Origin of the sequence: Methylobacterium tarhaniae, from assembly GCF_001043955.1 — a bacterium.
GTDB lineage: Bacteria > Pseudomonadota > Alphaproteobacteria > Rhizobiales > Beijerinckiaceae > Methylobacterium > Methylobacterium tarhaniae.
In genome coordinates, this window is record NZ_LABZ01000078.1 from 1 (window position 1) to 108,652 (window position 108,652).

At 71.3% G+C, this 108,652-nt stretch carries 100 protein-coding genes, 2 tRNA genes and 2 pseudogenes; 45 read left to right on the forward strand and 59 right to left on the reverse strand.

The features are described from left to right. The 3 genes from VQ03_RS31850 to VQ03_RS12005 all read left to right on the forward strand — a co-directional run. Positions 1-142: sigma factor-like helix-turn-helix DNA-binding protein (locus tag VQ03_RS31850; RefSeq protein ID WP_048451112.1), on the forward strand; the 142-nt coding region annotated here is incomplete at its 5' end. 178 nt (positions 143-320) lie between these two features. Further along, the gene (locus VQ03_RS12000) at positions 321-713 is read left to right on the forward strand and encodes a hypothetical protein (RefSeq protein WP_048451113.1); all 393 of its coding nucleotides are present in this window, start codon (positions 321-323) and stop codon (positions 711-713) included. 142 nt (positions 714-855) lie between these two features. Continuing rightward, positions 856-1,077 (forward strand): hypothetical protein, encoded by a 222-nt coding sequence (locus tag VQ03_RS12005; protein ID WP_048451114.1) that lies wholly within the window; start codon positions 856-858, stop codon positions 1,075-1,077. Between the two features lie 50 nt (positions 1,078-1,127). Here the strand turns inward: VQ03_RS12005 and VQ03_RS12010 are convergent, their stop codons facing one another. The 6 genes and pseudogenes from VQ03_RS12010 to VQ03_RS12030 form a co-directional block, all read right to left on the reverse strand. After that, on the reverse strand, positions 1,128-3,095 hold the full coding sequence (locus VQ03_RS12010) for a hybrid sensor histidine kinase/response regulator (RefSeq protein WP_280948487.1): 1,968 nt from the start codon (positions 3,093-3,095) through the stop codon (positions 1,128-1,130). Positions 3,096-3,152: 57 nt separating this feature from the next. Next, a pseudogene (locus tag VQ03_RS35165) lies at positions 3,153-3,758 on the reverse strand (PAS domain-containing protein); the annotation flags it as partial. Beyond that, complete coding sequence (locus tag VQ03_RS12015; RefSeq protein WP_048451116.1) at positions 3,719-4,519, reverse strand: IclR family transcriptional regulator; 801 nt, start codon at positions 4,517-4,519, stop codon at positions 3,719-3,721. The gene VQ03_RS12015 and the pseudogene VQ03_RS35165, both read right to left, overlap by 40 nt. A 33-nt stretch (positions 4,520-4,552) precedes the next feature. Continuing rightward, complete coding sequence (locus tag VQ03_RS12020; RefSeq protein ID WP_048451117.1) at positions 4,553-5,293, reverse strand: SDR family NAD(P)-dependent oxidoreductase; 741 nt, start codon at positions 5,291-5,293, stop codon at positions 4,553-4,555. Continuing rightward, positions 5,290-6,639, reverse strand: a complete 1,350-nt coding sequence (locus VQ03_RS12025) for an MFS transporter (RefSeq protein ID WP_048451118.1) — start codon at positions 6,637-6,639, stop codon at positions 5,290-5,292. Before VQ03_RS12025 ends, VQ03_RS12020 begins: the two co-directional genes overlap by 4 nt. Before the next feature lie 124 nt (positions 6,640-6,763). After that, entirely contained in the window at positions 6,764-7,321 is a 558-nt protein-coding gene (locus VQ03_RS12030; RefSeq protein WP_083467952.1) for a 2,4'-dihydroxyacetophenone dioxygenase family protein, read from the reverse strand. Between the two features lie 307 nt (positions 7,322-7,628). Here VQ03_RS12030 and sugE point away from each other — a divergent pair, with 307 nt between their 5' ends. Continuing rightward, positions 7,629-7,943, forward strand: a complete 315-nt coding sequence (gene sugE, locus VQ03_RS12035; protein WP_048451119.1) for a quaternary ammonium compound efflux SMR transporter SugE — start codon at positions 7,629-7,631, stop codon at positions 7,941-7,943. Between the two features lie 7 nt (positions 7,944-7,950). On the opposite strand, the gene VQ03_RS12040 is transcribed toward sugE, so the two are convergent. From VQ03_RS12040 to VQ03_RS12055, 4 genes are all read right to left on the reverse strand, one after another. After that, positions 7,951-8,739, reverse strand: coding sequence for a Crp/Fnr family transcriptional regulator (locus VQ03_RS12040; RefSeq protein ID WP_048451120.1), 789 nt, complete (start codon positions 8,737-8,739; stop codon positions 7,951-7,953). Positions 8,740-9,820: 1,081 nt separating this feature from the next. Then, entirely contained in the window at positions 9,821-10,585 is a 765-nt protein-coding gene (locus tag VQ03_RS12045; protein ID WP_048451121.1) for a NepR family anti-sigma factor, read from the reverse strand. Between the two features lie 138 nt (positions 10,586-10,723). After that, complete coding sequence (locus VQ03_RS12050) at positions 10,724-11,095, reverse strand: CsbD family protein (protein WP_048451194.1); 372 nt, start codon at positions 11,093-11,095, stop codon at positions 10,724-10,726. 164 nt (positions 11,096-11,259) lie between these two features. Next, a complete protein-coding gene (locus VQ03_RS12055) occupies positions 11,260-11,463 on the reverse strand; it encodes a CsbD family protein (protein WP_048451122.1) in 204 nt (67 codons plus the stop codon). A gap of 180 nt (positions 11,464-11,643) precedes the next feature. On the opposite strand from VQ03_RS12055, the gene VQ03_RS12060 reads away from it, so the two are divergent. Continuing rightward, the gene (locus VQ03_RS12060; RefSeq protein WP_048451123.1) at positions 11,644-12,891 is read left to right on the forward strand and encodes an Hsp70 family protein; all 1,248 of its coding nucleotides are present in this window, start codon (positions 11,644-11,646) and stop codon (positions 12,889-12,891) included. A gap of 130 nt (positions 12,892-13,021) precedes the next feature. Here VQ03_RS12060 and VQ03_RS12065 read toward each other — a convergent pair whose 3' ends face one another. The 3 genes from VQ03_RS12065 to VQ03_RS12075 are packed head-to-tail and all read right to left on the reverse strand — an operon-like array spanning position 13,022 to position 16,289. After that, positions 13,022-14,011 carry an ABC transporter substrate-binding protein gene (locus VQ03_RS12065; protein ID WP_048451124.1) on the reverse strand — a complete coding sequence of 330 codons (990 nt, stop codon included), beginning with the start codon at positions 14,009-14,011 and terminating at the stop codon, positions 13,022-13,024. 8 nt (positions 14,012-14,019) lie between these two features. Beyond that, positions 14,020-15,114: an LLM class flavin-dependent oxidoreductase gene (locus VQ03_RS12070; RefSeq protein WP_048451125.1), complete on the reverse strand. Its 1,095-nt coding sequence runs from the start codon at positions 15,112-15,114 to the stop codon at positions 14,020-14,022. A gap of 14 nt (positions 15,115-15,128) precedes the next feature. Continuing rightward, positions 15,129-16,289 (reverse strand): acyl-CoA dehydrogenase family protein, encoded by a 1,161-nt coding sequence (locus VQ03_RS12075; RefSeq protein ID WP_048451126.1) that lies wholly within the window; start codon positions 16,287-16,289, stop codon positions 15,129-15,131. Positions 16,290-16,866: 577 nt separating this feature from the next. Here VQ03_RS12075 and argC point away from each other — a divergent pair. After that, on the forward strand, positions 16,867-17,844 hold the full coding sequence (gene argC, locus VQ03_RS12080; RefSeq protein WP_048451127.1) for an N-acetyl-gamma-glutamyl-phosphate reductase: 978 nt from the start codon (positions 16,867-16,869) through the stop codon (positions 17,842-17,844). Positions 17,845-17,975: 131 nt separating this feature from the next. On the opposite strand, the gene VQ03_RS12085 is transcribed toward argC, so the two are convergent. The 7 genes from VQ03_RS12085 to VQ03_RS33000 form a co-directional block, all read right to left on the reverse strand. Further along, the gene (locus tag VQ03_RS12085) at positions 17,976-19,112 is read right to left on the reverse strand and encodes a VWA domain-containing protein (RefSeq protein WP_048451128.1); all 1,137 of its coding nucleotides are present in this window, start codon (positions 19,110-19,112) and stop codon (positions 17,976-17,978) included. After that, positions 19,109-21,415 (reverse strand): DUF5682 family protein, encoded by a 2,307-nt coding sequence (locus VQ03_RS12090; protein WP_048451129.1) that lies wholly within the window; start codon positions 21,413-21,415, stop codon positions 19,109-19,111. Before VQ03_RS12090 ends, VQ03_RS12085 begins: the two co-directional genes overlap by 4 nt. A gap of 8 nt (positions 21,416-21,423) precedes the next feature. Continuing rightward, positions 21,424-22,512 carry an ATP-binding protein gene (locus VQ03_RS12095; protein ID WP_048451130.1) on the reverse strand — a complete coding sequence of 363 codons (1,089 nt, stop codon included), beginning with the start codon at positions 22,510-22,512 and terminating at the stop codon, positions 21,424-21,426. Positions 22,513-22,658: 146 nt separating this feature from the next. Further along, a complete protein-coding gene (locus VQ03_RS12100; RefSeq protein ID WP_048451131.1) occupies positions 22,659-24,215 on the reverse strand; it encodes a DUF5691 domain-containing protein in 1,557 nt (518 codons plus the stop codon). A 16-nt stretch (positions 24,216-24,231) separates the two neighbouring features. After that, positions 24,232-25,605, reverse strand: a complete 1,374-nt coding sequence (locus VQ03_RS12105; protein WP_048451132.1) for an SWIM zinc finger family protein — start codon at positions 25,603-25,605, stop codon at positions 24,232-24,234. A gap of 426 nt (positions 25,606-26,031) precedes the next feature. Beyond that, on the reverse strand, positions 26,032-27,636 hold the full coding sequence (locus VQ03_RS12110; protein ID WP_083467953.1) for a TROVE domain-containing protein: 1,605 nt from the start codon (positions 27,634-27,636) through the stop codon (positions 26,032-26,034). A 536-nt stretch (positions 27,637-28,172) separates the two neighbouring features. Beyond that, positions 28,173-28,248: transfer RNA gene (locus VQ03_RS33000), tRNA-Cys, on the reverse strand. A gap of 544 nt (positions 28,249-28,792) precedes the next feature. Between VQ03_RS33000 and VQ03_RS12115 the strand changes: the two genes are divergently transcribed. Beyond that, a complete protein-coding gene (locus tag VQ03_RS12115; RefSeq protein ID WP_048451133.1) occupies positions 28,793-29,047 on the forward strand; it encodes a helix-turn-helix domain-containing protein in 255 nt (84 codons plus the stop codon). A 16-nt stretch (positions 29,048-29,063) separates the two neighbouring features. Here VQ03_RS12115 and VQ03_RS33005 read toward each other — a convergent pair whose 3' ends face one another. Next, a complete protein-coding gene (locus tag VQ03_RS33005; RefSeq protein WP_157064079.1) occupies positions 29,064-29,219 on the reverse strand; it encodes a hypothetical protein in 156 nt (51 codons plus the stop codon). 310 nt (positions 29,220-29,529) lie between these two features. On the opposite strand from VQ03_RS33005, the gene mtoX reads away from it, so the two are divergent. The 3 genes from mtoX to VQ03_RS12130 are packed head-to-tail and all read left to right on the forward strand — an operon-like array spanning position 29,530 to position 33,364. After that, positions 29,530-30,849, forward strand: coding sequence for a methanethiol oxidase (gene mtoX / locus VQ03_RS12120; RefSeq protein WP_048451134.1), 1,320 nt, complete (start codon positions 29,530-29,532; stop codon positions 30,847-30,849). Between the two features lie 5 nt (positions 30,850-30,854). Continuing rightward, the gene (locus tag VQ03_RS12125) at positions 30,855-31,586 is read left to right on the forward strand and encodes an SCO family protein (RefSeq protein ID WP_048451135.1); all 732 of its coding nucleotides are present in this window, start codon (positions 30,855-30,857) and stop codon (positions 31,584-31,586) included. 32 nt (positions 31,587-31,618) lie between these two features. Next, the gene (locus tag VQ03_RS12130; RefSeq protein WP_048451136.1) at positions 31,619-33,364 is read left to right on the forward strand and encodes a cache domain-containing protein; all 1,746 of its coding nucleotides are present in this window, start codon (positions 31,619-31,621) and stop codon (positions 33,362-33,364) included. Positions 33,365-33,370: 6 nt separating this feature from the next. Here VQ03_RS12130 and VQ03_RS12135 read toward each other — a convergent pair whose 3' ends face one another. Further along, positions 33,371-34,402, reverse strand: coding sequence for an ABC transporter substrate-binding protein (locus VQ03_RS12135; RefSeq protein WP_048451137.1), 1,032 nt, complete (start codon positions 34,400-34,402; stop codon positions 33,371-33,373). A gap of 582 nt (positions 34,403-34,984) precedes the next feature. Here VQ03_RS12135 and VQ03_RS31855 point away from each other — a divergent pair. Beyond that, positions 34,985-35,818 (forward strand): FkbM family methyltransferase, encoded by an 834-nt coding sequence (locus VQ03_RS31855; protein ID WP_083467954.1) that lies wholly within the window; start codon positions 34,985-34,987, stop codon positions 35,816-35,818. A 219-nt stretch (positions 35,819-36,037) separates the two neighbouring features. On the opposite strand, the gene VQ03_RS12140 is transcribed toward VQ03_RS31855, so the two are convergent. Next, positions 36,038-36,298, reverse strand: a complete 261-nt coding sequence (locus VQ03_RS12140; protein WP_048451138.1) for a hypothetical protein — start codon at positions 36,296-36,298, stop codon at positions 36,038-36,040. A gap of 244 nt (positions 36,299-36,542) precedes the next feature. Between VQ03_RS12140 and VQ03_RS33010 the strand changes: the two genes are divergently transcribed. The 5 genes from VQ03_RS33010 (at position 36,543) to VQ03_RS12165 (ending at position 39,770) form a co-directional block, all read left to right on the forward strand. After that, on the forward strand, positions 36,543-36,689 hold the full coding sequence (locus tag VQ03_RS33010; RefSeq protein ID WP_157064080.1) for a hypothetical protein: 147 nt from the start codon (positions 36,543-36,545) through the stop codon (positions 36,687-36,689). A 29-nt stretch (positions 36,690-36,718) separates the two neighbouring features. Next, on the forward strand, positions 36,719-36,928 hold the full coding sequence (locus VQ03_RS12150) for a ComEA family DNA-binding protein (RefSeq protein ID WP_048451197.1): 210 nt from the start codon (positions 36,719-36,721) through the stop codon (positions 36,926-36,928). Between the two features lie 248 nt (positions 36,929-37,176). Further along, on the forward strand, positions 37,177-38,019 hold the full coding sequence (locus VQ03_RS12155; RefSeq protein WP_048451139.1) for a universal stress protein: 843 nt from the start codon (positions 37,177-37,179) through the stop codon (positions 38,017-38,019). Between the two features lie 227 nt (positions 38,020-38,246). Further along, the gene (locus VQ03_RS12160; RefSeq protein ID WP_048451198.1) at positions 38,247-38,765 is read left to right on the forward strand and encodes a hypothetical protein; all 519 of its coding nucleotides are present in this window, start codon (positions 38,247-38,249) and stop codon (positions 38,763-38,765) included. A 189-nt stretch (positions 38,766-38,954) separates the two neighbouring features. Further along, positions 38,955-39,770: a universal stress protein gene (locus VQ03_RS12165; RefSeq protein ID WP_048451140.1), complete on the forward strand. Its 816-nt coding sequence runs from the start codon at positions 38,955-38,957 to the stop codon at positions 39,768-39,770. Between the two features lie 138 nt (positions 39,771-39,908). Here the strand turns inward: VQ03_RS12165 and VQ03_RS12170 are convergent, their stop codons facing one another. After that, the gene (locus VQ03_RS12170) at positions 39,909-40,634 is read right to left on the reverse strand and encodes a CBS domain-containing protein (RefSeq protein WP_048451141.1); all 726 of its coding nucleotides are present in this window, start codon (positions 40,632-40,634) and stop codon (positions 39,909-39,911) included. 167 nt (positions 40,635-40,801) lie between these two features. Between VQ03_RS12170 and VQ03_RS12175 the strand changes: the two genes are divergently transcribed. Next, positions 40,802-42,739: a heavy metal translocating P-type ATPase gene (locus VQ03_RS12175; protein ID WP_048451142.1), complete on the forward strand. Its 1,938-nt coding sequence runs from the start codon at positions 40,802-40,804 to the stop codon at positions 42,737-42,739. 141 nt (positions 42,740-42,880) lie between these two features. Here the strand turns inward: VQ03_RS12175 and VQ03_RS12180 are convergent, their stop codons facing one another. From VQ03_RS12180 to VQ03_RS33740, 3 genes are all read right to left on the reverse strand, one after another. After that, positions 42,881-43,090, reverse strand: a complete 210-nt coding sequence (locus VQ03_RS12180; protein ID WP_048451143.1) for a hypothetical protein — start codon at positions 43,088-43,090, stop codon at positions 42,881-42,883. Positions 43,091-43,105: 15 nt separating this feature from the next. Continuing rightward, positions 43,106-43,966: a universal stress protein gene (locus VQ03_RS12185; RefSeq protein WP_048451144.1), complete on the reverse strand. Its 861-nt coding sequence runs from the start codon at positions 43,964-43,966 to the stop codon at positions 43,106-43,108. 461 nt (positions 43,967-44,427) lie between these two features. Next, the gene (locus tag VQ03_RS33740; RefSeq protein WP_167376082.1) at positions 44,428-45,156 is read right to left on the reverse strand and encodes a TylF/MycF/NovP-related O-methyltransferase; all 729 of its coding nucleotides are present in this window, start codon (positions 45,154-45,156) and stop codon (positions 44,428-44,430) included. A 508-nt stretch (positions 45,157-45,664) separates the two neighbouring features. Between VQ03_RS33740 and VQ03_RS12190 the strand changes: the two genes are divergently transcribed. The 5 genes from VQ03_RS12190 (at position 45,665) to VQ03_RS12210 (ending at position 50,292) form a co-directional block, all read left to right on the forward strand. Further along, complete coding sequence (locus VQ03_RS12190; RefSeq protein ID WP_208605501.1) at positions 45,665-47,227, forward strand: PAS domain S-box protein; 1,563 nt, start codon at positions 45,665-45,667, stop codon at positions 47,225-47,227. Further along, a complete protein-coding gene (gene fixJ / locus VQ03_RS12195) occupies positions 47,217-47,825 on the forward strand; it encodes a response regulator FixJ (RefSeq protein WP_048451145.1) in 609 nt (202 codons plus the stop codon). The genes VQ03_RS12190 and fixJ overlap by 11 nt, the downstream gene beginning before the upstream one ends. 83 nt (positions 47,826-47,908) lie before the next feature. Continuing rightward, on the forward strand, positions 47,909-48,295 hold the full coding sequence (locus VQ03_RS12200) for a response regulator transcription factor (RefSeq protein WP_048451146.1): 387 nt from the start codon (positions 47,909-47,911) through the stop codon (positions 48,293-48,295). A gap of 221 nt (positions 48,296-48,516) precedes the next feature. Continuing rightward, positions 48,517-49,371 carry a Crp/Fnr family transcriptional regulator gene (locus VQ03_RS12205; RefSeq protein ID WP_157064081.1) on the forward strand — a complete coding sequence of 285 codons (855 nt, stop codon included), beginning with the start codon at positions 48,517-48,519 and terminating at the stop codon, positions 49,369-49,371. Between the two features lie 228 nt (positions 49,372-49,599). Continuing rightward, complete coding sequence (locus VQ03_RS12210; protein WP_083467956.1) at positions 49,600-50,292, forward strand: helix-turn-helix domain-containing protein; 693 nt, start codon at positions 49,600-49,602, stop codon at positions 50,290-50,292. A gap of 151 nt (positions 50,293-50,443) precedes the next feature. Here VQ03_RS12210 and VQ03_RS12215 read toward each other — a convergent pair. Next, positions 50,444-50,520: transfer RNA gene (locus VQ03_RS12215), tRNA-Arg, on the reverse strand. A gap of 974 nt (positions 50,521-51,494) precedes the next feature. On the opposite strand from VQ03_RS12215, the gene VQ03_RS33015 reads away from it, so the two are divergent. Together VQ03_RS33015 and VQ03_RS12225 are read left to right on the forward strand one after the other, a co-directional pair. Continuing rightward, a complete protein-coding gene (locus VQ03_RS33015) occupies positions 51,495-51,650 on the forward strand; it encodes a hypothetical protein (protein WP_245292058.1) in 156 nt (51 codons plus the stop codon). A gap of 168 nt (positions 51,651-51,818) precedes the next feature. Continuing rightward, a complete protein-coding gene (locus VQ03_RS12225) occupies positions 51,819-52,034 on the forward strand; it encodes a hypothetical protein (RefSeq protein WP_048451201.1) in 216 nt (71 codons plus the stop codon). Between the two features lie 586 nt (positions 52,035-52,620). Here the strand turns inward: VQ03_RS12225 and VQ03_RS12230 are convergent. The 5 genes from VQ03_RS12230 to VQ03_RS12250 all read right to left on the reverse strand — a co-directional run bounded on the left by VQ03_RS12230 (position 52,621) and on the right by VQ03_RS12250 (position 56,667). Next, positions 52,621-52,947, reverse strand: coding sequence for a c-type cytochrome (locus tag VQ03_RS12230; protein ID WP_048451149.1), 327 nt, complete (start codon positions 52,945-52,947; stop codon positions 52,621-52,623). After that, complete coding sequence (locus VQ03_RS12235) at positions 52,947-53,762, reverse strand: universal stress protein (RefSeq protein ID WP_048451150.1); 816 nt, start codon at positions 53,760-53,762, stop codon at positions 52,947-52,949. The genes VQ03_RS12230 and VQ03_RS12235 overlap by 1 nt, the downstream gene beginning before the upstream one ends. 431 nt (positions 53,763-54,193) lie before the next feature. Continuing rightward, positions 54,194-54,955 carry a 4-hydroxy-2-oxoheptanedioate aldolase gene (gene hpaI, locus VQ03_RS12240; RefSeq protein WP_048451151.1) on the reverse strand — a complete coding sequence of 254 codons (762 nt, stop codon included), beginning with the start codon at positions 54,953-54,955 and terminating at the stop codon, positions 54,194-54,196. A gap of 7 nt (positions 54,956-54,962) precedes the next feature. Further along, a complete protein-coding gene (gene hpaH, locus VQ03_RS12245) occupies positions 54,963-55,745 on the reverse strand; it encodes a 2-oxo-hept-4-ene-1,7-dioate hydratase (RefSeq protein WP_048451152.1) in 783 nt (260 codons plus the stop codon). 28 nt (positions 55,746-55,773) lie between these two features. Continuing rightward, on the reverse strand, positions 55,774-56,667 hold the full coding sequence (locus VQ03_RS12250; protein ID WP_048451153.1) for a dioxygenase family protein: 894 nt from the start codon (positions 56,665-56,667) through the stop codon (positions 55,774-55,776). 479 nt (positions 56,668-57,146) lie between these two features. Here VQ03_RS12250 and VQ03_RS12255 point away from each other — a divergent pair, with 479 nt between their 5' ends. Next, positions 57,147-57,839 (forward strand): GntR family transcriptional regulator, encoded by a 693-nt coding sequence (locus VQ03_RS12255; protein WP_048451154.1) that lies wholly within the window; start codon positions 57,147-57,149, stop codon positions 57,837-57,839. Positions 57,840-57,874: 35 nt separating this feature from the next. After that, a complete protein-coding gene (locus VQ03_RS12260; protein WP_048451155.1) occupies positions 57,875-58,684 on the forward strand; it encodes a sugar phosphate isomerase/epimerase family protein in 810 nt (269 codons plus the stop codon). A 68-nt stretch (positions 58,685-58,752) separates the two neighbouring features. Here the strand turns inward: VQ03_RS12260 and VQ03_RS12265 are convergent, their stop codons facing one another. Further along, positions 58,753-59,634 (reverse strand): LysR family transcriptional regulator, encoded by an 882-nt coding sequence (locus tag VQ03_RS12265; RefSeq protein ID WP_048451156.1) that lies wholly within the window; start codon positions 59,632-59,634, stop codon positions 58,753-58,755. 75 nt (positions 59,635-59,709) lie between these two features. Between VQ03_RS12265 and VQ03_RS12270 the strand changes: the two genes are divergently transcribed. The 3 genes from VQ03_RS12270 (at position 59,710) to VQ03_RS12280 (ending at position 61,744) form a co-directional block, all read left to right on the forward strand. Beyond that, positions 59,710-59,943: a hypothetical protein gene (locus VQ03_RS12270; RefSeq protein WP_157064082.1), complete on the forward strand. Its 234-nt coding sequence runs from the start codon at positions 59,710-59,712 to the stop codon at positions 59,941-59,943. A gap of 15 nt (positions 59,944-59,958) precedes the next feature. After that, positions 59,959-60,999 carry a 4-hydroxythreonine-4-phosphate dehydrogenase PdxA gene (pdxA, locus tag VQ03_RS12275; RefSeq protein ID WP_048451158.1) on the forward strand — a complete coding sequence of 347 codons (1,041 nt, stop codon included), beginning with the start codon at positions 59,959-59,961 and terminating at the stop codon, positions 60,997-60,999. Positions 61,000-61,069: 70 nt separating this feature from the next. Then, a complete protein-coding gene (locus VQ03_RS12280) occupies positions 61,070-61,744 on the forward strand; it encodes a beta/alpha barrel domain-containing protein (RefSeq protein WP_048451159.1) in 675 nt (224 codons plus the stop codon). Positions 61,745-61,947: 203 nt separating this feature from the next. Here the strand turns inward: VQ03_RS12280 and VQ03_RS12285 are convergent, their stop codons facing one another. Together VQ03_RS12285 and VQ03_RS12290 are read right to left on the reverse strand one after the other, a co-directional pair. Next, entirely contained in the window at positions 61,948-62,424 is a 477-nt protein-coding gene (locus tag VQ03_RS12285) for a hypothetical protein (RefSeq protein WP_048451160.1), read from the reverse strand. 111 nt (positions 62,425-62,535) lie between these two features. Next, the gene (locus tag VQ03_RS12290; protein ID WP_048451161.1) at positions 62,536-62,721 is read right to left on the reverse strand and encodes a hypothetical protein; all 186 of its coding nucleotides are present in this window, start codon (positions 62,719-62,721) and stop codon (positions 62,536-62,538) included. Between the two features lie 269 nt (positions 62,722-62,990). On the opposite strand from VQ03_RS12290, the gene VQ03_RS12295 reads away from it, so the two are divergent. Continuing rightward, complete coding sequence (locus tag VQ03_RS12295; RefSeq protein ID WP_048451162.1) at positions 62,991-63,947, forward strand: ketopantoate reductase family protein; 957 nt, start codon at positions 62,991-62,993, stop codon at positions 63,945-63,947. Positions 63,948-63,962: 15 nt separating this feature from the next. On the opposite strand, the gene VQ03_RS12300 is transcribed toward VQ03_RS12295, so the two are convergent. The 4 genes from VQ03_RS12300 to VQ03_RS12315 form a co-directional block, all read right to left on the reverse strand. Next, a complete protein-coding gene (locus tag VQ03_RS12300) occupies positions 63,963-64,847 on the reverse strand; it encodes a ribokinase (RefSeq protein WP_048451163.1) in 885 nt (294 codons plus the stop codon). Between the two features lie 81 nt (positions 64,848-64,928). Beyond that, the gene (locus VQ03_RS12305; protein ID WP_048451164.1) at positions 64,929-66,335 is read right to left on the reverse strand and encodes an FAD-binding oxidoreductase; all 1,407 of its coding nucleotides are present in this window, start codon (positions 66,333-66,335) and stop codon (positions 64,929-64,931) included. Positions 66,336-66,484: 149 nt separating this feature from the next. After that, a complete protein-coding gene (locus tag VQ03_RS12310) occupies positions 66,485-68,152 on the reverse strand; it encodes a Na/Pi cotransporter family protein (protein WP_048451165.1) in 1,668 nt (555 codons plus the stop codon). A gap of 126 nt (positions 68,153-68,278) precedes the next feature. Continuing rightward, positions 68,279-68,974 carry a hypothetical protein gene (locus VQ03_RS12315; RefSeq protein ID WP_157064083.1) on the reverse strand — a complete coding sequence of 232 codons (696 nt, stop codon included), beginning with the start codon at positions 68,972-68,974 and terminating at the stop codon, positions 68,279-68,281. Between the two features lie 231 nt (positions 68,975-69,205). Between VQ03_RS12315 and VQ03_RS12320 the strand changes: the two genes are divergently transcribed. From VQ03_RS12320 to VQ03_RS33745, 5 genes are all read left to right on the forward strand, one after another. Next, a complete protein-coding gene (locus tag VQ03_RS12320) occupies positions 69,206-69,757 on the forward strand; it encodes a DUF4337 domain-containing protein (protein ID WP_048451166.1) in 552 nt (183 codons plus the stop codon). Between the two features lie 319 nt (positions 69,758-70,076). Then, positions 70,077-70,742, forward strand: coding sequence for a TetR/AcrR family transcriptional regulator (locus VQ03_RS12325; RefSeq protein WP_245292059.1), 666 nt, complete (start codon positions 70,077-70,079; stop codon positions 70,740-70,742). Then, positions 70,739-72,013, forward strand: coding sequence for an efflux RND transporter periplasmic adaptor subunit (locus VQ03_RS12330; RefSeq protein WP_048451167.1), 1,275 nt, complete (start codon positions 70,739-70,741; stop codon positions 72,011-72,013). Before VQ03_RS12325 ends, VQ03_RS12330 begins: the two co-directional genes overlap by 4 nt. Positions 72,014-72,017: 4 nt before the next feature. After that, positions 72,018-75,158: an efflux RND transporter permease subunit gene (locus VQ03_RS12335; RefSeq protein ID WP_048451168.1), complete on the forward strand. Its 3,141-nt coding sequence runs from the start codon at positions 72,018-72,020 to the stop codon at positions 75,156-75,158. A gap of 313 nt (positions 75,159-75,471) precedes the next feature. Continuing rightward, entirely contained in the window at positions 75,472-75,642 is a 171-nt protein-coding gene (locus VQ03_RS33745; RefSeq protein WP_167376083.1) for a hypothetical protein, read from the forward strand. A gap of 111 nt (positions 75,643-75,753) precedes the next feature. Here the strand turns inward: VQ03_RS33745 and VQ03_RS12340 are convergent, their stop codons facing one another. Together VQ03_RS12340 and VQ03_RS12345 are read right to left on the reverse strand one after the other, a co-directional pair. Beyond that, a complete protein-coding gene (locus VQ03_RS12340; protein WP_048451169.1) occupies positions 75,754-77,589 on the reverse strand; it encodes an aminopeptidase P family protein in 1,836 nt (611 codons plus the stop codon). A gap of 49 nt (positions 77,590-77,638) precedes the next feature. After that, a complete protein-coding gene (locus tag VQ03_RS12345) occupies positions 77,639-78,781 on the reverse strand; it encodes a DUF2125 domain-containing protein (protein ID WP_048451170.1) in 1,143 nt (380 codons plus the stop codon). A 179-nt stretch (positions 78,782-78,960) separates the two neighbouring features. On the opposite strand from VQ03_RS12345, the gene VQ03_RS12350 reads away from it, so the two are divergent. The 8 genes from VQ03_RS12350 (at position 78,961) to VQ03_RS12385 (ending at position 85,611) form a co-directional block, all read left to right on the forward strand. Then, positions 78,961-79,503: a gamma-glutamylcyclotransferase gene (locus VQ03_RS12350; protein ID WP_048451204.1), complete on the forward strand. Its 543-nt coding sequence runs from the start codon at positions 78,961-78,963 to the stop codon at positions 79,501-79,503. Between the two features lie 159 nt (positions 79,504-79,662). After that, positions 79,663-80,991, forward strand: a complete 1,329-nt coding sequence (locus tag VQ03_RS12355; protein WP_167376084.1) for an MFS transporter — start codon at positions 79,663-79,665, stop codon at positions 80,989-80,991. A 105-nt stretch (positions 80,992-81,096) separates the two neighbouring features. Next, on the forward strand, positions 81,097-81,939 hold the full coding sequence (locus VQ03_RS12360) for a universal stress protein (RefSeq protein WP_048451171.1): 843 nt from the start codon (positions 81,097-81,099) through the stop codon (positions 81,937-81,939). Between the two features lie 8 nt (positions 81,940-81,947). Then, entirely contained in the window at positions 81,948-82,361 is a 414-nt protein-coding gene (locus tag VQ03_RS12365; protein WP_048451172.1) for an HIT domain-containing protein, read from the forward strand. Between the two features lie 112 nt (positions 82,362-82,473). Beyond that, positions 82,474-82,614 carry a hypothetical protein gene (locus tag VQ03_RS33020; RefSeq protein WP_157064084.1) on the forward strand — a complete coding sequence of 47 codons (141 nt, stop codon included), beginning with the start codon at positions 82,474-82,476 and terminating at the stop codon, positions 82,612-82,614. A 298-nt stretch (positions 82,615-82,912) separates the two neighbouring features. After that, on the forward strand, positions 82,913-83,827 hold the full coding sequence (gene nudC / locus VQ03_RS12375; RefSeq protein ID WP_083467958.1) for an NAD(+) diphosphatase: 915 nt from the start codon (positions 82,913-82,915) through the stop codon (positions 83,825-83,827). A 2-nt stretch (positions 83,828-83,829) separates the two neighbouring features. Further along, positions 83,830-84,753, forward strand: a complete 924-nt coding sequence (locus VQ03_RS12380; protein WP_048451174.1) for a dihydrodipicolinate synthase family protein — start codon at positions 83,830-83,832, stop codon at positions 84,751-84,753. 51 nt (positions 84,754-84,804) lie between these two features. Beyond that, the gene (locus VQ03_RS12385) at positions 84,805-85,611 is read left to right on the forward strand and encodes an inositol monophosphatase family protein (RefSeq protein WP_048451175.1); all 807 of its coding nucleotides are present in this window, start codon (positions 84,805-84,807) and stop codon (positions 85,609-85,611) included. A gap of 9 nt (positions 85,612-85,620) precedes the next feature. Here the strand turns inward: VQ03_RS12385 and VQ03_RS12390 are convergent, their stop codons facing one another. The 14 genes from VQ03_RS12390 to VQ03_RS12455 all read right to left on the reverse strand — a co-directional run bounded on the left by VQ03_RS12390 (position 85,621) and on the right by VQ03_RS12455 (position 103,785). Further along, positions 85,621-85,956 carry a DUF3325 domain-containing protein gene (locus VQ03_RS12390; protein WP_048451176.1) on the reverse strand — a complete coding sequence of 112 codons (336 nt, stop codon included), beginning with the start codon at positions 85,954-85,956 and terminating at the stop codon, positions 85,621-85,623. Next, entirely contained in the window at positions 85,953-87,512 is a 1,560-nt protein-coding gene (locus tag VQ03_RS12395) for a PepSY-associated TM helix domain-containing protein (protein WP_048451177.1), read from the reverse strand. Before VQ03_RS12395 ends, VQ03_RS12390 begins: the two co-directional genes overlap by 4 nt. Beyond that, positions 87,509-87,832 carry a hypothetical protein gene (locus VQ03_RS12400; RefSeq protein ID WP_048451178.1) on the reverse strand — a complete coding sequence of 108 codons (324 nt, stop codon included), beginning with the start codon at positions 87,830-87,832 and terminating at the stop codon, positions 87,509-87,511. Before VQ03_RS12400 ends, VQ03_RS12395 begins: the two co-directional genes overlap by 4 nt. A 9-nt stretch (positions 87,833-87,841) precedes the next feature. Then, positions 87,842-90,196: a TonB-dependent siderophore receptor gene (locus VQ03_RS12405; protein ID WP_048451179.1), complete on the reverse strand. Its 2,355-nt coding sequence runs from the start codon at positions 90,194-90,196 to the stop codon at positions 87,842-87,844. A 636-nt stretch (positions 90,197-90,832) separates the two neighbouring features. After that, on the reverse strand, positions 90,833-92,566 hold the full coding sequence (gene poxB, locus VQ03_RS12410; protein ID WP_048451180.1) for a ubiquinone-dependent pyruvate dehydrogenase: 1,734 nt from the start codon (positions 92,564-92,566) through the stop codon (positions 90,833-90,835). 613 nt (positions 92,567-93,179) lie between these two features. After that, entirely contained in the window at positions 93,180-93,455 is a 276-nt protein-coding gene (locus tag VQ03_RS12415) for a hypothetical protein (protein ID WP_048451181.1), read from the reverse strand. A gap of 15 nt (positions 93,456-93,470) precedes the next feature. Then, entirely contained in the window at positions 93,471-93,725 is a 255-nt protein-coding gene (locus VQ03_RS12420) for a hypothetical protein (RefSeq protein ID WP_048451182.1), read from the reverse strand. 255 nt (positions 93,726-93,980) lie between these two features. Next, a complete protein-coding gene (locus VQ03_RS12425; protein ID WP_048451183.1) occupies positions 93,981-95,021 on the reverse strand; it encodes a helix-turn-helix domain-containing protein in 1,041 nt (346 codons plus the stop codon). A gap of 125 nt (positions 95,022-95,146) precedes the next feature. Further along, complete coding sequence (locus VQ03_RS12430) at positions 95,147-98,413, reverse strand: ATP-binding protein (RefSeq protein ID WP_048451184.1); 3,267 nt, start codon at positions 98,411-98,413, stop codon at positions 95,147-95,149. Then, positions 98,410-99,069: a hypothetical protein gene (locus VQ03_RS12435; RefSeq protein WP_048451185.1), complete on the reverse strand. Its 660-nt coding sequence runs from the start codon at positions 99,067-99,069 to the stop codon at positions 98,410-98,412. The genes VQ03_RS12430 and VQ03_RS12435 overlap by 4 nt, the downstream gene beginning before the upstream one ends. Continuing rightward, positions 99,066-100,067 (reverse strand): endonuclease domain-containing protein, encoded by a 1,002-nt coding sequence (locus VQ03_RS12440; protein WP_048451186.1) that lies wholly within the window; start codon positions 100,065-100,067, stop codon positions 99,066-99,068. Before VQ03_RS12440 ends, VQ03_RS12435 begins: the two co-directional genes overlap by 4 nt. Positions 100,068-100,298: 231 nt before the next feature. Further along, positions 100,299-101,639 carry an LLM class flavin-dependent oxidoreductase gene (locus VQ03_RS12445; protein WP_048451187.1) on the reverse strand — a complete coding sequence of 447 codons (1,341 nt, stop codon included), beginning with the start codon at positions 101,637-101,639 and terminating at the stop codon, positions 100,299-100,301. A gap of 62 nt (positions 101,640-101,701) precedes the next feature. Further along, entirely contained in the window at positions 101,702-102,868 is a 1,167-nt protein-coding gene (gene metB, locus VQ03_RS12450; RefSeq protein WP_048451188.1) for a cystathionine gamma-synthase, read from the reverse strand. Between the two features lie 95 nt (positions 102,869-102,963). After that, positions 102,964-103,785, reverse strand: a complete 822-nt coding sequence (locus VQ03_RS12455; protein WP_048451189.1) for an NADPH-dependent oxidoreductase — start codon at positions 103,783-103,785, stop codon at positions 102,964-102,966. Between the two features lie 138 nt (positions 103,786-103,923). On the opposite strand from VQ03_RS12455, the gene VQ03_RS12460 reads away from it, so the two are divergent. Beyond that, a complete protein-coding gene (locus VQ03_RS12460; RefSeq protein ID WP_048451190.1) occupies positions 103,924-105,255 on the forward strand; it encodes an LLM class flavin-dependent oxidoreductase in 1,332 nt (443 codons plus the stop codon). A 66-nt stretch (positions 105,256-105,321) separates the two neighbouring features. Here the strand turns inward: VQ03_RS12460 and VQ03_RS12465 are convergent, their stop codons facing one another. The 3 genes from VQ03_RS12465 to VQ03_RS12475 are packed head-to-tail and all read right to left on the reverse strand — an operon-like array spanning position 105,322 to position 108,446. Further along, positions 105,322-106,284, reverse strand: coding sequence for a type II secretion system F family protein (locus VQ03_RS12465; protein ID WP_048451191.1), 963 nt, complete (start codon positions 106,282-106,284; stop codon positions 105,322-105,324). 13 nt (positions 106,285-106,297) lie between these two features. Then, positions 106,298-107,266, reverse strand: a complete 969-nt coding sequence (locus VQ03_RS12470; protein WP_048451192.1) for a type II secretion system F family protein — start codon at positions 107,264-107,266, stop codon at positions 106,298-106,300. A 34-nt stretch (positions 107,267-107,300) separates the two neighbouring features. Beyond that, positions 107,301-108,446 carry a TadA family conjugal transfer-associated ATPase gene (locus VQ03_RS12475; protein WP_245292060.1) on the reverse strand — a complete coding sequence of 382 codons (1,146 nt, stop codon included), beginning with the start codon at positions 108,444-108,446 and terminating at the stop codon, positions 107,301-107,303. On the opposite strand from VQ03_RS12475, the pseudogene VQ03_RS31870 reads away from it, so the two are divergent. Then, a pseudogene (locus VQ03_RS31870) lies at positions 108,406-108,652 on the forward strand (hypothetical protein); the annotation flags it as partial. The gene VQ03_RS12475 and the pseudogene VQ03_RS31870 overlap by 41 nt on opposite strands.

Here is a 108,652-nt window from a genome sequence, read left to right on the forward strand (position 1 = left end):
CCGGCTCGAGCCGGTCGAGGGCCTGTCCTACGAGGCCGCGGCCGAGGTCATCGGCTGCCCCCCAGGCACCGTGAAGAGCCGCGTCAGCCGGGCCCGCGATCGGCTGGTCCACGATCTCGACCGCCCGTTCGGCGGGGCCTGACACGGCGTCCGCCGTCCCGTTCGCCCTCCCGGGTGTCCCCCATCGTTCCGGCGCGATCCCCCGAGGCGTCCGGAACGGTCGCGGGCCGGGCACGATCCGGGTCCTCCGGCCGTGCCCGGTCCCGTCGTCGAGTCGCCATCCGCGCGGATGTCCGCCGCGCCCCCGACAAGAGGAGACCATGACGCCATCCCGCCGCCCGGTCCTCGCGCCGGCCCTGCTCCTCGCCCTCGCCGCGTCCGGCCTTGCCGAGACGGCCTGCGCGGCTCCCGCTTCGGCGAACCGCTTCGACGGCGCCTGGTCCGTCGTCGCCACCGCCGAGACCGGAAGCTGCACCGGCCCGTACCGCTACCCGATCGTCATCCGGAACGGCATCGTGGACGATGCCGGACGCCACGGCGTCGACGCCTCCGGACGGGCCACGACCGATGGCCGCATCACCGGCACGATCCGCAGCGGGCTCGCCAGCGTCTCGGTCGCCGGCCGCCTGCGCGGCGCCGCCGGCAGCGGGCGCTGGAGCCTCGCCGGGTTCAGCCCCTGCACGGGGCGCTGGACCGCCCGGCGCACCGGCTGAACGGCCGCCCTCGTCCGGGCAGCGCCGATGCGCCGCATCCGCCGCCATCCTTGATGCCGGCCGCCCGCGCCCGACAACGTCGGCAGCCCGCGCCTCGGCGGCGGGCGATCGACGACGACACGATCGAGGAGCGACGGGGCGGATGCCGGCATACCGACTGCGCGGGGCGGTCCGCGCCACGGATGGGACGATCGGTCCCCCGCTCATCGACGAGACCATCACGGCCGAGGGCCGGCAGGAGGCCGTGCGCCGCGCCAATGCCCGGGAGGCGACGCCCGCCGACGAGCAGGTCAACGCCCTGTGGCTGGTGGACGAGGGTGGGAACCTGGTCTGGTCGCTGCGCCTCGCCGACCGGGAGGGCTGACCCGGTGCCGGGAGCCGGTTCCGCTGTCCTGCGCCGCCCGGGCGGGCCCCTTACGGACGCCGTTCCCGCTCCCGCCCGGCCTCGATGATCGACCGGATCCGGGCCGCCATCGTCTCGATGGCGAAGGGCTTGGTCAGGACCGCCATGCCGGGGCCGAGCTTGTCGCCGCCGAGGATGGCGGTCTCGGCGTAGCCGGTGATCAGCAGCACCTTGAGGTCCGGCCGGGTCTCCCGCGCCGCCTCGGCCATCTGGCGGCCGTTCATGCCGCCGGGCAGGCCCACATCGGTGACCAGCAGGTCGATCCGCACGTCGGATTGCAGCACCCTGAGGCCTGCCGCGCTGTCGCCCGCCTCGATCGCGGTGTAGCCGAGGTCTTCCAGGATGTCCGTGACGAGCATGCGCACGGTCGGCTCGTCGTCGACCACCAGCACGGTCTCGCCTTGCGCCGAGCGCGGCAGCGGCGGCGCCGCCCCGGCATCGTCCTCGCCCGGCACTGCGCCGTCGTGGCGCGGCAGGTAGATGCTGACGGTCGTGCCCTCGCCGACCGCCGAGGCGATGCGCACCTGCCCGCCGGATTGCTGCGCGAAGCCGTAGATCATCGACAGGCCGAGGCCCGTACCCTCGCCGATCGGCTTCGTGGTGAAGAACGGCTCGAACACCCGGGCGATCACCTCCGGCGCCATGCCGGTCCCGGTATCGGTCACGCTCAGGCGTACGTATTCCCCCTCGGGCACGTCGTGCCGGCGGGCGGTCCGCGCGTCCATGGCCTCGTTCGCGGTCTCGACCGTGATGCACCCGCCGTCGGGCATCGCGTCGCGGGCGTTGATGCAGAGGTTGAGCAGTGCGTTCTCGAGCTGCGACGGGTCGACCAGGGCCGGCCAGGCGTCGTCCCCGCCGACCACCTCGAAGGTGATGCCCGGTCCCACCGTGCGCTGGATCATGTCCTGCATGTCCCGCACCAGCCGGGTGACGTCGGTGGGCCGGGGATCGAGCGTCTGGCGGCGCGAGAAGGCCAGCAGCCGGTGAGTGAGCGCCGCGGCGCGCTTGGCCGCGCCTTGCGCCGTCGCCATGTAGCGCTCCACGTCCTTGAAGCGGCCCTGGGCGAGGCGGGTCTGCATCAGCTCGAGCGAGCCCGAGATGCCGGCGAGCAGGTTGTTGAAGTCGTGGGCGAGGCCGCCGGTGAGCTGGCCCACCGCCTCCATCTTCTGCGCCTGGCGCAGGGCCTCCTGGGTCGAGGCCAGCTCGGTTTCGGCCCGCAGCCGGTCCGAGATGTCCTTGGCGAAGTGGAACGCGCCGATCACCCGCCCGTCCGCGTCGCGCAGCGGCGAGTAGGACACCTCCCAGGCGGGCTTGGCGAGGTCGGGATCGCCGAACTCCTCGGTCACCGTGTAGGTCTCGCCCGCCAGCGCCCGGGTCATGAAGCCGCGCATCACCGGGGCTTGGTCCGGCGGGAAGAGGTCGGGAAACACCTCGCCGATCTGCACCCGACGGCCGAAGATCCGGTAGAACTCGTCGCTATGCGCCTGGTTGAAGGCGATCAGCCGGTACTCGGTGTCGAAGGCGCAGATCGGGGCGGCGCTCGACTGGATGATGTCGCCGTAGAGGCGCAGCTCCGCCGTGCGGTCGGCGACCTGCCGGCCGAGGGAGACGGTCAGGTCGCGGGTGGCGGCTTCCGCCTGCTTGCGCTCCGTGATGTCCGTCGCGGCGCCGTACCACTCGGTGATCCGGCCGTGCTCGTCGAGCACCGGCACCGCCCGGGACGAGGCCCAGCCGACCGAGCCGTCGGCGAGATGGACCCGGTGCTCCAGGCTGTAGGTGGTCCGCGTGCGGATGGCGCGCTCGATCTCGGCCCGCAGGGCCGCCCGGTCCTCCCGCGGGATGTAGGTCTCGACCCAGTCGGAATCGGCCGAGGTCGTATCGGCCAGGAAGTCGCCGCCGGAGAGCTGGTACAGACGGCTCCAGTCGGCGCTGATCCGGTAGCGCACCTCGGACGAGGAGCGCACCAGGGCATCCAGCATCTGCTCGCGCCGGCGCAGGGCCTCGCCCAGGTTGCGCAGGTGCTCGCGCTCCAGGGTGACGTCGAATTGCGAGGCGAAGAAATAGGTCAGCTCGCCGTCCTGGCCGAAGACCGGCGAGATCAACAGCCGGTTCCAGAACGTCTCGCCGTTCTTCTTGTGGTTGAGAAGCTCGATCTCGATCGCGACCTGGCGCTCGACCGCGTCGCGGATCTTCGCCACGTCGGCCCGGTCGGTCTCGGGACCCTGGAGGAAGCGGCAATTCTGCCCGAGGATCTCGTCGCGGGAATAGCCGGTCAGCTTGCTGAAGGCGGCATTGGCGAAGATGATCGGGTTGTCCGGCCGGTGCGGGTCGGTGATCAGCATCGGCATCCGCGTGGCGCGCACGGCGGCGGCGAACGGATCGTGGCTCGGGGTGGAGCGGCCGATCTCGGCATCGATGCGGTCGGTCTCGCGGCGGTCGGTCTCGCGGCGGTCTGTTTCGCGGCGATCAGTCACTCGTTCGTCGCCCTCTTTCCGCGATCTCCGGCGGCGGCTGGCCACCCGGGCGGGGCTGTAGCACAGCGCGACAGGCTCGTGCACAAGCCTCTTCGCGCGGCGCGACCGCGCGCGGCCGTCGCGGGCGGTCAGCGCCCGCCTGCGACGCGCGCCACGCCCTCGGCGCACGCCTCCATCGCCCGCAGCACCGTCCCGGCCGGCAGCGTCTCGAAGCGGTAGCGCGGCAGGCTGACGCTGATGCAGCCCAGCACCCGGCCGCCCGCACCCTGCAACGCCCGCCCGTAGCAGCAGATGTCGAGCTCGTTCTCCTGCAGGTCGAGGGAATGGCCGCGCTCCCGCGTCGCGGCGATCTCGCGGCGCAAGGCGGCCGGGTCGGTGAGGCTGTGGGGGGTATGCGCCGGCAGCGCGAGCCGGTCGAGCAGGGGCGCCAGCTCGGGCTCGGGCAGGGTCGCGAGCCAGGCCTTGCCGACGGCGCTGGTATGGAGCGACACCCGCGTGCCGATGCGCGAGGCCATGCGCACGGTGCGGTGGCTCTCGAGCTTGTCGATATAGACCATCTCGCCGCGATCCGGCACGGCGAGGTGGACCGTCTCGTCGAGGTCGTCGCGCAGGCGCAGCAGCGGCTCCCGCGCCGCCTGGCGCAGGAGCGATCCGTCCCAGGAGCGGAAGGCCAGGCTGACGAGGCGCGGGCCGAGGCGCAGGGCGCCCTCCTCCTCGGCCAGGAGCCCTTCCGCCACCAGGGCGGAGGCGATGCGATGCACCGTCGGCCGTGGCAGCCCGGTGCCCTGCGCGAGCCGGGCGACCGTCACGGCCTCGGGGGCGTCCGCCACCGCCTGCAGCACCCGCATGAACTTGCCGAAGGCGGCAGTGCCCGGCACCCCGGGCCGAAGGTCCGGGCCGGAACTCCGGTCGGCGTCGTCTGAACCCATGCGGGCGTCACGTCCTTTCCGGTCGCGATGACCTCAGGTGACGAGGTAGCCGCCATCGACCGGCAGCACCACCCCGGTCATGAAGGCGGCGGCCGGGCTCACCAGGAAGGTCACCGCCGCCGCCACGTCCGCAGGGGTGCCCCAGCGGCCGAGCGGCGTGCGCGTCAGGATCGGCCCCGCCCGGGCCGGGTCGTCCTGCAGCGCCTGCGTCAGGGGCGTGGCGATCCAGCCCGGCGCCACCGCGTTCACCCGGATCCCGTCCGGCGCATAGGCGATGGCGAGTGACTTCGTCAGCTGCGCCACGCCGCCCTTGCTGGCGCTGTAGGCCGGCACCAGGCCGCCGCCGAAGAACGACAGCATCGAGGCGGTGTTGACGATCGTGCCGCCCGTCTCGGCCAGAAGCGGCCGCGCCGCGGTGCAGACCCGCATCGTGCCGGTGAGGTTGACCGCCAGCACCTGCTCGAACACCTCGGCGCGGTGCTCGTCGCCGCGCCGGATGATGCCCGCGCAATTGACCACGATGTCGAGCCGGCCGCAGGCGCCGACGAGGTCGGCCACCGCCTCGCCGTCGGTGACGTCGAGCTCGTGGGCGGTGAGCGCGAGGCCGTCCGGGATCGCGCAGGACGCGGCCCCGATCCCGGCCGCGTGCACCCGGGCGCCGAGGCGGGCCAGGGCCTCGGCGATCCCGGCACCGATGCCCGAGGTGGCGCCGGTGACGAGGGCGGTGCGGCCCTCGAGCAGGTCGGGAGCGAAGGTTCCTTGGACGAGGGTCATGCCGGGCGCTCCGTCAGGACCAGGGTGTCGCCGCCTTCGAGCGGCCTGCGCACCAGGACGATGTAGGCGAATGCGGCCAGCACCGCGACCGCGGCGGCGGCGAGCAGCGCGTTGACGTAGGAGCCGGTGCCCTGGACGATGTAGCCGGTGATGACCGGCGCGAACGACCCGGCGAAGTAGCCGCCGAAGTTCTGGATGCTGCCGAGCGACGCGACCTGGCGCTTGGGCACCGCGACGCTGACCATCATCCAGGCGGCACCGCTCGCCATGTTGATGAAGAACATCGCGACGCAGATATACACGACCGCGAGCGTCACGCTGGGCGTGTAGGCTGCCGGCACCGTGAAGAGGCCGCCGCCGAGAAGCCCGACGCAGACCGGCCACTTGCGGCTGGCGACGATTCCGGCGCCGCGGGCGAGCAGCCGGTCGGCGACCTGGCCGGCACAGAGCATGCCGAGGGTGCCGAAGATGTAGGGGATCGCCACCACCCACCCGGTGCGGGCGACGCTCAGGCCCCGCTCGTGCTCGAGATAGGACGGCAGCCAGGTCAGGTAGAGCCAGACCATGTAGATGACGCCCATGAAGCCGAGGATCATGCCCCAGGTGGTGGCGTGGGCGAACAGACCGCGCCACTCGGCGAAGGTCATGCGCCGTGCCGGCGGTTCGGGCGCCGCGCCCTCGTCCAGATGGGCGGTCTCCTCCCGCGTCAGCGCCACCTCGGCACGGTTGCGGTAGACGAGGTACCAGCCGACCGCCACCACGATGCCGATGAGCCCGGTGACGACGAACATCCAGCGCCAGCCGAGCAGCAGCATCATGGCGGTGAGAACCGGCGGCGCGATGCAGGGCCCGATGCAGGACGAGGCGACGAAGATGCCGGTCGGCGTGCCGCGTTCGCGCAGGGAGAACCACTCGCTCACCGTCTTGGCGCCGGCAGGGAATTGCGGTGCCTCGCCGAGGCCGAGCACCGCGCGGGCGAGCACGAATTGCTGGAAACTGGCGACGAAGCCGGAGACGAGCTGGGCCAGCGACCAGAAGAACATGCCGGCACCCAGCATCAGGCGCGAGCCGAACCGGTCGAGCAGCGCGCCGACCGGCAGTTGCGAGAACGCGTAGGCCAGCGAGAAGGCCGAGAGCAGCCAGCCCATCTCGGCGGGACTCAAGTGCATCTCGTCGCGGATCGCCGTGTTGGCGATCGAGAGGGCCGAACGGTCGACGTAGTTGATGATGCCTGCCGCGGTCAGGAAGGATACGGCGATCCACTGGATGCGGCGCAGGCGCGGTGACTTTGTGAGTGATGCAGTGCCGGACGACATCGCGTGCCGGTCCTCCTGATTGTTTGACATGTGATTGTTAGATCTTGACGACGAAGCCGGCACCCTCGTCGTTCCGGCGCCGCGCAGCCCGGAAGGACGGGTTCGATGTCGTTCTGGTCGATTCGGTCCTGATGCGGTCGGCGATCGAGACGCTTCAGCGGATGAACCGGTCCACGTAATCCGCACCCAGGCCCACCGCCTCGTAATGGATCCGGCACATGTCGATCTTGGTGAAGACGTCTTCGTAGCCGGTATGCCGGCCCCAGGGATCGACGTAGTACATGCAGCCATTGACCTGGAAGTAGGTGATCATCTCCTCCACGCCCTCGTCGACCACGAGGGTGTGGGTCTCGCCCGGAGGCTCGAAGGCGTAGGCGCCCTCGCTGGCGACCCAGTCGTGCTCGAGGTAGCGCCAGCTGCCCTTGAGCACGAAGGCATGGACCGGGCCGGGATGGCGGTGACGGCTGAGGATGCCGGCCTTGCGGACCTTCAGCAGGTTCATCCAGTAGCCCGCGGAGACGTTCAGACAGAGCGGCCGGAACCAGACGCTGTCGGCCTGCGGCACCCAGATCCGGTCGTCCTCCGGGATCGCCGGCGCCACCACGAGGTCGGGACGGATCTCCGCCGGCTGTGGATTCTGGTAGGGCATCCGCCGCAGGGTCGCGGCGTCGAGCCCGGCGGCGGGATCGCCGTCCGGCGTGGCTGTGCTCATGGTCTCCTCCCGATGTCCATATTATGGACGTCTTGTCCGTAATGTGGATATTCGGGGAGGCGCAACGGCGTGTCAAACCGCGGCGGTCACATGGCAGCGTTGCGGTCCGCTCGCGCGTCTTGGCCGTACGCGGGACTTGGCCGTACGCGGGACTTGGCCGTACGCGGGACTTGGCCGTACGCGGGACTTGGCCAGTTGCGGGGCAGCGGTCGTGCCCCATCTCACGCCCGTCGGGACGGCCCGGCCGCCCCCTCGCGGAGGGCGAGAACGCCTCGCAGGGACGGCCCTGCCCGCAAGGGGGCCCTTCTTGGCCTGGATTCTTCTCTTCGTCGCCGGCCTGCTCGAGACCGGCTGGGCCATCGGCCTGAAATACACCGACGGCTTCACCCGGCCGCTGCCGTCCCTCCTCACGGTGCTCAGCATGGTGGCGAGCCTCGGCCTGCTCGGCCTCGCCCTGCGCACGCTGCCCGTCGGCACCGCCTACGCGGTCTGGACCGGCATCGGCACCGTCGGCACGGCGCTCCTCGGCGTCGCGCTGTTCGGCGAGCCGGCCACCGCGGCGCGGCTCGCCTGCATCGGCCTCATCGTGATCGGGATCCTGGGGCTGAAGCTCGTGGCCTGAGCGATGGTCAGTCGTGCCGCTGGGCGGGATCGACCGCCACGATGGCGCCGTTCTCGGCGTAGACCGCCCCGAGCACGGAGCGGAAGTGATGCCGGACCTTGCCGTAGCACTCGCAGGCGGATTGCTCGGCCTTGGCCCGATCCAGGATCGTGATCTGGCCGCGGCGCACCGAGATCAGCCCGCGGCGCTGCAGCGCCCCGAGCACGCCGGTGAGGTAGGTGCGGCGCACGCCGAGCATCTCGGCCAGCATCTCCTGGGTCACCGGCAGGACCGGGGAGCCGAGCCGGTCCTGGAAGGTCAGGAGCCAGCGCAGGCAGCGCTCCTCGATCGGGTGGACGGCGTTGCAGGCCACCGATTGCAGCACCTGGGCGAGCAGGCAATCGGCGTAGCGCACGAACAGGTCGCGCAGGGTAGGGGAGGACGCCCGTGCCCGGGTCAGCCGCTCGGCATCGAGGCGCAGCACCTCACCGGAGACCTGCACCACCGCCTCGCTGAAGGCCGGCAGGTAGCCGTTGCTGACGACCCCGCCGACCGCGCCCTCGTGACCCACCGTCGCGGTCTCGACCATCCGCCCGTCGCGCATCCGCGACACCAGGGTCACGGTGGTCTGGTTCAGCGGGAAGGTGACGTGCGACACGTCTTCGCCGGCGCGAAACAGCACTGTGCCTCGGGCGCGCTGCCCGTGCTCGAGATACGGCGCCAGCAGGGCGCGGTCGTTCGTGTCGAGGGCCTCGAGCAGGAGATTGCCCTCGAAAAGGCCCGCCTCGGGGGACCGCGGCTCGTCCGGCGCATTCAACGTCGTCGTCTCCGGGAAATCAGGGGCTCGCCGTTCAGTCCGTGCGGAGGGAGGTGATGCCCTAAGGTGTCAAAAGCTACACAATGCCCACGCATCGTGCATCCTCACGACCAAGGCGTGCCCGGGCTTGGTCTAGCGACGCGAGGGTCTCGTGTCTGTCTTGTTTTTGACATTATGGGTATGATTTTCGGCCTATTCCAGTCGGCCGAATGCATGAGGTCACAATGTTTTACATACTGCCACATACTATGTGGGAGTCGCCCGGCAGACCACGTCGAGGACATCATGGGCCAAATTTTGGTGTGGCTGTCAAGTTATCATGACTATTTTGCCGATTAGAAAATTTTGCCTCGCTGACAATTTCAGGACAAATCCCGAGTTCATCAAAATAACCTCTAGTCGATTAAATCGCGTGTTTTTTGAAAAATTCATAAAATATCACAAATGTAAGTAAATTAATCATAATATAATTTATGCTGTTATTTAAGACCAATTTTATGAAAGACAATAAGCTTTCTATTTGATCCACATTGCGTGGAAAAAAACCATGTCTCTCAGTCAGGCATATTTACATGCCATTCTTACTCTAGGTCAGAATCCTTTCCATTGAGGGTCGCCATAGGGTCGATACGTGCCTCTACAGGCTCGGAAGCCGAAACAGACGCAGGGCCTCATTGTTCCGGCTGTATCGGACGAATGATGCGCTTTCCCTCGGACCACTTGCCGGACGCCACCAGGAATTTTCGATGTCCTGACATGTGTGCGCCGGATCGCCGAACGACGCGGACATCTGTACTTGCCGGGCTTCCTGCGGAAGGCGACGCCCGCATGGGCGAACCTGCGATGCGACCGCGATGGTCGATCCGGCCCTCTTCACGCCGAGGCCGTGTCGCACCAGCGCGCTGCATGCCGAAGGGGCCGAGAATCCCGAGCATCGTGCCGATCTCGGGCAAGCCCGAGATCGATATAGCCTTCGACCGATCGTCGCGAGGCCGGAGGTCCGGGATCGCGACCCCGTGCCGGATCTGCTCCGGCGACGAGCCGAGGGTGGGGTCGAAGGCCGGTTCGCTTGGTGGAGGTGTCAGCCGTCGAGCGCCACCGCTCCGGCATGTCCCATCACCGAGCGGGTCAGCCGGTCGGCTCCGAGCTCCCCGCCGGTATAGCCGAGGAGTTCCGCCAGCTTGTCGCGGGCGCGGCAGACCCGGCTCTTCACCGTGCCGACCTTGCACTGCATGAGAGCGGCGGCGTCCTCGTAGGACAGGTCGCCGACTGCGACCAGCATCAAGGCCTCGCGCTGCTCGGCCACCAGCTTGTTGAGCGCGGCCTGGAGATCCTGCACGTCGAGGCGGTCGCCCTGGTTCGGGGCGGAGGTCAGGCGCGCCGAGTACACGCCTTCGCAATCCTCCACCTCGCGGGCGCGCTTGCGGTGCTCCGAGTAGAAGGCGTTGCGCATGATCGTGAACAGCCAGGCGCTGAGATTGGTGCCCGACTCGAACCGGTCGCGGCTCTGCCAGGCCTTCAGCATCGTGTCCTGCACCAGGTCGTCGGCGCGGGCCGGGTTGGCGGTCAGGGTCAGGGCGAAGCGGCGCAAGGCCGGCGCCGCCGCGAGCAGGTCCTCCCGGAACCGGTCCTTCTTCGGCGCGCCGAGGGCGGCGAGGGCCAGGTCCAGGCGCGACAGCAGATCAGCGAAGGCGGCGGGTGCCGCCTCCTCCGCAACCGTCGCGTAATGGGCGCGCAGCCGCTCGCCGAGATGCTCCTGCACCGAGAGGGGCAGGGCGGGAACGGCCGGCTTGGAAGCCGTCTCGGCGGCGGTCTCGGGCGGACCGGGGGGCGTGCTCTGGGTCATGCGGTCGTTCGGCTGGCGCGAGGATTGCCGCCAAGCTAGACCATAAGCCACCCGGAGGCGAGACCGAAGCCGGTTCCCACTGGATGCGCCGCAGCGGGAAGGCCGCCGCATCGCGGCGGCGGCACGTCCGATCCTGCGTCAGCGGCGGCCCTTCAGCAGCCATCCGGCCGCGAAGGCGAGCCCGGCGACGGCGAGCAGCGTCTCGGTCGGGTGCGTCTCGGCCCGGCGCAGGGCGGCGCGGCCACGATGGCGCGCCTCGCCATAGACCTCGCGGCTCCGCGCGTAGGCGTGGCGGCCGCGCTTCTCGATCTCGCCGGCCAGGACCGCCCCGTCATGCGATAGCTCCTCGGCGGCGCGCCGGCCGCGTCCATAGGCATATTGGGCGCCGCCGACGACCTGATTCAAGGCGCCCTCCGCCTGGGGCCGGGCACGGCCGGCGATGGCGCCGAACGCGGTCTGGCCGCGGCCCTTCAGGTTGCGCAGTCCGCCCTCGATCTGGTCCCTGTTCATCGCGATCTCCATCGGTTCACGCGACGGCGCGCTCGCACGGCTCACGTTTCGTCGCGCGACGAACACTGTTCGCGTCAAGAAAAAGCCGGCCGCCCGCATGCGTGCGAGGGGCCGGCCCGATCACCGGTAAGGTCGGGCCGGCGCGATGCCGGCCCGCGCCGCGATCAGAGCTTGCTCTTCACCGTGTCCGCGGCATTCTTGATGCCGTCCTTGACGTCGCCGGTGGTCTTCTGGGCCTCGCCCTTCAGCTCCTGGGCCTTGCCCTCGGCCTGCAGCTTCTCGTTGCCGGTGGCGCTGCCGATGCCCTGCTTGATGTTGCCGACCGCCTCGTTGGCGAGGCCCTTGATCTTGTCGGTGGTGCTGCTCATGGGAAGCTCCTCGTCTCTTGCAGTTCAACGACTGCTCAGGCCAGACGAACCGCCGAGACGGCGCATTGTTCCGCTGCGACAGAGGCCGAATCCGTGTTCGGGCCGGGCCGTGCGGGCTGGACCGGGGCTGCGGAACCCGCTAGGTCGCGCGCCCCCCTTCAGCTCCGGCAGAGATTCGGCATGGCGGCCTGTGGCCTCGATTTCGGCACTTCGAACACCACCCTCGGCCTGATCGGGGCCGGCGGGCTCGCGCTGGCGCGGCTGGAGGGCGACGCGGTCACGATCCCGAGCGCGATCTTCTTCCCGCCGGTCGGCGACGAGGCGATCGGCCGGGCCGCCATGAATGCCTACGTGGAGGGCCAGCCCGGGCGGCTGATGCGCAGCCTGAAATCCGTGCTCGGCTCCTCGCTCCTCGACGAGACCACCCCGGTCGGGCGCCGGCGGCTGTCGTTCCGGGCGGTGATCGCCCGCTACCTCGCCGCCGTGAAGGCGCGGGCGGAGGACCAGGCCGGCGAGGCGCTGACCCGCGTGGTCCACGGCCGCCCGGTCCACTTCGTCGACGGCGATCCCGACGGCGACCGCCGGGCCGAGGACGCGCTCGCCGGCATCGCCCGGGAGGTCGGCTTCACCGAGGTGTCGTTCCAGTACGAGCCGATCGCCGCGGCGCTCGACTACGAGCGCGGGCTCGACCGCGAGGAGGTGGCGCTGATCGCCGATATCGGCGGCGGCACCTCGGACTTCTCCGTGGTGCGCCTGAGCCCGGAGCGGCACCGGGCGGTGGAGCGGGCCGGCGACATCCTGGCCAATGACGGCGTGCGGATCGGCGGCACCGATTTCGACCGCACGCTGAGCGTCGGCGAGGTGATGCCGCTCCTGGGGCTCGGCAGCCCGATGCGGCGGCCCGGCCTCGACGTGCCCTCGGCCTATTATCACGACCTCGCCACCTGGTCGCAGATCAACCGGCTCTACGACGGCAAGACCCTGCGCGAGCTGCGCGGCTTGCGCCGCGAGGTGGCCCGCCCCGAGCTGATCGACCGCCTCGCCGCGGTGATCGAGGCCGAGCGCGGGCATACGCTCGCGATGGAGGTCGAGGAGGCGAAGATCGCCCTGTCGGAGGTCGAGCGGGTCGGCCTGCCCCTCGGCTGGGTCGAGCCGGGCCTCGAGGCCGAGATCGACCGCCCCGACCTCGCCCGCCATTCCGCCGACCTCGCCCGGCGCATCGGCGCCTGCATCGCCCGTTGCCTGCGCGATGCCGCCGTGGCCCCGGGGGCGATCGACGCCCTGTTCCTCACCGGCGGCTCGACCCGCCTCGCCCCGGTCCGCGCCGCCATCCTGGCGGCCGCTCCCGAGGCCCGGGTGGTGGAAGGCGACACGTTCGGCTCGGTCGGCCTCGGGCTGACGGTCGAGGCGGCGCGGCGCTACGGCTGAGGCGCGATATCCCAGCGCCTTCGAACGGACCCGTTCGAAGGCGCTGGGCAAGCCCGAACGGGTCTGCGCCGCAGGCGCTGATGCGCCGAACGCCGATGCATCGACGTGTCGATGCATCGGCGCGCCGGTATTACTGCGTCGCCGCCGCGGCGCCGGCCCGTGCGGCGTCGTTGAACGAGGCGTCGAACACCCCCGGCGCCGCGAGCGGACGCGGGATCAGCCCGGCGCGGTGATAGAGGTCGGCGACGCGCTGCTCGTCGGCGATCACGCCCGCATCGATCGGCACCGGGCGGATGTCGGCCCGGCGAAACCAGGCGAGCGGCACCGCCTCCGGCAGGCCGATCAGGGAAGACCAGCGGCGGGCGAAGGCTTCTGGATTCGCCGTGCCCCAGACCCGGGCCTGGGCCAGCCGCCGCACGAAGTCCTCGAGCGCCGCGCGCTTCTCCGCGATGGCGTCGTCGCGGGCGACCTGGAAGGTCAGGCCCGGCGTGAGGCCGCGCCCGTCGGCGACGATGCGGGCCCGGCCCGAGGTCTCGAGCTGCGAGGTATAGGGCTCCCAGGTCGCCCAGGCCTCGACCGCGCCGGAGGTCAGCGCCATCTGGGCGTCGGCCGGCGGCAGGAACGACAGGGCGAGGTCGCCCTTGCTCCAGCCGGCGCGCTCTCCTTGTGCGAGCACGAGCTGATGGCCGATCGAGCCGCGCCCGGTGGCGATGCGCTTGCCCTTCAGGTCGGCGAAGCTTCGCACCTCCGAATCCGGCCGCACCAGCACGGCGAGGCCGGCCTGGCTCTGGCGGATGGCGAAGATCGCCTTGATCGGCGCTCCGGCGGCGGCCGCGAAGGTGAAGGGCGCGTCCCCGGCGATGCCGGTATCGATCGCCCCGGCATTGAGCGCCTCGAGGAGCGGCGCGGCGGCGGCGAATTCCCGCCAGTCGATCCGGTAGGGCAGGCCGTCGAGCACGCCGGCCGCCTCCATCAGGGCGCGCGAGCCGCCCTTCTGGTCGCCGACCCGCAGGACGGTCTCGGCCGAGGCGGGCAGAGTGACGGAAAAGCCGGCGAACAGCAGGGCGAGGAGGCCGAGGATCTTGCGAGCGAGGATCTTGCGGGCGAGGATCTTGCGCATGCCGGGCCTCACGCGGCAGCCGGGCGGCGGGTCGGCGCGCCGGCCAGATGCCGGAAGGCCGGGATCAGCTCGCGCCCGTACTGCACCGCATCTTCCAGCGGGTCGAAGCCGCGGATCAGGAAGGTCGTCACCCCTAAGCCATGGTAATCGTGCAGCGCCTCCGCCACTTGCTCCGGCGTGCCGACGAGGGCGGTGGAATTGCCCTGCGCCCCGGTCTCGGCGGCGATCGCCGTGTAGAGCCGCCGGTCGAGCCGGTCTCCTTGCGCCGCGGCCGCGAGCAGGCGGCGCGAGCCCTCGTTCTGCGGCACCCCCGCGGGGCCGAGGCCGCGGGCCGCGCGCAAGGCCCGGGTGCGCCGAAGGATCTCTTCCGCCCGGGCCCAGGCCGCCGCCTCGGTCGCCGCCAGGATCGGCCGGAACGACAGGCTGAAGCGGATGTGGTCCTCGCGCCCGTGGGCGCGGGCGGCGGCACGCACCCGGGCGATCGTCTCGCGCACCTGCGCCTGGGTCTCGCCCCAGAGCGCGTAGGTATCGGCGTGCTGGCCGGCAACCGCGATGGCCGCGTCCGAGGAGCCGCCGAAATAGATCGGCAGGTGCGGCTGCTGCACCGGCCTCACCGCCGAGAAGCCCTTGGCGACGCGGTAATATCGCCCGTCGTAGTCGAACGGCTCCGGGCTGGTCCAGGACGCCCTGACGATGTCGAGATATTCGCGGGTGCGGGCGTAGCGCTCGTCCTTGGTCAGCGAATCGCCGTCCTGCGCCAGTTCCGCATCGTTGCCGCCGGTGATGATGTGGACGGCGGCGCGCCCGTCGGTGAGCTGGTCGAGGGTGGCGAGCTGGCGCGCCGCCACGGTCGGCGCCTGGAAGCCCGGCCGGTGCGCGATCATCAGGCCGATCCGCTCGGTCACCGAGGCGACGTATTGGGCAAGCGCGAAGCTGTCGGGGGCCGTCGAGTGGAAGGCGATCAGCACCCGGTCGAAGCCGCCATGCTCGTGCGCCTGCGCCGCCGCCCGGAGATAGGCCCGGTCGACGACCGGCCCGGCGGGGGCATGGATCTCCGACCCGTACTGGGCACCGACGAAGCCGATGAAGTTCACGTCCGGCATGGACTCGCCTCCTCTCAACCCAGAGCCGCGCGCCCGGCCGCCAGCCGGACCGCGTCGCCCTGGGGGGTATGGATGCGCGCGCAGAGCACGTCGCGCAGGTGACGTTCGAGCGGGTTTTTTCGCGACAAACCGGGATTGCCGACGAGGGCGACCGCGCCCTGCACCACCGTGATCGCGTTCTCGGTGACGGTGAGCTTGATCAGCCCGCTCTCGGTGGCGGAGGGCGGCGACCCCGCATCGGTCTCGGCGGCGGCGCTGCGCAGGAGCCGCCGGTTGACGGACAACAGGCGCTCGTTCTCGCCGAAAGCCTCCTGGATCCTGGCCAAGCTCGCCAGCGGCGCGCCGAGATTGGCCGGCGCCCGCTCGGCGAGATGGGCGCGCAGCCACCCTTGCGCCGCCCGGGCGACGCCGTCGTAGAGGCTGGCGAGCAACGTGGTGTTCCAGGCGAGCGTCAGGGCGTCGGGTCCGGCGCCGGCGGCCGGCGGGCGCCAGTCGACGGCGTGGTCCTCCGGCACCAGCACGCGATCGAGCACGACATCGTGGCTGCCGCTCGCCCGCAGGCCGAGATGGTCCCAGGTCTCCTCGATCCCCACGCCCGGCGCCGCCATCGGCACCACCACGAACCCGACCCGCGGCTCCGTCTCGTCGGTGCGGGCCCAGACCAGCCCGAAGGCGAGCATCGGCGCTCCCGTCGAGTAGATCTTGCGTCCCGTGACCCGCCAGCCCTCCGGCACCCGCCGCGCCACCGTCTCCGGCAGGCCGCCGCGGGCCGGCGAGCCGAGGGCAGGCTCGACCCGCAGGGCGTTGACGAAGGCGCCCTCGCGCAGGGCCGCCTGCTGCAGCCGCACCACGACCGCCTCCGGCCAGCCCGACCGGGCGATGGTCGCGTGGTGGACGTATTGCATCGCCAGGATCAGGCTCGCCGCCGGGTCGGCCTCGGCGAGCGTCCCGATGACGGCACTGGCGGTCGCGAGCCCGGCGCCGCCCCCGCCCCGGTCCTCCGGCACCGTCAGGGCGGCGAGGCCCGCCTCCCGGATCGCCGCGAGGCTTTTCCCCGCGAACCGCCCGTCACGGTCGTCGGCGGCGGCGAGCGGCGCGAGGTCGGGGACGAGAGCCCGGGCGGTTGCGACGGGATCCCGATTCGCGGGCCTGAGCCGGTGCACCGGGGCCGTCATGCCTGGGGAGCGCCGGATCGGATCCGCCGGAGCGGGCGGTACGGGATCATGATCACAATCCTTCCTGCGTGGACCACGCACCCGGCCCCAAGTCTCGGCGCGACGATGCACAAATTCTGTCGTGACTCGAATTCTTATCTTGCCTGGATTGATCGTCAATCAGAATAATTTTCCGGATGTATAGGGAAAGTTGGGAGTATTTTTCTTGGCAGGGACAGAGAATATGATGCGGCTTCTGCGAGCCGCCCGAATACACCATCTCCGTTCCTGCCTGGCCGACGGCCGGGGCGCGAGCCTGGTCGGCGTGAGGGCGGGGCGGGCGGCAGACATTCCGCTTGACGGTGAAAGGGGCGAGCGACACTGTCACAGTCCATGAGCAGGAATCGGACACTTTGTGCTCGACGCCGACGCCGCTGCATCCGAGCGGCGGCTTCCTGGCTGCGCGCCGATCAGCGTCCTTCCGCGCGATGACTGCCTCACCGTAGTTCCATCCGCCGGAGCGGCCTCGGCCCGCCTTCCTGAAACCCCCGCAGCCCTCGGCTTCGGGGGTTTTCTTTGGCACGAGGACACCACCACGATGAGCATTCGCGTCGGCATTGTCGGCATCAGCGGTTTCGGCGGCGGCGAGGCGATGCGCCTGATCGCGAGCCACCCGTCGTTCGAGCTGGTCTACGCGGCAGGCGAGGGCAGCGCCGGCAGCCGCCTGGTGGACCGCTTCCCCGGCATTCCGGCCAAGCTGGCCGGTCTGGTGATCGAGAAGTGGGATCCTGCGACCCTGCCGAAGCTCGACCTGCTGTTCGCATCGCTGCCCACCGGCACCTCGGCCGAGGCGCTGGCGCGCGTGCCCGGACACGTGAAGATCGTCGATATCGGCGGCGATCACCGCTACGTCGAGGGTTGGGCATACGGCTTGGCCGATGTCTGGCCGTCCCAGATCGAGGGCCGGAGCCGGGTTGCCAATCCCGGCTGCTTTCCCGCGGCGACCCTGACTGCGCTGGCGCCGCTGCTGGCCGACAAGCTGATCGAGCCCGGCAACATCGTGATCGACGCCAAGACCGGCATCTCCGGTGCCGGCCGGGGCGGCGCCGACAGCCGGTTCGGCTACGCCGAGAGCAACGAGAATCTGGTGCCCTACGGCCTGCTGAAGCATGTTCACATGCCCGAGATGGCCGAGACGATCGAGCGGCTGAGCGGCGGCAGCGCGGCGGGGCTGGTGTTCACGCCGCATCTGGTGCCGATGACCCGCGGCCTGCTGGCCACCATCTACTGCCGCGGTCGCGCCACCACCGACCAGTGCCTGGACGCAGCCCGGCGCTTCTATGCCGGGCGAGCATTCGTTCGTGTGACCGACAGGCCGCCGCAGACCAAATGGGCCACCGGCTCGAACCTGGCCTTCGTCAGCTACGCGGCCGATCCGGAGCGCAACCTGGTGATCGCGATGGGCGTGGTCGACAATCTCGGCAAGGGCGCAGCCGGTCAGGCGGTGCAGAATGCGAACCTGATCTGCGGCCTGCCGGAAACCGCGGGGCTGGACGGCGTACCTGTCTGGCCATGAGGAAGATGGCCCCTCAAGGCGGCCCGGCGGTTCGCGTCGTCGGTCCGCCAGCGGCCCCCCGCGATCGCGAGCCGATCGGCATCCGCCCCCGGCTTGGCGCGCCGGGGTGCCGCGGTGAAAGGGGTGCCGTTCTATGCGGCCCCATTACCCCCCGCCGCCCAGGCCCCCAGATCCTGCTTGCGGATCGCCGCCGCCATCATGTCGGGGAAGAGGTCGGGGGTGCAGGCGAAGGCGGGGACGCCGAGGCCGGCGAGACGGGCGGCGAGCGCCCGGTCGTAGGAGGGCGCGCCCTCGTCGGAGAGGGCGAGCAGGGCCACCACCTGCACGCCGGCCCCGACGAGGCGTTGCGCCTGGGCGAGCAGCCCGGCCTCGACCCCGCCCTCGTAGAGGTCGGAGATCAGCACCAGCACCGTGTCCTCGGGCCGGGTGATCCGGGAGGCACAGTAGCCCACCGCCCGGTTGATGTCGGTGCCGCCGCCGAGCTGGACCGAGAACAGCACCTCGACCGGATCGTCCAGATCGTCGGTGAGATCCACCACCTGGGTGTCGAACACCACGAGCCGGGTCGAGACCGCGGGCAGGGAGGCCATCACCGCCCCGAAGATGCTGGAATAGACCACCGAATTCGCCATCGAGCCGGACTGGTCGATGCACAGGATGACGTCCTTGAGCGAGCCGCGGCTCTTGCGGCCGTGGCCCAGCCGCGTCTCCGGGATGATGGTGCGGTACTCGGCCTGGTAGTGACGCAGGTTCGCCCGGATGGTGCGGTGCCAGTCGATCTCGGCGTGGCGCGGCCGGCGGTTGATGCTGGCGCGGTCGATCGCCCCGTTGACCGCCTGGCGGACCGGCTCCTCCAGCCGCTTCATCAACTCGTCCACGACCTTGCGCACCACGAGGCGCGCCGTCTCCTTGGTGCGCCCGCCGAGGAGGCTGCGCATCGAGATCAGGGTCGAGACGAGGTTCACGTCGGGCTGGAGCGCCTCCAGCATCTCCGGCTCGGTCAGCATCCGCCTGAGGTCGAGCCGCTCGAAGGCGTCGCGCTGCATCACCTGCACGACCGAGGCCGGGAAGTAGTCGCGGATGTCGCCGAGCCAGCGCGGCACGGACGGGGCGGAAGCGCCTAAGCCCCCCTTGCGGTCGGAATCGTAGAGCGCGCCGAGCGCCCGGTCGAGGCGCTGGTCGCGCTCGCCAAGGGCGTAGCAGGTTCCGTCCGCGGCCCCGCCGCCGAGGACGAGGCGCCAGCGGCGCAGGCGTTCGGTCTCGCTCATGCTGCGTCTCCGGTCGTCGTGGCAGGCCCGAGCAGCAGGCGCAGGATCGGCAGCACGCTCGCGGCGCGGCCGGCATCGAAGCCTTCCGGCCCCTCGGCCCCGGGCGCCGGGCCGCCCGGGCGGGCCAGCGTCTCGCCGATCGCCCGGCGCTCGGCCGGGGCGAGGGTCGCGAAGGTGCGGCGCACCAGCGGCAGCAGCTCGGTGAACAGGTCTTCGTCGAGGCCGGCGAGCCACTCGTCGACGATGCCGAGCAGGCCCTGGCCGTGGATCAGGACGGGGCCGCTCTCCTCCAGGAAGCCCTCGATCCAGGCGGCGGCCGGACCCGCGCCGGCGGCCCGCGACAGGGCGAGGCGCAGGCGGGTGCCGGCCTCCTCCGCGTCGATGGCGCGGCCGTCGAACAGCAGCCGCACCGCCCGGCCGACGACCCGGCCATGGACGTGCTCCTGGTCGGCGAGCGCCCGCAAGGCGTCCTGCCACGTCGCCTTGAGGTCCGGATCCTCCAGGAGGGCGACCGCGCCCGAGACGGCGACGATGCGCTTCTTCGCTCCTTGCGCGGCATCGTCGTCGAGGCTCTGGCACGCCGCCACGAGCCCGGCGGCGGCCCGGGGCACCAGGCCCCGCACCAGGGCCAGGACCGGCTCGGTGTCGGAGGAGCGCACCGAGCCGTAGCGGGCGAGTTCGGCGAGGGCCGGCAGCGCATCCATCAGGTCGAACACGTCGGCCGAGACCGCGGCGCGGTCGTCGAGGGCCCGGACCACCTGCGCGGTCGCCTCGGGCAGGTCGGCATCCAGCAGCGTCCCGACCAGGCCCGACAGCTCGGCGACGCGCTGCGCCCCCCGTGCCCGGGCCTGGACCCGGGAGGCGGCGGCCTCCGCCACGGTGCCGCCCTCGGCCGAGGCCGCCACCAGCTCCACCACCCAATCCGGCTGCCAGGCGAGGAACCACGCTTCCTTGAAGGTGCCGCGCCCGCGCGCCTCGCGCCGCGTGCCCCAGGGCACGCCGACCAGCGCCAGCCGGTTGAGGAAGTGGCTGCGGGCGAGGTCGGTCTCCTTGCGCAGGTCGAGGACGAGGTCGCCCGCCGCCGCGCCGGGCTTGAGGCGCAGGCGCTTGCATTGCGCCTCGAAATCCGCCTCCACCGGCGTGCCGGGACTGTCGGGCGGCGTGGCGCCCAGCCGCTCGCCGATGACGAGCTTGCGCCGGATCAGCCCCATCGGCGCCGGATCGGCGAAGCAGAGGGTCGCCTGGGTCGCCTCGTCGAGGTCGTCGAGGGAGGGGCGGGAGCGGCCGCGGAAGGCCGCCAGCGCCTCGGCGAGCCGTGCCGCCTCGATCACCGAGGCCGGCGAGGCGTCGAGGTCCTCCTCGCGCAGCAAAGCGGCGGCGCGGGCGAGCCAGCGGGCGGCGACCCGGCCCTCGTGGTGCCACAGCGTGTCGTACCATTCGGGCGACAGCACCCCGGCGCGGTAGCCGGAGGCGGTGGCCAGCCGCTCGTAGGACCACGGCGCCCAGGCGGCGGCGACCTTGGTCTTGGGCAGCCCCTTGAGGACGGCATTGTCGGCCGAGGCCTGGCCCTTGGCGTCGTGGCGGGCCAGCGCCGGCACGTGCCAGGCGCCGCAGATCACGGCGATGCGCGAAAACTCCTCCTTGGCGGCCTTGCGGATCGCCGCCCGCATATGGGCCTCGCGGGCCTCCTCGCGGATTCCGTCCTCCGGGTCGGGATCGGCGCCCTCGCGCAGGGCGGCCATCGCCTCGGCGATCGCCGCGAACACGTCGCCGTCGGCGCCGGCCCGGCTCTCCACCAGGGCGTCCCACCAGCGCTCGCCGTCCGGATAGCCGGCGGCGGCGGCGAGTTCCCCGAGGGGATCGCGGCGGATCGCGGCCGGGGCCGGGAGGGGTGATGAATCCTTGCCCGGCTCCTCCGCCGCCTCGGCGACCGGCTCGGCCTCGATCGGCGCGGCTTCGCCCTCCGGGGCTGCGCCGAACCCATCGGCGAGCTGGATCGCGTGGGGCAGGTCGATGAAGCGGATCGTCGCTCCCGCCGCCAGGCCGTGGCGCATCGCCACCCATTCGGGCGAGAAGGCCGCGAAGGGGAAGAACGCGCAGTCGCGCGGCCGGTCGGGCCGGTAGACCAGAAGTGCCACCGGCGGCGCCATCCCCTCATGCGCGGCGAGGGGGATCAGCGCGTCGGCATCGGGCGGTCCCTCGATCAGCAGGCAATCGGGTGCGAAGTCGGTGAGCGCCGCCCGGAGCGAGCGGGCGGAGCCGGGACCGTGGTGACGGATGCCGAAGAGGCGGATGTCGGGCATCGCTCAGGTCACGCGCTCGCGCGGGCGGCCTTGTAGAAGTCCTTCCAGCCCTCGCGCTCCTTGACCACGGTCTCGAGATATTCGCGCCAGACGATCGCGTCCTGCACCGGGTCCTTCACCACCGCGCCCGAGATGCCCGAGACGAGGTCGTTCGCCGAGAGGCGGCCGTCGCCGAAATGGGCGGCGAGCGCCAGCCCGCTGCCGACGACGCTGATCGCTTCCGCGGTCGAGAGCGTGCCCGAGGGCTGCTTGACCTTGCTCTTGCCGTCCACCGTCACGCCCTCGCGCAACTCGCGGAAGATCGTGACGACGCGGCGGATCTGCTCGGCGCCGGGCGGCTCGGCCGGGATCTCGAAGGCCCGGCCGAGGGACGCCACCCGGGTCTCGACGATGGCGATCTCCGCCTCGATGGTCGCCGGCGGCGGCAGCACCACGGTGTTGAAGCGGCGCTTGAGCGCGCTCGACAATTCGTTGACGCCGCGGTCCCGGTTGTTCGCCGTGGCGATGAGGTTGAAGCCTTTCTGCGCTGGCACCTCCTCGTTCAATTCGGGGATCGGCAGGGTTTTTTCCGACAGGATGGTGATGAAGCTGTCCTGCGTCTCCGAGGGGATGCGGGTCAGCTCCTCGACCCGGGCGATGCGGCCCTCGTTCATGGCCCGCATCACCGGCGAGCCGACCACGGCCTCGCGGCTCGGCCCCTTGGCGAGGAGGAGGGCGTAGTTCCAGCCGTAGCGGATCGCCTCCTCGCTGGTGCCGGCGGTACCCTGGACGATCAGCCGCGAGGTGCCGCAGATCGCCGCCGCCAGATGCTCGCTGACCCAGCTCTTGGCGGTGCCGGGCACGCCCAGCAGCAACAGCGCCCGGTCGGTGGCGAGCGTCGCCACCGCGACCTCCATCAGGCGTCGGTCGCCGATATATTTCGGCGTGACCTCGAAGCCGGAGGCGAGCTTCCCGCCGAGCAGGTAGGTGACCACCGCCTGCGGCGACATCTGCCAGTTCGGCGGGCGCGGCCGGTCGTCGGCCTGCCGCAGGGCGGCGATCTCCTCGGCGAAGGCGTCCTCGGCGGCCTGGCGCAGCTGCGCAGCTTTGGTCGTCATCCTCGGGCTGTCTCCTAGATGCGTGTCAGAGCCTGTTTGAAGGGTCTCTACAAAGGTGACACCGTCCTGGTCATTCCGGGCTCCGCTGCGCGGCCCCGGAACGACGAGGAGAGGGTCAAGTCTGCAGGAACCCATCGAAAAGGGGCTCACTGTTCGAAGTCGCGCCGGATCGCGACCCGCAATTCCAGCGTCTCGGCCATGCTGGCGACCTGCTGGCGCAGGCGGTCGTGGCCCTCGTCCTCCGGCAGCCGGGCGACGAGCGCCGCCGCGGTCGCGGCGATGTCCTCGCCCGGCCACAGCCGCTCGCCGAGGCGGGCGATCACCCAGGGCTTGGCGAGGTCGCGCCGCAGGTTGTCGGAGCCACGGATGACGAAGGCGAGCCAGTCGATCAGGGCGGCGCTGAACCGCTCGGAGAAGGCGTCCGGGCCCTGTCCCAGCATCGCCAGCAACACCTCGACCTTGCGGGCGCGGATCAGCTCGGTCACCCGCGCCTCCCACTCCGCAGCGGGCAGCATGTCGACGGCCTCCACCCACCGGCCGAGGAGCTCGTTGGTGCGCCGGAGGCCGGACACCTTGCCCTCGCAGACCTCGGACAGGAGGTCGATGGCGGCCTGGATCCAGGCCGGGTCGCGCTCGCGCTCGATCGCCTGGAACAGACCCTTGACGATCGGCTCGGACCACTCGCCGCGCAGCGCGAGTTCGAGCCACAGCCGCGGCGGGTGGCCCGAGAAGGCGTGAAGCGGGGTGCGGGCCAGGATGTCCCGCAGGAGCCCCGCCCGGATGCCGCCGCCACGCTGCTCCCAAGGGTTGGGCGTCACGCCGTCGCGGGCGAGGGTGGAGGATTCCTCCGGCAGGGTCACGACCAGCTCGTGCGTCGCCCCCCGCAGCAGGCGCTCCTTGCGCTCGATGACGAGGGCGGCGGTCGCCCGCACCGCCATGCGCGAGGCGTAGAGCGAGCGGGGAAGGTGCGGCAGCAGGCGCTGGGCCGCCTCGCGCACGCCCCCGGCCCGGTCGTCGAGGCAGGATTCGAGGAATGGCTCGTCCGCCGGGGACAGCCCGGTCCACAGGGCGCCGACCAGGGCCTCGCGGGCATCGGCCTTCTCCTTGCGGAAGACTGCCTCCAGGGCCGTCCGCGCCCCGCCCGGGTCGCGGGCGCGGAACGCCGCGAAGGCGGCGCGGCGCTGGGCGACGCTGCCCTCGGTCCAGTCGGCGGGCGCCTCGGCCGGCGTGCCGCCCGGGTCCTCGCCGCAGGCGGCGGCGAGCCAGGCGAGTTCGGGGCCGACGACGGCGCCGGCCGTCTCCGGCAGGTTGCCCGCCTGGAGCATCAGGGCCTGGTGCAGCCAGGCGGGCGGGCGCATCTGCGCGGCGGCCGCGAGGTCGAACCACTCGCGCAGGCGCTCGCGGGCGGCGTGGCCGCCGCTGAGGAGGGCGTAGAGCCGGGCCGCGGCGGCCGGCGGGCATTCGGGCCCGGCGGGATCCCGGGCGGCCACCGGCTCCATCGCGTCGGGCGCGAGGTCGAGCCCGGCGAGGTGGTGGACACCATGCAGGGCCAGCCGCGCTAGAAGGGCGCTGCCGGGATCGGCCTCCGTCACCAGGTCCGCGAGGGGGCCGGGCGCGGCGGGTGGTGCACGTTCGGCGCCGAGGAGGGCGGCGGCGAGGATTGACTCCCAGCCGTCCGCGACGAGGTCGGTCGTGTCGGTCATGGTCGGGCCGCTCGTCTCACGCCACTTGCAGCAGCACGGCTTGCGACGCCTGCGCGGGCATCGCGTAGAGGCGGCCTCCGATCGCGAGGGCGAGCGGGAGGAGGCCGTGACCGTCATGCAGGCCGAACAGGTCGACCGGGCGCCCGCCCGCGACCGCGAGCAGGCTCGGCAGGCGCGGATCGGCCCGCAGGGGCAGGCAGCCGGTCGCGTCGCCGGCCGCGAAGGCGACTTGGCCCCCCGCCGCGGCGGGGAGCCGACCGAGCCGCACGTCGGCGAGCCGCACCGGCCAGCGCTCGGTCCAGGGCGCGCGCGCCAGGATCGCCGCGAAGGCCTCCCGCGCGGCCGCGACGCTGCCGCCGCCCGGCAGGCCGGCCGCCGCCGCCGGGCCGGCGCGGCCCTCGCGAAACACCGCCCGCAGCGGCGGGTCGCCGGGCTGGAAGGCGAGCGCCCCGCAAAAATCCTGGCCGGCGGCGGGGGCCGGCGGCAGCGGCGAGCCCGGGGTGCCGTAATCGAGCACCTGCGCCACGGCGCCGGTGCGGCGGCCGACGAGCCAGACCGAGCGGGCGGTCAGCTTGTCTTCCTCCTCGATCGCGTGGGCCAGCACCGCCCAGTCGTCGGTCTGGTCGGGCCGGGCCGCCATCTCCTCGGCGGTGACGGGGTAGCCGAGGGCCGCGCGCACGCCCGCCGCCTGCTCGGCCGAGAGTGCATCGAGTCGGCGCGCGGCGCGCACCAGCAGGGCGATGCGCCCGAGGGCGAGGCCCAACGCCGCCTCCGGCCGGGCGCTGCCGGCTTGCGGCGCCGTCGCGACCAGCCCCGGCAGGGCGCGGACCCGGCGGGCGAGGCCGGGCGCCTGGCCGTCGACGAGGCGCCCGGCCATGCGGTCCCAGAAGGCGTAGGGCTCGGCGCGGGCGGCGGCGAGGCCGCGGCGCATCAGGTCGCGCAGCCAGAGATCCAGCTCGTCGAGGGCGGTCGCGACCTTCTCCTCGCGGGCCTGCCGGCGCCTGGCTTGCGCCTTCTCGTCGACGGGTTTCGCCGGCTCGTTCGCGCGGGTCTCCGCCGCGGCGGCGCGGCTCTCGCGGCCCTTGGTCCAGGCCGCGACCCAGTCCGGCGGCTCCGCCTCCGCAAGGGCGGCGGCGGCATCGACCAGCATCAGGCCGAGGGCGTGCTTGCAGGGGAATTTCCGGCTCGGGCAGGTGCATTTGGAGACCGGCCCGGCGAGGTCCGCGACCGTGCGGTAGGGGCTGGCGCCGCTGCCCTTGATCTCGCCCCAGATCACCGATCCGGCCCGGCCGAGGCCGCCCCACTTCTGGGGCTTGGCCTGATCCTGCCCGGCCTTGCGGCTCGCGGCATCGGGGGCGAGGTCGAGGATCTGCGCAGTCGTCAGGCTCATTCGGCGGCCGGCTGTCTGTCCGTGCAACGTGTCTGGCGTGCGGTCCAATCTGCACAAAACGATGTCGCAGGCAAGCTTGGCGTTATGGACAAGATCAGAGATCGTTACACTTTGAATCAGTTCTAAGGATCGTCTCGAAGCTTGGACGCCGTGTCATTTGCCAGCTTGGTCAAGCGTTTTGAGGCCCACAACCATCTTGTGCACGTCTTGAAAGTCAGCTCCGGATGATCCTGTGGTCTTCTGGATCCCGTTGGGGATCCCGGGGGAGAGGGACATCGATGACATTTCCCGTTTCGGAAACGTCTTCGGATAGAATTTCGCACGTGCGGTCAGGAGCTTGCAAGTTCGCCTTCACGGTTCTGCCGGACCTGGAACGATCGCGTCTTCACGCGGAAGGGCGGCCCTCTCGGGCCGCCCCCTCTCTCGTCAAGTCCGGATGAAGTCCGCGATCACCGCCGGTGCCGCCGTGTCGAAGCCGACCACGTCGAGCATGCCGGGATCGCCGGGATCGGCGATGCTGAAGCCGTTGGAGACGAGCCCCACGACCACCAGCTTCGCCGGGATCCCGGTCCTCTCCCGGTATTCCCGCAGCGCCTGGACCGGGTGGACCGGGCCGGCCCAGGTCTCCGAATCCGTGTAGACCACGAACGCGTCGGCCTCGACGCCCCGCGCCAGGGCCCAGCGCATCGGCAGCGAGCAGTCGGTGGCGCCGAACGGCAGGTTCGCCGTCGCCTCCACCGCTTGGTCGAGCCGCATCGACGGGCCGATCGCCAGCGGCGTCAGCGCCGTCCCGCCGCTCCCGGACCGGCCATCCTCGGCGGTGAAGCCGAGGATCTGCCAGCGCTCCTCCGTCGCCGCGGTGACCAGCGCCATCGCGGCCGCCGCCTCGCGGGCGGTGAGCCACGACCCCGCCACATGGCTTCCGCCCATCGAGCCCGAGACGTCGAGGGCCAGAACCAGGCGCTTGCCCGTCGGTTCCACCGCCCGGAAGGCGGTGTAGAACGCGGCGTTCAGCGCCTCGACGATCGCCGCCACCGGCTCCCAGGCGAGCTGCCCGCGCTGGCCGTACCCGGAGGCGTAGGTCTTCAGCGCCAGCAGCAGCGCCATCGGATGCAGCCGCGCCTTCAGCAGGCGCTCCCGGTCCGACAGCACGGCGCGGACATGCTCGCTGCCCTCCGAGAAGGGAGCGAGCGTGCCGGCCGCGGTGAGCCGGCCGAGCTGGCGCACCAGGGCGCCGGCCGGCATCCGCTCGATCAGGGCCTCGTTCACCGCGCGGCTACGCATCAGCCCGGTCGGCAGCGCCTCCCAGGGCAGGCCGTGCGAGCGGATCAGGGCCGCCGCCACCGGCCCGTCGACGCCCTCCGCCTGCACCTTGGTGAAGGCGTGGACGATCCCGGGCAGCGCCTCGGCCACGCGGCCGCGGCAGATCCAGTCGAACAGCGCCCGGCGTGCCGGCTCCTCCGTCTCCGGATGGGCGAGGCGCAGGAGGTCGCGGTGGGTCCAGCCCTGGCGCGAACGATACTTCACCGCCTGGAAGGCCAGAGCCTCCACCGGCGTGGCGCAATACCAAGTGCCCACCGCCCGGCGCAGACCCCGGCCCCAGCCGCGCATCGCCTCGACGACGCCGGCGAACTGGAACAGGTGCGTGCCGGTGCGGCAGACCTGCGGCAGGGCCCGGAGTGCGGCGCGCCGCGTCGCCAGGTCCGGGGAGGCCGCCGCCAGCGCGAGCGCGAAGATCGCCGGGTCCTGCTTCGGCGCCCGGCCGCCCTCGCTGACGCCGACGATCGCCGCGACGGCCCGCTCGCCATCCGCGGCGAGGCAGCGCTGCACCGCGGCCGCGCTCTCGACGGTCAGCGCCCGCGGGCTCGCATAATACGAGCCGCCCTCGGAGCCGAGCACCAGGAAGCGATCGAGCCGGGTCCAGTCGCCGACCGCGACGGCGTGGCCGCCGGCGCTGTTGCGCACGGTGCCGGGGATCGGCTGGTTCTGCGGGGTGCGCCGGAGCGAGGCCAGCTTGGCGTAGGTCATCATGGCGGGGTCCTCCTCGTTCTCCTCTCTCCATCGCGGTCCTTCGCGGACCGGTGGCTCGTGACGGCGCGCGGCGGCGGGCGGGGGAGGGCCCGCGCGGCCCCGCCCCCGTGCCGATCGCGGCCGGGATGTCTTCGTCTCGTCACGGACGGGGCCGTGCGGGCATGTGTGTCGGGACCGGTCGTGCTCCCGGCTCACGCCGGAGAGGGCAGCTCGTTCGCCACCCGAGCGTCAGGCCTCGCGGCCTGCGGGATTCGAACCCGGACCTTTCGGTCGACCAGATAACCTGTCCCGTCCGGCCCGCACGGCCATGCTCGTCCTGCCGTCGCACGCGGGCGTGGCGCCGAAGGATCTTCTTCCGATGCTCTCGCCTTGAGCTACGGGTCTGGCGGGCGGGACTGGAAGCCTGGGAGCTTCGCACCCGCACCCTTCGGACCCCTCGACAACCTTCGCCTTTCGGCCCGCGGCGATGAGCCCGGGCCGCGCGGTCGTGGTGTGAGGAACGGCGTTAGGCGCTCTACCGACTGAGCTACGGGCCTCGCGGCCCGGCGGGATTCGAACCCGCGACCACCTCCGTTGCAGGGATAACCGTTCCTCTCCGGCCCGCGCGGCCGCGAGACTGTGCCCGCTCGCCAAGCGTCCGGCGTCCTGCGGTCGTGGTGCCGGGGACGGGTTGCTGAGCGACTGGGACCTCGCGGCCCCGGCGGAAGTCGAATCCGCGACCTCCACGGGTTCGCATCCGTGGCGCTCTACCCGGTAACCGTCCCCTGCCGGCCCGCAGGGCCGTCAGATCGCGTCGAGTTCTTCTGTGGGCGAGTTCTGTGGGCGAGTTCTGTGGGAATGTGCCGGCTTCGCGAGGCCGGCGGCTGCCGTCAGCCTCTGCGGCTGGCGCAGAGCCGTAGCGGCCGCAATGGCCGCATCGTCCCGGGACGGGCGAAGGCGGCGACGCGGAGACCGTCGTGCTGTTTCATGCCTGGCTCCGTCCGAACGGGGCTTCCGGGGTGGCGCGGGCGTGTCGTGCGAGGCTCGGGATGATCCAGGGAAGGGATAACCGAGCATCTCCGGCCCGCGCCGGCGATGGAGGGGTGGATACGGCCCCGTTGCCGGACCGTCAAGCCGAAACTTGAAAAATCTTTCAGCTTCGACCATCTCGAGGGCCATGATCGTCGCTGCACAGATCCGCGCCGGGCGCGGGCTTCTCAAATGGACCCAAGGGGTTCTGGCGAGCCGCGCCGCCGTCTCGGTGGTGACCCTCAACATGATCGAGAGCGAGCAGGTCCAACCTCGCAGCCGCACCCTGGAGGCGATCCGGCGGGTGCTGGAAGGGGAGGGGATCCGCTTCATCGGCGACGCCGAGGACGGCTACGGCGTCATCCTGAGGCCCGCCGGCGCCAAGCTCGGCGCCGGACCCTGACGGGGCCTTCCGGCCTTCAGCCCCGCGGCGGTGCGGTGGCGAAGAGCAGGTCGAGGCCTTCCGCCGGAATCGGAAGCGCCAGGATCGCGCCGCTGAGCGCCGTGGAGGGCAGTCCGCCCATCATCGCCATCTGCACCGCCGTCGTCACCTCCCCGGCCTGGGCGCCGAGCATGGCGGAGCCGAGGACATCGTCGTCCCTCGCCCACCAGCCCCTTCATGGAGCCTGTGCCCTCCGGCAGGACCGGGACGGATCCGATCGGGAGCGGGCGGGGGTGCGGAGCGCAGCAATGGCGGATCTTTCCGGATGTCGTCTTGCTGTCCTGACACAATCGATTGACAGCCGATCCGAACAGGCGAAGCATGACTGCGATCGGATCCAGGATCGGATCCGTCTCGCTCGCACCGCCGATTGGCTGTGAGCTTCATAGTCATGAACGGGCGAGCCGCGACGACGTCGACAACGCGGTTATCAGGAGGTGCCTATGCCGGGAGAGCGCACGATCCCCTGTCGTCGGTCGGCCCTCATGCTCTGTGCCGCCGCACCCTTGCTCGCCGCGCAGCCGGCCCGGTCCGACGAGACCTGCCAGTCGCCCTATATGGCAAAGATCACCGGCATCGAGGACTTCGTCTATGTCTGGACCCTCGGGGTCGAGGGGCTCGGCGACGGTTCGGACAAGCTCGTCACGGTGGATGCGCGCGAATCCTCGCCCACCTTCGGCAAGCCGATCCATGCCGCCCCGGTCGGGGGACGGCACGAGGCGCATCACGGCGGCTTCACCGACGACCGGCGCCAGTTCTGGGCCGCCGGCCTGTCGGACAGCAAGATCTTCATCTTCGACGTGGCGACCGAGCCGGCGAAGCCACGGCTCGTCAAGGTGATCGACGACTTCGTCGAGGCGAGCGGCGGCGCGGCCGGCCCGCACGGCGCCTACGCGCTGCCCGGCCGCATGCTGATCCCGAGCCTGTCGAACCGGCACGGCACCGGCCGGGCGGCGCTGGTCGAATACTCGAACGAGGGCGACTACGTCGCGACGCATTGGCTGCCCACCGATGCCGAGCCGAACGGCGCCCGGATCGAGGGCCGTGCCGACGGCTACGGCTACGACGCCCGCGTGCTGCCGCGCCGCAACGTGATGCTCACCTCGTCCTTCACCGGGCTCGAGAACTACATGCGCCCCCTCGGCGACCTGATGAAGGACGGCGAGGCGATGAAGCGGTTCGGGCAGACGATGGTGCTGTGGGATTTCCACGCCCGCCAGCCCCGCGCCGTGCTGAACGTGCCCGGCGTGCCGCTGGAGATCCGCTGGGCCTGGGGGCCTAAGAACACCTACGCCTTCACCTCGACCGCGCTCACGTCCAAGCTCTGGCTCGTGCGCGAGGACGCGCCCGGCGCCTGGAGCGCCAAGCCGGTGGCCGAGATCGGCGACCCGTCGACGCTGCCGGTCCCCGTCGACATCAGCCTCTCGGCCGATGACCGCACCCTGTTCGTCGACACCTTCATGGACGGGACCACCCGCGTCTTCGACGTCTCCGACCCGGAAAAGCCGCGGCAGATCTACGAGAAGAAGATCGGCGCGCAGCTCAACATGGTCTCGCAGAGCTGGGACGGCAAACGGATCTACTACACCAGCTCGCTCCTGGCGAACTGGGACAAGACCGGGACGGAGAACGAGCAGTTCCTGAAGGCCTATGCCTGGAACGGAAAGGAGCTGACGGCGCGCTTCGCGATCGACTTCACGGCCGAGCGGCTCGGGCGCCCGCACATGATGGCGTTCGGCGCCACCGCGCTCTACGCGAAGTGACGCCGATGCGGCCCGCCTCGCTCCTCGGCCTCGCGGCGCTCGCCGCCGCGGCCGCTCCCGCCGCCCGTCACGCCGTCGCCCATGAGGGCCACGCGCCGCGGCCCGTGGCCGCCGCAATCTTCCCCATCCCGGCGCCGGGCAGCTACCGCCTGCCTCCGATCAAGCGGGCGGCGGGCGGTACCGTCCTCGACGAGGCCGGCCGGCCCCGGGATCTCCTGGCACCGGACCTCCTGGCACCGGACCTCCCGGCACCGGACCTCCCGGAGGTTGCGCGCGGCATCACCGTGCTGGCGCTGATCTACACGCGCTGCGGCGACGTCTGCCCGCTCGCCAGCGCCGACATGGCCCGGCTGCAGGACCTCGCCGCGAAGGATCCGGCCGTGGCGCGCCGGACGCGCCTCGTCAGCCTGAGCTTCGACCCCGAGCACGACACGCCGGAGGTGATGCGCAGCTTCGCCGCCGCCTGGCGCTCCGCCGACCCGGCCGCGCCCGCCTGGGCCTTCCTCACGGCGCCCGGCCGCGCCGAACTCGCGCCGATCCTCGCGGCCTACGGGCAGCGCGTCGATGCCGGCCCGGACGGGTCGCTGACCCACGTCTTCCGCGCCTTCCTGATCGATTCCGAAGGCCGCGTGCGCAACATCTACAGCCTCGACTTCTTCGAGCCGGCCCTGGTCCTCGCCGACATCCGCACGCTGCTTCTCGAGGGTGCCGGCTCCGGGGGCAGGCAGGGCCGCTGAACGGGTCGTCCGGTGCGAGAGGCGCGCAGGTCATGGTCAAGCTCGCGGCCGATCCGCGCCGCTCGCTCTTCGCGAAATACTGCGTCGTCCTCTTCGCGGCGGTGGCGCTGCCCCTGTTCGCGAATGGCGGCCTGGAGGCGTGGTTCGGCTACCGCGACCGGCGCGACCAGCTGCACGCGCTGCTCGGGCTCGAGGCGCGCGACGCCGCCCTGCGCATCCAGGGCTTCATCGACACCATCCGCGAGCAGCTCGGCTGGATGGTGCAGCTGCCCTGGAACCCGGCCGCGGAGGAGCGCCAGCGGCTCGACGCCCTGCGCCTGCTGCGGCAGGTGCCGTCGATCGCGCAGATCACCCTCGTCGACGGGGAGGGCCGCGAGCGGCTGCAGGTCTCGCGGGTCAGCCTCAACCGCGCCGGCAGCGGTGCCGACCGCTCGGGCGATCCGGCGGTGGCGGGGGCCATGTCCGCCCGGACCACGCCCGCCCGGGCCTGGTACGGCCCGGTGACCTACCACCGCGGCTCGGAGCCGTTCATGACGCTGGCGGTGGCGGGCAACCGCCTCTCCGTCGGCGTGGCGGTGGCGGAGATCAACCTCAAGCTGATCCGGGACGTGGTCTCGGGCATCCGGATCGGCGAGACGGGACAGGCCTTCGTCCTCGACGGCCCGGGCCGGCTCATCGCCCATCCCGACATCAGCCTCGTCCTGCGCGGCGCCGATGACCCGGCGGCGCGCCCCCTCGCGACCCTGCGCCAGGTCGTGCACGTCGCCGGGGGCACCGCGACCGGGGTGGATGCGGGCGGGCGCCGCGTGATCGCCGCGACGGCCGCGATTCCCGGCGTCGACTGGACGGTGGTGGTGATGCAACCCGCCGCGGAGGCGTTCGGGCCGATCGTGCGGGCGCTCCTGCGCACCGGCGCGCTGATCCTCCTCGGCCTCCTGTTCGCCGCCGCCCTCGCCTACGGGCTGGCGCGCCACATGACCGGCCCGGTCCGCTTGCTCGAGGACGGCACGCAGCGGATCGGGGCGGGGGATTTCGGGCACCGCATCGCCATCTCCTCGGCGGACGAGCTCGGCCGGCTCGCGGCGCGGTTCAACGCGATGGCGGCCGAGCTCGCCCTGTCGCAGGAGCGGCAGGAGCGCATCGCGCGGCTGCGGCGCTTCCTCGCCCCGCAGGTCGCCGAGCTGGTCGAACGCTCGGGCGACGACGGCGTGCTCGACGGCCGGCGGGTCGAGGTCGCGGTGATCTTCGGCGACCTGCGCGGCTTCACCGCGTTCTCGGCCGGCTCGCCGCCCGAGGTGGTGATCGAGGTGCTCGGCGAGTATTTCGCGGCTTTGGGCACCGTGATCACGGCCCACGGCGCCACCCTGGTCACCTTCACGGGCGACGGCCTGATGGCCCTGGTGAACGCGCCCGTGCCGACACCGGATCCCGGCCCGACCGCGGTGCGGCTCGCCATCGCCATGCAGGAGGCGGTGCGGCCGCTCGCCCGGACCTGGGCCGCCCACGGCTACGGCATCGGGTTCGGCGTCGGTGCCGCGATGGGGCTCGCGACCGTCGGGCGGATCGGCTGCGAGGGCCGCTCGGACTATACGGCGATCGGGCCGGTGGTGAACCTCGCCGCGCGCCTCTGCGCCGTCGCGGCGGACGCGCAGGTCCTGATCGATGCGAGCCTGGCCGAGACCGTGCGCGGACGCTGCGCCGTCACGGCCCTCGGCGCGCTGCCGTTGAAGGGTCTCGTGCGGGAGGTGCCGGTCTTCGGGGTCGCGTGCGGGCCGTGAGCCCCTTCATTCGAGGACCGTGTCGGCGGCGCTGAGGAGCGCGGGCGGGACGGTCACGCCGAGGGCGGCGGCGGCCTTGAGGTTCACGAACAGCTCGACCTTCGTGACGAGCTGCACCGGCAGGTCGGAGGGCCGCTCGCCCTTGAGCAGCCGGCCGGCATAGAGGCCGGCCAGGCGGTGCGTCTGCGTGAAGTCGCCGCCATAGCTCATCAGGCCGCCCGCCAGGGGAAAATCCCGGGACTGCGTGACGGCCGGCAGGGCGTGGCGGGTCGCGAGGTCGGCGAGCAGCCGGCTGCGCAACGCGAAGTAGGGGTCGGAGGTGAAGACGAGGCCTGCGGGCGGCTGCGCGGCCGCGCCCGCGAAGATGGGCGCGAAATCCGCCTCGTCGGCGACCGGCGAGGGCCGCAGGCGCACGCCCAGGATCTCGGCGGCCTCGTGCAGGGATTGCAGCTGCGAGGGCGCGGTCGGGCTCGTCGGGTTGAACGCCACCGCGAAGGTCGTCGTGGCCGGCATGGCCTCGTGCAGGAATTCCAGCCGCTTGCGCGAGACCTCGACGCTCAGGCTGGACACGCCCGTGAGGTTGCCGCGCGGGCGGGCAAGGTCCTGCACGACCCCGAGGGCGACGGGGTCCCCGCCCATCTCGAAGACGATCGGGATCGTCGCGGTGGCCGCCTTCGCGGCGAGGGCGACGGGCGCGCCGCCGGGCGCGGCCAGAACCGCGACCCGGTGCTCGACCAGCTCCCGGGCGAGGTCGGGCAGCCGCTCGTAGCGCCCCTCGGCCCAGCGAAACGCGATCGCGACGTTGCGCCCCTCGACGAATCCCGCCTCGGCCAGGCCGTCGCGGAAGGCGGCGAGCCGGCTGGCATAGGGCTCGGGCGCTTCGAGGCCGAGATAGCCGATGACGGGCTGGGCCGGGCCCGGCTGCGCACGGGCCCCGCGGGTGCCGATCGCGGCGCCGCCGAGCCAGGCGAGGATCTGGCGCCGCTGGAGCCGCGAGGCAGAGCGTGGATCCCCGGCGCGCCGGCGCTGCGTCGTCATCCCAGGCCATCCGAGAGGCGTCGAAACATCGATCAGTCTAGAGCATCATCCGACCGCGCCGCAACGCAGTACACGGCCGCGGCATGCACCACGCAGCGATCGGATGATGCTCCAGGTTCTTGATTCGACCTCGAGTCCCTCCACGGACCGGCATCCACGTCGGCCGCAAGCTGGTCACCGACGACCGCGCCGTCCCGCTGCGCAGCCTGCGCGAGGGGCTGCGGGCAGCCTTGGGTCCGGACGGCGCGATTCAGACCTTCTTGCACCGCCATGTGCCCGGGGTGGTCATCGCCCGCGAGGAGGACAAGTGGCTGACGACGATCTGTTGGCGCGGTATCGCACCGCGGACATCTTCTTCGAGGAAGCAGACGAAGCCAAGCTGCGCAAGTTACACCTCAAGGATCTGCCCAGCGGTTGATGCCCTAACACAGCCGAGAGAGCGGATTATTGACTTGCATTAGGGCACATCTTTCGGAAGGCAAGCGACGTTCTCCAGGCAGAATCAATGGACTTTTGTAAAATTCTTGTTTAATGAACATTCCTGCTCAGCATCGCCCTGCTGCTTATTGAGGGAGAAAATACATGACCATTGTAAAAAAATTGGCCATGTCGGGAATTGCGAGCGTAGGCAGAAAATTATCTAAAAATAATACCATTCAAAAAATCCTATTTAATGCTATACGTCTTAATAGATCTGAAGTAAAAAACATTGTTTTGAATAACGATGTAAAATTTATCAGCTATTGCTTATCGCGAAGAGAGCGGTCTAGATCGCAAATTTTGCAAGATTTGTGGGTTTGTTTTGAACTTGGTGAGAAATCTGGAGGGTTTTTCGTAGAATTTGGAGCAACGAACGGTTTAAAAAATAGCAATACTTGGCTTCTTGAAAAAGAATTTGGGTGGAAGGGGATCTTGGCCGAGCCAAATCCTATCTGGCATCCTGAATTAATGATCAATAGAGACGTGCATATCGAGACAAAGTGTATTTCCTCTAAATCGGGAGATACGATTTCATTTATAGCAACGAATGATACCGATCCTGAATTGAGCGGGATTGCCAAGTTTTCTGCGGGCGATCATTTTTCCGAAAAGCGAAATCATGGTCAGCGGATCGAGTTGGAAACATTATCATTGGATGATTTGCTGAATAAGTATGACGCTCCTCCTGTAATCGATTATATGTCGATCGATACAGAAGGAAGTGAGCTGGACATACTTTTATCATACAGCTTTAGACATAAATTTATGGTCATATCGATCGAGAATAATCCCGACAATGAAGCAAAAATCGATGATATATTATCATCTAAAGGTTATGTAAGAGTTTTTAGGCAGTTCTCGCAATGGGATAGCTGGTATGTTGCTGCGGAGCTTAGAGATGGAAAGCAGGTGAATATCATATCTCCAGAGTCGTGACATATAATTCTATTTGAAAGCTGGTTATATCATTGGATGAATTCACATTCATTCCGGCCTCGTCGAGGCCGATCGGCGACAGGGCCTATCGGACGCGATACGCGAGAGCCGGTCGGACCTCATCGACAGGTTGACCGACCGGCGCTCGCCGAGCCCATGCGCGAGGCGCTGGCAGAGGAGAAACAAGACCTGCCGGAAACCCTGGTGCTGGAGCGGCGATCAGCCGGCGTCCGTGGGCGCCTTCCTGATGAAGGCCAGCATCTCGTTCAGGGGAAGCGAGCCAGGATAGTCCGGGAAGGCGAGGGCAACGGGTGCGCCGAGGGCTGCCATGATGGCCCGCAAGTCCTCGACCCATGCATCGGCTTCGGCTTGGGTCGCAAAGCCGGTGCGGACCATCGTCTTGTCTGGCTCGATGGTCACCGTAACGGAAAATCGCCCATCCGGCATGTCAAAGATTTGATATGTCACACGGCGGGCCATCTGGTCAACCTAGCGCGGAAATTCAGTTCTGGAAAGCCATGTGACGACAATTTACTTTGGGATAATCTGGCAAGGGGCGCCACCTGCTCTCGGCGCGATGCCACGGGCCAAGGTACGGAGAGGAAGCTCACGCCGGCCGCTCGGTTGCCGGTATCGTTGAGGAGGGATCCGGACCGTCGGCTCATGACGCTGGTCGGTCTGGAGGCGACCATCCGGGTCGGCATTCGCCAACGGGGCGACGGCCGTGACGATGACGCCATCGGGGCGGGCCCGTCCCGATCCCGGCGACCGGCCGGACGGTGCGGCGTTCATCGACAAGCCCTTCTCGGCCGAGATCGTGTACGCCCACCTCGAGGAAAGCCTGCCGGACGGGCCGAAGCGCGAACCGTGACGCAAGCGAAGTGAGACGGAGCAATGCCGGTGATCGACCTGAACGCCGCCACCGCCGAGGAGCTGGACACCGTGCCGGCGCTGAAAGGCCATGGGTTCGAGATCGTGCGCTATCGCGAGGAGCGCGGCCGCTTCACCAGCTTGCGGCAGCTCGACGAGGTGCCGGGTCTGAGCGGCAAGACCGAGGGTGTCGAGGACCACGTGACGGTGGCCGGCCGGAGCGATCCGCCGATGTCGTGACGGGCGGAGCGGGCGTCCGTGCCCGCCCGCTCCGGAAGCATCCGTCCTGGAGCCCTTGCGGCGGCGGGACTCAGCCCCGTGCCGCGCGTGAGGACGGGCCGCTGACGGCGTGCCGAGACCTCGCCGGCCCCGATTCCGGTCCTCCGCTCCGACCGCATGACCGGCCGGGCGAGGCGTCGTTGATCCAGCGCAACGTGCCCGCGGGCCGAGCTGCCAGAATCCGTGCATCGGACACCAGCGGGGCGGCCATGATCGAGGACCTCCGGACCATCCTGATCGCCCTGACCGAGCGTCTGGGCGACGAGACCGCGTCGAGCGCGCTCGCGTACGGCCTGTCCCTGGCAGCGCGCGCGCCGGCCCGGGTGACCGTCCAGGCGGTCTCGGTCCGGCTGGTCGTGCCGCATGCCTGGATCAGCCGCTTCGTCGGCATGGTCGTTGCCGCCGAGAACCGGCGGCTGCGGGACCTGGCTCAGGCCGTGGCCGAGCGGGCCCGGGGCGACGCGGCCGCCGCCGGAATCCTGTGCACGGCGCAGGCCGAGCACCTCTCCGACGACCGCCTGCGAGCAAGCTTCTCGGCCCAGGCGCGGCTGCACGACCTCGCGGTGATCGACGCCGAGCCGCGGATGCTGACGGGTGACCGCGGCCTGATCGAGACCCTGCTGTTCGAGAGTGGCCGGCCGCTCATCGTCGTCCCGCCGGGCTGCGAGACCTTCGCGGCCCGTCGCATCCTCGTCGCCTGGGACGGCAGCGCCCAGGCGGCGCGCGCCCTGCACGACGCCCTGCCGTTCCTCCGCCAGGCCGAGCGGGTGGAGGTCGTCGTGGTGACCGGCGAGAAGGACCTCACGCATGCGGTCCCGGGCGTCGAGGTGGCGCCGGGCCTCGCGCATCGCGGCGTCGCCGTGACCGTCACCGACCTGCCGGCCAGGGACGGGGACGTCGCCGGTGCCCTGCGCCGCCACGCGACGGAAGCGGGGGCCGACATGATCGTGATGGGCGCCTTCGTCCATTCGCTCCTGCGCGAGGCGGTGCTCGGCGGGGTGACGCAGGAGATGCTGCGCGCCTGCCCGGTCCCGCTCCTGATGGCGCATTGAGACGGGGCCGCCCGCGGGCTCCGCAATCCGACCCTGCGGCCTGCGGGGGCGCTGTCCCGCCCGATCAAGCGGTGGGGCGCGTCCCCTGTGAGACTGACGGAAGGCGGGAGGACGGGCGACGGGGGAGCGCAGCTGCGGCCCGTCGCGGATCCGGACGGCCGTGACCGGGATGCGCGAGGGGCTCGGCAATGCTCGCCGGACGGCGCTCCGCGCGTGAGGAGATCGCCATGGAGACGCTGACGACGAAACCCGCGCCGCAATCCGCGACGCCGCCCGCCGCGATCGGCAACGAGCCCTTCATGTCGGCGGACGACCTCGCCGCCTACTCGGCGCGCATGCGCGCTGCCCGGGCCCTGAAGGAGAACGAGGGGCTCGACCGGGCCGGCAAGGCGCGGGAGGAGCTGGTCAAGCAGCTCGCCGAGCCCATCGCGATCACGCCCGAAAAAGTGAACGAGATCACGCAGCGCCTGCTGCACAAGCTCCGCATCGCCGCCGAACAGGGCCAGAAGGAACTGCTGGTGATGCGCTTCCCGAACCTGATGTGCAGCGACAAGGGCCGGGCGATCAACAACGGGGAGGCGGGGTGGGCCGAGACCCTGACCGGCCGCCCGCGCCAGGCCTACGAGTTCTGGCGCGACCGCCTGCATCCCGCCGGCTACGGCCTCAAGGCGATGGTGGTCGACTGGCCGGACGGCATGCCGGGCGATATCGGCTTCTTCCTCACCTGGAAGGGCGCGCAGGCCTGAGCGCGACCGGCGCAGGGCATCGGCGACGTCTCGATCGGGCCATGCGGGGAGATCGGGGCGAGCGTCGGGCTGCGGTGGCGCCCCGGTCGGAATCGCCGGTCGCGCCGTGTGGCCGGCTTGCGCTGGATCAAGGTGCTGCCTCCCGGCCGGGCGGATCCTCGATCGGTCTCATTCAGCGGGAGAACGGCCGTGATCAAGGATCTGACGATCGTCGTCGACGGGGTGGGCCGGCGCGCCGCGCCCTACGGGGTCAGGCTCGCGGCGATGCTCGACGCGACCGTCTCCGCCGTGAGCGTCCTGCCGCTCGTGCCCTTCCAGACCTTTGCGCAGTCCGAGATCCGCTACGATCTGGTCGTGGCCGCCGAGCAGGATGCGCGCGCGCAGGCCGCCGCTGCGGTCGAGGCCGTGGCCAGCGCCGCCCGGGAGGCGGGCCTGTCCTGCGAGACGAGCGCGATCTGCACCTCGGCCCCGCACGCGCCGCAGCGCCTCGCCGGGCTCGTGCACCTGAGCGACCTCGCGGTGATCGAGCAGGCCGACGGAGCAGCGCCGAAGCCCACCGACGCCTATCTGGACACCCTGCTGTTCCAGGGCGCCCGCCCGGTGCTGATGGTGCCCTACATCCAGGAGGCGCCGCCCCGGCTCGCGGCGGCGGTGGTGGCCTGGGACGGCAGCGCGCCCGCGGCGCGAGCCCTGGGCGACGCGCTGCCGCTCCTGCGCCGCATGGCGCGCGTCGAACTCGTCAGCGTGACCGGCGAGCCGGTGCCCGAGGCGACGCGCTGGCGCGCGATCCGCCATCTCGCCCGGCACGGGATCGAGGCCGCGTTCCACATCGTTCCGGGCCGCGGGCCGGTGGGCGAGGCGCTTCTCTCGCACGTCGCCGACCGCGGCGCCGACCTCCTGGTGATGGGCGCCTTCGGCCATTCGCGCCTGCGCGAGGCGATCCTCGGCGGGACCAGCCGGACGATCCTCGCCTCGATGACGGTCCCGGTGCTGATGTCGCGCTGACGGGACACCGTCGATTCGCCTCAGCGCGGGAGCACGCGGCCTCCGTGCTCCCGTGCATCGGCCTCCGTGAGGCGGTCCGGATCGACGACGAGCCGGTACAGCCGGACTGCTCCGGCCGGGCTGCGGCCCGCCGGCGGCTCAGAGCATGACCGGGTCGGCGCCCCAGCAGGCGACGAAGGTGTGGTCGCGCACGGCGACGGCGCCCGGGATGCCCTCCGCCGCGGTCACCAACGCCCGGGCCTCGGCCTCGTTCGTCACCGGGCCCCAGAGATGCACGACGCCGTCGAGCACCGTGACGTTGCCCTCGGCCTTGTCGGTCCAGGGCTGGCGGGCGAGCTCGGCCAGCAGCATGTCGCGGATGCGCCGGTCGGTGAGGGCCCGGTCCGTGGTCGGGGCGGGGCAGGCCGGGACCAGGGTCGCCAGCGCCCGCACGAGGTCGCCGCGGGTCACGATCCCGACGAGTCGTTCGCTCCCGTCGGGCCTCGCCTCGACGATCGGCACACGGCGGATGTGCCGGCGCTCCATCAGCTCGACGATCTCGGGCAGGGGCACGTCCGGGCCGGCGGTGACGACGGAGCGCGCCATCACGTCCCGCGCCAGCTGGCCGTGGGCGGACCGGTAGGCGTTCGCCAGCGCCTCGATCGACGCGAAGGCGTCGAGCCAGCGGTTGCGCCGCCGCTCGGTGCCGAGCTCCTCGCGGTGGAGCAGGTCGGCCTCGCTCACGATCCCGACGAGGGCGCCGGTCCCGTCCGTGACCGGCACGGCGCCGAACCGCTTCTCGACCAGCAGCCGGGCGATCGCGCCCAGCGGTGTCTCGGGCGTCACCGTGACGACGTCGCGGTGCATGATGTCGCGTGCCAGCATGGCAGCCCTCCCTTCGGCCATGCGGGGATCCTGCGCCCGAAGGTGGGGCCCGACATTGATCCTGCTCAAGGACCGGCAGCCCTTGCCGCGCTTGATTCGGCGCAAGGGCCCGGCGGCCGTCTTCGGCGCGTGCCTGGAAAGACGGAGGGAGGGAGGCGCGGACGGCCATGGAGGGGGCACCTGCGGAGAGAGCGGCGGTCGGGACCGCCCCGGCCGGCCGGACGCCGGCCCTGCGCGGCGGGTTCGTGGTGCTGCCGCTCCTGGGGCTGGGCGCCGGTCTCGTGGCCCAGGCGCTCGGGCAGGTCGGCGTCGCGACCCTGGCCTGGAATCTCGCCACCCTGGCGGTCCTCGCCATCCTGCTGGTCCAGGTGGCGACGAGCCTGGCGCGGGGCGATGTCGGCCTCGATCTCGTCGCCCTGCTGTCGATGGGGGGGGCGCTCGCCCTGTCGCAGCCGCTGGCCGGCGCCGTCATCGCCCTCATGTATGCCGGCGGGCAGGCGCTGGAGGCCATTGCCGCCGGGCGGGCGAGCCGGGCGATGACCGCCCTGATCGCGCGCCAGCCGCGCACCGCCCTTCGCGAAGAGCAGACCGGCGACGACGCAACCGGCGCCGAGGGGCCTCGGGTGCGCGAGGTTCCCCTGGCGGATCTCGCCCCGGGCGACCGGATCCTGGTGCGCGCCGGCGACGTCCTGCCGGTCGACGGGCGCGTCGCAGCGGGCCGCGCCGTCCTCGACCTGTCGAGCCTCACCGGCGAGTCGCTGCCTGCCGCCTTCCCGGTGAACGCCGCCGTGCTCAGCGGCAGCCTCAATGTCGGCCAGGCCTTCACGCTCCTGGCCGACCGGCGGGCGGAGGAGAGCACCTATGCGGGCATCGTGCGCCTCGTCGCGGCGGCGCGGGCCGCCAAGGCGCCGATGGCGCGGCTCGCCGACCGCTACGGGCTCGTCTTCCTCCTCGTCACGCTTCTCCTCGCCGGCGGGGCCTGGGCGGCCACGGGCGATGCCCTGCGGGCGCTCGCCGTGCTGGTGGTGGCGACACCCTGCCCGCTGATCCTGGCGGTGCCGGTCGCCCTGGTCTCCGGCCTGTCGCGGGCGGCGCGGCGCGGCGTCCTGGTCAAGGGCGGGGGTGCCCTGGAGGCCCTGGCCGAGGCGGAGATCCTGGTGGTCGACAAGACCGGCACCCTGACCCAGGGCCGGGCGCGCCTGAGGGCGGTCGCGGCGCTGACGCCTTTCGGGGAGGCCGAGGCCCTGCGGCTGGCGGCCTCCCTCGATCAGGCCTCCGCCCACCCGATCGCCCGGGCCCTGGTCGAGGAGGCGAGGTCCCGGAGCTTGAGCCTCGCCTCGCCGTCCGAGGTGACCGAGGTGCCCGGCGACGGCGTGATCGGGCTGGTGGAGGGACGGCGCGTGAGCGCGGGCGGGCCGCGCCTGATGCGCGCGCAAGGGATCGCCTTTCCGTCCGCGGGCCCGGATGCCGACGGGGAGCTGGCGTCTGCCACGGTCCTGGTGGCGATCGACGGCCGGCCGGCGGCGATCCTGTCCTTCGCCGATCCGCTGCGCCGCGACGGCGCCGCCATCCTGGCCGCCTTGCGGGCGTGCGGCCTCGCGCGGATCGTGCTCGCGACGGGGGACCGGCGCAACGTCGCGGAGGCGCTCGCCGGGGGGCTCCCCATCGACGCGATCGCGGCCGACCTCGACCCGGCGGACAAGACGAAGGTCGTCGTGGCGGAGCGGCTGCGCGGGCCGGTGATGATGGTCGGCGACGGGATCAACGACGCGCCGGCGCTCGCGGCGGCGGATCTCGGCGTCGCCCTCGGCGCCCGGGGCGCCGCCGCGGCGGCGGAAGCGGCCGACGTGGTCCTGCTCGTCGACAGCCTGGCGCCGTTGCCGGAGGCCATCCGCATCGCCAGGACCGCCCGTGCCATCGCGCTCCAGAGCGTGTTCGTCGGCCTCGGGCTCTCGCTCGCCGGGATGGTTGCGGCGGCTCTCGGAGCGCTCACGCCGGTGCAGGGCGCGCTGCTGCAGGAAGCCATCGACGTCGCGGTCATCCTCAACGCGATGCGGGCCCTCCGGGGGCCGCGCACCGATCGCGAATCGGGCGCGCGAGCATGAACGGCTTGCCCCTGCCATGTCTCGGAGCCTGTTCGACGGGCATCCACGGAATCGATACTCTCGATGGCATTCCGAGGCCGTAAAGCGCAGCCCTGAGCAGCGAGGAGGATGTCGAGACCGTCTCGCAAGCCGAGCCGGCTCTCATTCGACGAAGGTCCAGCCGGATTTCAGGGCGCGCAGATCATCGACGTCGAACGGCTCGAGGTCGTCCGCCGTGACCGGTGGGATCGGGATCTCGTCCTCGGGATGCGACCGCTTCGGTGCGACGGCGGGCCTGAGCGTCGTCCGGATGGCCTTTCGCCTGCGCGCCGTCCGGACCGAGGCCGTGCGGGTCGGTTGCTTCCGGATCATGATGGGCCTCCCTGCTCAATGCGCGAGGAACAGCGGGACCGGCGCGTCCATCAGGAGCGAGCGGGTCACCCCGCCGAAGACGAGCTCCCGGGTGCGCGAATGCCGATAGGCCCCCATCGCGATCAGGTCGGCCCGCACCCGGACGGCGTGCTTCCGCAACGTGTCGGCGATGCTGCCGGCCTGCGGCAGGTCGCTGACCGTGACGGCGACGCCGTGCCGCGCGAGATGGCGGGCGAATTCGGCCCCCGGCACCGTCGTGAGCAGGTCGTCCGCGTCACCGACCGAGACGATCTCGACCGTCTCTGCGGCGCGCAGGAGCGGCATGGCCTCGTTGGCGGCGCGAACCGCCTGGAGGCCGCCGTCCCAGGCCACGAGGATCCGCCGTCCGGCGAAGGCCGGGTGCGTGCGCGGCACGGCGAGGACCGGCCGGCCGCTCGCCATCAGCGCCGCTTCGACCGTCTCGCGCGACAGGACCTCGCTGCGGGGATCGAGGTCGAGGACCGTCAGGTCGTGCAGGCGCGCCTCGGCCGCCAGCCGGTGGACCACCTCGGGATAGGGCAGGCACGGCGTCTCCCAGGTGCAGACGAGGCCGGCCTGCGCCGCCGCGCCGGCCGCATTCTCGGCGAAGGCGCGGGCCAGGGCGTCGAGGCGGCGATCGACGATCCCGATGCCCGGATCGCCGGTGCCCTGGAGCCAGGCATCGGTTCCGACGAGGCACCACGAGGACGACAGGATCGTCACGTGAGCGCCGGCCGCCTCCGCCAGCGAGAGCCCGTACCCGACGGCTGGGGAGAGCCGATCGCGCTCGTCCTCCACGATGGTCCCGATGAAGAGATCGCGGAAGGTCGCGAGCGGGGAGGGGGCCTGCATCGACATCGATCGTCTCCAGATGGATCGTCTCCGGGCTGGGCGCGACACCATGGTTCGCCCCGAGCGGACGCGCCGGCCTTGATCCAGCGCAAGCCCTCCTGGGCCGCTCGGCACGCGGATCTCCGGCGGCCCGGCCGAGTGAGTGTCTGACTGCCGGGCTTTGCTGCGCGGCCCCGGGCCGACATGGCGGGTGTCAACTGAGAGTCAGTCAAACAGGCTCTGATATTCTCCGTCGCTCCATGGGCGCTTCCGAAAACGGCCTGCCCGGATAGGCTTGGCCCTGCCGATCGATCGGCAGGCGGCCGGGTTCCATCCTGATGCCCTGGCGGCGATACGCGGCACGTTCTGGCGCGAGCGGCCGTTGGCGGCATCGCGCCGCCAATGAGCCCGAACGAAACCTCCATTCGTCTGACCCGCGCCCTGGGCTCATGCCCTCGGCGAAGCCGTACGGATGGCAAAAGTCGAGGTCAGGCCATTTTGATGGCTATGCCTGCACCGGATGGCGTCTCGAACCGCACGACGTCGTTTCTTTCAGAGAAAAACTCGTCGATTGCCTTGCGCGCTCCTGGAAAGAACAGCGTTCCGTTATCGTCCAACAACATCACTCCACGCGGAGACAACCGAGGCCAAAAGAACTTGAGGGTATCAATGGTTGGCTGATACAAATCCACGTCGACATGAACGTAGCGAAAGGTTTTTTCTGCTACGCCAGGAAAGCAATCTGGGATCCATCCTCGATGATATTGGACGAAGTCAAACCGCGCAAGATTGCGGCGCACCTGGTCCTCCGGGCATGCAAGGGTGTTACCTGCCACGATCTTCTTGGATTTAAATTCAGTAGCATCATGTTCATTTGGAGATGAAAGACCCTCAAAGGAATCAAAGATATGAAAATCGCAAGAAATACCTTCTGCAATCATTGCGGAGCAGGTGATGTAGGCTGAAAGGCCTCTGTAGCAGCCGACTTCCGCGACATATCCTGGGACATTGCGAACCTGACGGATCGCCTGAGGGATCAGGTAGTGACGCTGGCGACGCATCGCCCGGTCGTTCATCTCCGTCGCCGTTTGCGCCTCGTCATAGAGACTGTGGAAGGCCGCGTCCGTGTCATAGCCCACCTGCGGGCGCTGCGGATCGTAGGACGGCCAGGGTTGGAACGTCGGAGATGGAAACGGGAGAGATGTCTTGTTACTCAAGGGAAGCGCTCGTGCCATCGGGATCCGAATCGAGAATCCTATACGGAATGTGCGTCCAGGGCGACGGGACGCGAGCGCGTTGCCTCGCTTCGGCTTGACCACGAGACACGCTCTTTCCGAGGGGAGATGCCTGAGGTCACGTCCACCGCGCCTCGTCGGCCGCTTCCCGGCCCCTGAGAGCCGCACCCCGGACAACACGGCGCCGATGCCGGTGACGGCCTCCTCATCAGCGTGCGCGATCCCCTCCTGACATTCCGGCCTCCCCCGCGCGGCCTCGGAATGGGGTCGTGGATGTCGGCAACGGTGAAGCCGATCGCGCAGCGCCCGAGGCTTGCAGGAGCCTGACCGCATCGACGGAGCGCCCGCGCACCCGCGACACCGCGAGTGGGTGGAAGGCCAGGATGGAGTAGTGCTAACAAATGATAACAACGGGCGGACCCCGCGAAGCGACAATGCGCGATGGACCGACATGGGAGCCCTGCTCCCCGACTGCGCGATGACCGACCCGATGACCTCAACGCCCGTGACTGCAGGAGGCACCGACCTTTTCGGCACCGACGAGCTCCATCACACGCTGGACGAGGTCGGCGTGTGCATCTGGTCGCTGGATCTGTCGACGCACCGGATCACCGTGTCCTCGGCCTGCGCGCGCCTCTTCGGCGTCCCCTCCGGGCGGCTGACGTCCTTCTCCGCGACGCAGGGCCTGGTTCATCCCGACGATCGCGGCGCCCGGGCGGAGGCCATCGCGCGCGCGCTGCGGGAGGGCGGCGCCTACGAGATCGACTATCGCGTCGTGCGGCCGGACGGCGAGACGTGCTGGCTGCGCTCGCGCGGGCGCGTCCTGCTCGGCGCGGACGGCCGGCCCGGCCGGCACCACGGCATCGTCGTCAGCATCGACGGGCAGAAGCGGGTCGAGGAGGACCTGCGCGCCCGCGAGGCGCATCTGCGCTCGATCCTCGATACCGTGCCGGACGCGATGGTGGTCATCGACGAGGACGGCCTGATCCATTCCTTCAGCGCCGCCGCCGAGCGCCTGTTCGGCTACGCGGCCAGCGAGGCGATCGGTCAGAACGTCCGGATCCTGATGCCGGAGCCGATGCGGGCCGAGCATGACGACTACCTCGCCCGCTATCGCCGCACGGGGGAGCGCCGCATCATCGGCACCACCCGGGTGGTGACGGGGCGCCGGCGCGACGGCTCGACCTTCCCGATGGAACTCGCCATCGGGGAGATGCGCTCGGGCAGGCAGGTCTTCTTCACCGGCTTCATCAACGACCTCACCGAGTACCAGCGGATTCAGGCCCGGCTGCAGGAACTCCAGTCGGAACTCGTCCACGTCTCGCGCCTGAGCGCGATGGGCGAGATGGCCTCCACGCTGGCCCACGAGCTCAACCAGCCGCTCGGCGCCATCGCCAACTACACCAAGGGCTGCCGCCGCCTCCTGGCGCAACCCGACCCCGCCACCCTCGCCACGGCGGTGGACGTCCTCGACAAGGTCGCCGAGCAGTCGCTGCGGGCCGGCCAGATCATCCGCCGGCTGCGGGATTTCGTGGCGCGGGGCGAGACCGAGCGACGCCTCGAGCCGGTCGTGCGGCTGATCGAGGATGCCTGCGCGCTCGCCATGGTCGGCGCCCGCGAGCAGGGCATCGCCCTGCACCTCGCGTTCGACCGCCGGGTCGGCTCGGTCCTCGCCGACCGGGTGCAGATCCAGCAGGTCCTGGTCAACCTGATCCGCAATGGCCGCGAGGCCATGGCGCAGAGCCCGCGCCGCGAACTCGGCATCGCCGCGCGGCTCCTCGCCCCCGACAGGGTCGAGATCGCCGTCTCGGATACGGGACCCGGCATCGCCGAGGACGTGGCCGGGCGCCTGTTCCAGCCCTTCGTCACCACCAAGCCGAGCGGCATGGGCGTCGGCCTCTCGATCTGCCGCACCATCAGCGAGGCGCATGGGGGGCGGCTGGAGGTCGAGCGCAACGAGGCCGGCGGCGCCACCTTCCGGCTGACCCTGCCGGCGACGCAGGACGAGGAGCCGGGCCAAGGAGCGGGCCAAGGAGTAGGTCATGGGGCCTGAGCTGGTGCACGTGGTGGACGACGACCCCGCCATGCGGGACTCGCTCGCCTTCCTGCTCGAGACCGCCGGCTTCGCCGTGCGACTCTACGAGAGCGGGACCGACCTGCTGGAGCGTCGAGCGATGGTGGTCTCGGGCTGCGTCCTGACCGACATCCGCATGCCCGGCATCGACGGCCTCGACCTCATCCGCCGCCTGCGCGAGGCCGGGGTGACCCTGCCCATCGTGGTGATGACCGGCCACGGCGACGTTCCGCTCGCCGTGGAGGCGATGAAACGAGGCGCTTGCGACTTCATCGAGAAGCCGTTCGACGACGAAGTGCTCCTGCGGGCCCTGCGCAGCGCCCTGTCGCAGGGCCGCACGGCCCTGGCGGCCGACCCTGGCGTGCAGGATTTCCGGCGGCGGGTCGAGACGCTCAGCGAGCGCGAGCGTCAGGTCCTGGACCGCCTGGTTGCCGGCGCGACCAGCAAGGAGATCGGCCGCGACCTCGACATCAGCCCGCGCACCGTGGAGATCTACCGGGCCAAGCTGATGGCCAAGACCCAGGCGGCCACCCTCCAGGACCTGGTGCGCCGGGCGGTCCTGGCCGGCCTGGCCTGACCCGCTTGAGGCAGGTCAAGGCGGGCGGCGGGCGGGCCGCCGAGGATCCTCGCCTCCGCGCCTCAAACCACACGGCCTGTCCCATGGTGAGCGCCTCCCCCATCTACGTCGTCGACGACGATCCGGCGGTCCTGCACTCGACCCGCTTCCTGTTCGAGAGCGAGGGGCACCGCGTCGAGACCTTCGCCAGCGGGCCCGAACTCCTCTCGGCCTTCCCCGGGCCCTGTCCCCTCTGCGTGCTGCTCGACCATGTCATGCCGGGGATGGACGGGCTCGAGGTCTGCCGGCGCCTGCGGGACGTCGACGCCCGCATTCCCGTCATCCTGATCACCGGCCATCCGAATCCGCGCATCCGCATCCGGGCGCGAGAGGCCGGCGTGCCGGTCATCGACAAGCCGCTCGCGTTCGAGGCCCTCGCCGGCCTCCTCGCGGCCGGCCGCCTTGCACCGGAGGCCGCGGATGGGCGGTGACGCCGAGCAATCGTGACGGCTTTCCCCTCGGACGCCCCCTGGCGGCCACGGCCCGCCTGTCCCGTTCCGGCCGGAGGCGGAGCCTGACGCGGAGCGCCCGGTGTGTGGATCCGGCGCAAGCGGCTCGGAGCGTCGCGCCGGCAAGGCCAGCGCGGGAAGGCAGATTTTCCGCTTCGGACTATGCAGACTATCTCCGGACAGGGCAGGCCGAGTTGAAGGATTTGACCCAGATCAACGCAGAGACAGGGTCAGACATGAATCCTCTCGGTGTCACGTCGGGACAGGGCATGCCACACCACCTCATCCGCAAGCTCGATCGGAGCGCCGGCCTCTCTGCGAACGACAAGGACGCGCTGACGCGGCTCGTTCGCGAGACCGCATGGTTCAACACCGATCAGGACTTGATCGACGAGGGGGACACGCTCCGGCAGGTCAGCGTGATCCTGAACGGATGGGCTTGCTGCTACAAGCAGCTCGCGGATGGGCGCCGGCAGATCATCGCCTACTTGCTTCCTGGCGACGTGTGCAGCACGCCCCTCGTCTTTCCGAACCTCGTCGATTACTCGGTGCGGGCCTTGACGCCCGTCCGCACCGCCCGGATCGACGGGCAGGACATGCTGTCGACCATGGAACGCTCCGCTGGCATCGCACGCGCATTCTGGCTCGACACGCTCGCCACCGCGGCCATCCAGCGGGAATGGACCGCGAATGTCGGCTTGCGCACGGCACGGGAGCGCATCGCCCACCTGTTCTGTGAGATCGTCACCCGCCTGCATGCGGTCGGACTCGCCGACCAGGACAGCTGCACCCTGCCGCTGACGCAGGAGGATCTCGGTGAAGCAGTCGGCCTTTCGGCCGTCCATGTGAACCGGACCTTGCAGGACTTGCGTGCATCGGGCCTGATCACGTTGAAGCGCCAGCAGCTCACCATCCCCGATTTCGCCGCCCTGCGCAGCGTCGCCCATTTCGACGACAGCTACTTGTGCCGCCGCGCGGGGCCGGTCTTCGACGCCAACCGGGTGCCGGCCTCGCAACGCCTGGACGTCGAGAGGGTCGGTCCTCGGATGCTGGCTTGATCGGTCTCGGTCGACGTCATCTCTCGCCCCGTGGATGGCGGCAGCCGATCCCGATGCATGTCGTCCAAGTGCGATGACGTCCGGGCGCGACCGCTCTGCCTGCCGCGTCCGGCCGGCCCGCGCCGGCCTACGTAGTTGCCCTTAAGCGCCTCCGCTTAAGCGGCTGCCCGGAATTTCAGCAGGAGCGCGATCGGGACACTCTCGCCCAACCGGATGAGGAGCGCACCGATGCCGCTAGAGAGGGTCCTGTCCCCCGACCCGCACCCGATCGTGAGGCCCCGCCCGCCCGTGGCGCCCAGCGACGGCCCCGGCCTCTTCGCCGGTTGCCCCGAGCTGATCGGCACGCCCGCCACTTACGGCCGCGAGGAGGAGATCTTCGGCGAGGGCGAGGAGGCCGAGCGGGTCTACCGGGTGATGCAGGGTGCGGTCCGCACCCACAAGGTGCTGAGCGACGGCCGGCGCCAGATCACCGGCTTCCACCTGCCCGGCGACCTGTTCGGCTTCGAGCCGGGCGAGACGCACCGGCACACCGCCGAAGCCTTGTCCGGGACCCGGCTCCTGATCTTCAAGCGGCGGCAGGTCGAGCGGATGGCCACCCGTCGCGCGGAGGTCGCCTGCCAACTCTGGGGCCTCGCGACCCGCTCCTTGCGGCACGCCCAGGACCACATGCTGCTGCTCGGACGGCGCTCGGCGCTCGAACGTGTCGCCGCCTTCCTGCTCGATGTGGATCAGCGGCTGGGCGGCACCGGCACCTTCGACCTTCCCATGACCCGGCGCGACATCGCCGACTACCTCGGGCTGACCATCGAGACCGTCTCGCGCACCATCACCCAGCTGGAAGGCGAGGGGGCGCTCCTGCGCACCGGCGGACGGCAGGTGAGCCTGCGCCGCGGGCGGATGCACCGGCTCGTCGAGGTTTGAGCCATCCACCCGGTACGCCGACGGACCAGAGGGGAGGGCGTCCTGACAACGTTCGACGAACGCGGCGTGTCCGGTTGTGAAACCTTCCACGCGTCGACGAGGGCCAGGCCACGAAAAGCCCGCTAAGCCATTGATCGAGCGGGCATTTCAGTGGCGACCCCGGTAGGGCTCGAACCTACGACCTGCCGCTTAGAAGGCGGCTGCTCTATCCAGCTGAGCTACGGAGTCTGACGCCAGTGCCGCCCAAAAGCCACGGGTTCGGCCCGCGGTCAAGCGTTTCCGCCACCACACACTTTCCCCCTTGGAGAGGGTGCGAAAGAGCCAAGCCCATGGGCGTCAAACCGGCTTTCGCCATGGATCCCCGTCTTGAGGGGAGATGGAAACCCTGGTCGTCCGAATACCGTCCGAGTTGCGGACCGGACGATGGCGCGAAACTCGGACGCCCTCCAGCACAGGTGATCCTCCCCTGCCGGCGCATCGTGTCCGCGCTCTCCTTCGTGCTCGCCGTTGCCATGATCCTCGTCGGGCGCTTCGCAAAGGTCCGATGGAGCAGGGCCTTGAACGGTCTTGCAACCTATGATCAACGTACAATATAACAATACGTGATATAGTTTACTCAAGGTGTCTGTGCTGGATATTGGGAGGTCAATGTGCCGCCCGGTCCCCCTTCTGGATGCACTGGATGGCATGAGTTATAGAGGCGTGCTCCTGGACACCGAATGAAAGATGATCCGCCTCGACCGAACTGCCAAGAAACTTCTGTCAGAGCAGGAGAACCCGGCACGGAGCGGAATTACCTCCACGTATTCTCGTGCTGCTGCCTCCCGACGGGGCACAGCCGTCATGACGCGGTGCATCCTTCCGTGCGGCATGGCAGGTGAGAGCTGATTGCGGAGACCCCAATCATTCCTGGATCAGGATGTCTGAGCTTTGGCTCCTCCGTTTGTCGGACAAGCTGATAGAGGTACGGAGGCGCTGACGTCGATATACCCCCTGATGCCGGAATTCGACCGCGCAATGCGGGGACATGCCGCGCAGCCGCAGGCGCGCTCACGGATGTCGGCATCGCCCGGGCCCGTTTGCGCTGGATCAAGGTCGACCATCGCTCGCCGCGCCACCATGGCCGCCGTGTTCAAACACGGGAGACCACGATGATGCCGGTCGTGAATTCGACGGATCTGCTCCATTTGCGCAGGGCGCCGATGCCGAGGGGCGGCGTCCGGCCGCCGGCGGCGCGGCGCAGCGCTGGCACGGTGGAGGACGGCTACCGGTACCGGGCGATCGGAAGCGCCCTGGCCCTCCTCGTCGCCGTCGCCGCCTCTCTCCTGGTGACCGCGCTGCTTCGGGTCGCCCTCTGACGCGCCGCGCGGGACAGCGCGACGAGGCGCCCGGTGCCGCCAAAGGACCTGGCGCCGTTCCGCGAAAAGGGCCGAGCCTTGAGCCGCCCGCGACCTTGCGCTGGATCAAGGTCGCGGCCCCTCGCAGCGCCGATGATCCCGCCTCCGGCGGACGGAGATGGAACCATGCTGCGCGAGTACCTCGTGACCTTCCACAAGGTCGTCTCGGACGATATCGGCCATGACCGCCGCGTCCTCCAGCAACAGGCCGTGGTCTCTGCGCCGTGCCCGGTCACGGCCCTCGCCATGGCCAAGATCCACTTCTGCGAGACCGCCGGCATCGTCGATTGGCGCCTGCGGGCGGACAGTTGCGAGGTCGTGGCCCTGACCGAGCGGGCGGCATGAGGAAGCCGCGATGAGTCAAGAGATGACCTGGAATCAAGAGATGACCCGGCCCGTCACGTGGCAGAAATGGCGTTGGGCCGTGACGACCTACAGGATCGAAGCGCTCGAGAGGATGTATCATACCAGCGGTCGAAAGAAAACGACCGTTGGTTCCGTTCTCGAGTTTTCGTCAAGCCCAAGGTCTCGGACTTCTGTGCCTGGTGTCGAATATTCGGGATGATCCGACGGACTCGTCGATCTCGGGCTTGCCCGAGATCGAATTTGATGCGTCAGCATCTTAGGCTGTTGGTACTACGTCGCGTTCTCGGAGATTCCCCGGGCGGATGACAGACCTGCGCCCTGGCTGGGGCGCTGCGCCGGCGCTCCGTGGCACGCATGCCTTCCTCGATGGGGGCGCCGCCGACGGGCGCCGTGCCGGCCGAAGCCGCGAGAATGGTCTCCGGACCCGGGGCGATGAAGCCGACGCCGATATCGGCGTGCAGGCGCCGGCCGAGGCGCAGGGCGGCGTCGAGCCGGCGGGCCGGGTCGAGACCGGGCGCGGTCGGGACGAGGAGGCAGAGCAGGAACTCGAAAGATCCTCCGGCTCTCAGCGTTCGAGGGACTTGAGATACGCGATGAGGGCCTGGGCCTGATCCGGGTCGAACCGGAACTCGGGCATGCTCGGATGGCCGGTGCGGATGCCCTCGGCCAGGGACTCGGCCAGGTCCTCGACGGGGTAGCGGGTGTGGAGCGTGCGGAACGGCGGCGCGGCGGCCAGGGGGCTGGCGTCCGATCGCCCGACGGCATGGCAGCGGGCGCAATGCGCGCGCGCCAGCGCCCGGCCCTGCTCGACCTGCCGGTCCCAGGCCCGGGCGGGAACGGAGAGGCACAGGAGTGCGACGGCACTCGCCGCGAGGAGGAAGCGGGCGCGCATCAATGGCTCATCAGGCAGCAGAGGCGAGCCGTGCGCAGGATGTCGCGAGTGACCCCGCCGAACACCCATTCCCGCAGGCGTGAGTGGCCGTAGGCCCCCATCACCAGCAGGTCCGCGCCTTCGCGCTCGCAGACGCGCAGCAACTCGTCCGCCACGGACAAGACCGGGTTCGGCAGTAGATGGGCGGTCGCAGTTAGGCCGTGCCCGGACAGGTACTGGGCCGTCGCCTCCGCACCCCCACGATGGGCGTCGGACCCCACGGCCACGACGCAGACCCGCTCGGCGCCGGCCAGGAGCGGCAGGGCGTCGTGGACGGCGCGGCGGGCCTCGCTCGTGTCCTTCCAGGCGACGACCACCCGCTTGGGCACGAGCCGCTCCAGGCCCGGCGGCGCCACGAGGACGGGACGGCCGGCCTCCATCAGCAGGGCGCCGGGTGAGACGCCCATCGGGCCCGGATCACCATCGGCAGGCCCGTGCCGCCCGACGATCACGAGATCGGCGCCGCGGGCCTGCTCGGCCGTCATGGCCAGGGGCAAGGCCAGCTTGCCGTGCCAGGCGCGCTTCGCCACGGATCCGGCCTCGCGCTCGAACAGCGCCTCGGCGGCGGCCAGCCGCTCGCGGGCCCGGTGCTCCTCGGCGTCGGAGAGGCGCTCGGCCGCGATCCCGTCGCCCGCCGGTACGATGACCGGAACCGGGCAGGCGGCGACGCCGACGAGCCGTGCCGCGTGGGCTGCGGCGAGCCCGGCCGCGAGCTGGACGCGGTCGGCGCAGGCAGGCCCGAGATCGACGGACACCAGGATGGATGTAAGCGTCATGACCGTCTCCCCTGCCGGGGCCGGCCGCCCCGTCGGGATCAGTCTCCCGCGCTGCCTCGCCCGGCGCCTTGAGGTGCATCAAGGCAGGCATGGGAGGCCGACATGCGGGGGAGCTGCACGGCAGCGGGCATGGCGGAACGCGGCGCCACGCTCCCGGCGCTTCGCAGACCATCGTGGGACACCGCGAGTCTGCTTAGCTGTCTGGCTGTGAAACCACCTTGGCGTTGACGACAACCTTGAGCGCCCGGTCGAGAGCGGCGGGATCGGCCTTCTTGTGTGTGGTGCGAGCCAGAGCACGGCGGGGGTTGTGCGGGCATCGGGGTGGATCGCATGCATCACCGCGTCGTCCGGGAGGAATCGGGTGAAGGTGGGCGCCGTCGATGAAAGGGGCGATCTCGGTCGGCATGGGGGTCCTGTGACGATGCGGGGCTTCAGCCCGCCTTGAACTGGCGTGCCAGGGCCTCGGTCCCGCGGGCGAGCACGCCGACATCGATGGCCACCGCCGTGAAGGTGGTGCCGAGTTCGATGCAGGTCTTCGCGAAGGCGGTGTCGGGGGTCAGGATGCCGGCCGGCTTCCCCGCTGCGCGGATGCGGCACACGGCCTCCTTCACCGCCGCGACCACTTCGGGATGGCCGGGCTCGCCGACATGGCCGAGGCTCGCCGCCAGGTCCGCCGGTCCGACGAAGACGCCATCCACCCCCTCGACCGCGCAGATCGCCTCGAGCCGGTCGAGCGCGGCTTGGGTCTCGACCTGCACCAGCAGGCAGAGTTCCCCGGCGGCCCGCTTCGCGTAGCCCGGGACCCGCCCGAACCGCGTCGCGCGGGTCAGGCCGGACACCCCGCGCACGCCCTCGGGCGGGTAGCGCGTCGCCGCGACCGCGGCTTGCGCCTCGTGCTCGTCCTGGACATAGGGGATCAGCAGGGTCTGCGCCCCGAGATCGAGGAAACGCTTGATCAGCACCGCATCGTTGGCGGCCGGGCGCACCACCGCCGAGACGTCGTAGGGCGCCACCGCCTGGAGTTGCGGCAGCACGGTCAGCGGATCGCCCGGCGAATGCTCGGTGTCGAACAGGAGCCAGTCGTAGCCCGAGCCGGCCACGGCCTCCGCCGCGTAGGAGCCCGGCAGGCTGCACCACAGGCCGATTTGCTGGCGGCCCTCGCGCAAGGCGCGCTTGAAGCGGTTCTCGATCATCGCGGCCTCAGACGAAGGAGACGCCGATGGCGCCGAGCGGGCCGTAATCGGCCTGGATCACGTCGCCCTTCTTGATGTCGACGGGCCGGGTGAACGAGCCGCCGAGCACGATCTGGCCCTTCTTGAGCCCCGCATCGACCGCCGCGAGCTTGTTGACGAGCCACGCGATGCCGGCGGCCGGGTGGCCCATGATGGCGGCCGAGACGCCGGATTCCTCGATGATGCCGTTCTGCGACAGGGTCGCGCCGATCCAGCGCACGTCGACGTCGAAGGGGCGGATCGTGCGTCCGCCGACCACGATGGCGCCGAAGGCGGCATTGTCGGCGATGGTGTCGACGATCGCCCGCGGCACCTCGGTCCGGTAGTCGATGATCTCAAGGGCCGGGACCACGAACTCGGTCGCCCGCATCACGTCGTAGATGCGGCAGCCCGGCCCCGACAGGTCCTCGCCCATGATGAAGGCGAGTTCCACTTCGAGCCGCGGCTTGATGAACAGGTCGGTCCGGATCTGTGCGCCGTCGTTGAACAGCGCGTCGTCGAGGATGCGGCCGTAATCCGGCTCGGTCATCTTCGAGGCCATCTGCATGGCGCGCGAGGTCAGGCCGATCTTGTGGCCGGCGAGCCGGGCGCCTGCGGCGATCCGGGCCTCGGCCCAGAGATCCTGCACGCGGTAGGCGTCGGCGATCTCCATGCCCGGAAAGGTCTTGGAGAGTTGCGGGCAGGGCACCCGCTCGCGCTCGGCCTTGAGGATGGCCTCGGCGGCCTTGCGGTGATCGTCGTCGCTCAGCACGGTATGTCGCTCCAATAATCCGATGACGTCACTTGATCGGGGGGCGCGGCAGAACGGCCTCGCCGGGCTCCATGACGTAGGTGTAGTCGAGGGAGTACCAGGGTGCCGACACGTCGGCTGCCTCCGGATGCGGCCCGTCACGGCGGACGAAGTCGCCGACGAGCGCCTTGGTCACGCCGAACTGCACGTCGGAGTCGATATGCGGGTCGTTCGCGTCGTAGACCTGCGAGATCAGCACCTTGAAGCCCGGCTTGAAGATCAGGGCGTGCAGGTGGGCCGGCCGCATCGGGTGGCGACCTTGAGCCGCCAGCAGCCGGCCGACAACCCCGTCGGTGGGGATCGGGTAGCCGATCATCATCACCGAGCGGAACCGGAACCGCCCGTCCTCGTCGGTGGTGAACTTGCCGCGCAGGTTCATCTCGGCCTGCTCGGGATCCTGGTTCTCGTAGCGGCCGACCGGCGAGGCGTGCCAGACGTCGACCTCGGCGCCTGCGACCGGCTTGCCCTCGCCGTCGATCACCCGGGCGTTGACGAAGAGCGGGTCGCCGGGCGTGTCGGAGCGCAGAATCGTGCCGCCATTCGCGACCCGCGGCGCGTTGAGGCGCCAGAACGGCCCGAGCAGCGATTGCGAGGTCTCGGTGTTGCCGTGGTCGCCGTTGTTGAGGAGGCAGACGAGGGAGGACACCCCGAGCGAGCCGGCCATCAGCACGAACTCGTTGTGCGTGTCGGAGGCGAGCGCGCCGATCTCGTTGAGGATCGCGGTGGCGTCGCGGAACTCGGCCTCGGTGAGACGCACGTCGCGCACGAAGCCGTGCAGGTGGGTGATGAGCGAGGTCATGATCTCGCGCAGGCGCGGATCGCGGGTCCGTCCCATGACTTCCAGAACGGCGGGCGTCACGTCCTGCTGGCGCTCGATGCGCATGGCTGGGCCTCCCTGAAACCGCGTCCAGCTCCCATATCATCGATTATTCGTCAAGAAGCGATTTTCACGAACGACGTCGATGCAGCTCGCGAAGCGTTACGAGCGGCATCACGGGGTCGATCGTTTGTCCGAGACGGAGGTGGGCGAGCGTCCTCGGGATGGGTCCGACCGTGGCATTCCAGCGTCAAATACTGGTTTGAACGATATTTTTTTCGTTTCTGCGGGCCGCGGCGGAGCCTGGATCAGGGAGTCACATCAGGGGGGCCGCACATCGCCCGGCGATTGCGCACGCGATCTGCACCATCGAGTTTGACAGGAAAAATCGTTTTTTGTATCGATCGTCGACGAAGGGCCGAATCGAAATTTCGCGGGAGAACGCTTTGACCGAGGCGAGGAGCCGACGCGCTGCGGGTGGTCGGGTCGAGGCGAAGCCCGGGCCCGGATCGGCCAAGCCCGTGCCAGCCAAGCCCATCTCAGCCATGCCGGGCCCCGCCCTGGTCGACGACGGCAAGAACACGATGGCGAGCCAGCTCGTCGACCGGCTGCGTGAGGCGATCGTGTCCGGCCAGCTCGAGGCGGGCAGCAAGATCAACCTGGAGCGCGCCCGCGGCAGCTTCGGGGTCTCGCTGAGCCCGTTGCGGGAGGCGCTTGCCCGGCTGATCTCCGACGGGCTCGTGGTGTTCGAGGACAATCGCGGCTACCGCGTCGCACCGGTCTCGCTGTCGAACCTGGAAGAGATCACCCGGCTGCGGGAGGAGTTCGAGGTCCTGGCCCTGCGCCAGGCGATCGCGATCGGCACCGTGGACTGGGAAGGCGACGTGATGCGCGCCCTCCACCGCATGAACCGGATCGAGCGTGATCCGAGCACACCCGACACGCTGGAGCGGTGGGAGGCGTATCACCGCGAGTTCCACCTCACGCTGATCGCCGGCTGCCGCATGCCGCTGCTGCTCAATTTCTGCGGCGTGCTCCTGAGCCTGAACGACCGCTACCGGCGGTCCTTCCTGCGCCGCACGCCCGGCGGCGACCGGAACGTCGCCCAGGAGCATGGCGAGATCGCGCAGGGCGCGGTCGCCCGCGACGCCGATTTCGCCTGTGACCGCCTGCGCGAGCACATCCACCGCACCGGCACCAACCTCCAGCGGCACCTCGCCGACAAGCTCGCGCCTTGAGCGCGAGCCCTCCCTCGATCCTTCGAGCGACCACCATGCACGCCTCTCACGACTGGCCGCTGGGTCTGGCCCACTTCACCTGCATCGGCGTGCCGCCCGTCGACCTCGTCCGGCTCGCAGGCAGGACCGGCTGCGCGTCGGTGGGCCTGCGGCTCTACCCGGCCTTTCCAGGTGCGCCGTTCTACGCGCTGCCGCCCGGCAGCGACGCCTTCCGCGAGATGCGCCGGGCGCTGGCCGACGAGGGGATGCGCGTCTACGACATCGAGTTCGTCACGCTCGGCGAGGATTTCGTGCCGGCCTCGCTCGCCGGCATCCTCGAGGCCGCCGCGGGGCTCGGCGCCCGGCGCCTGAGCGTCTGCGGCGACGACCCCGATCGCCCGCGCCTCGTCGCCCGCTTCGCCGAATTGTGCGACCTCGCGGCCGGGTTCGGCATGGGCGTCGACCTCGAATGCATGGCCTGGCGCCAGGTCGCCAGCCTGCCCGACGCCGTCAGGGTGGTGGAGGCCGCGGGCCGGCCGAATGGCGGCGTCCTCGTCGATGCGCTCCATCTCTCCCGGACCGGAGGATCGCCCGACGACGTGCGCGCCGTGCCGCCCGGCCTCGTCCGCCACGCGCAGCTCTGCGATGCTCCGGCGCAGGTGCCGGGATCGACGGCCGCGATCATCCAGGAAGCCCGGGCGGGGCGCTTATCCCCGGGAGACGGGGCGCTGCCCCTGGCGGCTTTGGTCGCGGCCCTGCCGCCGAGGGCCGTCCTCTCGATCGAGGTGCCGATCACCGGCACCGTCTCGCCCGAGGCCCACATCCAGGCCAATCTGGCGGCGGCACGGCGGCTGCTCGCCGACTAAATGGAAGCTGGCTCTACGGGCTTGATTTCGCACGCAAATCCGAGGCGCTCGATCTGTCGGGAAGCGGCTCATGTCGGGGCCGGCTGCGCGACGGCATCGGTCTGCAGCCACGCGCAGAGCGTCGCGGCCGGTCCGGTCGGCGCGTACGAGTTCGGATAGATCAACCCGTAGCTGGTTCCGTCCGGCACGAACCCGCAGGGGGCCACGAGCCTGCCGAGCGCCACGTCGCGGCTCACGATCACCTCGGGTGCGAGCGCGACGCCGAGGCCCCCGAGGGCCGCCTCGGTCATCAGGAAGTGGTGATCGAGGAGTTGCAGGCTTCGGGGGCGCGGGACATGCGGATGCGTGCCATGCCAGGCGGACCAGGCCTTCGGACGGGTGCGCGATCCAAGCGCCACGTAATCCCCACGATCGAAGCGGCCCCGCAGGCCCGGTGCCATGACCGGGCCGACACGTTCGGGCATGAGCTCGCGCACCGTCCAGTCCGGGGCGAGCGCGAAGTCGAGCCGCCGGATGGCGAGGGCCACGCGCTCGCGCGTGAAATCCAGGCTCCCGCCCCCCGTGGACAGATGGATCTCGATCTCCGGATGACGGTCCTGGAAGGCCGAGAGGCGCGGGATCAACCACCGCATGGCCAGCGAGCGCTCGCAGGACAGGACGATCGGGCCCGATCCGGACGCGGAGCGGATCGCCGACACGCTGTCCTCGATCAGCGCGAGAGCCTTCGTGGCGGCCTCCGACAGGGCGGCGCCGTCTCGCGTCAGCCGCAAGCCCCGGCCGGCGGGCTCGAACAGCCGGAAGCCGAGATCGACGGCCAGCTTGGCGACCCGCCGGCTGACGGCGCCGTGCGTCAGCGACAGCTCCCCCGCCGCGGCTCGCACGGAACCGAGGCGCGCCACGGTCTCGAAGGCTCGCAGATCGTCCAGCGACGGCAGGTCGGAACGCTTCATTGGTGATCTCTCGTCACCGAAATACGCCAGACCATATCGCTCGTCCAGCGCGCCGGCACCGCTATGGTCGACGTCATGACATCCTCCCCCGCCATCGGCGTGATCGCCGGCGACCTGACGAGCGCCACCGACGGCGCCGCGCCGTTCCTCGCGCGCGGATACGTCCCGGTCGCCCTGCGGCGACCCTCGTCCCTGCCCGAAGCCGCCATCGTCGCCGTCGATGCCGGGAGCGGAGCCGTCGCGACCGGAATCGCGGCCGCCGCGGCGACGCTTCCCGGCGCGGTGCGACGTCTTCTCGATCGGCCTTGAGGCGGGAGACCCACGATGCACGAGTCCAGTTTGCCCCTCGCGGTGACCATGGGGGATCCGTCCGGCATCGGCCCGGAGATCGTCGCCCGCCTGTTCCTGCGGCGCCCCGGGGCGCGGCGCTGGATGGCCGTCGGCGACCCGCGGGTGATGGCCGATGCCCTTTCCCGCCTCGGTGCGGCGGGACGCGTGCGCCGGATCGACCACAGCGCCGAGGCTCGCCACGAACCCGGCATCCTCGATGTCCTGGCAAGCTCCCGGCTCCAGTCCCTGCCTCCGGTCGGGCAGGTCTGCGCGGAGAGCGGGCGCGCGGCCTACGCGGCGATCCTGGCGGCGATCGGGCTGGCGCGCGGCGGGCAGGTCGCGGGCCTCGTCACGGCGCCGATCCACAAGGAGGCCCTCGCGGCGGCCGGCCTCGCCTATCCGGGCCATACCGAGATCCTGGCCGAGCATTCCGGCGGCGCCCGCGTCGCCATGATGCTGGCGAACGACGAGATCCGCACGGTCCTGGTGACGATCCACTGCGCGCTGTCGGAGGCGATCCGGCGGAGCGACTTTCCGGCGCAGATGGCGGCGATCCGCCTCGCTCACGAGGCCGGCCGTTCCCTCGGCATCGACGCCCCGCGCGTCGCGGTGGCGGGGCTCAACCCCCATGCCGGCGAGGGCGGCCTGTTCGGCGACGAGGAGATCCGGATCATCCGCCCGGCGGTCGAGGCGGCCCGGGCCGAGGGCATCGACGCGTCCGGCCCCTGGCCGGGCGACACCGTGTTCATGCAGGCGCGCCGGGGGCGGTTCGACGTCGTGGTGGCCCAGTACCACGATCAGGGCCTGATCCCGGTGAAGTATATGGGCCTCAAGAAGGGGGTGAACGTCACGCTCGGGCTCCCCTTCGTGCGGACGAGCCCGGATCACGGCACGGCGTTCGACATCGCCGGCCGGGGCCTCGCCGATCCGTCCAGCCTCGAGACAGCCTTCGACTACGCCGAGAAGCTGATCGCCCGCCGCTCCGGTGGGCGACGTCCGGTCCCGCGGCCGGCGGATTCCGCCCTTCGCCTTTGATCGTGCCACAGTCTCGTCGGCAGACCGGCACGGGTCCGTCGCGAGATGCTCCAGCGGGGAGCCGCCCATCATGAACAGGTTCGATTTCATCTTCATGCTCACCCGGAACGACCGCACGGTGGCGGACGCCGCCGCCCATGTCGGGACGGCGCTCGCCTCGGGGATCCGCCACATCGGCTTCAAGGATGTCGGCCTCCCCTTCGACGCCCTGCACGACCTCGCCACGCGGATCCGGCACGGCGGCGCGACGACCTACCTCGAAGTGGTCTCCCTCGACCGGGACAGCGAGGTCCGGTCCGTCGAGGCGGCGGTCGGGCTCGGCGTCGACTACTTGCTCGGCGGCACGCATGTGGACGACGTCCTGCCCCTGATCGCCGGATCCGGCATCCGCTACTACCCGTTCCCGGGACGCGTCGTCGGCCATCCGAGCCGGCTCGAAGGGACGGAGGCCGAGATCGTCGCAAGTGCGGTGGCGCTCGTCGCGCGCGAGGGGGTGGCGGGCCTGGACCTGCTCGCCTACCGCTCGTCGCTCGACGCGCCCTCGCTCATCGCCGCGGTCTGTGAGGCGGTGCCGAAGCCCGTCATCGTGGCGGGATCGGTCACCAGTCCGGAGCAGGTGCGGGTGATCCGGCGCGCCGGGGCCGCCGCCTTCACGATCGGGACCTCGGCGCTCGACGGCCGGTTCCCGGCCGCAGGCCCGGCCCTCGCCATGCAGCTGCAGGCGATCGACAGCGCCGCCGCGTGATGCCGCAGCGCCTTCGAACAGACTTGCTCGAAGGCGCTGGCCAAGCCCGGAGGGGCGCCGGCGCCGATGCGCCGACCGCTTAGGCATCGACGTGGCGACGCATCAGCGCGCGGGTGAGGCCGGAGCCTCCACACACCTGAGCGACGCCAACGCTCCAGGGTGCGGGTCGGGGATCCCGCGTCCGTGATGACGCGCTTCTTTCGTCAGCGCGGCCGGATGAGGCGCGGCCGCCAGATCCCGAGCACCACGTTGGCCGTCGCGATCGCGAGCAGCACCCACAACGTGCCGCGCTCCGCACCGAGCGACTCGGCCAAGGTCGCGGGGTCGACCCGGCCGATCAGCGCCTGGGCGCTGCGGTCGGCCTCCCGCTGCATCGGCCCTTGCACGCCCACGAAGCCGTACTCGAACATCAGGATGCCGGTCGCGAGCTTCACCCAGGCCCAGCCGGCATTGTGGTAGGCGCGGTTGAGCGCGATGGCCAGCAATCCGGCCACGAGCATCAGCGCGAGGGACGGGAGGAAGATCCACGTCGCCACCGCCGCCATCGCCGCGCGCATGAGGGCGTAGCCGGACAGGGCGGAGGGCGGGGGGATGAGGCCCAGCAGCACGAGCAGGGACGCCATCGCGCCCATCAGGCCGATGGCCCCCATCGTGTGAAGGAACTTCATCAAGCGTCGCATCGCGACGACACGGTCCCGCGGCAGATCACGGCAACCTATGGACTCGGTCGGGCCGACGGGAAGTCACGTTCCCGTGCGGGCCGGCCCCCCGAGCCTCCGAGGCGCCGCCCGTCATCTCCCGGTTGGCGATGGCGCGAGGGGAAACGCCGTGACGCGACTGACCGCCTGGATCGGGGCGGTGGGCCCCAGCGCCCGCTCCAGCCGCGCCTGGGCGTCCCGGTCCGCGATGCCGACGACCGCCAGGGCGATCAGGCCGACGCCGATGGCGGTCAGGAAGGCGGCGCGCAGGGTCGGCATGGGCAGGATCCCGGATTGATCGAAGCGCCGCTATGGCCGGGCAGCGCGGCGGCTCTGTGGTCCAGTTCGGGCCGTCTCGTGGCATGCCGGGGGGCAGGCGGGGGCAGGGCGGCACGGTCCGACGGCGCCTGGACGTTGCCTCGACCGCGGCGGTACGATCGCCCCAACGGGTGCCGGCCGGTCTCGGGTTCGGCCGGGGCCGCCGCGGGCAGGCGCGCATCGCCGAACCGCCAGCGGGCGCGCCCAACGAATCGGGGGGAGGAAGCGGGATGGCGAAGGTCGCGATCGTCGGATGCGGGGCCATGGGCTCGGTCTACGCGGCGCTGATGGCATCCGTTGGCCATGCGGTGCATGCCGTCACGCTCTGGGCCGACCATGCCGAGGCGATGCGGGCGAACGGCCTGCGCGTCGAGGGCGCGAGCGGCGACCGGACCGTGCGGCTCGCGAGCGCCGGCACGACGACCGGCGGGATCGGCCCCTGCGACCTCGTCATCATCGCCACCAAGGCCTTCGACGTCGCCGCCGCTTCCCGGTCTTGCGCCCCGCTGATAGGGCCCGGCACGGTGGTGCAGACCATCCAGAACGGGCTCGGCTCGCCGGAGGTCGCCGCCGAGGCGATCGATCCCGACCGGATCGCCGTCGGCGTGGTCGGGGGCTTCGGCGCCTCGATGCGCGGGCCCGGCCACGCGCATCACAACGGCCTCGAGATGATCCGCTTCGGCGCCTTCGCGGGGCTGGAGCGGGAGCGCCTGGAGGCCTCGGCGGCGATCTGGGACTCGGCGGGGTTCAAGGTCAGCCTGTTCGACGATATCGGCCGGATGGTGTGGGAGAAGCTGATCATGAACGTCACCTTCTCGGGCACCACGACCCTCACGGGCCTGACCATCGGCGGGGTGATGGCCGACCCGGAGGCCTGGCGGGTGGCGCGGGCCTGCGCCGAGGAGGCAATCGCGGTCGCCGCCGCGATGGGCGTGACGCTCCAGGTCGGCGATCCGGTCGAGCACATCCGCCGGCTCGGCGGCAAGATTCCCGAGGCGCGGCCCTCGATGCTGCTCGACCACCGGGCGGGACGCCGCGGCGAGGTCGAGGCGATCAACGGCGCGATCCCGCGCCTGGGGCGGCTCTGCAGGGTGCCGACCCCGGTCAACGACACCGTGGTCGCCCTCATCAAGGCGCGCGAGGCCGCCTTCCCGGTGCCGGCGGGCCCCGAGTCCTGCCCGGCTTGATCCTGCCCGGCTTGATCAAGCCCTGAGCGCCCGGTCGGTCTCCGCGCGCCGGGGCAGGCTCGCCTGGCTGCCGTGGCGTCCGCAGGCGAGGGCGGCGGCGACGCTCGCCCGCTCCATCGCCGCGCGCAGGGGAGCGCCCCGATCGAGCGCCGCCGCCAGGACGCCGACGAAGGCGTCGCCCGCGGCCGTGGTGTCGACCGGATCGATCGCCCGGGCCGGGACGTGCCAGGCGCCGCCCTCCGTCGCCGCCTCCGAGCCGGCCTCGCCGCGCGTGCGCACCACGTCGATGCCGAGCGCCGCGTGCAGGGAGGCCGCCTCCGGCGCGCAGCCGAACCGGGCGGCGGTCGCCTGCGCCTCGTCCTCGTTGACGACCAGGAGGCCGACGAGCCGCAGGGTGTCGATGTCGAGGGGCAGGGCCGGGGCGAGGTTGAGGATCGTGCGCGGGCCGAGCATCCGGGCCCGGCGCAGCAGCGCGGCGGTCTCGGCGGGATCGACCTCCATCTGCAGGAGCAACGCCGTCGCGCGGGCGAGATCGGCATCCGCGACCTGGTCTGCCCGGGCCTGCCCGTTGGCGCCGAGCGCCACCGCGATGCGGTTGTGCCCCTTCGCGTCGATCCAGATCGAGGCGCAGCCCGTCGTCCCCGCGACGGTGCGGATCCGGGCGATGTCGGCACCCGCCCCGCGCAGGCCCGAGAGCGCCACCTCGGCGAGGGCATCGGTCCCGACCGCGCCGACCATCGCGACCTGCGCCCCGTCCCGCGCCGCCGCCACGGCCTGGTTCGCCCCCTTGCCGCCGGCCTGCACGGTAAGGTCGTCGGCCAGCAGGGTCTGGCCCGAGCGCGGGATCTCGGGCAGGCGGACGATCAGGTCGGCATTCAGGGAGCCGAAGCACACGATCACGGCTGGTCTCCGCTGCTGCAATGTCGGACCGCTTGCTTCGGGCGATCCCGCCGGTTCGCCGTCGCGACGCGACGTATCATCTCACACGACCTTCCCGGGATTGAGCACTCCATCCGGGTCCAAGGCCGCCTTGAGGCGCCGCATCAGGGCGATCTCCGCCTCCGAGCGGACATGGCCGAGCCAGGGCTTCTTGGTCAGGCCGATGCCGTGCTCGGCCGAGACCGTGCCGCCGAACTCGCGCACGAGGCCGTAGACCACCTCCTGGATCACGTCCTTCGGCTGCGGCACGGCGCCCTTCACGCCGGCGACGATGTGCAGGTTGCCGTCGCCGACATGGCCGTAGAACAGCGCGAAGGCGCCGGGCAGGCGCTCGGCGAGCGCCGCCTTGCAGGCCTGCACGTAGGCGTCCATCGCCGCCACCGGCAGGCCGATGTCGAACGGCTCGTGCGGCCCGAGCGCGTGCGGGAATTCCGAGCAGGCGTCGCGCACGCCCCAGAACGCCCGCACATCCGCCACCGAGCGGGACAGCACCGCGTCGGAGAGGAGCCCCGCCTCGGCTTGCGCCTCGAGCCAGGCCTGGAAGCGCGGCGCGTCGAAGGTCTCGTCGGTCCCTTGCGCCTCGATCAGGCAATAGGCGGCGTGGCCGGGGGCGAGCGGCACGCGCAAGCCCGGCATCGCGGCGATCACGTCCCAGTAATCCGGCCACATCACCTCGAAGGCCGAGAGCATCGGGCCGAGGCCCCGCCGGGCCGCGGTCAGGAGCCCGACCACGGATTCGTAATCCGGCAGGGCGCAGAGCGCCGCCATGGTGCAGGCGGGCTTGGGGAAGAGCCGCAGCACCAGCCGGGTGATGATGCCGAGGGTGCCCTCCGAGCCGATGAACAGGTGCTTGAGGTCGTAGCCGGCATTGTTCTTGATCATCGTGTTCAGGGCGGTGATCGTGTCGCCGCCGGGCAGCACCACCTCCAGGCCGAGGATCATCTCGCGGGTCATGCCGTAGCGGATGACCCGGTTGCCGCCGGCATTGGTGGCGGCGTTGCCGCCGATGGCGCAGGAGCCCCGGGCGCCGAGATCGAGGGGCACCAGGAAGCCCGCCGCCTCGGCGGCCTCCTGCACGACCTGGAGCGGCGTGCCGGCCCGCACCGTCATGGTGGCGGAGGCCGGGTCGATCGCCTCGATGCCGGTCATCCGCTCGAGCGAGAGAGCGACCGAGCCGGGGAGCGGCCGGGCGCCGCCGCACAGGCCGGTGAGGCCGCCCTGCGGCACCACCGGCACGCCATGCGCCGCGCAGATCCGCATCGCGGCGGCGACCGCCTCGGTGGTGGTGGGCCGCACCACCGCGAGGGGCGCCTGCGGCCCGAGCGTGCTCCAGTCGGAGTCGTTGCGGGCCGGCCGCTCCGCGCCGGCGAGCACCATCTTGTCGCCCAGGGCCCTCACGAGGTCGGCGATGACCGCCTCGTTGCGGGATGCGTCCGGCCTCGCCGTCATCCTGTGTCTCCTCCCCAAGGCGGCGTGGGTCGCCGCTCGTCTCCATGGCTTATACGGCCGCCAGGCCAGCGCGTCTCGCGAGAGGGCGGCGAACTCGGCCGCACGGCGAGGCTCGCTGTCCCCGACCGGAGATCAGCCCGGCCAGCGGGCTATGGCCCCTCGAGCCGGCTCGGCCGCAGGGCGCCCCGGCTTTCCAGGATCGGATAGGCGGCCCCGGCCACGAGATGGTCGTTGACCCGCTTCAGGTCGCGCACGAGGTCGGGATAGAGCGCGGCGGCCTCGGCCGGGATCGGGCCGGCGGTCGCGCCGGCCTCGCGCAGGCGGCGGAAATGCCCTTCGGTCGCCCGGGCCTCGAGATCGCGAAACACCGCCTTCTCGTCGGCGAGACGGCGGGCGGCGCGGGGATCCTCGGTCAGGAAGGCGGCGCCCGCCGCGCTCAGGTTCGCGGCGAGCCGCGCGAGCAGCGCGCCCACCTCCGCCTCGCCCTCGGCCGAGAAGGTCAGTCCCCGCTTCAGGCGCTTGGCCGCGTGGGTCATCACGTTGCGCGAGAGGATGTCGCCGGCATGCTCCAGGTTGGTGGTGAAGGCGACGAGCGTCGCGATCCGGCGCTCGTCGTTCTCGCTCAGGGCCTCGGGGTCGAGGCGGACGAGGTAGGCCTTGATGGCGGCATTGAGCCGGTCGAGGGTGTCGTCCATGCGGCGGATCTGCGCCACGCGTGCGCGGTCGCCGCCGGTCAGCGCCTCGCCGGCACCGCCCATCATCTCGGCGAGCACGTCGGCCATGCGCAGGGCCTCGCGTCCCGCGGCACCGAGCGCCACCGGCGGCGTCTCCAGGGCGGCCTCGTCGAGGTGGATCGGCCGGCCGGGATCGTGGGCGTCGATCCGCTCCGGCACCAGCCGGCGCAGCAGGGCCGCGAACGGATCGAGCAGCGGCAGGAAGAGGAGCGCGAGGACGAGGTTGAAGGCGGTGTGGAAATCCGCCACCGCCCGCGACAGGTCGGGCTGCCAGGTCACGAGGGGCGGCCCGATCAGCCCGAGGCAGGGCAGGGCGATCGCGCAGCCGAGAGCCCGGGTGATGAGGTTGCCGAGCGCCACCCGGCACCCGGCGGCCTCGCCGTCCCGGGCGCCCTCCAGCACCGGGTTGAGGGCCGAGCCGAGATTGGCCCCGAGCACCAGCGCCATCCCGGCCTCCAGGGGCAGGACGCCGGCCTGCGTGAACGACATCACCAGCAGCACGATCGCCACGCTCGAATGTGCCGCCCAGGTGAGCACCGCGCCGAGCACCAGGGCAATGAGCCGGTCGGTCGCGACGGCGCCGAGCAGCACCCGCAGGGCCGGCACGTCCTCGTAGGGCGTGATGACCTCGACGAGGCGCGACAGCGCCATCAGCATCAGCCCGAGGCCGATCGCCGCCCGGCCGAGGTCGCGGGTGCGCGGCTCGGAGCCGCGGCGGAACAGGATCACGCCGACCAGCACCAGGACCGGAGCCGCCCGGGCGACGTCGAAGGACAGGACCTGGACGATCAGGGTGGTGCCGATATTGGCGCCGAGCATCACCGCGAGAGCCGGCACGACCGCCACCAGCCCGGCCCCCGCGAAGGAGGCGACCATCAGGCCGGTCGCGGTGCTGCTCTGGAGCAGCGCCGTGACGCCGAGGCCGGCCGCCAGCGCCTTCACCCGGTTGCCGAGCGCCACCCCGAGCAGGCGGCGCAAGTGCGGCCCGAGGGCGCGCTGCACCCCCGTCTGCACCATGTGGATGCCCCAGAGCAGCAGCGCCACCGCGCCGCAGAGGTCGAGCAGGGTCAGCGTGGTGTTCATCCGCGTCGGTCACCCTCCGTCCCGTCAAGGCTCTGACATAGGGCGCCGGAGCATCGGGGTTCCGGCTCCGGACGCACATCTGATGCCTGACGGCGGAAGGGATCGGCGGAGGGGATCGGCGGCGTCTCAGTGCTTCGGGCAGGCCGGGTCGGCCGGGCGCGGCGCGCGGGTGAAATCCAGGACCTCGCGCGTGTAGGTCTCGACCACCTCCGAGAAGGGCTGCCGCTCGCCCGTGAACAGCACCGCGCGGTGGCTGAACAGGTGCTCGGGCACGTCGAGCCTGCCGCAGGCCGGCGGCGGCGGGGCCGCCCGGTCCCAGCCCTCGGGAAGCGGCTGCCAATGCGGCTCGGCGCCGACGGTCTGGCGGGTGGTGCCGAGCGCCGACACCGCCCGGCCGAACGGCGTGTCGGTGGTCTCCAGCACCCGGTTCATCTCCGGGGTCAGGCGGGCGGGCACGTACCAGTTGTCGGCCTCAGACAGCACGTGGTCGCCGCAGGCGAGCCGCACCCGGCGGTAGCGCAGGGGCTCGTCGGGCCCGACGGCGAGGCGCTTGCGGGTCTCGGGGCCGGCCGGCTTGTCGACGCCCCGCTCCAGCCGGGCGACGAGGCGCGGCGCCTCGGCCATGCGGTGGGCGGCGCACCAGCTCTCCAGGGTCGCGGTGGCGCTGCGGCTCGCGAGCAGGGCGGCGTTGAGGCTCTGCACCACCGCCACGGCCTCGACGCGGGAGAGATAGGTGTCGGGCCAGTCCGGCCCCGCGGCCCGGGCGGGGAGGGCGGCCGTGAGGCAGACGAGCAGCGGGACGAGAAGGCGGGCATGCGACATGGTGGGCTGTCTCTCCGGGCCGCCCCGTGAGCGGGGCCGCCGCGCAGGCCTGCCCGGTCCGGCCTCGCGCCGCAAGCGGGGGCTGGCGCCGCCCCACGGCCCGGCTATGAAGACGCGAGTGCCGCCGATTCGCCGCGCACACGCGGCCACGGCTGTTCTTCGTTCTGTCGCAGGGTTTCGCCAGACCGGGCGCGCATCGCGCCTGTCATGGCCGGTTGAGGGGAGACGACGATGTCGGGTGGTCACGGAGCGGTCGACAGCTCCAACAAGAAGGTCGCGCTGCTGATCTCGATCCTGGCGCTCTTCCTCGCCCTCGGCGAGACCCTGGCGAAGAGCGCGCAGACCGACGCGCTCGGCGCCAACGTCGAGTCCTCGAATCTCTGGGCCTATTTCCAGGCCCGTACGATCCGCGCCACGGTGCTGAAGACCGCCAGCGAGGAGATCGCCCTCGAGCCGGGCGCGCCCCCCGAAGCGGTGAAGAAGCAGGTCGAGGAATGGGCCAAGACCATGGCGCGCTGGGAATCCGACCCGGCCTCCGGCGACGGCCGCAAGGAGCTCGCCGCCAAGGCCAAGGCGGCCGAGGCCAAGCGCGACCTCTCGCTCGCCCGCTACCACCATTACGAGCTCGGCTCCGCCGCCTTCCAGATCGGCATCGTGCTCGCGTCCGCCCAGGTCATCACCGGCATCGCGGCGCTCGCCTTCGCGGGCGGGGCGCTGGGAATCGTCGGGATCGCCATGCTGGCGATCGGGCTGTTCGCACCGCATGCGATTCATCTGGTGTAAGGGCCGGCCGCGACGGCAGACCCGGCGGTCTCGACGGCCGTCCGGTTGATTTATAGCCCTCCATGTCATTCCGGGGCCGCGCAGCGGAGCCCGGAATGACGCAGAAGACGCCATATCTGCAAAAGTTAATCAAACAGAGTATAAAAATTTATTATATATTTACTATTTTTTACTGCTCTGACGCTAAAACACTCCCTGGATGTATTTTTTCCCGCCATTCCCGTTCCAGTCACGTTGCGCCATTCTGCCGCAGAAGCCGTCGCTTGCCAGCTCGTGGCGCCGCACCGCTAACTGAACCCGTCAGTTCAGTTAGGCCTTCATGAGCGACGCCGCACGCCACGCCGATCGCCCTCACGTCGCGCACGTCCCCGCCGACCGCACGCTCGATCCCGTCACCCTCAAGCCCCTCGATCGCAAGCGCCGCCGCCGCATCCTCGAAGCCGGGATGGGGCTGTTCTCGGGCCTGCCCTACGCCGCCGTCCACATGGATGCGGTCGCGGCCGCCGCCGGCGTCGCGAAACCGACGCTCTATCGCTACTTCCCCACCAAGGAAGCCCTGTTCATCGACGGCCTCGCCTGGACGCTGGCGGAACTGCGCGACGCCATCGGGGCGATTTCCGCCACGGGGGCTCCCGCGCGCCTGCGGGTGGCCGTCGGGCTGGTGCTGGAGCGCATCGGCGCCCTCTCGCCGGCCCTGACCGCCATCGAAGGACGGGGCGCCGAGTTCGGCGAGCGCAGCCGGCGGGTGCTGCGCGAGGGCTTCGACGGGCTGCGCGGGGCGCTGGCCGACCTGCTGCGCGACGGCGTCGCCGAGGGCGAGCTTCGCGTGCCCGACATCGACCTCGCCGTGCTGATGATCCTCGGCGGCATCCGCATGGCGGTGCACGGCACCGGCCGGCGCCCGCCCGCCTCGGCCTCGGTCGCCGACTTCTTCCTCGACGGCCTCAGCGCCCCCCTCACGCCGCCCACAGGAGCCCCACGATGATCCGCCTCGTCCTCGTTCTCCTGGCGCTCGTCGCGGCCGGGGCGGGATGGCTCGTGCAGCGCCACGGCGGCGACACCCGCGCCGCCTGGAGCACGGCCCGGGAGGCGCTTCCGCCGGCCCTCGCGCAGCACCTGCCCGCAGCCTTCCCCCCGCCGGCACCCGCGAGCCCGGCCCCGAACCCCGCCGCCGCCCGGCCGGTGGTGACCACCGTGGCGGCGGGCGTCACCGACCTCGCGCTCACCCGCTCGGCGGTGGGCTGGGTCGAGCCGATGGCGAGCGTGGTGGTGCGCCCGCGCATCGACGGGGTCATCGTCGAGCAGCTCGCCCGCGACGGCCAGGTGGTGAAGGCCGGCGACGTCCTCTACCGCCTCGACGACCGCGAGATCCGCGCCCAGCTCGCCCGCAACGAGGCGGCGCTCGCCCGCGACCAGGCGACCCAGGTCCGCACCCAGAACGACGTGCGCCGCGTCGGCGAGTTGCTGTCTCGCTCCTCCGCCTCGCAGGCGCAGTTCGACCTCGCCAGCGCCGAGGCCAAGGTCGCGGCGGCCAACGTCGCGGCCTCGCAAGCCGCGATCGAGGCCGACAAGGTCCGGCTCGACTACACCACCGTGCGGGCGCCGATCGCCGGCCGCCTCGGCCGGGTGCTGGTCACCACCGGCAACCTCGTCAAGGGCAACGAATCCGCCGGCACCGGCCTCGTCACCATCACGCAGATGCGGCCCCTGCGCGCCACCTTCTCGCTGCCGGAGCGCGACCTCGACGGGTTGCGGGCGGCGCTCGCCCGGCCCGGCACCGCGCCGGTGCGGGTCTATCCCAGCGGCGGCGAGGCGGTGCTGGCGGTCGGGCGGCTCTCCTTCGTCGATTCGAGCGTCGACCAGGCATCGGGCACCGTCACCGCCTGGGCGCTGTTTCCGAACGAGGACGACCGGCTCTGGCCCGGCCAGTATGTCCGCGTCGAGGTCGATCTCGGGCGGCGGCCCGGCACCGTCACGGTGCCGCAGGCCGCGGTGCAGCCGGGGCAGGAGGGCAGCTTCGTCTGGGTGGTGCGGCCCGACAGCACGGCGGAGCGCCGGACCGTCGAGGTGATCACCTCCCGCGACGGCCGCGCCGCCTTGAGCCTGGGGCTGAAGCCCGGCGAGCGGGTGGTGGTCGAAGGCCAGTTCCGGGTCCGCCAGGGCCTGCCCGTCACCGAGCGCCCGCAGGACGCGACGGAGGCGCAAGTCTCTGCCGAGCAGGCTTCGGCTGCCGGCGCTCCCACCCGGATCGAGTAAGTCGATGAACCTCTCGGCCCCGTTCATCCGCCGGCCCGTCGCAACGATCCTGCTCTCGATCGCGCTGACGCTGTCGGGGCTGTTCGCCTACCGCTTCCTGCCGGTGGCGGCGCTGCCGACCGTGGATTTCCCGACCATCTCGGTCACCGCGCAGCTGCCCGGCGCCTCGCCGGAATCGATGGCGGCCTCGGTCGCGACGCCGTTGATCAAGGAGTTCTCGACGATCCCGTCGATCGCCACGATCTCGGCGACGAACTACCAGGGCTTCACCTCGATCACCGTCGAGTTCGAGCTGTCGCGCAACATCGACCAGGCCGCCGCCGACGTGCAGGCGGCGATCACCCGCACCTTGCGCCGGCTGCCGGTCGAGCTGACGATACCGCCGAGCTTCCGCAAGCTCAACCCCGCCGACGCGCCGGTGATCCTGCTCGCTTTGTCGAGCGAGACGACGCCGCTTCCGACGCTGGACGCCTTCGCCCAGACGGTGATCTCGCCCTCGCTCTCGACCATCACCGGCGTCGGGCAGGTCCTGGTCTTCGGCAGCCAGAAATTCGCCGTGCGGGTGCAGCTCGACCCCAACGTGCTCGCGGCGCGCGGCATCGGCGTCGACGAGGTCCAGGCGGCGATCCAGAACGCCAACACCTCGACCCCGGTCGGCGTGGTGGAGGGGAGGGGGCAGAACCTCACCATCCAGACCAACACCCAGCTGATGAACGCCGACGGCTTCCGCGACGTGATCGTGGCGGTCCGCAACGGCCGGCCGGTGCGCCTCGGCGAGGTCGCTCGCGTCATCGATTCGGTCGAGAACAACCGCATCGCCTCGTGGAAGGACGGCACCCGCGGCCTGGTCCTCGCCGTCCAGCGCCAGCCCGACGCCAACACCGTCGACGTGGTCGACCGGGTGCGCGCCATGCTGCCGAAATTCCAGGAGCAGCTGGGCGGCAGCGGCACCATCGACGTCGTCAACGACCGCTCGCTCTCGATCCGCGAGGCGGTGCACGACGTGCAGTTCACGCTGGTGCTGACCATCGTCCTCGTCGTCGCGGTGATCTACCTCTTCCTCGGGCGGCTCGCCGCCACGCTGATTCCGTCGGTGGCGGTGCCGATCTCGATCATCGCGACCTTCGGGGCGATGTACCTGCTCGGTTACTCGATCGACAACATCTCGCTCCTCGGCCTCACCCTGGCGGTCGGCCTCGTCGTCGACGACGCGATCGTGATGCTGGAAAACATCGTCCGGCACGTCGAGGAGGGGATGAAGCCGTTCGAGGCGGCGCTGAAGGGCGCGGGCGAGATCGGCTTCACCATCCTGTCGATCACCATCTCGCTCGTCGCGGTGTTCATCCCGGTCCTGCTGATGGGCGGCGTCGTCGGGCGCATCTTCAACGAGTTCGCCATCGTGGTGACGATCGCCATCGTGGCCTCGGCGGTGATTTCCCTGACCCTGACCCCGATGCTCGCCGCCCGCCTGCCGGCGGACGCCGCCGGCCATGGGCAGAAGAAGAACCTGTTCGAGCGCGGCTTCGCCCGGATGCAGGGACTTTACGAGCGCGGCGTCGATCTCTGCCTGCGCTGGCCCTTCGCGGTCCTGATGGTGTTCTTCGCCAGCGTGGCGCTGACCGCCTGGATGTTCGTCGTCATCCCGAAGGGCTTCTTCCCCTCGGAGGATATCGGCCAGCTCCAGATCGCGACGGAAGCCGGGCAGGACGTCTCCTTCGACGCGATGACGGCGCTCCAGCACCAGGCCGAGGTGATCCTCGCCCGCCATCCGGCGGTGGCCCACGTGGTGAGCCGGGCCGGCTCGAACGGGTTTTCGGGCACCCTCAACCAGGGTTCGTTTTTCGTCGAGCTGAAGGACCGCGACCGGCGTCCCCCCTTGAGCCGCACCATCACCGAGCTGCGGCGCGACCTCGCGACGGTGCCGGGACTGACCTCGTTCATCACGCCGGTGCAGAACCTGCGCCTCGGCGGGCGCCAGTCGAAGAGCCAGTACCAGTACGTGGTGCAGGGCCTGAACCGCCCCGAGCTCGAGCGCTGGTCCGAGCGGCTGACCGAGGCTTTGGCGAAGGACCGCGCCACCTTCGCGGGCGTCACGAGCGACCTGCAGAACGCCGCGCTCCAGGCCAAGGTCACGGTCGATACCGACAAGGCGCAGGCGCTCGGCATCACCTCCGACCAGATCCGCCAGACCCTCTATACCGGCTTCGGCACCCGGCAGGTCTCGACGATCTACGGCACCGCCGACAGCTACCAGGTCATCACCGAGTTCGACCCGCGCCTGAACTGGACCGCCGACCGGCTCGACGAGATCCGGCTGCGCGCGAATAACGGCAAGCTGGTGCCGCTCTCGGCGGTGGCCAGCGTCGCCCGGGTGCCGGGCCCGCTCTCGATCAACCAGCTCGGCCTCCTGCCGGCGGTGACGATCTCGTTCGACCTCGCCCCGGGCGTGGCCCTCGGCCAGGCGGTCAACCGCATCGCGGCGATCAAGGACGGGCTCGGGGTGCCCGGCACCATCACCACGACGTTCGCCGGCACCGCCCAGGTGTTCCAGGACGCCCTGGCGAACCAGGGCCTGCTGCTCGCCGCCGCCGTCATCACCATCTATCTGGTACTGGGCATCCTCTACGAGAGCTTCATCCACCCGCTCACCATCCTCACCGGCCTGCCGGCGGCGGCGATCGGGGCGCTCGGGGCGCTCCAGCTCTACGGGATGGACCTCTCGGTGATCGCGATCATCGGCGTCCTGATGCTGATCGGCATCGTGAAGAAGAACGCCATCATGATGATCGACGTCGCCCTGGTGCTCCAGCGCGAGCAGAATTGGAGCCCGGCAGCGGCGATCCGGGAGGCCTGCTCCTTACGCTTCCGCCCGATCATGATGACGACCGCGGCGGCCGTGATGGGCACCCTGCCGATCGCCATCGGCCACGGCGCCAGCGCCGAGCTGCGCCAGCCCCTCGGCGTGGCGGTGGTGGGCGGGCTCCTGGTCTCCCAGCTCCTCACCCTGTTCATCACGCCGGTGCTCTACCTCTACATGGACCGCCTCGGCACGGGCGCGACGCGCCTCGTCCTGTCGCTGCGCCGCGGCCGGCGGCCGGCGAGCCGGCCGGACGGGGAGGCGGGCCGGCACCAGCCGGCGGAGTGAGCCCGGGGCCTCCGAGGGGTTCGCCTGCGCCGAGCGGAGGCGAGACGTGGCATCGACGCCGCGCGACGCGCCTCATCTGAATGAGGGATGACGGCATTCCCGGTCGTTGCTACGCCGGTCGGGAATAAAGAAGCAGGATCGATCGTATTCCGCCGAATCGTTGCTTCGGCAGGCAAGTGTTCGGGCAAGTGATCGCGACGATGCGGCACGCCGGACCTTGCGTGCGGCCGTGCGCGAACACGACGGCAAACCTGCTCGCAAGTCCCCCGACAAGACCCGCCCGCCCGGATGACCGGGGCCGCAGGAGGCCGCCATGCGTGTTCTGACCACCCTCTGCGCCCTCGCCCTCGCGACCGGGTTGTTCTGGGGCACGATGCTGACCCATCCGCCGACCAGCGAGGCGCGGCCGGGCGTCAGCATCGACACCCGCGCCCTGACGCTGGGGGTCCATCTCCAGGATGCCGGTCCCTGCGACGCCTATTGACGGGCCGGGGCGGCCAGGCGTCCTCAAGGCTCCCCCTCGACGCTCCCTGGCGGCGGCCGTGACGGCGACGACCGGCTCCGGCATCGCCGGGGAACGCAAGCCGACAGGATGTCAGGCCAGGGCCGCGACCGGCCGTGTCGCCGCGACCAGCCACTCGCGGGTTTCCGCGTCCACCAGATCGGCGAGCGCCTCGCGCACCCGGGCATGGTAGGCATCGAGCCACGCGGTCTCGTCCGGGGTGAGCAGCTCCGGCGCCACCAGCGCGAGGTCGATCGGCGCCAGCGTCAGGGTCTCGAAGCCGAGGATCGGCCGCTCGGCGCCCGCCAGGTCCCGCGTCTCGACCAGGACGAGGTTCTCGATCCGGATGCCGAAGGCGCCGGCCTTGTAGTAGCCCGGCTCGTTCGAGACGATCATGCCGGGCTGGAGCGCCACCGTGCCGGTCTTGGCGATCCGCTGCGGCCCCTCATGCACCGACAGGAAGGCGCCGACGCCGTGGCCGGTGCCGTGATCGAAGTCGAGGCCGGCCTCCCAGAGCGGGCGGCGGGCGAAGGCGTCGATCTGCGCCCCCGTGGTGCCGCGGGGAAACAAAGCCGTGGCGATGGCGATGTGGCCCTTGAGCACCCGGGTGAAGCGGTCGCGCATCTCCGCGCTCGGGGTGCCGACCACCACCGTACGGGTGATGTCGGTGGTGCCGTCGCCGTATTGCGCCCCGGAATCGATCAGGAACAGCTCGCCCGGGCCCACCCGCCGGTCGGTGCCGCGCGTGACGCGGTAATGCACGATGGCGCCGTTCGGCCCCGACCCCGAGATGGTCGGGAAGGCGATCTCGCGTAAGGCGTTCGCTTCGGCCCGGAAGGCTTCGAGCCGCACCACCGCGTCGATCTCCGACACCGCCCCGCCCGGGGCCTCGCGGGCGAGCCAGGCGAGGAAGCGGGTCACCGCCGCGCCGTCGCGCCGATGCGCGGCGCGGGCACCGGCGATCTCGGCCGCGTTCTTCACCGCCTTCATGGCGGTGATCGGGTCGGGCCCGACATCGAGCGTGCCGCCCGCCGCGGTGATCCGCCGGCCGAGCGCCACGGCACCGGTGGCGGCATCGACCCGGACCCGGGCCTTGGCGGCGCCGAGGGCGTCGAGCGCCGCCGGCAGCGCGCCGGGCTCGTCCCGCTCGGCCAGGCCGTCGAGGGCCGCGGCGGCCCCCTCCGTCACCTTCTCGGGGTCGAGGAAGAGGCGCGCGGCGCCCTCCCGCGGGATCACCGCGTAGCCCAGCGGCAAGGGGGTGTGGGCGACGTCGCCGCCGCGCAGGTTGAAGGCCCAGGCGAGGTTGTGCGGGTCCGACACGACCAGCGCGTCGAGCCGCGCCTTGGCCAACGCCTCGCGCACCCGCCCGAGCTTCGCGGAGGCCGCCTCGCCCGCCAGGCTCTCCGGATGGGGCACCACCGGCGCGCGCGGGGCGGCGGGGCGGTCGATCCAGACGAGGTCGACGAGGTTGAGCGGCGTGGCCTCGACGCGCCCGCCCGCGGCCTGGGCGGCGCGCTCGAGCCGGGCGAGCCCGTCCGGCGTGTGCAGCCAGGGATCGTAGGCCAGCACCCCGCCCGCCGGCAGGTTGGCCTCGATCCAGGCCTCGGCGCTCGTCTCGGCCAGCGGCACCGGCGTGACGACCGCGGTGTCGACCTGCTCGGCGGCCTGGAGGGTGTAGCGCCCGTCCACCACCAGGGCGGCCTTGTCGGCGAGGACGACCGCCGTGCCGGCGGAACCGGTGAAGCCGGTGAGCCAGGCCAGCCGCTCGGCGTTGGGGGGCACGTATTCCGACTGGTGCTCGTCGGCCCGCGGCACGACGAAGCCGGCGACGCCCCGCTGCGCCATCGCCGCCCGGAGCGCGGCGATCCGCGCCGCGCCCTCCCGATGGCTGGGATCCTCGAAGCTCTGGAATCGGGCGGTCTGGCTCATGCCCCCTGGGGTACGACGGAGCGGGCGGGGCGGCAACCGCCCCGCGCTCTCAATAGAGTGGCGGCAGCCGCACGTTCGGCACCGCGAAGGGGCCGACGACCACCCGCCCGCCGGCGAGGCGCACGGTGGGCAGCACCTTCAGGGGCGGCTCGCCGGGGCGGTCCTGCGCGTTCTGGCCCGGCGCGATCTCGCCCGGCGCCGGCTCCTTGCGGCGGCCGCCCAGGAACTGGCCGACGATGTTGCCGATCAGCGCCGCGCCGTCGCCGCCGAGCCGGGCGCCGATCTGCTCGCTGATCAGCGGCGCGATCACCTGCTCCAGGCCGGCGGTGCGCACGTCGAGCTGGCCGGTCGGGCGGTGCAGGTCGTCGAGGCCGAGCACCCCTTGCGCGCGGATGCGCCGGCTGCCCTTCTCGGCGGCGAAGCTGGCGACCTCCACCGCGCCGCCGGCCTCGCGCCAGCGCTCCAATTCCTGGGCCAGCGTACGGGTGCGGAAGCCCGCGGCCCGGGTCACGGTGGCGTCGAGGGCGAGGTCGGCGGGCTCGGGTCCGCCGAGCAGCGGATCGATGAGCGGCACGCTCGCCCGCTGCACCCGGGCGCTCAGGTCGACGGCGCCGTCGGTGGCGAAGCGCCCCGGCGTCGGCCGCGCATGCAGCTCGAGATGGCCGACGGTGAAGTCGATCGGCGAGGGATCGGCACCGGTGACGGCTCCCTTGAGGCCGTCCGTGACCACGGAGGCGCGCTGGAACCCGTCGCCGGTGACGTGCAGGCTCGCCTCCAGCGAGGTCCAGGTCACGTCGGCGTCGAGCCCGCCCTGCTGCACCCGGAACGGCCCGGTCGCCTCCAGGATCACGTGGCGCGGCTGGTAGACCTGCGCCACCGCCACCAGCGGGCCGGTGGTGAAGCGCACGTCGGAGCGGGCAAAGCTCAGCGAGGCGCAGCGCAGCTCGAACCGGAACGGGAAGCCGGTCAGCGAGCGGTCGGCACAGGTCCATTGCCGCCCGGCCTGCGCCTCGCGGGCGAACCACCCGTCGATCTCGCCCTCGGCCTTGCCCCGCAGCCAGAACCAGCCCGCGGTCCAGGCCAGCGCCAGCAGGACGAGCAGCCCGAACGGCGCGAACAGGCCGAGGCGCAGGCCGGGCCCGCGGCCCGGCCCCTCGCGCTGCGGCGTCTCGTTCGTCGGCCCCTGGTTCATCGGCATGATCCCGGCTCTGCGGCGGCCCGGCTCGGGCCGCCCGGATTGAACCGCGTCCCCGTAGCTGCTACCGGCCGCGCCCGGCAAGTCGGGCGAGCCGGACGGCGCGCTCACGAGGTCGTGCCGAGCGATGGCCGGCCGGACGAAGACCCGACGGGGAGGATGCGGGGGCGATGACGATGAAGGCGGCGGAGCCGTCGGATCTCTGGGTGTTCGGCTACGGCTCGCTGATGTGGCGGCCGGGCTTCCCCTTCGTGGAGAGCGGGCCGGGCCGCCTGCGCGGCTATCACCGCTCGCTCTGCGTGCTCTCGCACGTCCATCGCGGCACGCCGGAGCGGCCGGGCCTGGTGCTCGGGCTCGACCGCGGCGGCTCCTGCCGCGGCATGGCCTTCCGGGTCGCCGCGGCCGACGCCGCGGCCACGCTCGCCTACCTGCGCGAGCGCGAGCAGGTGACCGCGGTCTATGTCGAGCGGGTCCTCGGCGTCACCCTCGACGACGGGCGCCGCATCGAGGCGGTGACCTATCTCGTCGACCGCCGCCACCCGCAATATGCCGGCCGCCTGCCGGAGGCCGAGCTGGTGCGGCTGGTGCGCCAGGGCCTCGGGCGGTCCGGCGCCAACCCGGATTATGTCCGCCACACCCACGACCAGCTCGTCGCCATGGGCATCCCCGACCCGATGCTCGCCCGCCTCGCCGCCGCCTGCGCGGTGCCGAGCCCGTGAGGGTATCCCGGATGCGGCCCCGGAGGCTGCGGAGCGCGGTGCGCCTCACGGCGGCGTCGCCGTGGGAATGCGATCATTCGCCGTTCAGGCGCGTTAGGTCGTCTGGGCAGCAAGAGACCCGAACGACAGCCCGAACGGGCGAGCCGGAGCGCCTCCGCATTGACGAATCCTACGACCCACCTCGCCCTGATCAACCTGTTCGTCGGCGACATCCAGGGCGGGCTCGGCCCCTTTCTCGGCACCTGGCTGGCGCAGGCCGCGCAATGGGGCCCGAGCGAGGTCGGCCTCGTCACCACCATCGTGGGCTTCGCGACCCTCGCCCTGAGCGGTCCGCTCGGCGCCCTGGTCGACCGGCTCGGCCGGCCCCGGATGCTGATCGCGGTGGCCTGCGCGGCGATCCTCGTCGGCACCCTGCTGCTGCTGCCGGCCCGCTCCTTCATGACCGTGCTCGCGGCCCAGTTCGTCGCCGCGGCCGGCGGGACCCTGGTGGTCCCGGCGGTGACGGCGCTGACCCTCGGCATGGTCGGCAAGCAGGCCTTCCCGAAGCAGCAGGGCCGCAACCAGGCCTGGAATCACGTCGGCATCCTGGGCGCCGCCCTCGCGATCAGCTTCGGCACGCCGTTCATGGGCCCGAGCATCGCCTTCTGGGTCCTGGGCGGGCTCTCCGCCTGCGCCATCGCGGCGGCGCTGACGACCCCGAGACACGCCTATAACGGCCGCCGCGCCGTCGGCTGGAAGGAGGACGACGCGGACGACAGGCCCGAGCGCTCCGGCATCCTCAAGGTCCTCTCCGACCGCCGCCTCCTGATCCTCTCGGCGGCGCTCGCCCTGTTCAACCTCGCCAACGGCTCGATGCTGAGCCTGCTCGGCCAGAAGCTGGTGGCCTCGGGCCAGGACGGCACCGGCTGGACCGCCCGCTACGTCATCGTCGCCCAGGCGGTGATGATCCCGGTCGCCCTCTTCGCCGGCTCGCTGGCCGACCGGCGCGGGCGGCGCCAGCTCCTCCTCGTCGCCTGCGCGGTGCTGCCGGTCCGGGCGCTCCTCTCCGCGTTCCTGTCCGATCCCTACTGGCTCGTGCTGGCCGAGGTGCTGGACGGCGTCGCCTCGGGGGTGATCGGCGTCGCCGTGCCGGTGGTGGTGGCCGACCTGACTTGGGGCTCGGGCCGCACCCAGACGGCGCTCGGCACCGTCGCGGCGGTGCAGGGGGTCGGCGGCGCCCTGTCGGGCTGGGTCGGCGGGTTGCTGGCGCTCCATCTCGGCTGGACCTGGGCCTTCCTGGCCCTGGCCGCGCCGGCGGGCCTCGCCCTGGTGCTCGCCCTGTGGCTGGAGGAAACCTGTGCCCCCGGGGGCCGGGACGGCGCGGGATCCGCCTGCAGCCAGGACGCGCCTCCCGAGAGCGCGCCTCCCGGGGACACGGCTCCCCAAGGCGCGGTCCTCGAGGAGACGGAGCCGCGGGGGCGGGCGGTGGGCGCTCCGGCGGGGCCCTGACGGTTCTCCCGGTGGAGTGCCGCAGCGTCCCACTGGACAGGCCGGACGCCGCCGTGATGCTATCGCGGTCGTCGTCCCCGAGGCCCCTGAGGTGAGTGCGCCGCCATGAAGACGCTCCTCGTTCCGGTCGCCCGCCACACCCTGCTCGATTCGGTGCTGGACACGGCGGTCCTCACCGCCCGCCGCTTCGGCGCCAGCATCGAGGGGTTCGGCCTGCGGCCGGCCCTGGCCGAATACGTCCCCGTCGACATGGTCGGGGGCATGACCTGGGTGCGCGACGAGGAGACCGACCTCGTCGAGGCCCGCGATTGCGGTGGCCTGTTCACCGCCGCAATGGAGCGGCACGGCCTCGCCCGCGAGAGCGCCGACACCGCCAGGAACGGCCCGCGCTACCGCTGGCTGCCCGACGCGCCTCCCGGCGACGGCTACCTCGCCCAGCATGCGCGGCTGTTCAACGCCACGGTGGTCGGCCGGCCCGGCAGCGGCGAGAATGCGCCGCGCATGACCACCCTCGAGGCGGTCCTGTTCGAGAGCGGCCGCCCCCTGATCATCGCCCCGCCGGTGCCGCCCGCCAGCATCGGCGAGACCGTGGTGATCGCCTGGAACGGCTCGACCGAGACCGCCCGCGCCGTCGCCTTCGCGGCCCCCTTCCTGCGTGCCGCCGCCCGGATCGAGGTGCTGGGGGTCGATGCCGGCATGGTGCCGGGCCCGAGCGCCGAGGAGATGGCCGCCGCCCTCAACCGCGAGGGCCTGTCGGCGCAGGGCCGCACGATCGCCGCCGGCCGCCGCACCGTCGGCGAGATCTTCCTGACCGAGGCCGAGGCGATCGGCTGCGATCTCCTGATCAAGGGCGCCTATACCCAGAGCCGCCTGCGCCAGATGATCTTCGGCGGGGCCACCAGCCACATCCTCGCCCACGCCGCCATGCCGGTGCTGATGGCGCATTGACGGATCCGATGACCGATTTCACCCTCGACCCACGGCTTTCCGCCGACACCCTCGCGCTCGGCGACCTCGCCCTGTCGAGCGTGCTGCTGCTGAACGACAAGCGCTTCCCCTGGCTCGTCCTGGTGCCGCGGCTCCCCGACGTCTCGGAGCTGACCGACCTGAGCCCCGAGGATGCCGCCCGGCTGATGCAGGAGACCCGCCTCGCGGTCGGCGTGATGCAGGCGCTCGCCAAGCCCGACAAGGTGAATGTCGGCGCCCTCGGCAACGTGGTGGCGCAGCTCCACGTCCACGTGGTCGGGCGGTTCCGCTCCGATCCGGCCTGGCCGGGACCGGTCTGGGGGCACGGCACGCGCGAGCCCTATCCGGCCCATGCGGCGGCGCAGCTGGTGGAGCGGGCGAGGGGGTTGTTCGCGGCGGCGTGACGGGCACACCTTCGACGGTATTTCGGCCCACCGCCTGCATGCACCGACGAAGGATGCGGCGGTCTATGCCGGCATTCTGTTCCGCCTCCAGCGTTATGCCTGGAACCGATGCGTGAAGGCCCTGCACGATTGCACGCTCTTCTTCCAGGCTCGCCGGCTCGGCGTCATCCTTCTCACCGCGAACGTCGTCGATTTCGATCGTCTGCAGCAGATGCGGCCCGAGGGCCGGGTCTTGTTCAACGAGGCCGCGTGATACCAGCGCGCTGATGCATCGACGTGTCGATGCATCAGCGCCGGCGCCCGTTCGGGCTTGCCCCGCGTCTTCGGCTCCGTTCGAAGGCGCTGGGGTATGAGACGGCCTCGCCGTCCTCTCGCCGAATTCGGATCTTGCGGCCGGTTTCGGACCTGCGCGTCCGGCGCATGGGGAGCGAGTCGATCTCCCACGCACCGCCTTGCTTTTGCATCATTTTGCCTGCCCATGCTCCTTCCGACGCGAGGGGCCGCACCGGGCTCCGCACGATGATGCATGAGGGTCCGCCTTGCCCGCTTCCTTGCCCGTCTCCCTCGATCGCCTCGGCTACGCCCAGAGCCTGCTCGAGCGCCACTCCGCCGAGCGCAGCGGTCCGACCCCGTCGCTCGCGGATACGCTGGACGCGAGCCTGCTGCTGTTCTGCGGCGACGTGCCGGTGCTGCGGGTGACGGATGGGGGCGCCACCTGCCTGCTGGACCCTCGGGACGCGGCCCGGGCCGGAGCGCCGTCGCCCGAGCTCTTCCTCGGCCGGGTCGGCGGGCGGCCGGCCTTCGCGGGGGCGCTGCCGGCGGATGCGGCGGCCGCCTTCTCCGACGATCCGGCCTACCGGGTGCTCGATGCCCGTGCCGTCGCGGTCGAGGGGGCGGTGCCGGCGCCCGAGATGGGCGTGCTCGCCACCGCCAAGTCGCTGCTCGGCTGGCATGCCCGGCACGGCTTCTGCGCCAATTGCGGCCACGCCACGACGCTCTCCTGCGGCGGCTTCCGGCGCGACTGCGCGCAGTGCGGCACCGAGCACTTCCCCCGCACCGACCCGGTGGTGATCATGCTGATCACGAACGGCGACCGCTGCCTGCTGGGCCGCCAGGCCCGGTTCGCGCCCAGCGTCTATTCGTGCCTCGCCGGCTTCCTGGAGCCCGGCGAGACCATCGAGGACGCGGTGCGGCGCGAGACCTTCGAGGAGGCCGGCCTGCGGGTCGGGCCGGTGCGCTACCACTTCTCGCAGCCCTGGCCGTTCCCGTCCTCGCTGATGATCGGCTGCGAGGGCGAGGCGCAAGGCGACGCCCTGGTGCTCGACCGGACCGAGCTGGAGGATGCCCGCTGGTTCAGCCGCGACGAGGTGCGGCAGATGCTGGGGCGCACCCATCCGGACGGGCTGATGACCCCGCCGCCGATGGCGATCGCGAATGCCCTGGTGCGCACCTTCGCGGAGCGCTGAGGATGGCGCGGTTTCACGGCATCATCCCCTACCTCGTCACGCCGCTCGACGGGGAGGGGCGGATCGAGGCCGGGGTGATGGGATCGCTCTGCGACGACCTGATCGTTGCCGGCGTGCACGGCCTGACGCCACTCGGCTCGACCGGCGAGTTCGCCTATCTCGACGAGGCGCAGAAGCGCGAGACCGTGGCGGCGGTGGTCGCGGCCGCCGCGGGCCGGGTGCCGGTGCTGCCCGGCGTCGCGTCGACGGCGATCCGCGGCGCGGTCGCGCAGGCGAAGGCCTGCCGGGCGGCGGGGGCGGACGGGATCGTGCTGATCCTCGACGCCTATTTCCCGCTGAGCGAGGCGGAAGTCGAGCGCTACTTCCTGACCGTGGCCGACGCCACCGACCTGCCGATCATCCTCTACACCAACCCGAACTTCCAGCGTGCCGACCTCTCGGTCGCCTCGATCGCGCGGCTCGCCCGGCACCCGCACATCGTCGGCATCAAGGACGCCTCGACCAATACCGGCCGCCTGCTCTCGATCATGAACCGCGTCGGCGACGACCTCGACGTCTTCGCCGCCTCCTCGCACATCGCCGCGAGCGTGATGATGCTCGGCGGCAAGGGCTGGTTCGCCGGCCCCGCCTGCGTCATCCCGCGGGAATGCCTGGCCCTCTACCGGCTCTGCCGGGAGGAGAAGTGGCCCGAGGCGGTGGCGTTGCAGAAGCGGGTCTGGGCCTTCAACGAGGTCTTCGCCCGCTACAACCTCGCCTCCTGCGTCAAGGCGGCGCTCGCGATGCAGGGCTACGCCGTCGGCGACCCGGTGCCGCCCCAGAGCCCGGCCTCGGCGGAGGCGCGAGCGGCCATCGCGGCGGCGCTCGCCGGGATCACCGGCGGCGACGCGACGGGCGCCGCAATCGCGGGTGGACCGTCGCAGCGCTGAGATCGAAGGCCGCGTAGGACGGCCGGCATGAATCCAAGGGAATCGACCGCCATGACCACCGAGACCGCCCGGGCCGCCGCGGCGCGCCACGACTTCGCCCTCGCCGTCGCCCGCGCCGCGGGCGAGACCGCCCTCGGGTTTTTCAACGCCCGCGACGCGCTGGTGATCGAGCAGAAGAGCGGCGCGCAGGACCTCGTCTCGCAGGCCGACCGGGAGGTCGAGCTGCTGATCCGCGCCCGCATCGCGCAAGCCTTCCCGGAGGACGGCGTGATCGGCGAGGAGCACGATCCCGTTCCGAGCCGGTCGGGCTATACCTGGGTGGTCGATCCGATCGACGGCACCAGCCCGTTCCTCAACGGCCAGCCGAACTGGTGCGTCTCGATCGGCGTGCGGGGGCCGGACGGGCTGGTGGCCGGCGTGATCGAGGCGCCGGTCCTGCGCGAGACCTACGCGGCGCTGGCAGGGCAGGGGGCGGTCCTCAACGGGCGGCCCCTGCGCATCGACCCGGCGACGGCGCTCACCTCGGCCAATATCGGCTTCGGCGCCACGCAGAAGACCCCGGCGGCGGAGGCCGCCGCCTTCGTGCGCGGGCTCTACGAGGAGGGCGGCGTGCTGTTCCGCAACGGCTCGGGCGCCCTGATGCTCGCCTACGTCGCCGCCGGGCGCCTCGCCGGCTACTACGATCCCGGCCTCAACGCCTGGGATTGCTATGCCGGCCTATTGCTGGTGCACGAGGCCGGCGGCGTCGCCGAGTATCTCGGCTCCGACGACATGCTCACCGGCGGGCTTCTCCATGCCGGCACGCCGGCGGTGGTGGCGGACCTGCGGCGGCTGGGCGAGGCGTCGCGGCGGGGATGACGCCGGCCGTTAGGCCAGCGACCCGAGCGCGGCGGCGACAGCGACCGCCGCCGCGGCCGGAACCATCCAGAGGAGGGCCCGCGGCCGGTACGACTGGACGACGATCAGGACGAGGCCCGCCCCGATCAGCGATCCGAGCCAGTCCACCGGGCCGAAATTCCAGCCGTCGAGCCGGATCGCGGCGACGAGCGACAGGGCGATCAGCACCCAGCCGGCGGCGCGCAAGGCGAGCACGCGCTGCCGGTCCGGCGGGCCCGGCCACACGGCCTGGTGGTGCCGGGCCATGCTGAGGCACAGGGCGGCGAGGCCGAGGAAGCTGAGGCCGAGGCCGACGAGGAGCGTCATGCCCGCCCCATCTGCGGCGCGGCCGCGGGCGCATCCGCCGCCCGGCGGGCCCGCCGCGGCGCCGCGAACCGGGCGACCTTGTACGAAATCGATGCGAAGCCCGCGGCGAGCGCCAGCAAGGCGGCGTCGAAGCCGAGGAACCAGGCCGGGTCGTCCCAGAGCGCGCGGGCGGTCGCGACGTCGGCGAGCACCACCGCGACGAACAGCGCCGCCACGAGGGCGAGCGCCCCGCGCCAGGCCCGGCGCGGCGCCGGCCACGCCCCCGCCACGGCCACCGCGATCCAGGCGCCGAAGAACACCCAGACCTCGCGCTCCGCCCGGCCCGCGAGGTCGAGGGGGAGCAGCCGGTTGGCGAGGAGATAGGCGGCGATCCCCGCCGGCAGGCCCGCGATCGTGCCGAGGTTGAGGGTGTGGACGAGGCGCCAGCCGAATCCCGCCGCGACCCCGGATTTCGGCAGCCGGGCCACGGTCCACAGCACCAGCCCGCTGCCCACCATGGCGCAGCCCAAGAGCCCGCACAGGAAGAACAGCCCCCGTAAGGCGGCCCCGGCGAAATGCGCCTCGTGCAGGCCGACCATGGTGGTGAAGGTCTTGGCCGCCGGGCGCAACCCGCCCGACAGGACCTCGACCACCGTCCCGCTCGTGCCCGCGAAGGCGACCTGCGGGTGCTGGTGCGAGAGGCCGTGCGGCTCCTCGAACACCGCGACGACCGTGGAGTTGGCGTCGCGCGGGTTGAGGATGCTGAGCCGCTCCAGCGGTTCGGGGATCGTCGCGAGGGCCTTTGCCACCATCGGCCCGACCGGGGCGAGGGTGCCGGGCTCGCCCGCGGGCGGACGGTTCCGCGTGACCTGGCCGGTCTCGGCGAAAAAGGCCTGCTGGTCGCCGCGATAGGCCGCGGTGACGCCCCAGGGCATGTACATGATCGCCAGGGTGACGACGCCCGTATAGGTGATCATCAGGTGGAACGGCAGCGCCAGCACGCCGCTGACGTTGTGGGCGTCGAGCCACCCGCGCTGCGCCGCCTTGTCCCGGCGCAGGGTGAAGAAATCGGAAAAGATGCGCCGGTGGGTGACGATCCCGCTCACCAGGGCCACCAGCATCACCATCGCGCAGATGCCGACGATCCAGCGGCCCCAGAGCGGGGGCAGGTTCAGCTCGAAATGGAAGCGGTAGAAGAAGTCGCCGCCGCGCGTCGCCCGCATCTCCGCCGGTGCGCCGCTCTGCGGATCGAGCAGGACGTGGCCCGGCGGCGTGCCGGGGCGGTTGCGCCAGAACAGCTCGACGAGGGGCCGCTCCGGCGTCGGCAGGGTGACGAACCACATCCGCGCCCCGCCCGCATGGGCCTGGAGGTGGGCGACGGCGAGGTCGGCCGAGGCCGCCAGGGTCTCGGGCGTGATCGCGGCCTCGCGCCTCAGTTCCGGCTGCATCCAGCGCGAGATCTCCGCCCGGTAATAGCTCGCGGTGCCGGTGACGAAGACGGCGAACAGCACCCAGCCGACGACGAGGCCGGACCAGGTGTGCATCCAGGCCATGGACTGGCGAAACCCCTGCTTCATGGCGTGAATCCGGTGGTGGAGCCCATGACGAGCCAGAGGGCGGCGCCGAGGAGCAGGGCGAGCCCGCCGACGATCGCGGCGGCGCGGGCGAGCGAGCGCGCCGCGAAGGCGACGACCACGATGCCCACCATGATGGCGAAGCTCGCGAGCGTCGCCGTCGTCACGGCCTCCGCCCGGGACATCGGCAGGGTCAGGGAGAGGAGGGCGGTCGCGAGGCCTGCGATCCCGTAGCCGCCCCCGATCGCGAGGACGACGCGCCCTGCCACCGAGGCCCTCGCCGGAAGCGTGGATGAGCGGGTCATGGGGGACGAGCTGGTCATGGCGCCCCCTTACCAGCGATACCGTAGCGTCGCATAGACCGTGCGCGGCAGGCCGTAGAAGCAGCTCGCGTAGGAGAAGCAGCCGGTCACGGTGCGATCGTCGAGCAGGTTCTGGGCATTGACCTGCAGGTCGAAGCCCGTGAGCTTCGGATCGAGGTGCTTGAGGTCGTAGGCCGCCAGCGCATCGACCAGCACCGCCTCCGGCACCCGGAAGGTATTGGCCGCATCGCCCCAGGAGCCGCCGAGATAGCGCACGCCGCCGCCGAGGGTGAGGCCGGCGAGCGGGCCGGACCGGAAGCGGTAATCGACGAACAGCGAGGCGGTGCGGTCCGGAACCTGGACCGGGCGCAGGCCCACGATCGGCACCTGTCGGCCGGTGACCTGGTTGAAGGTCGTGGTGGTGTCGCGGGTGTTGCGCACGTCGAGGAAGGAGACCCCGCCGACGAGGTTCAGCCCCTCGGCGAGCGTCGCGCGGGCCTCGAACTCGACGCCCTGCACGCCGATCTCGCCGGTCTGGAGGCTGAAGCCGAAATTGTTCGGATCCGCCGTCAGGGTGTTCGAGCGCTTGATGTCGAAGGCCGCCGCCGTCAGCAGGATGTCCGTGCCCGGCGGCTGGTACTTGATGCCCGCCTCGTACTGGCGGCTGGAGATCGGGTCCGGCACGCGCCCGGTGGTGCCGAAGGCCGGATCGAAGATGCGCCCGCTGATGATCGGCTCGAACGCCTCGCTGTAGGAGACGTAAGGCGCGACGCCGCTGTCGAAGCGGTAGAGCAGGCTCGCCCGGTAGGTCAGGGCGTCGGCCGGCACGTCCTGCAAGGCGACCGCGCCGGTGGCGAGCGTCCGGGTCGGCCCGGTCTGCCGGGCGGTGTCGTAGCGCCCGCCGAGCGTCAGGACGAGGCGGTCGAACTTGATCTGGTCCTGCAGGTAGACGCCGGTCTGCTGCGCGGTGATGCGGGCATTCGTGGTGAAGCCCGGCACCGCAATATTCATGTCGTAGTTCGGCGCCAGTGCGTTGAGGTCGGGCGCGGCGGGGAAGGGGGTCGAGAGCGTCCGGGTCTTGATCGTCTGGTGGTCGACTCCGAACAGCGCCGTGTGGGCGAAGGGCCCGGTGTCGAACTTCGCCTCGAAGTAGTTGTCCATCGTGTAGGCGTCGATCGCCACGTCGGTGGCGATGCGCGAGCGGTTGATCAGCGGCCCGGTCGTCAATGCCGAGAGCGGGAACAGCGCCGCGTTGGAGTTGAAGGCCGTGTAGACGCTGCGATACTGCCCTTCCGTGCGCAGGAAGCGGCCGGAGGAGTGGAAGCGGAAGGCGTCGTCGAAGCGGTGGTCGAGGATATAGGTCACCGCAGCTTGCGTGCGGTCGGATTGCTCGAAGTTGCGGTCGCCGTCATAGAAATCGACCGGCAGGCGCCCGACGATCCCGTTGCCGAAGTTGCGCGGGAAGAGCGTGCCGTAGGCCGGGAAGCTGCCGTAGAAACCGGAGAACGGGTCGCGCTGGTAGAGGCCGAGCACGGTGAGCGAGGTGTCGGCGGAGGGGCGCCAGGTCAGGCTCGGCTGGATGAAGGCGCGCTCGACCCGGGTCGTCACCGCCGGCCCGTCGCCGTTCCACCCGAGGCCCGTCACCCGGTAGGCGAATTGCTCGGTCCCCGGGACGGTGGTCTCCGAGGTGATCGGCCCGCCGACGTCGAAGCCGCCCCGCACCTCGCTGAAGCCGCCGCCCTGGACGAAGACCTCGCCGTGGCGGACGAATTGCGGCATCTTCGACGTCAGGTTGACGATGCCGCCGGGGCCGGACTGGCCATAGAGCACCGAGGCCGGGCCCTTGACGATGTCGATCCGCTCGATCCGGTAAGGATCGACCGACGGGAAGGCGTCGCGGCTGGTCGGCAGGCGCATCCCGTCGAGGAAGAGCGGCGCCGTGAAGCCGCGGATCGAGAATTGCTCCAGCCGGGTCCCGCCGGCGCCGCCGCGCTGCTCGGTGGTCACGCTCGGGCTGTAGCGCAGGGCCTGGTTGATGGTGAGCGCGTTCTGGTCCTCGATCTGCTCGCGGCCGATGACGGTGATCGATTGCGCGGTCTCGAGGATCGGCGTGTCGGTCTTGGTCGCCACCACGCTGCGCGAGGCGACGTAGCCGGGCACCGGCCCGCGCGCGCCGCCGGGCTGCGTCCCGGCGGCGGTGGCCGTGACCGGCCGCGCGACGCCCTCGATGCTGATGGTGTCGAGGGCGATCTCGGCACCGTCCTGGGCCTGCGCGCCCGCGACCAGGCCGGACGTCAGCACCACGCCCGACAGCAGCGACCAGCTCAACCGACGCCGCCCCACGAGCGAGAGGTGAGGGACGCGACGCGACGACGGGACGGGCATGACGGAATCCAGGGCGAGCGGGAACGCTGCTCGCGGCCAGTACAAGGGGGTGGGAACCCGGGTGGCCGCGGCTGGAGACCGAATGGCAAAATCAGCAAAGGCTAACAAGAACTATGTTTTATAGCTATTACAATGAGAATGTCGATGGTCTTTTGTATCAGTGCGCCGTCGATATTGGTGTAAGCGAATCCGTGCCGTGATCAAGTCAGGACGATGAAATGCGAAGACGCCGGATGGATGTGGGTATCGGGGGCCTGGAACAGCCTCCGTCCCGACGCAGGGTCACGCGTGATCCCACCCGAAAAGCCTAGTCCGAACGATCTATACGCCCGGTCGTCGGCCGGCATCTCCCGTGCGACCGGCGCGTGATGCGGCGTCCCCTCGCTGTGAAAGGACCGGCGCGGCGGCACCGGCCGAACAAACGGGGCATCGCCCCTCGTCGCGGATACGACGGAACTCGTCCGGCCCAACCTGCCATCGCGGCGATCCGGCCCTGCACTCGCCCCGACGCGACCTCAGCGTATTGCCGAGGTTCCGGGCGACCGCCGTCATCGATCGCCGCCCGGTCTCCGGCCTCCTCGTGTGGATGAGGGACGGCGCGCAGGCGCCGCCCCGGTCACGCGAGGCAGGGGCGCATCACCGGATCAGGTTCGACTTGGCCAGATCGACGATCTCGTCGCCGCGGCCGTTCATCACCGCCCGCATCACGTAGAGGCTGAAGCCCTTCACCTGCTCGGCCCGGATCCGAGGCGGCATCGCGAGTTCCTGGCGGTTGGTCACCACGTCGAGGAGGGCCGGGCCGTCATGGGCCAGCATCTCGGCGATGGCCCCCTCCAGCTCGCCCGGATCCTCGACCCGGCGCCCGTGCAGGCCGGCGGCGCGGGCGATGGCGGAGAAGTCCGGGTTCTGGAGCGCGACGCCGGTATCGAGGTAGCCGGCGGCCTTCATCTCCAGCTCGACGAAGCCGAGGGTGCCGTTGTTGAACACCACGACCTTCACCGGCAGCTTCTCCTGCACCAGGGTGAGGAGGTCGCCCATCAGCATGGTGAAGCCGCCATCGCCGGCGAGCGCGATCACCTGTCGTCCTGCTTGCGCGGCCTGGATCCCGATCGCGTGGGCCATGGCGTTCGCCATCGAGCCGTGCGCCCAGGAGCCGATCAGCCGCCGGCCCGGGGACATTGTCAGGTAGCGCGCCGCCCAGATGGTGGGCGTACCGACATCCGCCGTGAACACCGCGTCCGGGCTCGCCGCCTCGCTCACCAGCCGGGTCAGGTATTGCGGGTGGATCGGCAGGCGGCCGGGCTTGCCCGTCGCGAGGTCGTCGAGCCCCTCGCGGGCCTTCGCGTAATGCTTCAGGCAGCGTTCGAGGTGGCTGGAATCCCGGCGCGCCTTGAGCCGCGGCCGCAGGGCCGCGATGGTCGCCCCGACATCGCCGACGAGGCCGAGATCGAGCCGGCAGCGGCGGCCGAGATTCTCCGGCCGGATGTCGATCTGCGCGATCTTCGCTGTCTCGGGATAGAACTGGCGGTAGGGAAAGTCGGTGCCGAGCAGCAGCAGCGCATCGCAGGCCTCCATGGCGGCGTAGCCGGAGGAGAAGCCGATCAGCCCGGTCATGCCGACATCGTAGGGGTTGTCGCTCTCGACATGCTCCTTGCCGCCGAGCGCGTGCACCACCGGCGCCTTGAGGGCCTCGGCGAGGCCGATCACCGCCTCCCGCGCCCCGGCGCAGCCGCGGCCGCAGAACAGCGTCACCTTCTCGGCGCCGTCGAGCAGGGCCGCGAGCGCATCGAGCTCGGTATCCTGCGGCACGACCACCGGAGGCTTGGGCGCCAGCGTCGCGGGCGCGGCGAGAGCCCGCTCCGGCGCCTCCTTCAGGGCGACGTCGCCGGGGATCACCACCACCGAGACGCCGCCCTTGCCCAAAGCGGTGCGGATCGCGATCTCGAGGACGTAGGGCAGCTGCGCCGGATCGGAGACCAGCTCGCAATAGTGGCTGCACTCCCGGAACAGCTCCTCCGGATGGGTGGCCTGGAAGTAGTTGGTGCCGATCTCGGCCGAGGGGATGTGGGCGGCGATGGCCAGCACCGGCGTGCGCGAGCGGTGGGCGTCGTAGAGGCCGTTGATGAGGTGGAGATGGCCCGGGCCGCAGGACCCGGCGCAGACCGCGAGCCCGCCCGTCGCTTGCGACTCGGCGGAGGCCGCGAAGGCCGCCACCTCCTCGTGGCGCACATGCACCCAGCGGATCCTGGCCCGAGCCCGAATCGCCTCGGTCAGGCCGTTGAGGCTGTCGCCGACGACGCCGTAGACGCGTTCGACGCCGGCATGTTCCAGGGTCTCGATGCAGAGATCGGCAACGTTGCGGCCCGTCATGATAGGCTCCTGCGCGCTGCGCCGCAGCGGCTTGGCCGCCGCGAGCGAGGAAACGATGTCTCTTCGAGGCGTTCCATCCGGAGCCTGGATCTAGGGCGCGTTCGACCGAAGGGGATGCGGGGCGCGGTTGCCTCTACGGAATGCCCGGTTTGCATCGGACGGTGCCGGAGGCCGGATGGCGACGGGAGCAGGCATGTGCTCGCGCAGGTCCTGCCCACCCGACCATGGCATGATGCCAACAGCCTGAGATGCTGACGCATCGCTTCGATCTCGGGCAGGCCCGAGATCGACGGGGCCGTTGACCCGTCTCGGATTTTCGACACCAAGCCCAGGGGGCCGGGACCTTGGGCTTGGCGATAACTCGCGAACGAGACCCAAGGTCGTTGTCTTTCGACCGTTGGTACGACCAGCAAGACAGGAGGCTGAAAAGAAAAAAGGCCGCCCTTGCGAGCGGCCCGAAGTCTAGGGAGGAAACGCCCAAGAGGGCTGACAAGTCCGCGACGCCATCGCGTCCTTGCGTATGTCATGTATCCCATCAAATTTCGCACTGCACAATCCAGACTTTCGTGCAAGGTGCCATGCGCGCGACGCATGAAGCTCGGCCTTGAAGCGGTCAGACGGGCCCGATCTCGAACTCCATCCCGCGCCCGGGTCCCTGGTCGGCATAGTCGACGAGGGTGTAGCCGCGCTCCGACAGGGCCGCCTCCAGATCGTCGCGGTGCCGCCGGAACATCTGCCCGATCGCCAGCGGCGTCAGGCGCGGGCTCGCCCGCCGGAGCGCGTCGACGCCGACCTGAAGTGGCGCGCCCTCCCGGTCCGCGATCCGGATCAGGATCGAGGCCAGCTCCGCCGCCTTGGTCTCGGCCGCCGATTTCGGCTTGAAGGCCATCTGCATTCTCCTCGTTCAACCGCCACTGACCTGCTCGGCGAAGTCCTCCGGGATCTCGCCGAAGGTTCCCAGGATCGTCACGCTCTCGAGCTCGCCGGTCTCGTCATCCGCCACGATGCGCAGGGCCGCCGCGCCCGGCATGCGCCCGGCGATCGCCGCGGCGCGCTTGAGCGCCCCGCTCTCCGTCGGCGCCACGTCGCGCGCGCCCGGCCGCAACCGCTTCCGGTGCACCTCGAACGTCTGCACCATGAAGGTCGTCCGCATCGCCATCCCGCACTCCCGCTCCGCATCGGCCCGAAGCTCGGCCCTGGCCGGACGTCGCCGGCCCACCTGTTCTTTCTTCGTTCTAGAGCAACGCCCGATCGCGTTGCAATCGGACGCCGCTCTAGTGGTTTGATTTTGCCGCATTTTCTGCGACGAACCGGTATCCGTTTCGTCGGACAATCTCCTAGCAGGCCGGCCGGCGCGGCTCCACCGCCCCGTCGTCGCGGCCATCGCCTCGGACCTCGGCCTCGAATTTCGGCTTCAGAACTTGGCCACCGCCAGGGTGCCGTCATCCATCGCGATGAAGCGGATGCCGGCCTGGCGCAGGGCGATCACGGCCTTGTGGCGCGAGCGGGCGCCCTGGGCCTCGGCGTTCTCCTCGAGGCGGCGCACCGTCGAGAGCGACAGGCCGCCGGCTTCCGCGAGCGTCGCCATCGACCAGTCGAGGAGCCCGCGCGCTGCGCGCAGGTGGTGGCCCCGCACGGCCTGTTCGAGCGCGCGCCGCAGGCCGGGATCGTCGCGGGAATCGGTGTCCCGCACCGGAGCACCGGAATCGTGGATCGGATACTTCATGCCGGTCCAGCCGCGGTACTCGCCCGCCTCGCTCCAGACGGGGACGCCGACGAGGCGGAACCGCCACACCTCGCCGGTGGCGAGGCGCTCGAACGGTGTCCCCTGGAAGCGCATGTGGCGGTCATGCATCTCCCAGCCCCGGTTGCGATAGGCCTCGCGCTCCTCCGGCACGAGCATGAGGAACGGATCGACCTGGATCTCCTCCAGGGACACTCCGTGCGCCTCTGCCACCTCGATGGGGAAATGGTGGACGAGGTCCGGGCCGAGGAAATAGGTCGTCGAATAGGTCGCCCGGTAGAGTGCCTGGCGCCGGCGCCGATCGGCGGCCTGCATCTGCTTCAGCCGCTCATGGTCGGTGACGTCGAGGGCGACCCCGCCGATCGAGAGCGGCCGTCCGTCCGGTGAGACGCGGAGCTCGGAAACGACCGACAAGGTGCACATCTCCCCGCTCGGCCGGATCACCCGGACGACCGCGCTCGGCGCGACACGGCCTTGCAGGATCTCGCTCGGGCTCGCCAGGCGCGCCCGGTCCTCCGGATGCACGAGGTCGTGGAAGAGATCGTAGCTGGCGACGGAGAGGTGCGGCTTCAGTCCGAGAAGCCTGAAGAAGCCCGACGACCAGCGCTGCTCACCCGAAGTGAAAGACCAATGCCAACCGCCTGCAAGGCCATATTCCTCGATTGTACGCTGAAAGATGTCGGAACAGGACTTGAGATCAGCAGCGTCCATGCACGAGTCGATCGAGGGAAACACTTTCCCGAATTCTACGGCATACCCCGCCCCAGTCTCAAGTCGAAGGCCGCGACGTTACGGTTAAGTGACTCGGCCCGGTGCTGGCAAGGCTCACGCCAGGCTCATTCCCTCGATGCCTCCTTCGCCCGGGCGGCGGAAAGCCGAGCCTGGGCGATCACCTGCTCGGGCGTCGGCGGGTTCGCCGGATGATGGCTGAGGCAGAGCGGCGTGCGCAGCTTGGCCGGCCGGCCCGACCCCTCCGTGGCGAAGTAGAACTCGCCCGCGCCGAGCCGGCCGATATCGGGCGCCGTCCCGCCGCTCGCCGCCATGATCTCCTGGGCGGCCGCGATCGTGGCCGGCGCGCTCTGGCGGCCGAAGAACTGCGTCGTGCAGTTCGACACGACCTGGTTGTGGATGCCCCTCGGCACCTGCGTCGCCACGATCATCCCGAGGCCGTACTTGCGCCCCTGTGCCACCAGCTTGATGCCGCTGCCGAGGCTCGGCGGCGTGCGCCCCGAGGGCAGGAACGTCTGCGCCTCGTCGACCACGTAGAGGAGTCCCCGGGGCGACGGGTTCTTCTTGATCCAGCCGAACAGCGCCATCTGCAGCCGGTTGACGAAATCCTCCCGCGCCGCCTCCGAGGCGAGCCCCGACAGGTTGACGACCGAGATCCGGGTGCGATCGCGGCCGGCCCCGTAGAACAGGCGGGCCGGATCGAGCACCGCGCCCTCGATCCTCAGGAGCGGATTGGTGGCGACGGCGGCGAGCAGCTGGTTCGCCATGTCGGCGGCGAGGTTCGTGGCCCTGCCGATCTGGCTGGTGCCGTCCGGCAGGTCGGCGAGCAGGTCGGTGAAGGCGCCGAGGGTGCCGCCACCGCGGCCGGCAAACGCCCGCAGGGCATCGGCGAGGACGCCGCGCTGGAGGGTCCTGGTGGCGCCGGCGAGCGGCCCGAGGGTCTCGGCCGCCATCTCGATCGCCTGGGCGCGCTCGTCGCGGTCGTCGCTCGCCGCGAGGTCGGGCATCACCGAGAGGAAGAGCGGGTTGCCGGCATGGATGCCCGGCGTCCACACCACCACCTCGACCCGCTCGGCGTAAAGCCCGGCCTTGCGGTCGTCCTCCGGCGTGAACCTGTCGGGCCGCTCGGGCCAGGCCTCGCCGAGGCGCGACAGGTCGTTGTTGGGATCGACCACGATCGCCGGGAGGCCGGCGAGCGCCGCCTCCTCGACCAGGCGCCGCAGCAGCACGGTCTTGCCCGAGCCGGAACCGGCGATGATCGCGGTGTGGCGCGGCAGCAGCCGCAGCGGCAGGGCTACGGGCGGCGCGTCGGGGGTGAGGCGGTGTCCGACCGGGATGGCGTCGGGGATGGGGGCCGGCTCGGCCTCGACGCGCAGGACCGGCTCGGGCTCGGCATGGGCCGGCGTCGCCGCCGGCTCGGGCTCGGCATGGGCCGGCGTCGCCGCCGGCTCGGGCTCGGCATGGGCCGGCGGCGACGCCGGCTCAGGGCCGGAGGCCGGCGGATCGATGTCCCGGAGGGGTTGGCGGGGCGGCAGCGGCGGCAGGGGATCGCGCCCACGCCGACCCCGTGCCGGCTGCACCGCCGTCCCGTCGCCCGGCAGGCCGATCTTGCGGAAGAACGCGGTCCCGCGCACCGGCAGCGTCTCCCGGATCCAGCTCTCGAACGTGTCGAACTCGCCGTCCCGCAGCGCCTGGTCGCGCAAGGTGCGCAGGGCCACGAAGGTCCGCAGGTCGTCGTCGGACGGGTCGATCAGCTTTCCGCCCGCGGCCATGAACCGGTCGACGAGGGTGCTGGTCTTGGTGCCGGCTGGCACCGGGCCGCGGCGCACCACCAGCAATTCGCGGCCCGGGATCTTCGACGAGATGCCCGAGGCGGTGAGCGCGGCACGCAGCCGGGCCTGGAACGCGATCGGGTGCTGCTGGAGGAGCGCGCGATAGCAGACGTGGCGCTCGCGGTCGTTCTCGTCGCGGTGGAGGAAGGTCAGCCGTCCGTGCAGCGGCGGCAGGCGCTGCTCGGGCTCGCCCTTGCTCACCACGTCGACCTCGTCGTGCGGGTCGTCCTCCAGGGCGTAGAGGTCGAAGGCGGCGCGCAGGAGTTCGCCGAGGCCGGTCTCCTCGTCGTCGAGGATGCCGGAGATGTCGGCCTTGCGGCGGGCGTCTTCGAGGTCGAAGGGACCGGCACCGCCCTTCTTCCCGCTGCCATCGTTCGGTTCGACGAGATCGTCGCAGACCGTGACGATCCCGCCCGCCAGGCAGTCGCGGCGGAAGGCATCGCAGCGCATCAGCAGCGTGCGCGGCCGCATCGCGAAGCGAGCCGCCGCGGCGATCGCCGCCTCGCTGAACGGCCAGGTCGGGGAGGGCGGCGCGAAGCCCGCCTCGGCATAGGCCGGCGCCAGGCGGCCGCGGATGAGCGCGGCCGCGGCGGCCGGCTTGTTCATGCCCGTCAGCAGCACCGGCGGCTCGAACCGGTCCATGGCGGATTTCAGCCCGCGCTCCTCCAGCCGCCGCCACGAATCCGTCAGGCAGGTGATCAGCGTCATGCCGCGGCCGCCGCCGTCATGCAGCTCCATCAGGCCGGCGGCCAGCATCTCGGCCAGGCCGGGGCCGGCGTCGAAATCCTCGTCGAGCGTCAGGCGGCTCGCATCGACCACGCCGTCGATCTGGTCGAGGGCGACGAGGGTCGGGCCGCTCAAGCCCATGATCCAGGCCATGCCGCGCACCAACTCGATGGGCGCGGGCGGCGGGGTCGTGAAGCCGAGGCCGGCCCGGGCCGCCGGGTCGGCGTCGTAGCCCTGCAGCCAGGCATGGGCGAGGCCGACCGCCGCGAGATCCTGCGAGCGCAGCAGGCAGAGCGCGCGAAAGACGTCCTGATGCTTGAGCGCCCGCGCGGTATCGACGTGCATCAGCGCCCGGACCAGGAGATCGACGATCCGGCGGGTGTCGATATTGGGCGTGTTGAAGGCCTGCTCGACCTGCTCCTCGACATTGAAGCGGCGGGCGACGCCGGCCAGCACCGCATCCGACTGGCGCCGGCCATCCGGCATCGGCTGCATCAGGGCGGTGAGGTAGCTGAGCGCCGCGCTGCGCCAGAAATCGGTGAGCCCGAGCACGTCGAGGAGCACGAACCAGCCGCCCGACGCCCAGACCTCGCGCCGGATCTCGCCGACGAGATGGGTCTTGCCGATGCCCGGCTCGCCGACGAGCACCCGGCCGCGCGGGCGGCTGCCCGGCTTCTGCGCGTGGAGTGCCTCGACGATTCCCGGGATTAGGGCCTCGTTCGGCGCGCCGGTCGGCTCGGCCTCGAGCCAGACGCTGTCGAGGGTGCGCACCCAGTCGAAATTGACGCGGCGCAGGGCGTCGAGGGCGTCGCTCATGCGTGGATCCAGATCTCGTGGAAGGGCTCGCCGGCAGGAGCGAAGGCGGCGTCGCGCTCGGCGGCGTCGAGGGCCTTCGGGTCGCTGATCCGGGTGAGCCGGATGCTCGGATCGCCGCCCAGGATCGCCGCCAGCCCGGCATCGACGGCGACGCGGTCGAGGTCGGCGAGCGCCGCCCGCAGGACGCTGAGGCGCACCGGCGCGGCCTTCCGGCCGCCGGTGCAGGCGAGATAGGCCTCTTCGATCCGGGCGCGGACCCGGCCCGGATCGGGCGGGGCAGCGGTCTTCTTTGCAGCGGTCTTGGGCTTCCGGGCCTTCGGCTCCGGCGGCACACGCTCGGGCGCAGGGCCGACGAACTCGGCGAGCGTCGCGCCGGTCTTCTCGAGGTGGTGATGGAGCCGCGTGAGCCAGTCCTGGAGCACCCGGGCGTTCGGGGGCAGGGGATCGCACAGGTGCCGGCCGGCCCAGTTCCAGCCCTTGTCGGTCACGGTCAGCCGCGAGGAGCGGCCTTCCTTCTCGACCGTCAGCAGCCCGGCCTTCTGCAAGGCGTCGCGCTCGGCCTTCTTCGGCACGATCTCGCTGTTCAGGGCGGTGCCCTGCCGGCCGAGCAGGCGCCAGAGGATCAGCGCCTGAAGCGGCGTCGGCGTCTCGCTCATCGGGTCGTGTCTCCAGCGGAGGGGAGGCTTGCGGAGGAGAGGGGGCGGCGCAGCCGGACCACGGCGCGGATCTTCTCGATCGCACGCTGCAGGTCGGCGGTGACCTGATCGTTGGTGAGGCGCAGCACGAGGTAGCCGGCCACCAGCAACTCGTAGTCGCGGTGTCGGTCCTGGGCGAATTTCGGGCTGGCCTGATGCTCCGGCCCGTCGATCTCGACCACGATGCGGTGCGCGCGGCAGACCAGATCGACCCGAGGCTGCTGGCCGTGGCCGGCCACCCGCACGATCTCGTTGCCGGTGAACAGGCCGGCGAGCTCCGGATCCGCCGCCAGGGCCGCCTCGACCCGCCGCTCCGCCTCGCTGGCAGGGTGGGCCCGCGAGCGCGCGGAGATGAAGCGCTCCGCGGCCGGCCGTGACGCGCGGCCGATCGTGCAGGCGCCGTAGAGGATGCGGTCGTAGGGCGGGAGGTCGGGCGGTGCGGCCGGCAGGGCGAGGATGCAGGATGCACCGTGGCCGGCGCACCATTCCAGCGCCTCGATCACCGGGGCGGCCCGCGCCGGCGAGACCGGATCGACCTCCGCCACCAGGATCACGCTGTCCGGCTCGACCACCCGCAGCAACTGCGCGCATTCGAGCGCCCGCGCCACCCGCCGGAACCGGGGCGGCCGCCCGGATGCGGCCAAGGTCGCGGCTGCCTTGAGCCACGGCCCCGAGACCGCCGGTGCCGATCCCTCCGGCCAGTCCGGCCAGCGGGCAAGCGCCAGCTCGGCGAGGTCGTCGAGCAGGCGGTCGACGAGGGCGGTGCTGCTGCGCGGATCCTCGGCGGCGACGAGGAGCGCCCCGCGGCCGATCTCCGCCGCCGCCAGTGCCTCGCCGATTCCGTCGCGCGTCAGGCCGATGACGGCGAGCCGCTCACCGCCCGCCAGGCCGGCGACGCGGCCCGCGAGATCGGTCGGCGTCAGGCACGGCCGCGCTGTGCTCTCTCCGGACCTGGGCAAGACGAGACCGCGTCCCCGGGATTGGCCGACGACGCCTCGCGCGTTCCACGGCTGTTGGCCCGGGATATCCAGCACAGGTTGCTGGACTTTGCCAGGGGGTTGTGAGGCCGGGAGCGCCGGAAGGCTGTTTTTCGTCTCGCCGGGCGGACCGCTCGATCCGAGGGCCCAACGCCGTCGGCCCTCCCCCTACGGAACTCGGGCAAGCCCGAGCGCCGTGGGAGGGGGGAGGGTTCAGCGCTGGGCTGCACGGCCCGGCCCGTAGCCGGCGGGCGGACGCGAGCCGAGATGCGAGCGAAGGGTGCGCCCCTCGTACTCGCTGCGGAACAGGCCGCGCCGGCGCAGCTCCGGCAGGACCAGCGCGATGAAGTCGTCGAGCCCGCCCGGCAGGGTCGGCGGCATGATGTTGAACCCGTCCGCGCCCCCGGCCCGGAACCGCGCCTCCATCTCGTCCACGATCTGCGCCGGGGTGCCGACGATCTGCGAGTGGCCCCGCGCCCCGGCGATCCGCAGGTAGAGCTGGCGCAGGCTCAGGCCCTCGCGGCGGGCGAGGTCAAACATCAGCTGCTGGCGCGACTTGAGTCCCTCGGTCTCGGGCAGTTCCGGCACCGGGCCGTCGGGGTCGAAGCCCGAGAGGTCGTGGCCGACCATGCGGCTGAGCAGCGCGAGCCCCACCACGGGATCGATCAGTGCCTGCAATTCCTCGAACTTGTCCCGCGCCTCCGACTCGGTGCGGCCGACCACCGGAAAAAGCCCCGGCATGATCTTGAGGTCGTCGGGGGAGCGGCCGAACCGGGCCATGCGCCCCTTCAGGTCGCGGGAGAACGCCACGGCCTCGTCGAGGGTCTGGTTGGCCGTGAACACGATCTCGGCGGTGCGCGCCGCCAGGTCCTTGCCGGGGCCGGAGGAGCCGGCCTGGACCAGCACCGGCTGGCCCTGCGGCGTGCGCGGGATGTTGAGGGGCCCGCGGACCTCGAAATGCTTGCCCTTGTGGTCGAGGGGCCGGAAGCCGTCGGGCTTCGAGAACTGGCCCGAGGCCTTGTCGATCACGACGGCGTCGTCGTCCCAGGTGTTCCAGAGACCCAGGACCACGTCGACGAATTCCTCCGCCCGCTCGTAGCGGTCGGCGTGGCGCGCGATCGTGTCGTTGCCGAAATTGGCCGCCTCCAGGTCGGTGGCGGACGTGACGAGGTTCCAGCCGGCCCGGCCGCCGCTGAGGTGGTCGAGGGAGGCGAAGCGCCGGGCGACGTTGTAGGGCTCGTTGAAGCTCGTCGAGGTGGTGGCGACGAGGCCGATGCGGCGCGTGACGGCGGCGAGGGCCGAGAGCAGGGTGACGGGCTCGAAATGGCCTGAGCGCGCGGTGCGCTCGCTCGATCGGAGGTCGGCGTCGCGGATGCCGGTGCCGTCCTCCAGGAAGATCAGGTCGAACTTGGCGGCCTCGGCGCGTTGCGCCCAGCCGACATAGCGCTCCAGCACCAGCCCGCCATCGGCCTCGCTCGACGGGTGGCGCCAGCCGGCGACGTGGTGGCCGGTGGCGTAGAAGAAGGCGCCGAGGCGCATCGTGTCCTGGGTCATCGCTCGCTCGAGGGTTCGGGACGGGTCGCGTCAGATCTAGCGCCGGCTGCGCGATCCGCCCGTCACCCGGCCGCGACCGCGTCGAGCGCCCGCGCGAGATCGGCCAGGAGATCCTCCTCCGCCTCCAGCCCGACCGAGAGCCGCACCAGCCCGTCGCCGACGCCCGCCCGCTCCCGCGCCTCCGGGTCCATGGCGGCATGGGTCATGGTCACCGGGTGCGCGATCAGGCTCTCGATCCCGCCGAGGGATTCGGCCAGGCTGAAGACCTGGAGCGCCCCGACGAGCCGGCGCACCGCCTCGCGCCCGCCGGCGATCTCGGCGCTCAGCATCGCGCCGAAGCCGCTCTGCTGCGCCTTGGCGACGGCGTGGCCGGGATGCGAGGAAAGGCCCGGATAATAGACGCGGGCCACCGCAGGATGCGCGTCGAGGAAGGCGGCCACCGCGGCGGCATTGCGGCTCTGGCGCTCGATGCGGGGAAACAGCGTGCGCACGCCGCGCAAGGTGAGGTAGGCATCGAAGGGCGAGCCGGTGACCCCGACGGTGTTGGCCCAGGCGGCGAGCTCGTCGCCCAGGGCGGCGTCGGCGGCCACGACCGCGCCGCCGATCACGTCGGAATGGCCGTTGATGAACTTGGTGGTCGAGTGGACGACGAGGTCGGCCCCGAGCGCCAGCGGCCGCTGCAGGGCCGGGGACAGGAAGGTGTTGTCGACCACGAAGAGGGCGCCCGCCGCCTTCGCCAGCGCCGCGACGCGGCGCACATCCGTGATGCGCATCAGCGGGTTGCTCGGCGTCTCGGTGAGGACGACCCGGGCCCCCTCGGCGAGGGCGGCCGCGAGCGCGGCCTCGTCGGTCTGGTCGACGAAGGCGACGCGGTAATGGCCCCGTGCGGCGCGCATCGAGAGCAGCCGGTGGGTGCCGCCGTAACAATCGTGCGGCGCCACCAGGAGGTCGCCGGGCCGCAAGGGGGAGAGGGCGAGGTCGAGGGCCGCCATGCCGCTCGACACGACCACGGCGCGGGCCCCGCCCTCCAGCTTCGCCAGCGTGTCGGCGAGCTGGTCGCGGGTCGGGTTGCCGAGGCGGGCGTAATCGTAGGCCCGCGCCTTCTCGAACTCGGCGAAGGTGTAGGTCGTCGAGAGATAGAGCGGCGGGGTCACCGCGCCGAAGGCCGTGTCCGTCCCGATCCCGTTCGCCGCGGCGATCGTCTCCGCCCGCCTGTTCTCGTCCGCCACGCTCGCTCTCCCGGTCTCGTGATGCGCCCGTCTGTTCTTTATGAAGAACGAAACGGGCGATCAACAGGAGAATGTTCGATGTGGCGAATGATCCGCTACTTCAGCCCGAATCCGCGGCGCTCCAGGATGGCGCGCAGCCGGTCGCGGCCGCTCAGCGAGCCGGGAACGCGCACCCGCTCCAGGGCGGCTCCGCTCCAGCCGACCTCCGGCATGCGCTGCCCGGCCTGGAACGCGGTCATCGCCGCGTCGTAGGCGGCGATCGGGCCTTGCGCGAGGGACGGGTCGTAGCGGCCACGGTGCAGCACCACGTCCTGGGGGAGGCGCGGCTTCACGGCGGCGGGCCGCTGCGGATCGGGCCAGCCGACGCAGTGGCCGAACACCGCCAGCACGTTCGGCGGCAGGCCGAGCAGCTCGGCCACCGCCTCCGGGTCGTTGCGCAGGGCCCCGATATAGACCGAGCCGAGGCCGAGCGATTCGAGCGCCACCGTGGCGTTCTGGGCGGCGAGCGCCGCATCGACCACGCCGACCATCAGCATCTCGAGATAGGCGAGCCCGTCGGTCGGCTGGGCCCGGTCGCGGCCGATCGCGCCGAGGCGCGACAGGTCGGCGAGCCAGACCAGCACCAGGGGAGCCTCGACGACGTGGCGCTGCCCGCGCGCCACCTCCGACAGGCGCCGCTTGGCGGCCTCGTCCTCGACGGCGACGACGCTCCAGGTCTGGAGGTTCGACGAGCTCGGGGCCGATTGCGCCGCGGCGACGAGCGCTTCGAGGGCTCCGGCGGGGAGGGGATCGGGCCGGAACGCCCGCACCGTGCGGTGAGCGAGGAGTCCCGCGATCACCTCGTTCCAGGCGATGTCGAGCGGCGCCTCAGCGCCGTAGCGCGCCCTCAGGGCCTCCTCGCGTCCGGTCCCGCTCATCCGATCCCCGTCTCCCGCCGCCCGTCTTGGGGCGGAGTCCATCTGGGGGCGGAGTAGTACACGAAATTCATTGACTAACCAGGGCGGCCATCCCAGATCGAGGCCGCCAGGCCCGAAGGGCCCGCACAGGAGGCCGACATGGCGCGACCCCGCAGGCTTCATCTCGGCGCCTTCATGCGCCCGGTCGGCATCCACACCGCCTGGTGGCGCCACCCGGGCGGCCTGCCGGACGCCAACTTCAACTTCGGCCACCTCGCCCGCTTCGCGAAAGAGCTGGAAGCCGCGAAGTTCGACGCCTTCTTCATGGCCGACCACCTCGCGGTGCTGAACATGCCGGTCGAGGCGCTCAAGCGATCGGCCACCGTGACCTCGTTCGATCCCGCGACGCTGCTGCCGGCGCTCGCCGTGGTGACCGAGCGGATCGGGCTCATCGCCACCGCCTCCACCACCTACGACCAGCCGTTCCACGTCGCCCGGCGCTTCGCCTCCCTCGACCACCTCAGCGGGGGCCGCGCCGGCTGGAACGTCGTGACGACCTCGAATCCCGACGCGGCGCGGAATTTCGGGCTCGAGCACCATCCCGAGCACGGCGACCGCTACGACCGGGCGCACGAATTCGTCGAGGTGGTGAAGGGCCTGTGGGATTCCTTCGCCGACGACGCCTTCCTGCGCGATGTCGAGAGCGGGATCTTCTTCGATCCCGACAAGATGCACGTTCTGGATCACCAGGGCCCCCACCTCTCGGTACGGGGGCCGCTCAACGTCGCCCGGCCGGTCCAGGGCTGGCCGGTGATCGTGCAGGCGGGCGCCTCGGAGGCCGGGCGCCAGCTCGCCGCCGAGACCGCCGAGGTGATCTTCGGCGCGGCCGGCAGCATCGAGGACGGGCGGCTTTTCGCCGAGGACGTGCGCGGCCGCATGGACGCCGTCGGGCGCGACCCCGGCCACCTCAAGATCCTGCCGGCCTGCTTCGTGGTGGTGGGCGACACCGTGGAGGAGGCGCGCGAGAAGCGCGCCCGGCTTGACGGCCTCGTCCACGAGGCGAGCGCCGTCGCGGCCCTGTCGATCGCGCTCGGCGTCGACGCCGCCGCCTTCGACCCCGACGGGCCGCTGCCGGAGATCCCGGAATCCAACCAGTCGAAGACCGGGCGCGAGCGGGCGATCGCGCTGGCGCGGCGCGAAGGCCTGACAGTCCGGCAGCTGGCCCAGCGCCTCGGCGGCTATGCCGGCCTCGCCATGGTCGGCACGCCCGCCACCATCGCCGACGAGATGCAGGCCTGGCTCGAGGCCGGCGCCAGCGACGGCTTCAACATCATGGTCTCGGACGTGCCGCAGGGGCTCGAGGACTTCACGCGCAAGGTGGTGCCGGAGCTGCAGCGCCGCGGCCTCTTCCGCACCGAGTACGAGGGCACCACCCTGCGCGACCATCTCGGCCTGCCCCGGCCGGAGAACCGGTTCTTCCCCCGTGCGTGAGACCGCTTCGCCGTCGAATGCCGTCGCGTCGGCGGCGAAGCGCGCCGGTCCAAGAGGGGAGACGCGCTACTTGCCGCTGAACACCTGCACCATGGCGGGGGTGAGGATCACCACGAACAGCACCGGCAGGAAGAACAGGATCATCGGCACGGTCAGCTTCGGCGGCAGGGCGGCGGCCTTCTTCTCGGCCTCGTTCATGCGCTGGTCGCGGCTCTCCTGGGACAGGACCCGCAGGGCCTGGCCGACCGGGGTGCCGTAGCGCTCGGCCTGGATCAGGGCCGTGGTGATGTTCTTCACCGATTCGAGGCCGGTGCGGTTGGCGAGGTTCTCGTAGGCGATGCGCCGGTCGGAGAGGTAGGACAGCTCGGCGGTGGTCAGCGCCATCTCCTCGGCCAGCGGCATGCATTGCTTGGCGATCTCGACGCCGACGCGTCGGAACGCCGCCTCGATCGCCATGCCGGACTCGACGCAGATCAGCAGCAGGTCGAGGGCATCCGGCCAGTTGCGCTGGATCAGCGCCTGCCGCTTCGAGGTCTGGTTGCGCAGGAAGAGCTCCGGCGCCTTGATGCCGAGATAGAGCGCCAGCACCACGATGCCGAGGCGCACCAGCACCGGCTGGTCCAGCACCTGCAGCACGAACAGGTAGAACACCGCCAGGACGAAGAACACGATCGGCGTCACCAGGCGGAAGAACAGGAAGGCGATCTCGGCCTGCGGGCCGCGATAGCCCGCCATCGTCAGGCTGTTCTTGGCGTTCTCGGTGCCGAGCCAGTTGTCGAGGCGCAGGCGGTCGACCACCTGCTTCATGTAGGCCTTGGGCTCCTGGCGCAGGGTCGCCTTCTGGTTCAGCCGCTCGCGCTCGCGCAGGCGGATGCGGTCGCGCTCCTTGCCCACGCCCTTCAGGCGCTGGGCGAGCCGGTCGGGCTCGACGAACGGCTGGGCCAGGGTGAAGACCGTGGCTCCGGCGGCCGTCGCGGCGAGCAGGGCGGCGAGGAAGTAGGGGTCGGTCAGCTGGGACAGGATCTGCACGCGCCGCCTCCGGTCAGATGTCGAAGCGGATCATCCGGCTCATCACGAACACGCCGATGATCATCCACAGGGCGGAACCGCCGAGCGCGAGCTGGCCGATCGTGGTGGTCCAGAGCAGCGAGATGTAGTCGGGGCTGGTGAGATAGGCGAGGAGGGCCACGACGAAGGGCAGGGAGGCGATGATCGCCGCCGAGGCCTTGGCCTCCATGCTCATCGCCTTCACCTTGTCGGCCATCTTGCGCCGGTCGCGCAGCACCCGCGAGAGATTGCCCAGCGCCTCCGAGAGGTTGCCGCCGGATTTCTCCTGGATGCCGATCACGATGGCGAAGAAGTTCGCCTCCGGAACCGGCATGCGCTCGTACAGGCGGGCGACCGCGTCCGCGAGGGAGATGCCGAGGGCCTGGGCCTCGATCACCGCCCGGAACTCGCTCTTGACCGGTTCCTGGGCCTCGCGGGCGATGATGCGCAGGCAGTCGCCGACCGGAAGCCCCGAGCGGATGCCGCGCACGATCACGTCCATCGCGTTGGGCAGTTCGAGAATGAAGCGGTTCATCCGGCGGTTGCGCAGATAGGACAGCAGCCAGCGCGGCAGGCCGAGGCCGGCCGCGAAGGCGAGGCCGAGCGCCAGGAGCGCGTCGCCCCCGGCCAGGAATCCGAACAGGCCGGCGAGGAGGCCGCCGGCCGCGCTGAAGGCGTAGAACCGACCCTTCGAGATGGCGAGGCCGGCCTGGGTCAGCCGCATCTCCAGGTTGATGCGGGCCTTCGTTTCCTTGTCCTCGATCTCCTTGAGGCTCTTGGCCACCTGCTCGCGGCGGCTGATCGACTGCACCCGCTCGGCGGCCTGTCGCTGGCCGATCAGGGCCTGATGGCGCTTGGCGGCCCGGGCCTCGCCCGGCAGCAGCGGCACGACGACCGCGGACGTGAGCGCCACCGCGCTCACCGCGAGCAGGCCTGCCGCGATCAAGGCCTGGATATCGATCACCGGCGCCTCCCGGCGGCCCCGATCGGGTCCGGCCTCATGCCGCCGCCTCCGGGCCGGCCTCGGCGGCGTCGAGGGCGGCGGCGAGCGCGCGGTCCTCGCCGTAGTAGCGGGCCCGCTCCCAGAAGCGCGGCCGGCCGATGCCGGTCGAGCGGTGGCGGCCGATGATCTTGCCGTTCGCGTCCTCGCCGACGATGTCGTAGAGGAACAGGTCCTGGGTGATGATGACGTCGCCCTCCATCCCCAGCACCTCGGTGATGTGGGTGATGCGCCGGGAGCCGTCGCGCAGGCGGGCGGCCTGGACCACGACGTCGATCGAGCCGGCGATCATCTCGCGCAGGGTCCGGGACGGCAAGTTGTAGCCGCCCATCGAGATCATCGACTCGATGCGCGACAGGCATTCGCGCGGCGAGTTGGCGTGCAGCGTCCCCATCGAGCCGTCATGGCCGGTATTCATCGCCTGGAGGAGGTCGAAGGCCTCCGGGCCGCGCACCTCGCCGACGATGATGCGCTCGGGCCGCATGCGCAGGCAGTTCTTGATCAGGTCGCGCATCGTGACCTGGCCCTGGCCCTCGAGGTTCGGCGGCCGGGTCTCGAGGCGCACCACGTGCGGCTGCTGCAGCTGCAGCTCGGCCGCGTCCTCGCAGGTGATGATGCGCTCGTCGTCGTCGATGTAGCGGGTGAGGCAGTTGAGCAACGTGGTCTTGCCCGAGCCGGTGCCTCCCGAGACCACGACGTTGCAGCGCACGCGCCCGATGATCTGCAGGATCTTGGCGCCCTCCGGCGAGATCGAGCCGAATCGCACGAGCTGGTCGAGGGTGAGCTTGTCCTTCTTGAACTTGCGGATGGTGAGCGCCGGGCCGTCGATGGCGAGCGGCGGCGCGATCACGTTGACGCGCGAGCCGTCCGGAAGGCGCGCGTCGCAGATCGGCGAGGCCTCGTCGACCCGGCGGCCGACCTGGCTGACGATCCGCTGGCAGATGTTCATCAATTGCTGGTTGTCGCGGAAGCGCACGCCCGTGATCTGGATCTTCCCGCCGACCTCGATGTAGGTCCGGTTGGCGCCGTTCACCATCACGTCGGCGATGTCGTCGCGGGCGAGCAGCGGCTCGAGCGGGCCGTAGCCGAGCACGTCGTTGCAGATGTCGTCGAGCAGCTCCTCCTGCTCGGCGATCGACCTCACCCAGCTCGCGCGTCTCGAGCCGGAGGCGGCGCGGGAGGAGATCCGCGACATCGTCATCGAGATCATCGGCCTCAAGAACGTCGTGATGTCGATCGCCGAGCAGGAGGAGCTGCTCGACGACATCTGCAACGACGTGCTCGGCTACGGCCCGCTCGAGCCGCTGCTCGCCCGCGACGACATCGCCGACGTGATGGTGAACGGCGCCA

Excerpts from the sequence above, each read along its gene's own strand:
- VQ03_RS33015 (WP_245292058.1), top strand. The coding sequence starts at position 51,495 with ATGCCGAGGGGCGGCGTCCGGCCGCCGGCGGCGCGGCGCAGCGCTGGC.
- VQ03_RS12125 (WP_048451135.1), top strand. The coding sequence starts at position 30,855 with ATGCGGCCCGCCTCGCTCCTCGGCCTCGCGGCGCTCGCCGCCGCGGCC.
- VQ03_RS12445 (WP_048451187.1), bottom strand. The coding sequence starts at position 101,639 with ATGACCCAGGACACGATGCGCCTCGGCGCCTTCTTCTACGCCACCGGC.
- VQ03_RS12270 (WP_157064082.1), top strand. The coding sequence starts at position 59,710 with ATGACATCCTCCCCCGCCATCGGCGTGATCGCCGGCGACCTGACGAGC.
- VQ03_RS12095 (WP_048451130.1), bottom strand. The coding sequence starts at position 22,512 with ATGACGACCAAAGCTGCGCAGCTGCGCCAGGCCGCCGAGGACGCCTTC.
- VQ03_RS12180 (WP_048451143.1), bottom strand. The coding sequence starts at position 43,090 with ATGATCCGGAAGCAACCGACCCGCACGGCCTCGGTCCGGACGGCGCGC.
- VQ03_RS12170 (WP_048451141.1), bottom strand. The coding sequence starts at position 40,634 with ATGCTGGCACGCGACATCATGCACCGCGACGTCGTCACGGTGACGCCC.
- VQ03_RS12430 (WP_048451184.1), bottom strand. The coding sequence starts at position 98,413 with ATGAGCGACGCCCTCGACGCCCTGCGCCGCGTCAATTTCGACTGGGTG.
- VQ03_RS12015 (WP_048451116.1), bottom strand. The coding sequence starts at position 4,519 with ATGGGTTCAGACGACGCCGACCGGAGTTCCGGCCCGGACCTTCGGCCC.
- VQ03_RS33005 (WP_157064079.1), bottom strand. The coding sequence starts at position 29,219 with ATGCTCGGCGCCCAGGCCGGGGAGGTGACGACGGCGGTGCAGATGGCG.
- hpaI (WP_048451151.1), bottom strand. The coding sequence starts at position 54,955 with ATGATCGAGAACCGCTTCAAGCGCGCCTTGCGCGAGGGCCGCCAGCAA.
- VQ03_RS12055 (WP_048451122.1), bottom strand. The coding sequence starts at position 11,463 with ATGAGCAGCACCACCGACAAGATCAAGGGCCTCGCCAACGAGGCGGTC.
- poxB (WP_048451180.1), bottom strand. The coding sequence starts at position 92,566 with ATGACGGGCCGCAACGTTGCCGATCTCTGCATCGAGACCCTGGAACAT.
- VQ03_RS12335 (WP_048451168.1), top strand. The coding sequence starts at position 72,018 with ATGAACCTCTCGGCCCCGTTCATCCGCCGGCCCGTCGCAACGATCCTG.
- fixJ (WP_048451145.1), top strand. The coding sequence starts at position 47,217 with ATGGGGCCTGAGCTGGTGCACGTGGTGGACGACGACCCCGCCATGCGG.
- VQ03_RS12250 (WP_048451153.1), bottom strand. The coding sequence starts at position 56,667 with ATGCGCATCGAGCGCCAGCAGGACGTGACGCCCGCCGTTCTGGAAGTC.
- VQ03_RS12395 (WP_048451177.1), bottom strand. The coding sequence starts at position 87,512 with ATGAAGCAGGGGTTTCGCCAGTCCATGGCCTGGATGCACACCTGGTCC.
- VQ03_RS12385 (WP_048451175.1), top strand. The coding sequence starts at position 84,805 with ATGACCACCGAGACCGCCCGGGCCGCCGCGGCGCGCCACGACTTCGCC.
- VQ03_RS12060 (WP_048451123.1), top strand. The coding sequence starts at position 11,644 with ATGGCGGCCTGTGGCCTCGATTTCGGCACTTCGAACACCACCCTCGGC.
- VQ03_RS12350 (WP_048451204.1), top strand. The coding sequence starts at position 78,961 with ATGAAGGCGGCGGAGCCGTCGGATCTCTGGGTGTTCGGCTACGGCTCG.
- VQ03_RS12320 (WP_048451166.1), top strand. The coding sequence starts at position 69,206 with ATGTCGGGTGGTCACGGAGCGGTCGACAGCTCCAACAAGAAGGTCGCG.
- VQ03_RS12075 (WP_048451126.1), bottom strand. The coding sequence starts at position 16,289 with ATGACGGCCCCGGTGCACCGGCTCAGGCCCGCGAATCGGGATCCCGTC.
- VQ03_RS12265 (WP_048451156.1), bottom strand. The coding sequence starts at position 59,634 with ATGAAGCGTTCCGACCTGCCGTCGCTGGACGATCTGCGAGCCTTCGAG.
- VQ03_RS12140 (WP_048451138.1), bottom strand. The coding sequence starts at position 36,298 with ATGGCCCGCCGTGTGACATATCAAATCTTTGACATGCCGGATGGGCGA.
- VQ03_RS12210 (WP_083467956.1), top strand. The coding sequence starts at position 49,600 with ATGCCGCTAGAGAGGGTCCTGTCCCCCGACCCGCACCCGATCGTGAGG.
- VQ03_RS12390 (WP_048451176.1), bottom strand. The coding sequence starts at position 85,956 with ATGACGCTCCTCGTCGGCCTCGGCCTCAGCTTCCTCGGCCTCGCCGCC.
- VQ03_RS12285 (WP_048451160.1), bottom strand. The coding sequence starts at position 62,424 with ATGCGACGCTTGATGAAGTTCCTTCACACGATGGGGGCCATCGGCCTG.
- VQ03_RS12115 (WP_048451133.1), top strand. The coding sequence starts at position 28,793 with ATGATCGTCGCTGCACAGATCCGCGCCGGGCGCGGGCTTCTCAAATGG.
- VQ03_RS12190 (WP_208605501.1), top strand. The coding sequence starts at position 45,665 with ATGACCTCAACGCCCGTGACTGCAGGAGGCACCGACCTTTTCGGCACC.
- VQ03_RS12100 (WP_048451131.1), bottom strand. The coding sequence starts at position 24,215 with ATGACCGACACGACCGACCTCGTCGCGGACGGCTGGGAGTCAATCCTC.
- VQ03_RS12200 (WP_048451146.1), top strand. The coding sequence starts at position 47,909 with ATGGTGAGCGCCTCCCCCATCTACGTCGTCGACGACGATCCGGCGGTC.
- VQ03_RS12455 (WP_048451189.1), bottom strand. The coding sequence starts at position 103,785 with ATGAGCGGGACCGGACGCGAGGAGGCCCTGAGGGCGCGCTACGGCGCT.
- VQ03_RS12050 (WP_048451194.1), bottom strand. The coding sequence starts at position 11,095 with ATGAACAGGGACCAGATCGAGGGCGGACTGCGCAACCTGAAGGGCCGC.
- VQ03_RS12260 (WP_048451155.1), top strand. The coding sequence starts at position 57,875 with ATGCACGCCTCTCACGACTGGCCGCTGGGTCTGGCCCACTTCACCTGC.
- VQ03_RS33745 (WP_167376083.1), top strand. The coding sequence starts at position 75,472 with ATGCGTGTTCTGACCACCCTCTGCGCCCTCGCCCTCGCGACCGGGTTG.
- VQ03_RS12380 (WP_048451174.1), top strand. The coding sequence starts at position 83,830 with ATGGCGCGGTTTCACGGCATCATCCCCTACCTCGTCACGCCGCTCGAC.
- VQ03_RS12310 (WP_048451165.1), bottom strand. The coding sequence starts at position 68,152 with ATGAACACCACGCTGACCCTGCTCGACCTCTGCGGCGCGGTGGCGCTG.
- VQ03_RS12010 (WP_280948487.1), bottom strand. The coding sequence starts at position 3,095 with ATGCTGGATGCCCTGGTGCGCTCCTCGTCCGAGGTGCGCTACCGGATC.
- VQ03_RS12020 (WP_048451117.1), bottom strand. The coding sequence starts at position 5,293 with ATGACCCTCGTCCAAGGAACCTTCGCTCCCGACCTGCTCGAGGGCCGC.
- VQ03_RS12065 (WP_048451124.1), bottom strand. The coding sequence starts at position 14,011 with ATGCGCAAGATCCTCGCCCGCAAGATCCTCGCTCGCAAGATCCTCGGC.
- VQ03_RS12025 (WP_048451118.1), bottom strand. The coding sequence starts at position 6,639 with ATGTCAAACAATCAGGAGGACCGGCACGCGATGTCGTCCGGCACTGCA.
- mtoX (WP_048451134.1), top strand. The coding sequence starts at position 29,530 with ATGCCGGGAGAGCGCACGATCCCCTGTCGTCGGTCGGCCCTCATGCTC.
- VQ03_RS12160 (WP_048451198.1), top strand. The coding sequence starts at position 38,247 with ATGGAGACGCTGACGACGAAACCCGCGCCGCAATCCGCGACGCCGCCC.
- VQ03_RS12255 (WP_048451154.1), top strand. The coding sequence starts at position 57,147 with ATGCCGGGCCCCGCCCTGGTCGACGACGGCAAGAACACGATGGCGAGC.
- argC (WP_048451127.1), top strand. The coding sequence starts at position 16,867 with ATGAGCATTCGCGTCGGCATTGTCGGCATCAGCGGTTTCGGCGGCGGC.
- VQ03_RS12420 (WP_048451182.1), bottom strand. The coding sequence starts at position 93,725 with ATGGCGATGCGGACGACCTTCATGGTGCAGACGTTCGAGGTGCACCGG.
- VQ03_RS12325 (WP_245292059.1), top strand. The coding sequence starts at position 70,077 with ATGAGCGACGCCGCACGCCACGCCGATCGCCCTCACGTCGCGCACGTC.
- VQ03_RS31855 (WP_083467954.1), top strand. The coding sequence starts at position 34,985 with ATGACCATTGTAAAAAAATTGGCCATGTCGGGAATTGCGAGCGTAGGC.
- VQ03_RS12415 (WP_048451181.1), bottom strand. The coding sequence starts at position 93,455 with ATGGCCTTCAAGCCGAAATCGGCGGCCGAGACCAAGGCGGCGGAGCTG.
- VQ03_RS12405 (WP_048451179.1), bottom strand. The coding sequence starts at position 90,196 with ATGCCCGTCCCGTCGTCGCGTCGCGTCCCTCACCTCTCGCTCGTGGGG.
- VQ03_RS12365 (WP_048451172.1), top strand. The coding sequence starts at position 81,948 with ATGACCGATTTCACCCTCGACCCACGGCTTTCCGCCGACACCCTCGCG.
- VQ03_RS12090 (WP_048451129.1), bottom strand. The coding sequence starts at position 21,415 with ATGCCCGACATCCGCCTCTTCGGCATCCGTCACCACGGTCCCGGCTCC.
- VQ03_RS12045 (WP_048451121.1), bottom strand. The coding sequence starts at position 10,585 with ATGACCCAGAGCACGCCCCCCGGTCCGCCCGAGACCGCCGCCGAGACG.
- VQ03_RS12305 (WP_048451164.1), bottom strand. The coding sequence starts at position 66,335 with ATGACGGCGAGGCCGGACGCATCCCGCAACGAGGCGGTCATCGCCGAC.
- VQ03_RS12340 (WP_048451169.1), bottom strand. The coding sequence starts at position 77,589 with ATGAGCCAGACCGCCCGATTCCAGAGCTTCGAGGATCCCAGCCATCGG.
- VQ03_RS12070 (WP_048451125.1), bottom strand. The coding sequence starts at position 15,114 with ATGCCGGACGTGAACTTCATCGGCTTCGTCGGTGCCCAGTACGGGTCG.
- VQ03_RS12400 (WP_048451178.1), bottom strand. The coding sequence starts at position 87,832 with ATGACCAGCTCGTCCCCCATGACCCGCTCATCCACGCTTCCGGCGAGG.
- VQ03_RS12130 (WP_048451136.1), top strand. The coding sequence starts at position 31,619 with ATGGTCAAGCTCGCGGCCGATCCGCGCCGCTCGCTCTTCGCGAAATAC.
- VQ03_RS12155 (WP_048451139.1), top strand. The coding sequence starts at position 37,177 with ATGATCGAGGACCTCCGGACCATCCTGATCGCCCTGACCGAGCGTCTG.
- VQ03_RS12135 (WP_048451137.1), bottom strand. The coding sequence starts at position 34,402 with ATGACGACGCAGCGCCGGCGCGCCGGGGATCCACGCTCTGCCTCGCGG.
- VQ03_RS12235 (WP_048451150.1), bottom strand. The coding sequence starts at position 53,762 with ATGACGCTTACATCCATCCTGGTGTCCGTCGATCTCGGGCCTGCCTGC.
- VQ03_RS12460 (WP_048451190.1), top strand. The coding sequence starts at position 103,924 with ATGGCGCGACCCCGCAGGCTTCATCTCGGCGCCTTCATGCGCCCGGTC.
- VQ03_RS12005 (WP_048451114.1), top strand. The coding sequence starts at position 856 with ATGCCGGCATACCGACTGCGCGGGGCGGTCCGCGCCACGGATGGGACG.
- VQ03_RS12030 (WP_083467952.1), bottom strand. The coding sequence starts at position 7,321 with ATGAGCACAGCCACGCCGGACGGCGATCCCGCCGCCGGGCTCGACGCC.
- VQ03_RS12085 (WP_048451128.1), bottom strand. The coding sequence starts at position 19,112 with ATGAGCGAGACCGAACGCCTGCGCCGCTGGCGCCTCGTCCTCGGCGGC.
- VQ03_RS12425 (WP_048451183.1), bottom strand. The coding sequence starts at position 95,021 with ATGGACGCTGCTGATCTCAAGTCCTGTTCCGACATCTTTCAGCGTACA.
- VQ03_RS12105 (WP_048451132.1), bottom strand. The coding sequence starts at position 25,605 with ATGAGCCTGACGACTGCGCAGATCCTCGACCTCGCCCCCGATGCCGCG.
- VQ03_RS12280 (WP_048451159.1), top strand. The coding sequence starts at position 61,070 with ATGAACAGGTTCGATTTCATCTTCATGCTCACCCGGAACGACCGCACG.
- VQ03_RS12435 (WP_048451185.1), bottom strand. The coding sequence starts at position 99,069 with ATGAGCGAGACGCCGACGCCGCTTCAGGCGCTGATCCTCTGGCGCCTG.
- VQ03_RS12175 (WP_048451142.1), top strand. The coding sequence starts at position 40,802 with ATGGAGGGGGCACCTGCGGAGAGAGCGGCGGTCGGGACCGCCCCGGCC.
- VQ03_RS12330 (WP_048451167.1), top strand. The coding sequence starts at position 70,739 with ATGATCCGCCTCGTCCTCGTTCTCCTGGCGCTCGTCGCGGCCGGGGCG.
- VQ03_RS12345 (WP_048451170.1), bottom strand. The coding sequence starts at position 78,781 with ATGAACCAGGGGCCGACGAACGAGACGCCGCAGCGCGAGGGGCCGGGC.
- VQ03_RS12185 (WP_048451144.1), bottom strand. The coding sequence starts at position 43,966 with ATGTCGATGCAGGCCCCCTCCCCGCTCGCGACCTTCCGCGATCTCTTC.
- VQ03_RS12315 (WP_157064083.1), bottom strand. The coding sequence starts at position 68,974 with ATGTCGCATGCCCGCCTTCTCGTCCCGCTGCTCGTCTGCCTCACGGCC.
- VQ03_RS12110 (WP_083467953.1), bottom strand. The coding sequence starts at position 27,636 with ATGATGACCTACGCCAAGCTGGCCTCGCTCCGGCGCACCCCGCAGAAC.
- pdxA (WP_048451158.1), top strand. The coding sequence starts at position 59,959 with ATGCACGAGTCCAGTTTGCCCCTCGCGGTGACCATGGGGGATCCGTCC.
- VQ03_RS12360 (WP_048451171.1), top strand. The coding sequence starts at position 81,097 with ATGAAGACGCTCCTCGTTCCGGTCGCCCGCCACACCCTGCTCGATTCG.
- VQ03_RS12000 (WP_048451113.1), top strand. The coding sequence starts at position 321 with ATGACGCCATCCCGCCGCCCGGTCCTCGCGCCGGCCCTGCTCCTCGCC.
- VQ03_RS12230 (WP_048451149.1), bottom strand. The coding sequence starts at position 52,947 with ATGCGCGCCCGCTTCCTCCTCGCGGCGAGTGCCGTCGCACTCCTGTGC.
- VQ03_RS12295 (WP_048451162.1), top strand. The coding sequence starts at position 62,991 with ATGGCGAAGGTCGCGATCGTCGGATGCGGGGCCATGGGCTCGGTCTAC.
- VQ03_RS12290 (WP_048451161.1), bottom strand. The coding sequence starts at position 62,721 with ATGCCGACCCTGCGCGCCGCCTTCCTGACCGCCATCGGCGTCGGCCTG.